Here is a 112502-nt window from a genome sequence, read left to right as displayed (position 1 = left end):
ACGACGAGCGACGTCTGATCAGCCTGCTCATCAGCACCCACCCCGGTTGGCGGTACGAGCGACACGACCTGCCCGGCCTGCCCCGATGGTGGGCCATCCGCTACGCCCTGACCAGCGTGGGGCCGGGGCCCGGGACGTGCTGGGCCGTACGACCCCGCACCGCCTGGTCCATGCGCTGACCCACCACAACCAGATCCTGCACACCCTCCGCCACTGAAGGAGAGCCTTATGTCCCCCCTCAAGGCCGTCGCCCCCGACGGCACCTTCGTCACCGGGCCCGACACCACCGAACGACTTCTCACCCCCGGAGAAGTGGCTCGGATCTTCGGCGTGGACCCCAAGACCGTGAACCGGTGGGCGCTCACCGGGAAGATTCCCTCGGTCAGGACACCCAGCAGGCAACGCCGCTACCGAGAAAGCGACATCAGGGCACTCCTCGACGCCTCGTGAAAGCGCGCCGCAGCCGGACGGTGGCGGCCACGGCGGGCCACAGGCGAGTGGCGAGGTTCCGCGTCTGACCGTCGAGCGTCACCCCTACGTGGTACGGGCGGAGCCGCCACCACCACCGTTTCCGCCGGTGCGTCCCTGAGTGTCCCTGCCGGGAAGGCCGGGACGGTCGGGACGGTCGGAGTCGGTCCTGGACCGTCCACCGGCGCCGCCTGCGCCGCCGCTTACGTCGCCGTTGTCGTTCGAGGGCCCGGGCTTCTTGTCGGGGCACGGCTCCGGCGCGGGCGGGACGCCACACGACTCGGTGTCGTAGGTGAGGGTCAGTTCGCCGTCGCCCTGGCGGACACCGACGGTGAAGGTGGATCCGGCAGGGCCGAGGCTCGACCCGCCGCCCCCGCCGCCGTACAGGGTGTCGGTGGAGGAGGAGCCACCTGTCTCCGGTTCTCCCGCGCCGGCCGGGTGGTCAGATGACGGGGTCTTCCCGGAGATCGTGGGCCGTGATCCGGTATCCCACCCTGGGCGTGGTGGTGATGGCCGGGGGGTCGCCGAGTTTGCGGCGCAGGCGGCCGACGGTGACCGTGACGGTGTTGGTCAGGGGGTTGGCGTGCTCGTCCCACACCTGTTCGAGCAGGTCCTCGGCACTGAGGAACGCGGGAGCGGCGCGGAGGAGGGCTTCGAGCAGGGCGAACTCTTTGACCGACAGATCCAGGTGGCGGCCGTCGCGGGTGGCGGTGCGGCGCAGCGGGTCGAGCTCGATGCCGGCCGCGCGCAGCGTACGGGGCTGGGCGGTGGGACGGCGGCGGGCCAGGGAGCGGATGCGCAGCACCAGCTCGGGGAAGTGGAAGGGCTTGGTCAGGTAGTCGTCGGCTCCCAGGGTCAGGCCGGTGACCCGGTCTCCGGGCTCGTCGGCCGCGGTCAGCATCAGGACCATGACACGGTCGTCGTGTTCAGTGATCATCCGGCAGAGGGTGTCGCCGTGGATACCCGGCAGGTCGCGGTCGAGGACGACCACGTCGTAGGCGTTGAGGTCGAGCTTGGCTGCGGCCTCCAGGCCGTCGTGGGCGACGTCCACGGCCATGCCCTGATCGCTCAGACCTTCGACGAGTACGGCGGCGAGGGAGCGCGCGTCCTCCACCACGAGCACCCTCACGCCGCGACCTCCGCCGGTACGGCCGCCGCCGGCAGCGAGATGACGACGCGGAGACCGCCTTCCGGCCGGGCCCGCAGGTCGAGGGTGCCGCCGTGCGCGGCGGCGACGGCTGCGACGATCGAAAGGCCGAGCCCGGAGCCGTCGCCGGAGTGGGTGCGGTCGGCGCCGAGTCGCTGGAAGGGCTGAGCCAGTCGGTCGACCTGTCGCTGGTCGAGGACGCGTCCGCCGGTCTCGACGACGAGCCGAGCCGTTGCGCCGTCGGTGGTGGTGGCGAGGAGGATCGAGCCGCCTTCGTGGTTGTGGGTGATGGCGTTGTCGATGACGTTGTCGATCATGCGGGTGATGAGCGTCCTGTTTCCCTGTGTCCACGCGCTGTCGTGCACGGTGCCCGGGGTGTCGGCGGCGGCGGGGGAGCGGACGGTGAGGTTGTTGGTGGCGATGTCGGCGGTCCGGGCGTGCAGGGCGGCGGTCGCCAGCTGGTGGAGTGAGAGCGTGGTGCGGTCAGTCAGGGCGCCGTGCTGGGCGCGGGCGAGCATGAGGAAACCTTCGAGCAGCCGGTCGACCTGGTCGAGCTCGGTGCGGAGCCGGTCGGCCAGCGCGGCGGTCTGCGCCGGTACGGGCTCCGGCTTGGCCAGGGCCACGTCCAGGGACGCGCGCATGGTGGCCAGCGGGGTGCGGAGTTCGTGGGAGGCGTTGGCGACGAACCGGCGTTGTGCGGCGAATGAGTTCTCCAGCCGTTCCAGCAGGTCGTCGATGGTGTCGGCAAGATCTTTGACTTCGTCGGCCGGGCCCTGGGCGGCCAGCCGCTCGTGCAGGTTGTCGGCGGAGATGCGGCGGGTGGCCGCGGTGATCATCCGTAGCGGGCGCAGTACCCTGCCGGCGATGAGGCGGCCCAGGACGAGCGACACCACGGCCATGACCGCGAGCGCCAGCGCCGAGCCGATCAGGAACTGGCGTGACTGGGCCGCGTGGGTGTCCGACAGCTGGGTCTGGAGCCATGCGATGCGTTCGGTGGCGGCGGCGAGCGTGGTCGGCTCGACCGGCGGGGTCCCAGGGGGTGCGGATCGGCTGACCCGCGTCCCTCCGAGGCCCACGAGGTTGGTGATGACCAGCAGTCCGACGGCGGACAGCAGGAACATGGCACCGTACAAGACGGTGAAGCGCAGTCGTACGGTGCGCGCCGGCCGTCGCCAGATTCGCATGGGTTCCAGGATGCCGTACCGGACCTAACAGCGGTGTGACAGCCTCTGTTCGGCCCGTGTTAGGGCCGGGTCCGTACAACCGGTCGCATGCAGGCAACCATCGAAGTCAGCGGGCTGCGCAAACGGTTCGGCCCGACCCTCGCGCTGGACGGCATGTCGTTCACCGTGCTGCCCGGCCGGGTCACCGGGTTCGTCGGCCCCAACGGGGCGGGCAAGTCCACCACGATGCGGGTGATCCTCGGCCTGGACGCGGCCGAGGAGGGTCAGGCGCTGATCGGCGGACGGCCGTACGTCGGCCTGCGCGACCCGCTCACCCACGTCGGAGCGCTGCTGGATGCCGGGGCGCTGCAGCCGAGCCGTACCGCGCGCAACCATCTGCTGTGGCTGGCCCACTCCCAGGGCCTGGACGGCAGGCGGGTCGATGAGGTGCTCCAACAGGTGGGCATGCGGTCCGCCGCCCGGCGCAGGGCGGGCGGCTTCTCGCTGGGCATGCGCCAGCGGCTCGGTATCGCGGCCGCGCTGCTCGGGGACCCGCCGGTGCTCATGCTGGACGAGCCGGTCAACGGCCTTGATCCCGAGGGCGTCGTGTGGATGCGCGGCCTCCTGCGGTCACTGGCCGGCGAAGGGCGGACCGTGCTGGTGTCCAGCCATCTGATGAGCGAACTGGAGGACACCGCCGACCATCTCGTGGTGGTGGGCAAGGGCCGCGTCATCGCCGACACCAGCGTGGCCGATCTCATCACGACCGCCTCCCGAGGCCGGGTCACACTGCGGACGGCGGCGCGTTCGGCGGCGATGTCCGCGCTGGGTCACGCCGGCGCCACCACGGCCGTCACCGACCACGACACGATCGTCGTCTCCGGGCTGTCGTCGGAGCACGTCGTGGCCGTACTCAACGCCGACGCGGTGCCGTTCTCCGAGGTGGCGACGTACCGGGTGACGCTGGAGCAGGCCTATATGGACCTCACCGCCGACGCGGTCGAATACCGGGGAGCGGCACGATGAGCGCCATTCCGCGCCGTTCCTCACACCACGCGGAACCGGGGGCCGGACGCGGAGGGTTCGGGCGGTCGCTGCGCGCCGAGTGGACCAAGTTCAGGACGGTGCGCGGCTGGGTGGTCGCCCTGACGGCAGCGGCACTGGTCACCGTGCTGCTCGGGTTGCTGTCCGCGTCCAGCGGCCACGCCTCGTGCGGCGCCGGTCCGGTCGAGGTCGCCTGTCCTCCGCCCCTGGTGGGTCCGGGCGGCGAGGCGGTGGACGACAAGTTCTATTTCGTGCACCGGCCGCTGGTGGGGGACGGCGGCATCACCGTCCGCCTCACCTCCATGACCGGCCAGATCCGCAAGCCCGATGTCACCCCGGGGCGGCGCAACGTGGTTCCCGGCCTCGTGCCGTGGGCGAAGGCCGGAGTCATGATCAAGGAGAGCACCAGGCAGGGCTCCGCCTACGCGGCGGTGATGATGACCGGCGGGCACGGGGTGCGGATGCAGCACAACTTCACCCACGACGTGGCCGGCCGGGCGGGCGGCGTCTCCCGGCAGTCGCCGCGCTGGCTCCGGCTGACCCGCTCCGGCGACACCCTCACCGGATACGAGTCCGTCGACGGCACGGACTGGACGCGGATCGGCACCGCGACCCTGGCCGGACTACCGCAGACCGTACAGATCGGGTTGTTCGCGGCCTCCCCCGGGGATCTGACGGTCACGCAGGGGGATCTCGGCGGGTCCGTCGCGGCGGCCCGCTTCACCGAAGCCACCGGTGAGTTCGACCAGGTCAGGCTGGAGGGCAGCACGTCCGGCGCGTGGCGCGACGACGACATCGGCGTCACCGTCGGTCCCGACGGGGTCGAGCACCACCCGGGCCGCGCCGGCCAGTCCGGTGGCACCTTCTCCGTCACCGGCGTCGGCGACATCGCGCCGACCATCGAGGGCCCGACCGCGGAACGTCCCCTCAGCGGTGCGCTGACCGGGCTGATCCTGGTGATCGTGGTGGCGGTCATGTTCGTCACCGCCGAGTACCGGCACGGCCTGATCCGCGTCACCCTGCTGGCCGGCCCGCGCCGCGGCCGGACGCTGGCGGCCAAGGCGCTGGCGCTCGGCCTGGTCACCTTCGCCGCCGCGCTGCCCGCCGGTGCGATCACGTTCACGGTCGGCGGGCGGATCCTGCGCGGCAACGGCAACGCCGTCCTCCCGGTGTCCCTGTTCACCCAGGTGCGCATCGTGGTCGGCATGGCGGCGCTGTTCGCGCTGGCCGCCGTGCTCGCCCTCGCCCTCGGCGCGCTGCTGCGGCGCAGCGTCGCGGCGGTCGTCACCGCGATCACGGTGATCGTGGTCCCGCACGTCCTCGCCACCACCTCGGTCCTGCCCGACAGCGCGGCGCAGTGGCTGCTGCGCCTCACCCCGGCGGCCGGCTTCGCCACGCAGCAGAGCGTCCCGCAGTACGCGCACGTGCTCGGCCACTACGCGCCCATCGCCGGGTTCTACCCGCTGCCGCCGTGGGCCGGTCTGGCCGTGCTGGCCGGTTATACGGCGCTCGCCCTCGGCTTGGCCGTCCTTCGACTCCGCCGGAGGGACGCATGAGACGTCCCCGTCGGGACCTCTTCCCGCGTCGCGGGAGGAGCGCATGAGAGAGCACCTGCATGCGGAGTGGACGAAACTCCGTACCCTGGCCGGCACCGGCTGGCTGCTGCTCGCGATCGTGGTGCTGACCGTCGCCGTCAGCGTCGCGGCCTCCGCCGTCGTGTCCTGCGCCTCGGAAGGCTGCGGCTACGACCCCGCCAAGATCGGTCTTTTCGGGGTCCAGGTGAGCCAGGCGGTCGTCGCCATCCTGGCCGTGTCGGCGATCACCGGCGAGTACGGCACCGGCATGATCCACCTCACTCTGACCGCCATGCCGCGCCGGGTCGGCGTCCTGGCCGCGAAGGCGATCATTCTGGTCGGCTTGACCCTGATCGCCGGAAGTGTCGCCGTGCTCGCCTCCGCGCTGGCCACGCGGCGCATCCTGCTCGCCAACGGCTTCCCCGCCGACATGCTCCTTCTCACCAGCGGTCCCATGGTGCGCGCCGCCGTCGGTTCGGTCCTCTATCTGGCGCTGGTCGCCCTGTTCAGCCTGGGCGTCGCCACCGCCGTACGGGACTCCGCCACCGCCATCGGGGTCGTGCTCGGCCTGCTCTACCTCTTCCCCGCCCTCATCCTCATGGTCGCCGACGATGACTGGCAGCGGCTTCTGTGGCAGATCTCCCCGATGAATGCCGGGCTCGCCATCCAGGCCACCACCCACCTGTCCAGCCTTCCTCTCAGCCCATGGGCCGGCCTGGGCGTCCTCGCCGCGTGGGCCGCCGCGGCGCTCCTGGGCGGCGGGCTGCTCCTACGGATGCGCGACGCGTAGCCGCCGGCGTGGGTGAAGCAGTCCGGGACCCCCTTCGGCGCGGACCCGGCGACCGACGCCGCTACCGGGAAACCGACATCAACGATGCTCGACTCCCTGACCACGACGTCAGGGGCATGAACGCCTGAGAGCGCGTCAGGCGAGCTGATGCCCCCTTCGTCGTCGCGGCCGGTCGGCCATCGTTCGGCCTACGGGCTTCACGCCGTAGGGCCTTACACGGATACCTACCGTCGAACGTCCTGCCGAAGGCCGGTCGTCGCGGGACCGGCCGGAACGGCGGGGGTCCGAGGCCATGTCCAGGCGGAGCGCAGGACGAAGGCCAGGAGCAGTACCTCGATTCCGATGGAGAGGCCATAGAAGAAGGCCCAGTCCCAGGACTCCCCTACCGCGTTGAACACCGAGTAGGGGATGTAGAGCGACGCGACGACGAGGTTCGTGGCGCGGTTCACCCGGGCGGGCAGCGTCATGGAGAGCATCACCATCAGGGCCGGGATCGCTACGGACGCGAGCATCACGGTCAACAACGTCGGGCTGACGTCGAACTCGAAGACGACGCCGGCGCGGACGCCGTCGATGACGCCGGGCTTGTAGAGGTGGAAGTAGTCGACGTAGATGTAGAGGAACATGAAGCCGGCCCATGCGGCGGCGAGCTTGGCCTGAACGGGGACCGGGGGGTCGTCGAGCAGGTCCGGGGTTTTCGTTCGGATGGTCACCGGTTCTTCTTTCGGGAGGAGCGGTCCCCTGCGCCGGAGCGGCGGCAGGTTCGGGCGTGCACACGCACGGGTCGGGTCGTTCTCGCCGGTCCGGTCGTCAGACGGTGACGACGACCTTCCCTCGGGTGTGGCCGGCCGCGACGTGGCGGAGGGCGTCAGCTGCTTCGTCGAGGGGGTGGGTGCGGTCGATGACGGGCGTGACCTGCCCGGTCGCGAGCAGGTCGGCCAGGGTGAGCAGGTCCTGGCGCTTCCCGACCGACGTGAAGGGCCTCAGCCGCTGACGGGTGAACCCGGACAGCACGCGCGCTTTGACGATCCGGCCGAGGGGGCCGATCCGGCGGCCGCCGCGTCCGCTGTTGGGGATGAGGGTGCCGGTGGGCGTCAGCGCTCGGCGGACAGCCGCCAGGGGCTGGGCTTCCACGTTGTCGAGGATGACGTCGTAGCGCTTCCCGGTGCGGGTGAAGTCGGTCTCGGTGTAGTCGACGACGTGGTCGGCGCCGAGCGACCGGACCAGGTCGACGTTGCGGGTGCTGCACACCCCCGTCACCTCGGCGCCGAACGCCTTGGCGATCTGTACGGCGAAGGAGCCCACGCCGCCCGACGCGCCCGTGATCAGCACCGCCTGGCCCGGTCGAACGTTCGCGATGTCGCGCAACGCCTGCAATGCCGTCATGCCGGACGTGGGCACCGCCGCCGCGTCCACGTCCGACAGGTTGGCGGGCACGGACACGAGGTGGTCCGCCGGGACGCGGGCGTACTCCGCGAGCGTTCCCGTGGTGCTCCAGCCGAACACCTTGTCGCCGGGTCGGAGAGCGGTGACGTCCTTCCCGACCGCCGCCACCACACCGGCGAGGTCCCTGCCAGGGATGCCGTGACGCGGCCGGCGGAGCCCGAACACCAGACGCACCACGTACGGCTCACCGGTCATGACGAAGTAGTCGCCAGGATGTACTGCGGTCGCGCCCACCTGGACGAGCACATCGCCTCGACCGGGCAGCGGTAGCCCGACCTCGGCCATCACGAGCACGGAGGGCGGGCCGTAGCGGTGCTGGACGGCGGCCCGCATCGTCGCCGCCCCGGCCGGACTCGCCTCCGGCATTCGTTCAGTCCCCACAGAAGCCTCCTCCGAGCCGCGACGCCCGCTGTTTCGTACACCGTACGTCGTACACCGTACGAACACGTACACCGTACTATGGACGTACGCTGTACGACTGTCAAGCCGTACGAGCGAGCGAGGAGACCCGTTGGCTGCGAGGGAACAAAGGCGGGTCGTGTCCGACGCGGGGCTGAGCAAGCAGCGGGTGGTGGAGGAGGCGATCCGGCTCGCCGACCGCGAGGGGGTCGACGGGCTGAGCATGCGCCGGCTGGCCGGCACGCTCGGCGCGGGCGCGATGTCGCTGTATCACTACGTGGCGAGCAAGGAAGAGCTGCTGGACGCCATGATCGACGTCGTGTTCGAGGAGATCGAGCTCCCGCCCGAAGGGACCGACTGGCAGTCGGCGATACGACGGCGGGCGGTGTCCGCCCAACAGGTTCTCGCACGCCACCCGTGGGCGAACGGCCTGATGGAGTCGCGGACGTCGCCAGGGCCCGCGACCCTCCGCCACCACGAGGCGGTCACCGCCTGCCTGCGGAGGGCCGGCTTCTCGGCCTTGATGGCGACGCACGCCAACTGGTTGCTCGACAGCTATGTCTACGGCTTCGCCCTGCAGGCGGCCAGCCTGCCGTTCGGCACCGCCGACGAGCTCGCGGACGTGATCGAGGACGCCTACCTACCCCAGCTTCCTCCTGACGAGTTCCCCTACCTCAACGAGTCCGCCGCAGCGCTCGTCGCCGCCGGCTTCGACCCGGCGAAGGAGTTCGTCTTCGGCCTCGACCTCGTCCTGGCCGCCCTTGAGCCCCTGCGAGTGCCTCAGTGAGCCCCCATCCGTGATGCCGTTAGGTGAGTGGCTTTGTAGCGTCCCCGCCACCACGACCGGCCGGGACGTCGCCAAGAAGGTGCCGGGAAATCGCCGGGCGATCCCGTGGGCGGTTTGGAGGGCGGGCCGCCGATCCGCGGCGCCGGTGGCAGGCCTCAGGTTTTCTCCTCCCGCGAGGCGCAGCCGTTCAGGATGGTCCTGACCAGGGTCTGGACGACGTCCCGGTCGACGGTCTCCGGTGGTGCGGTGACCAGGGTGAACAGCGCGCCCCCGTAGAGCGCGATCAGGGTGGGAATCTTCTCGCGGGGGAGGGTGAGACCGAGTTTGTCGTGCTGCCCTGCGGTGATCCGCACCGCCGCCTCCCCCAGGCCCGCGAGGGCCGAGGCGAGCGCCGGGCGGCGTACGGACTCCAGCTGGAGCTCGAAGATCGCCAGATAGCGGTCGCGCAGTGTGGTCGCCGCCGTGAACAGCGACTCGGTCAGCAGGTCGTCCAGCGTCGCGGGCCGGTCGGTGGCCTGGTCGGTGGCCTGGCCGGTGTCTGTGTGGTGCAGCTCGACGACGCGCTCCGCGGCGGCCACCAGCAGCGTCTCCCGGTCACGGAAGTAGTTGGAGGCGGTTCCCGGCGGAAGGTCCGCCTCCTTCTCCACCGCGCGGTGGGTCAGCCCGTGCACGCCCGACGACGCCAGCAGCGCGATGGCGGCATCGGTCAGGGCGCGGCGACGGGCCGGATTGGTGGGCGGCATACGGCCACGCTATACCAGTAGGCGTACTAGTACGATCGTAGTGAATCGAGGAGGTTCCATGAGGATCGTGGTGGTCGGCGCCGGGCTTGGAGGAGTGGCGGCCGCGGTCGGGCTGCATCGCCTGGGCCATGAGGTGACGCTCTTCGAACGCGGCGCCGAGCTCAGGGAGGCGGGGACCGGGATCGTGGTCATGCCCAACGGGCTCCGGGCACTGGACACGCTGGGGCTGGCCGAGGACATCCGTGGGCACGTCATGCGTGAAGGCCGTGGAGGGCTGCGCGACCGGCACGGACGGCCGCTGCTGATCACCGACGTGGCCCAGGTGCGGGAGCGGATCGGGATTCCCGTCATCATCGACCGGGCGCGTCTGCACCGGGCGCTACGCGCCCCGCTCCCCGCCGAGCGGGTGCGAACCTCCACCCCGGTCGAGCGTCTGGAACCCGACTCCACCGGGGTGACCGTGATCGCCGACGGTGAGCCCGTCGCCAGGGCGGACGTCGTGATCGCCGCCGACGGCATCGGCAGCAGGCTGCGGGCTCAGCTCTTCCCCGGCCACCCCGGGCTGCGGCGGACCGGCCGGATGGATCTGCGCGGCATGCTGCCCCGCCCGCCCGGTCTGGTGACGGACCTGCTCACCAGCCAGCTGGTCGACCGCCGCACCGGGGCGATGTTCGGCCTGTACCCCGTCGGCGAGGACCTCCTGTACTGGTTCACCGACTCCGTCCTGTACGGCACGCCGCCGGACGCGGCGGAGGCGCGCCGGTGGATGCTGTCCCTGACGGCCGACTGGCATCCCCTCGTCGCGACGCTGATCGAGGCCACCTCGCCCGCCGACATCTACGTCGACCCGATCGCCCGCCTGGCCGCGCCCCTGCCCTCGTTCGCGGTCGGCAGGGTCGCCTTCCTCGGCGACGCCGCGCACGCCATGCCGCCCGACCTCGGCCAGGGGGCCAGCCAGGCCTTCGAGGACGCCGCCGCGCTGACCCGCCACCTGACCGGCGCGGAACCGGCGGACGCCGCCCGGCGGCTCCTGCGTTACGACGCCGAGCGCAGGCCCGGCGCCAACCGCATGATGCGGGCGGCGTCCCGGCAGTCATGGTTGACCTCCCGGACCGGCCTCGCCGCGTCGCTGCGTGACGCCCTGTTGCGCGCGGTACCGTCCCGGCTGGCCACCCGGCAGCTCGCCGCCCTCTGGCGCGTCTGAAACCGGGACTCGGAACATTCGACGGGCTGTGCGTTCCGGTCCTCCCGCGCCGGTGTGACTCCGGGCCTTGTCTCCACGGGGTGTCGCACGAATACGGCGGAAAGACACCCCGGAGCGGACCGGGGGTGTTCATCCAATCCGTTCGCACCATCGCCGAAGAGATTCGGAGAGTCCGGCTCCGGGGTCATTTCCCGGGCATGAGGACGGTGTCGACGATGTAGACGGTGGCGTTACGGGTGGGGACGTTGCCGCACACCACCCGGGCGTCGCCGACCATGTAGTCCCGGCCGGAGCCGGTGGTGGTGACCTTGCCGCCCTGCAGGGTGGTGAAGCTGCCGTGCCGCAGGTCGGTGGGGGTCTTGCGGCCGGGGACGACGTGGTAGGTGAGGATGGCGGTCAGGGTCTTCTTGTCGGCCAGCACCTTGGTCAGCGTCTTTTTGTCGATCTTGGCGAAGGCGTCGTTGGTCGGGGCGAAGACGGTGATGCCGTCGGCGGAGTTGAGGGTGTCGACGAGGCCGGCCTTCTTCACCGCGGCGACGAGGGTGGACAGGGCGGGGTTGTTGGAGGCGGCGGTGGCGACGGGGTCGTCGGCCATGCCGGTGAAGCTGCCTTCTCCGGAGGCGGGAACCGCGGAGCAGGCCATGCCGAACGGTGTGTCGGCGACGGGCTCGGCGGCGGAGCCGGTGGCCATCGGAGCGCTGCCGGTGGAGGTCGGGGCGGCGCCGCTGCCGGAGGGGGCGGCGCCCGTGTCCGCGTTGGTCTGGCCGCTGGTGCCGCCACAGGCGGTCAGGGACGCGGCCAGGGCCAGCAGGGGCAGGGCGGCGGCCAGGCGCTTGTTCGTGATCATGAGTGAGGTTCCTTACCGGGGTGAGGCGGGGGCGGGTGGAAAGGGGGTGAGCGGGGCCGCGGACGGCCGGTAGATGACCGCGATCACGATCGGTGTGGTGCGGAGGTGTCTGAGGCCGTCGTCGCGATCGGGCCCGCCGGTGCGGCGGGCCCGCCGTTGCGGCTACCTGGTGGGCATGAGGACGGTGTCGACGATGTAGACGGTGGCGTTGCGGGTGGGGACGTTGCCGCACACCACGCGGGCGTTGTTGACCTTGTAGGTGGTGCCGGAGCCGGTGGTGGTGACCTTGCCGCCCTGCAGGGTGGTGAAGCTGCCGCGCCGCAGGTCGGTGGGGGTCTTACGCCCGGGGACGACGTGGTAGGTGAGGATGGCGGTCAGGGTCTTCTTGTCGGCCAGCACCTTGGCGAGGGTTCTCTTGTCGATCTTGGCGAACGCCTGGTTGGTGGGCGCGAAGACGGTGATGCCGTCTGCCCCGTTGAGGGTGTCGACCAGGCCCGCCCTCTTCACCGCGGCGACGAGGGTGGACAGGGCGGGGTTGTTGGAGGCGGCGGTGGCGACCGGGTCGGCGGCCATGCCGGCGAAGCTGCCCTTGCCCGTGCTGGGCACGGCCGAGCAGGCCGGGCCGAAGGGCTGCCGGGCCGTGGCCGGGGCGACTGCTCCTCCTCCTGCGGCGGTGGCGTGCGGGGCGGAGGCGAGCGCGACCGAGCCGGTCATCGAGACGGCGACGGCCGTGATCGGCAGTGCGGCGAGGACGTGACGGACGTTCATGTTCTGGCATCTCCTGTGTCTGGTGGATGGGTTTGCTGAGGGGGTTCAGGTGACGGTCACCAGGACCGTGTGCCAGCCGGTGGCGCCGTCCGGGATCGGCGGCACCCGTTCGGCGGGCTGGGTGTGGCCGGTGGCGTCGGTGGCACGGACCTCAAGGCGGTGCTGTCCGGGGGAGGCCTGCCAGGTCGTACGCCACTGCCGCCAGGTGTCGGGCCCCGCGGAGGCGGCCAGGTCGGCTTGCCGCCAAGGACCGCCGTCGACGCGGACTTCGACGGCGGCGACGCCGCGGTGCTGCGCCCACGCGGTCCCTGCGACGGTGACGCTTCCGGCGGATACTTCCGCGAAGGGTTTGGGCACCTCGATGCGGGAGGCGGTCTTGATCGGCGCTCGTTCGGCCCAGCCTCGCCGGGTCCAATACGCCTGCTCGTCGGCGAAGCGGGTGAGTTTGAGGTCGGTGACCCATTTGGTGGCCGAGACGTACCCGTACAGGCCGGGCACGATCATCCGCGCGGGGAATCCATGGGCGGGCGGCAGCGGGCGGCCGTTCATCGCGACGGCCAGCAGCGCGTCGCGTCCGTCCAGCACCGACTCCAGCGCGGTGGAGGCGCTCCACCCGTCTACGGAGCGGGACAGGATCTGATCGGCTCCGGCCTGTACTCCGGCCTCGCGCAGCAGTGCCGCCAGGTCGACGCCGAGCCAGCGGGCGTTTCCGGCATATGGACCGCCGACCTCGTTGGACACGCAGGTCAGGGTGATATCGCGCTCGGTGAGCGGGCGGGCCAGCAGGTCGGCGAAGGTGAGCTCGATCGGGCGGTCGACCAGGCCGTGCACGCGCAGCGTCCACTCCTGGTGCGGAACGCGCGGGACGATCAGCGCGGTGTCGACCCGGTAGAAGGAGTTGTCGGGAGTGGTGAACGGGCCGAGCCCCGGCACGTTCAGCCCGACCTCCGGCGGAAGCGGCCGGGCCGGGTCGGCGGGAGGCGGCAGCGCCAGGAAGCGGCCGTCGGCGGAGGTCTGGCGGGCCGAGGTGATCACCCTGCCGGCGCCGCCGCTCAACACGGCCACTCCCAGCAGGGCGGCACCGCGGGTGAGCAGCGCCCGCCGGTCGGCTCCCGGCGCGGGTGCCGGTGGCTGGATGGGACGGTCGTGGCGCGGGACGCCGAGCGTGATACGGCTCTCAGGCCCCGGACGGGGGCGGCGGTGGGTGTACAGCAGGGCTAACGTCCCACCCGCCGCCCCCACCGTGGCGGGCAGCACGTCCACCGGGCCGGCTCCCGGCCGAGACAGCGCCGCGGCCCCGGCGAGCGCCGCGAGCCCTGCCAGGGCCGCGATGGCCAGGCGCGGACGCCGGGGCGCGGCCGTTCCGACGGCCGCCGACGCGACCGCGAGCACGGTCACCAACCCCAGAAGCAGGACCGGTTTGTCGGCGGTGCCGAAGGCGCGGACGGCGAAGTCCTTCAGCCACGCCGGGCTCAGGTCGATGAACGCCGACCCCACCGCGAGCAGCGGACCGGCCTCGGGCCGACCTGCCAGCGCGGCGGTCAGCTCCGCCGTCCCCAGCGCCAGAGCCGCGGCCAGCACGCCGAAGACCTCCGACACCCAGGCTCCCGGCGTCTGGGCCCCCGTAACGGGGGCCGTTACGCTGTGGGCCGGTGTCTCATCAGTCACATCAGGGCTTCGGAGCCACCGCGGAAACGGATGGGCGCCACTTTCCCGGCGGAGGGAAGATCAGGCAGCGGACACGTCGACCAGCAGCAACGGCGTGCTGGTCGGCTGCCGCGAGCCACCGGCAGGCTCCACCGTCACCCCCACCTGACCCACATCGGCCCCGAGAGCGCTCAGCACCGGCACGGTGCCTCCGGACCCGCTGGAGGCAAGCAGGCCGGCCGAGGTGATCCGTCCCGGCGCGAGCTGCCACAGCTGGTAGACCCGGCCTGCGGGCGGATCACCCAACCCGGCCGCCCAGAACACCAGCGCACCCTGTGAGCGTGACAGCACCACCGTGCCGCGCCCACGCCCGCCCCCGGCGGACGGCGTGGTGGCCGGAGTGGTGACCGCCCGGGCGTCATCCGCGCCCAGCACCGCGGCGATTCGCTGTTCCGCGCGCCGGGCCTGCGCCAGTTCCTGACGCGCCTGCACCGTGCTCACGCCGAGCCCGGCCACCACGGCCAACGTCGCCGCCACACTCACCGCCGCCGACCACGGCCGCCACCTGATTCCCCGTAGCCGCCTGGAGGGCGCTGCGGGTGGCAGCACCGGCGGCAGCTGACGCACCTGGTGGATCTCGGCCAGCACCCGCGTCCGCAGGCCGGGCGGCGGCTCGGCCGCCACCGCCAGGCCGAGGCGCGCGGCTGCCTCGGTGAACCCGGCGACCTCCTGAGCGCACTCGGCGCATCCGGCCAGATGCCGCTCGAAGCGGCGCCGCTCGCCCTCATCGTCGATGGCGTCCAGCGCGTAGGCACCTGCCAGGGCGTGCGGGTCGAACCCGTCCTCTCGTTCCCTCATCGGTCCACTCCCAGGCAGTCGCGCAGCCGGATCAGCCCATCGCGCATCCGTGTCTTGACCGTCCCCAACGGGGCCTTGACCAGTTCGGCGACCTCCCGGTAGGAGTAGCCGCCGTAGTAGGCGAAGGTGACCGACTCACGCTGCAACTCGGTGAGATTGCCCAGGCAGCGGCGCAGCCGCTCACCTTCCAACCGGCCCACCACCAGCTCCGACACCTCATCGAAGCAGCGATGCGGCTCCAGCCGTGCGGCCCGTTCCTCCCGGTCGGCGCCCGCCTGCGCCGCACGCACCCGGTCGATCGCCCGCCGGTGTGCGATGGTCAGCGCCCACGCCATCACCGATCCTTTGCCCGGATCGTAGCGGGCGGCGCTGCGCCACACCTCCACCAGCACCTCTTGGGCCACCTCCTCGCTGTGCGCCCGATCCCGCAGCACCCGCAGCACCAGCCCGAACACCTGTGGCGCCAGCACCTCATACAGCCGCTCGAACGCCGCCCGGCCGCCCCTGCCGACCTCCTGCAGCAACTCCTCCAGCCCCGGCGGGCCGCCATCCGGACGGTCCTCGCCCACCGGCGACCGGTCACGCGCTCCCATGCGGATCCTCCTGCCCCGACCGGCACAGCACCGGCCACAAAAGCTTCGGAGCCATCCGCGTACCGGATGGGTGACACACCTGGTTGCGGCACCCGCGATGTGCCCGGCGGGCGGCAGGACCGGTTCGGCCGGTCACGAGCCGGACGATGATGATCATGGTCGGCGCGCTGCGGCACGATCCACCCCCGTCGTCGCGTTCTCCAGGAGCGGCGGAGAGTGCGGGCGCTCCGAGGGGCGGCGAAGAACACGGATGCAAAAACCATTACCCTTCGAACTCGATCCATTACATACTGTGCTGGAAGTGCCTTGAGGGATCTTCCTTAACCACCCAGAAAAGGAGAAACCACCATGAAGGTAACGACCTCCGCCGCTCGGATCGCCGCCACCGTCGGCGCTCTCGGGCTCATCGCCCTGGCCTGTGCGACCCCGGCCTCGGCCGCCGTCCCCACCTCGACGACCACCGCGACGGCCGGCGACATCTGCCTGTGGAGCGGGCGCAACTACACCGGCGCCTCGTGGTGCTGGAACCCCGGCAACGGCTACGTCGACGTCCCCCCGGCCCTGCACGACAACGTCGGCTCCTTCAGGGCCCAGGCCAACGGCTGCTTCATCAACTGGATCCACGTCCCCGACCGTAAGGAGACCCGCGTCGTGCGTAGCGGCGACTACCGCAGGGTCTACGACAACGACTTCGGCGGCAAGATCGACGCGGTGGCGCCCTCCTGCTGATCCGGCGACATCCCGTCAGACAAGGAACCCGGGCCGTACGCGGCCCGGGTTCCGTCTGGGCGGGGTCAGGCTCCGCCGAAGGTGAAGCGGAGCAAGCCCTTGTCCAGGCGGGCCATGCCGGGGATCACCCGCATGATCCCGCAGCGGATACGTTCGCCGCGCGGCATCTTCGCCACCTCGGGAGAGGTGATCAGCCGTTGTCGCTCGACGAGCCGCAGGTCGGAATTCCAGCGCTCCACGTCGTGTGGGTCGTCGAACCCCTCGTTGACGGGAGCCCCGATCGTCCTGATGGCCGGTACGACCCTGCGCATCATCCGGCTGGAGAGCTTGGAGAAGCCCAGCAGGAGGATCTCGCCTCTCTCGAAGTGGGCGGTGATCCGGCGCAGCAGCCTGACGAAGGTGGGCCTGGTCATCCACGGGTAGAGCCCGTCCATGACCACGACCACCGGCCGATCCGCCGGCAGCGCCTCCAGCCAGCCGTCCTCGTCGAGCGACAGGGCCAGCGCGTGGACGCGGTCGGTCTCGTCGTAGAGCTTCGCGCGTACGGCCATGATGGCGGGCAGGTCCACGTCGTACCAGTCCACGCCGGGCGGGGGATCGATCCGGTAGCCGCGGCTGTCCAGTCCGCATCCGAGGTCGAGCACGACCGCGTCCGGGTGGCGGGCGATGAACCGGCGCACCCATCGGTCGAAGTGGACGGCCCTGATGCTGACGTTGAGCCGCTCCTTCTCCTCCAGCCGGGGGGTCGGCTGGAGGCGTCGCCAGTCGTAGTCGAGAGCCTGGGCGGCCTTCTCCGCGTACGGGTCTCCCAGGATGGGGTCGTCCGACCTGGCGTCCAGTGCCCGTGCGTGCAAGGTGATGAGAGAGGTCTCCTCGATGCCGGAGAGCCCGGCCGTACTTATGCCTGGCATGGTGACCGCCGTTTCCCTGATCGCTGAAAACTTTACTAACGATAGCTTTAATGCGGCAGTACGGCTCTGGCAAGCGCTAAAGAGCAAGATCCTTGGATGATTATGTGATTCACGGTTAATATGATCAAGAGGGTGTGGCCGAATCCGATACGGTCGACGCGTCGTGGATGGACGGAGGGGCGGGGCGGATGCCGGAGGTTGAGCAGACGCGATCGCGTCCACGACGCGGTAGGCCGCCGGGGAACCGGCGCGCGTTGATCCTTCGCGAGGCCGCCCGTCTGTTCCACGAGCGCGGATTCCACGGGACGAGCATCATCCAGATCGGTGCCGCGGCCGGAGTGAAGGGGCCGACGGTGTATCGGCACTTCCCCGACAAGAACGCCGTGCTGGTCGCCCTGATCGAGCAGAGCGCGGAGCGCTCCGAAGCGGAGATCGCCCAGATCGTTCGCGAGGGAGGAAGCCCGCGCGAGGTTCTGGAGCGGCTGGTCCACGCCCAGGTCCGCCAGGCCGTCGACGACGGTCCGCTGTCCGCGGTCGCCGCCCGTGAGCTGCGCAGCCTGTCCCCCGAGACGAGCGAGCCACTGCTACGGCGCGGGCGGGCCAACCTCCAGGAGTGGGTGCGCCGAATCGTCGGAGCACGACCCGAGCTGACCGAGGACGAGGCGCGGGCGCTGGCGGTCGGCGCGAAATGGCTGATCTTCACCGTCGCGACCGGCCACGTGGGACTCGACGACCACCTGCTGCACCGCCTCATCGTCCGCATGACACTGGCCATGCTCCTGCCCGGCCGCTCGCACCGGGCTCCGGCGGACCCGGCACCCGCGGTGACGCCCGCACCCCTGGCGGACGGCGACCGGCGTGAACTGATCATCCGGGAGGCCGCGCGCCTGTTCGTCGAGAAGGGCTACCACGCGACCGGCATGGACGAGATCGGCGAGGCGGTGGGCGTCACGGGGCCTGCGCTCTACCACCACGTCAAGGGCAAGGACGAGCTGCTGCTGGCGGTACTGCAGGCCGAGGCCGACCGCGCCGAGGCCGAGGTCGCGGAGACGTACGTCGTGGACGGCCCGGCGGAGCGGCTCCTGGAGGCACTGGTACGCAGGCGGGTGCGCAGGGCGCTCACCGACGCCCACCTCATGGCGGTCGTCGAGCGGGAGTCGTACGGCCTGCCGCCGCGACGGCGACAGGCGCTGCTCCGCCGCCGACGGCTCAACCACGAGGAATGGACGCATCTCGTCTCCGAGTCTCGTTCCGACCTGCGCGACCCCGAGGCCCGCGCGGTGGTCGACGGAGTCAGGGCCCTCATCTTCGGCCTCGTCATGTCCGGCACGTCACTCGTCGGCGACCGGCTGGAGGCCGTGACACTCGATGCGGCGCTCGCCGTACTGTTCCCGGCCGAGGCGGGGGAAGCCGTCGGCCGGCCGAGGTCGTGTGGTTAGGTGGCGCATGGACATCGACCTCGCCGCGCTCCGTGCCGCGTTCGACGTCGGGACGTGCGGGCCGCCCCTGGGCTGGGACGCCGTGCGTGCCTTCGAGGCGGAACACGGGATCGTCCTGCCGGAGCCGTACCGGACGTTCGTCGCCGAGGTCTGTGACGGGTCCCGCTCGGGGCCGCCGGACTTCGGGCTGGTGCCGTTGGCCGAGCTGCCCAGGGACTGGGGGGACCGTCGGCCGCGACGGGTCCTGGCCCTGCCCTTCCCGCTGACGGCGGTGTGGGCGTGGGAGGACGATCCACGCCCGTCGGAGGAGATCGACCCTCTGCTCGAACGGGTCTTCTATCACGGCTCGATCGTGCTGGGCACCGACGGGTGCGGCATGTACTGGCACCTCGTCGTCAGCGGCCCACACCGGGGGCACGTCTGGCAGATCAGCGGCGAGGGCGCCGTCCCCTTCGGCGCGGAGTTCGGCACCACCACGGGGAGTTCGGGGTTCGCCGGATGGGTCGAGCACTGGGTCGCGGGGAGGCCCTGGTTCGACGTCTGAGGGTCACGGCGCGGCGCCGTCCGGTCGAGCCGCTCACCGGGCGCGACCGGCGACCACGGCGGGATCAGGCGTGACCGTGACCCGGCACGACCAGGCCGCCCTCGTAGGCCGCGATCACGGCCTGCACCCGGTCACGCAGGCCGAGCTTGGTGAGGATGTTGCTGACGTGGGACTTCACGGTGTGCTCGCTGAGGACCATCGTGGCGGCGATCTCGGCGTTGGACTGTCCCAGGGCGATCATCCGCAGGGTCTCCTGTTCCCTGGCGGTCAGCACGTCGAGTTCTCCGGCCGGTGGCCTCACGGCCTGGACCCGGGAGGTGAACTCGGCGATCAGCTTGCGGGTGACCGAGGGGGCCAGCAGCGACTCACCGGCCGCCACCACGCGTACGGCGTGCACCAGGTCGTCCCGCCGTACGTCCTTGAGCAGGAACCCGCTCGCGCCCGCCCGCAGCGCCTCGAACACGTAGTCGTCGAGGTCGAACGTGGTCAGCATGAGCACCCGGCACGGCGTCTCGGCCGAGACGATCCCGGCCGCCTCGATGCCGTCCATCCTGGGCATCCGGATGTCGAGCAGCAGCACGTCCGGCCTGTGCGCACGGGCCGCCTCGACGGCCTCGACCCCGTCCCCCACCTCGGCGACGACCTCGATGTCGGGCTGGGCGTCGAGGATCATGCCGAACCCGGTCCGGACGAGCTCCTGGTCGTCGGCGATGACGACACGCAGGCCGCTCACGCCGCCACCCCGAGGGGAAGACGGACGACGACCTCGAAGCCGGGGCCGTCGGAGCGCGGTCCCGCCGAGGCGGTGCCGTGGCAGGCGGCGGCGCGCTCACGGATGCCGATCAGGCCGTTACCGCCACGGGGGAGCGCGCGCGAGGCTCCCTTGCCGTCGTCGGTGATGTGGATCATGAGTTCGTCGTCCCGCCAGTCGAGTCGGATGTCGGCGCGGGTGGCGCCGGAGTGCTTGACGATATTGGTGAGCGCCTCCTGGGTCACCCGGTAGGCCGCGACGTCGACGTCACCGGGGAGCGGGACGGGGGTGCCGGTGACGACGTAGTTCACGGCCAGCCCGGGGTTCGCGACCTGGTCGGTCAGGCCGGGCAGGTCGGCGATCGTGGGCTGCGGCGCGCGCTGCCCCTCACCCTCCTTGAGCACGCCGAGCAGCCTGCGGAGCTGGGTCATCGCGTCGCGCCCCGAGGCGGCGATCGCGTCGAACGTGGCCTCGGCCCGGTCGGGATCGCTGCGCACCACGACCGGCCCGGCCTCGGCCTGGACGACCATGAGGCTGACCGCGTGGGCCAGGATGTCGTGCATGTCCCTGGCGATGCGGGCCCGCTCGCGCTCCACGGCCCGTTCGGCCTCGATCCGGCGTTCGCGCTGGAGCTGGGCGGCCCGCTCCTCAAGGGCGGCGGCGTGGCTCCGGGAGACGGCCGCGGCCCGGCCGACGGCGTAGGCGGCGACGAACAGCACGACGCCGCGCACCGCCGTGTCGGACGACCCGGTGAACGCGAGCCCGCCGACGGTGGCCATGGCCAGCGCGATGACACGCGGCCACCGGGAGGCGTAGGCGGCGGCGGAGTACATCGCCACCAGCGCGCCGTACCAGACGGGCTGGGCGGCGACCCGGTCGGACAGGTCGTAGAGGGCGACGGCGCCGAGGATGACGATGAGCGTGACCACCGGTGCCCGCCGCCGCCACATCAGGGGCACGGTAGCCGCGAGCACGACGGCGTACCCCCACCAGCTCAACGACTCCCGGGCGGAGGAGAGGAGCGGCCAGAGCTGGACCACCAGGACCAGCGCGGTGAGTGCCACGTCCAGCTGGAGTGCCGGGATGGCGCGCAGCCGATCAAAAAGGGGCATAAGGCGCATTCTCTACTCGTCACACAGAAGCCGGTACGGCGGGCTCGACCACACGGTGCCGGCCGTCGGCCAGGCGGGACTCGCGGGACACCCGGGCCAGCGCCAGGAAGGAGACCAGCAGGCAGGCGCCACCCAGCGGCATCAGGTCCTTGTCCACGAACGGCACCAGCACGTCGGCGATCACCAGGACGGGCGTCCACGCCTTGACGCGGCGCTGGGCCGCCAGCTGTACGACCAGGCCGATCTGGGCGACGAAGAACAGCAGCGGACCGAAGTCGTAGACCACCTGCTGAACGCCGGGAACCGCCTGGACCTGGTCGAACAGCACGCCCATCTCGGCGTGGTCGGCTGCCCGGAACCCCAGGACGATGTCGATGGAGAACTGGGCGATCAGTGTGGCGATGCCGACATATCCGGCGGAAGCCAGCCCGGTGGCCAGGGGCCCGCGACCGGCCAGCCTTCGCATCTCGTGGAACGCCATGGCGAAGAACACCAGGGCCCCGACGAAGGCCAGGTGCCCGGTCGTCCAGGCGACGCCGGGGCCGCGAACACCGTCCAGGCCGTCGAGGATGCGGAGCACGCCGTAGGCGAAGGTGAGGACGGGGGCGGCGACGAAGGTGATACGGGGGTTCATCTCGTTGACTCCTTGGTGAGGCTGACCTCCTTAATCCTGGTTTTTCACGACTTTGTGGACATCGCCGCGACGAGCGAACTCCCACCCCCCTCTCAGGAGGGATCCACCGGACCGGACAGGCTCCTGAGAGGGGGTCCCCACCGGTCTTGCCGACGGAGTGCCGTCACCTGAGGGCTCTCATCGGCTTGCCGTGCCGTCCCCTTCGGAGGGGACCATCCCCGCGTGCGCGGGGAGCACCCCCTCCCCGTATACCCGACACTCAGGCACAGGGGACCATCCCCGCGTGCGCGGGGAGCACAAGCGCCAGGTTGTCGCCGACGAACAAGACCTGGGACCATCCCCGCGTGCGCGGGGAGCACCCTTGGTGACCTGGGGGTTTATCGGCGTGAGGGGCTGAAATTCATTACTTCTGTTGAGTTGGACATTTCGGGCATGGTGTCTCTTGGGGAGAGGTGAACGCCGGTAGCCAGGGTAGTGGCCGACCGGGCTTTAGGGTGGCTTCGCGGTTCGTGGGGTGGGTGTCCACAGCCTGTGGAATCAACGCGGGGCCGTACGGATGAAAAGGCCTCAGGCCCGGGTTCGGGGTGACCGGGCCTGAGGGGTTTGGGGTGTTGGATCAGCCGATGGCGTAGGCGCGGGTGATCGTCTGGGTCAGGTCGGTGCCCGAAGGGTCGGTCACGGTCGCGCGGAGGGAGACGAAACCGGGCGTACGCGGGTTCGGCACCATGCTGGTCCACCCGGAGCCGGTACGGACTACCGGGATCCGACGCCAGTGCGCACCGTCGTCGGCCGACATCTCCAACCGGATCGAGGTCCGGCTCGACGACCACCCCGAAGCCCCGGCCGAGGAACCGGAGGAAGTCCCAGCCGAAGAATCGGCCGAGGAGTCCGAGGAAGGCCCGGCCCCCGCCCTCGGGGGCGCCGATCTGCGTGGTGCTCCGGTCGAGGCTGAAGGAACGGCGGCCGTCCAGCCAGATCTTGGCGGTGTCCGGCGCCAGGGTACGGCCGCCCGCCAGGTCCTTCCACGCCTGGGCCGTGCCGTTCTTGGGCAGGTGGAAGGCGGCCATGCCGAGGCCGTCGAGCCGCCGCAGACCCCGCGCGCTCCCGAGGGCGGGGGCCGGGCCGTTCTCCGACCGGGTGATCAGTGGGATGTCGGGGGTGTCGGCGTCGCCGTACCGCCACTGGAGCAGTTGGGCGACGTCGAACAATCGGGGGTCGAGCGCCCCCTTGGCGATCAGGGGCTGGGCGTCGAAGGGGGTCACGTGCAGGTGCCCGTCCCGCGTCCGGCTCGCGAAGACGACCTCCGTACGGCCGGGGCCGGGGATGATCCGGTGTCCACGGCCGACGATGACGACGCGGTCCCCGGTGATCAGGGTGACCCCGTCGGCCGGTTGAGGTGGTTGGGAGGGAGGCGTCGGGGTGACGCCCAGGGCCGTCGCCGCGAGAGCGACGGCGAGGAACGGTTTGCCGAAGATCATGGCCTTCCTAGGGGTTGAGGGGGATGTGTTCGCCCAGGGTGCGGAATATCCTTGCTTGGGAAGTTCGTCCGTCCACTCGGTGGCCAACGCGATGGAATCCCTGGGCAAGGTCACGCTTCCGTCTCCGCCGAGAAGGAAGTTGGTGCGCTTCACCTGGGCGGTCTCGGGGTCGACGACCAGCTTGATCTCCCAGCTGTGGTCGTCGGGATCGGGGATGGCCAGTGCCTGGCCGCCCTCGACCGCGCCCGTGCTCCTGACCTCCGGTGTCGTGGCGAGAGCCTTGAACGCCGCGGCGCGGGCCTCGGGGGGCGTCGGCAGTTCGGAGATGAGCGTGATCAGGGGGAAGAGCGGTTCGTCTCGCTGCTCGGACAGGCTCATGTCGGCGGGGTTTCCCTGACGCTGGACGATCCAGGTCTTCAACGCCTCGGGATCGGTCGGCAGCCCTGCGAGGTCGTCGAGGCTGATGTCCGCGCCCTTGAGGGAGAGCGGGTTCCTGCTCCACAGGACGTCGCGCTCGCCCCCGGAGAGCGCGGCGAGCGCCCTGGCCAGATGCGGCCGCATGCGCTGGGCGGTGACGGAGGTGACGACCCGGTTCTCGTGCCCCTCGGCGTCGGTCAGCTCATCCGCTTCGGTGATCAAGCTCTTGTCTCCGACATGAGCCTGCCTTTCGGTCGGTGGGTGCTCTCACCATCTCTTCGCCGCAAAGCCAGATCATCTTCCCGTAGGGCAGAAACCCATCCCGCACAGCAGAAAGCTGCCGCGCCCCTCCAGCTCAGCGGGGACGCGGCGGCCGTACGGCGACGCCTCACCGTTGTCCGTGCGACCCTCGCAGGGCGAGGGCCGTGGTGACCGTACCGAGGACGGTGACGACGGCGAGACCGAGGATCATGGAGCGGGCGGAGGCGACCAGGGACGAGCCGCCGAGACTGAGCAGGATGCCCGCCAGGGCCGAGGCGACGGTGTAGGCGATGAGCTGGGTGGTGCTGAGCGCCGCGGCGGCCTTGGCGCCCTCCCGTTCGTCGTCGGTGCTGCGCATCGCGGCGACGCTCAGGTGCGGGTAGGCGACGCCGATCCCGACCCCGGCCAGGACCAGGACGGCCGCCCAGAGCGCGACGAGCGGCCCGGAGGCGTCCGCGCTCTGGAGGAAGCCGTACGCGAGCAGACCGGCGGGCAGCAGGAACGATCCGCAACGGACGGCCAGGGTCTTGGACCGTTCGGCGGTGATGCCCACGCTGAACAGCTGGGAGACGACCCAGCCCGCGGAGACGGCGGCGCCGAGGAAGCCCGCGACGAGCGGGTTGAGGCCGCCGAGCCGCTGGCCGAACAGCGGGATGAAGTTCTCCGTCATGACCCCCGCGCACAGCACCGCGACGGTCAGGTAGATCCACTTCAGGCCGTTGCCCCCGAGATAGGTCAGCCGGGGGAGCACGGTCGCGGCGCCACGCCTGTCGACGACGACGAACGCGACGACGAGCACGGCGCCGACGGCCACCCCGCCGAGGGTTCCCCAGCCCTGGGGCAGGGTCGAGGCGACGCTGAACGCCGCGGCCGCGAGGGTCAGCACGGCCAGTGAGAGCACGGGTACGGCTTCGCGGTCCGCCTCGGACCGGGTGTGGCCGGGAAGCGCGCGGCGGGCCAGGGCAGCCAGGACGAGCGCGACGGCGGCGAGCAGGCCGAAGGCCCACCGCCACGCGCCGAGCTGGGCGAACAGGCCGCCGAGGGTGGGGCCGACGAGGGTGCCCACACCCCACATGGCCGAGACGAGTCCCGCCGCTCGGGCCCAGAGCCGGTCGGGCAGCGCGCCCCGGATCACCGCGTATCCGAGCCCGGCCAGCAGGCCGCCGCCGAAGCCCTGCACGACCCGGCCGACGAGCAGGAGTTCCATCGTGGGGCTCAGCGCGTTCAGGGCGGCCCCGGCGGCGAAGACGAGGAAGCCCAGGACGTAGGCGCCGCTCGCCCCGAGGGACACGAGGAGGCGGCTGACGAGCATCGAGGCGATGACCGCGGCCATGAGGAAGCCGGTCGCGACCCAGGCGTAGTACCGCTCTCCGCCGACCTCCTGGACGATCGAGGGCATCAGGGCCGCGGTGAGGTAGAGGTTCATCGCGTAGAGAGCGACGCCTCCGGCGAGAACGAGCGCCGCGGCCAGGTGATCACGGCGGAACAGGTCTCCCCAACTGCCTGGGCGAGGACCTTTTTCCGGGGAGCGCGGAGGTGTTTTCCCGATATCTTCCGTGGATGACGCTGCCATGGCCGGTAAGCTATGACCTCAAGTCCACTTGAGGTAAAGAGGGTATGGACAAGCTCACGCCGACGGACCTTCTCAGCGTGGGAGAGGTGGCCCGCCGCGCGGGTGTCGCCGTCTCCGCGCTGCACTTCTACGAGCAGCAGGGCCTCATCGTCTCCGAACGTACGGCGGGCAACCAGCGCCGCTACCGCAGGCACGTCCTGCGGCGCATCTCGTTGATCCTGGTCGCCAAACGCATGGGCATCCCGCTGGCGGAGGTCGCCCAGGTCTTCGAGGGCCTGCCCGGCGACCGGATGCCCTCCAAGCGGGACTGGGAGCGCATCTCGCGCCGCTGGGCCGCCCTCCTTGAGGCCCGCCGCCGGGAGATCGAACGGCTCGAACGGGAGCTCACCGGATGCATCGGCTGTGGCTGTCTGTCCCTGCGGCGCTGCCGCGTCCTCAATCCGCAGGACAGCCTGGCGGAGGAGGGGACGGGCGCCACGCGACTGCCTCCGGCTCTCCCCGGAGAGGACGAGTGACCCTTTCCTGAGGCCTTGGGGCGCGTTGACCGTTTGGGTGGAATCCCAGTTCGAGGGATATTTACTGTTAGTAAAGTTTCCTTTATATTTGGATTTCCCCCCAGCGAAGGAATCAACATGCGCAGAACGATCTCAGTCGCATCAGCGACGGTCATCGCGTTCGCCACGGTGTTGCTCACCGCCACGCCCGCGTCGGCGCACGGTTACATCACCTCTCCTCCCAGCAGGCAGGCCCTGTGCGCTCAGGGCAAGGTCTCCAACTGCGGCCAGATCATCTGGGAGCCCGCGAGCGTCGAGGGCCCGAAGGGCCAGCACAACTGCAGCGGAGGTGACGCCCGCTGGTCCCCGCTGGACGACGACAGCAAGGCGTGGCCGGTCACCAACGTCGGCAGCAGCGTCACGTTCAACTGGCGGATCGAGGCCCGCCACTCCACCAGCACGTGGCAGTACTACGTCGGCAACACCCGCGTCGCGGAGTTCAACGACCGTGGCAAGATTCCCGGCTCCACGGTCTCGCACGTGGTGAACCTCGGCAACTACAGCGGCCGTCAGAAGATCTACGCCATCTGGAACATCGCCGACACCGCGATGGCCTTCTACAACTGCGTCGACGTCAACGTCGGTGGCGGTCCCGACCCGTCGCCGACCCCCACCGTGACCCCGACCGTCACGCCGACCGCGACCCCCACCGTGACCCCCACGGCCACGCCGACCGTGACCCCGACCGTCACGCCCACCCAGGGCCCGGCCTCCCCGTGGGCCGCCGGCACCGTCTACACGTCGGGCGCCCTGGCGACCTACAACGGCACCACCTACCGCTGCCTCCAGCAGCACACCGCCCTCCCCGGCTGGGAGCCGCCGAACGTCCCGGCCCTCTGGCAGCGCCAGTGATCCGGTGACGCCAGTACGTCACTGAGAGCCCGCGCCCCCTTCACCGGGGACGCGGGCTCTCCCCTTTTCCCACGGAGACCACCATCCGGGACCACCATCGGGGACCACCATCCGGGACCACGACCCGGAACCGCCGGCCGGGCCGTACGTCCGGAGCCGTCAGGCGGGCCGTACGGTCGCCGGAACCCTCGTTCGGGCTGTTTGTCGGTGGTGGGGGGTAACGTGCCGGGTGTGAGCGACGAGCACCATCCCTACGAGGGCGAGCGCTGGCAGCCCGGCGACCTCGTGCTGGACGCCGAGGGCGGCCTGTTCACCCGCGCGGGCCTCGCCGACCAGGCCAGAGGCAAGCCCTGGGGTTACCCCGACAACCGCACCCGCTGTCTCACCGGTGAGCCCTTCGTTCCCGAGGGCATCGCCGGAGAGGACTTCCCGATCCGCCCGCTCACCCTCATGCTCCGCGACGGCCGCCCCATCCTGCCCGGGGTCCCCGACGACATCTCCGCCATCGACGGCACGGCCGCCCGCGACGCCGCCGTGGCCTCCGGGGTCGGCGGCCTGTTCCTCGCCGCGACCGCCTTCGACCCGGACGGCGCCGGTGACGTCAGGGCCGCCAGGCTCCGCGCCGACCTGCTCGACAGCGTCGTCATCGTCGACAACGTCCGCGACCTGCACCGCATGTTCCGCGGCGCCGCCGACGGCCTCCTCGTCGCCCTCGCCGAGGCCCAGCAGAACGACCCCGACCTCTGACCCACCCGGTTCAGAGCTCGCCGGTCAGCATGGCACGGGCCACCCGGTCCCTGACCCCCGCCAACTCGGCCTCGACTTCAACCGACCCCGTCAGCGGATCTCGGCGCGGGACACGCGGAGCGCGCCCAGGGCCGCCGGGAGGGCGATCCACAGCAGGACCGACGTGGCCAGCCGTACGGCGTCGCCGCCCGTCATGGTGCCGGTCGCCAGGGGGCCGTTCGTGTTGCCCAGGTCGAACCACTCCGCCAGGACGCGGCCGGTCTCGCCGAGTCTGCTGACGACGCTCCACAGCATCGTGTTGGTCAGGCAGACCACGATCGCGACGGGGGCGTTCAGGGACAGCAGGCCGAAGGCGGAGCCCATCGCGGTCAGCAGGACGAACGTCGCGGCCATGCCGGGCAGGGCCAGGGGAGGGACGGCCCAGTCGGCCGGGACGTGCCGGACGGCGGCGACGACGGCCGTGGCCGGCACCGCCACGAGCAGCGCGAACACCGTGGCCACCACGGCGACGGCCAGCGGCGGCAGGAACTTGGCGGCCAGCACCCGCGCCCTGCGGGGTTCGAGCGTGAACGTGGTCAGGGCGGTCCTGTGGCTCCATTCGCCGGTCACCGACAGTACGGCGAGCACAGGCAGCAGGATGCCGAACCCGATCCCGGCCGTGCCGGTCAGGGTGAACAGCCGGGGACCGGCGACGAGGCCGCGCCCCACGACGGAGGCGACCGTCAGCGCGACCAGGACCGCCGTCAGGACCTTCCCGCTCCGGGTGTCGAAGATCTTGCGGGTCTCGACGAGCAGCAGCCTGTGGAAGGGGATCGAGGTCACGCCGCGCTCCGGTCCGTGTCGGAGGTGAGGTTCAGGAAGACTTCTTCGAGCGAACGGCCGCCGCCGAGCCCGTCGACCGACCCCTGGGCGAGGACCCGGCCCCGGCCGATCATCACGACGTGGTCGGCGATCTGCTCCACCTCGTGGATCAGGTGCGAGCTGAGCAACACCGCGCAGCCGGAGCCGGCCAGGTGGCGCAGCAGTTCGCGCAGCCACCGGATGCCCTGCGGGTCGAGGCCGTTGGCGGGTTCGTCCAGGATGAGCGTCCCGGGGCGGCCGAGGAGCGCGTGGCCGATGCCGAGCCGCTGCCGCATCCCCAGCGAGTAGCCGCCGACCGGGCGCCGCGCCTCCTGGCCGGTGAGGCCGACCAGGTCGAGGATCTCCCCGACCCGCGACTCCGGCAGGCCGAGCGTCGTCGCGCCGAGCCTCAGCACCTCCCGCCCGCTGCGGCCCGGATGCAGGGCGCCCGCGTCGAGCAGCACCCCGACCCGGGTCCCGGGGTTGCCCAGCCCGCCGTACGGCAGGCCGTACACGGTGGCGGAGCCGGAGGTGGGGCGGGAGAGACCGACCAGGACGCGCAGGGCCGTGGACTTGCCCGCGCCGTTCGGCCCGAGGAACCCGGTGACGCCGCCGGGCTCGACCGTGAAGGACACGTCGTCGAGTGCCCGGACCCCTCGGTAGACCTTGCTTACGTGACTGAACTCGATCATGCGTCAAGTCCACCGGATCCGGCGCCGCCGGTCATCGGCCCTGGGGCGAGAGGGATACCGACCCAGGTATCGCCTTCGGAGGTCAGGGTGTGGACCCAGGTCGCTGGGGGCACAGGGCGGCGTTTCCTAGGCTGGTGGCGTGCGGGAGAACACACCACTGGACCGGCGGGGCGAGGCCCTGCGCTATCTGTGCGCGGCGCTGCCCATGCTGTTCTACGGCGTCATCCTGGTCACGGCGGCGTCGCGTTCGCCGGACCGGGTCGTCCCCATGCTGGTCGACATCCCGCTCGGGGTGGCAGGGCTGGTCCTGATGCGCTGGCGCCGCCGCCTGCCGTGGCAGACCGCGCTGGCCACGGCCCTGCTGACCAGCTTCTCCGTCACCGCGACCGGCCCGGCCCAGGTCGCCTACGTCTCCCTGGTCACGCACCGCAGGTGGCGCTGGACGCTGCCGATCGCGGTCGCGTCGTGGCTGTTCCTGCTGGTCAACACCACCCGGTACGGCCTCACCCAGGCGGCCGTCATCAGCCAGATCACCGGGACCGTGATCCTGGCCGGCCTGACCCTTTTCGGACTGTACCTCCGGGGACTTCGCGACCTGGAAGCCTCCCGGCGGGAGGCCGGGCTGGCCGCCGAACGCGAACGACTGCAGCAGATCGAGCAGACCAAGCTGGCCGAGCGGGCGAAGATCGCCCAGGAGATGCACGACGTCCTGGCCCACCGGATGTCGCTGCTGTCGATGCTCGCCGGGGGCCTGGCCTACCGCAAGGACCTGGGTCCCGAGGAGACCCGGGAGATCGCGCTGGCAATCCAGGAGAACGCCCACCGGTCGCTCAACGAGCTGCGGGCCGTACTCGGCACGCTCAGGAGGGACGGCGCGCTTGAGGCGCCGCAGCCGGGCCTTGAGCACATGGGGGCGCTGTTCGAGGAGGTGCGCGCGGCCGGGCAACGGGTCGAGGTCGCCGACACCGTCGAGGACCGGGAGTCACTGCCGACGCAGACCGGCCGCCACGCCTACCGCATCGTCCAGGAGGCCCTGACCAACGCGCGCAAGCACGCGCCGGGCAGTGAGGTGGCGGCCGAACTGGACGGCAGGCCGGGCAAGGGGCTGCGCATCCGGGTGAGCAACCCGGTGTCGTGGGGGACACCCCCGAGCCCCGGCGGGGAGCACGGGGGGCACGGGCTGGTCGGCCTGGCGGAACGGACCAGGATGGCCGGGGGCACGCTCGACCACACCGTACGGAAGGGGCGCTTTGTTCTTGATGTCCATCTTCCGTGGGAGGCTTGACCCGTGATCCGGCTGGTGATCGTGGACGACGACCCGATGGTGCGCACCGGGCTGCGGCTCATCCTCGGCGGCGAGTCCGACCTGGAGATCGTCGGGGAGGCCGGGGACGGCCTGCGGGCCATGGCCGTGATCCGCGACCTCGAACCCGACGTCGTGCTGATGGACATCCGGATGCCCGAGCAGGACGGGCTGACCACGACCGAACTGCTGCTGTCCGAACCGGACGCCCCCAGGATCGTCGTGCTCACCACCTTCGACGCCGACGACATGGTGTTGCGGGCGTTGCGGCTCGGCGCCGCGGGCTTCCTGCTGAAGGACACGCCGCCGCCCCGGATGGTCGAGGCGGTCCGCGCCGTCGCCCGGGGCGAGGCGGTGCTCTCGCCGAGCGTCACCCACCAGGTGATCGCCGCCGCGACCGGCGGGCCGTACGGCGCGCAGGGGCCGCACGACCCGTATGACGCGGGGGCGCGGCGGGAGCTGGACAGGCTCACCGAGCGTGAGCGCGAGGTGGCGGTCGAGGTGGCGCGGGGCGGTTCGAACACCGAGATCGCCGAACGCCTCCACATGAGCGTGGCGACCGTCAAGGCGAACGTCACCCGGATCTTCGCCAAGCTCGGGGTGGAGAACCGCGTCCAGGTCGCGATGAAGGTCCGTGACGCCGGGCTGCTGTGACCCGCTTGGTCCAGGAGGCACGGCTTGCCCTGGAGTGGACTCCAGCACCTAGAGTGCCGGTCACCGAAAACGACCATCGAAGGAGCACGACCGTGCGCTACCGCGTTCTCGGCGGCACCGGCATCGAGGTGAGCGTCCACTGTCTGGGCACCATGATGTTCGGCGCGGTGGGAAACCCCGACCATGACGAGTGCGTCCGGATGATCCACACCGCGCTCGACCAGGGCGTCAACTTCGTCGACACCGCCGACATGTACTCGGCGGGCGAGTCGGAGGAGATCGTCGGCAAGGCGCTGCTCGGCCGCCGCGACGAGGTCGTCCTCGCGACCAAGGTCCACTTCCCGATGGGCGAGGGCCCCAACCGGAGCGGCAACTCCCGGCGCTGGATCGTCAAGGAGGTCGAGGAGAGCCTCAGGCGGCTGAGGACCGACTGGATCGACCTCTACCAGGTCCACCGCCCCGACCACAGGACCGACATCGAGGAGACCCTCTCCGTCCTGAGCGATCTCGTACGGCAGGGCAAGATCCGCGCCTTCGGCTGCTCGTCCTTCCCCGCCGAGGAGGTCGTCGAGGCCTACCACGTCGCCGAACGCCGGGGGCTGATGCGCTTCAGGACCGAGCAGCCGCCGTACTCGCTGCTGGCCAGGGGCGCGGAGCGCTCGGTGCTGCCGACCTGCCGGCGGCTGGGCATGGGGGCGCTCACCTGGAGCCCGCTGGCCTGGGGCTTCCTGAGCGGCAAGTACCGCAAGGGGCAGGACATCGACCTCACCACGGGTCGCGCCGCCCTGGCGCCCGCGCGTTTCGACCCCGCACTGCCGTTGACCGCGACCAAGCTCGACGTCGTCGAGCAGCTCGTCGAGGTCGCCGACGGACTCGGCTGCACGCTGCCCGAGCTGGCCGTAGCCTTCCCCGCCGCGCACCCGGCCGTCACCTCCGTGATCATCGGGCCGCGGACCCCCGCCCAGCTCGACGCGACGCTGAAGGGGGCCTCGCTCGTCCTCGACGACGCGACCCTCGACCGGATCGACGAGATCGTGCCGCCCGGCACCGACGTCTACCACCCGGACGGGGCCTGGCAGCCGCCCGCGCTGACCGACGTGGCGCTGCGCCGCCGTACGACGGACGACCGCGCCGCGGTCTGATCCGTCCTGTCCTGATCTGTTCCGTGGCGGGGGGTCGGCTGCTCCCGCGACGGAAGTTTTCCGCGGCGAGGTTCGGCCGTTCCCGCGGCGGGAGTCTTCCGTGGCGGGGGTTCGGCCGTTCCCGCGGTGGGGGTCTCCGGCGGCGGGGGGGTTCAGCCCTTCCCGCGGCGGAAGAAGGAGCGTCTCCTCCGGGTCGGGGGTTCGGAGGAGGCCGGGAGGTCCTCGACGGGATGGCGTTCGCGCCACTCGGCGAGGACCTCCTCGACGTCGAGGGTCGGCTGGAAGACCGGCGGCCCCGACAGGGGTTTGCCGTGGGCGACGCGGATGCGGGCGTTGAGCTCGTCGATGATCTTCCGGGCCTCGGCCTCGGTGCGCGCGTCCACCGCCGTCGCCCTGGAGTCCTCGGCGTCCTTGCGCAGGGCGAGCGTCCCCGGCAGCGGGAAGGAGAGGTTCTCCTCCTGCATCTTCCGCTTGATCCACCACATCTCGTCGTCCTGCTTGCCCCCGCCGGGGATGGGCTTGCCGGCACCGGGCAGGTTGTCGAACTCGCCGCGTTCGGTGGCCTCGCGGATCTGCCGGTCGATCCACGTCTCGAAGCTGACGCCGAGGGGTTTGCGCTCTGTCACAGGGCACCTCCGTATCGCGGCCGGTGTTCTTTTCCGAGGATAACCAGGCAGATGTTCCGCCCTGGATCCGAGGCCAAGAAGGAGTCCAAGATCCGGGAAGCGGATTTTCCCGATGTTGACCATGTGCGAAGAGCCATCGGAAAGAGAGTGTTAGGTTGGCGTTGACCGTACTTTGTCGGCGCCCACGGAGAGCCAATGGTTTCCGAGCCGTCCGGTCGTCCCGACCGTTCATGGCCTAAAGGGACATTTCTTGCACGACTGGCGGAGGCGGATCGCCGTTCGCTACTCAGCCTGGGCAGACCCAGGGTCTGCCCGCCCGGGGAGGTTCTGCTCGCCCAGGGGGCTCCCGGTGACCACGTGGTCCTCCTGATCGACGCGCTGGTGACGGTCACCGCCACGGTCGAGAACGGGATCGTGGCCCTTCTCGGCATCAGGATCGGCGGTGACCTTGTCGGGGAGATGGCCGTCCTGGACGGGGCGAGCCGTTCGGCGACGGTGACGACGTGCGCGCGTTCGATGGTCATCCGCATCGGTAAGCGCCCCTTTCTGGGCTATCTCGCCGAACACCCCTCCGCCGGGTTGGTGCTCAACTCGATGCTGAGCGACCGGCTGCGCTGGGCGAACAGGCGCAGGCTCGACTTCACCGGTTACGGCGTCGGCGTGTGCCTGGCCCGGGTGCTCGTCGATCTCGCCCGCCTGCACGGCCGCGAGAGCGCCGAGGGGGTGGACATCGGGGTACGGCTGTCGCAGTCCGAGCTCGGCGCGCTCATCGGGGCCAAGGAGATCTCCGTCCACAAGGCGCTGCGGGGCCTGGCGGACCGGGGCCTCGTCAGGGTCGGCCACCGCAGGGTCGTCATTCTCGACCGTCACTCCCTCATGACGTACGCGGAGCTGAGTGAGGTGAACTGATGATCGTTTCCGGGTGACACCGGATATTTCTCCGAAACCATATTTATAGGGCTTCCTTTCGCGCTTCCGGCGTCATCGTTGGCCGTGCTCCCGAAAAGGGACACGCCGATCTGACAAAGGGGAAGCGGATGACGGAAGCCGTCATGCCTGAATATCGGGCGATGATTTCCGGCGACATCGAGGACTACGGCTCACGCAACGCCGGTGAACAGGCCGTCCTGCAGACGACCCTGGCGGATCTCCTCGACACCGCCGCCAGGGAGGCCAGGCTCGAACGCCCGCGCTGGTCGCGACAGGTGTCCGGCGACGGAGAGTTCTCGGTGCTGACCGAGCCCGCCTCCGTGCTCGACCTGGCCGACCCCTTCGTGCGTGAGCTCGACGTCGCCCTCGCCGTGCACAACCGCAGGCAGTACGGCGACAACTGGACCCGGGTACGGCTGCGCGTCGCCCTGCACGTGGGGCCCGTGCTCCCCGCCGGACCGATGGGCGTGCCGGGGCCGCACGCCGTACAGGTGAACCGGCTGGTCAACGCGCCCGCGGCCTGTGAGGCCCTGCGGGTGTGCCCGGCCGCCGACCTCGTCCTGATCGTCTCCGACCGGGTCTTCGACGACTACCTGTCCCAGGGGTACGGTCACCCCCGCCCTGTGCGGTTCCGTCCCGTGACGGTCCAGGTCAAGAGGCAGCGTTTCCTGGCCTATCTCTACCTGCCGAACGTCGACGTCCACGAGCTGCGGGAGCTGGACGCCTTCGACCCACCCGCCGACGACGACCCGGTCCCCGCGCGGGATGCGGAAGGCCCGCGCCCGACGAAGCCCTTCGGCGCCGCGCGTGACGTCATCATGGGCGACCAGCACCGCGTCAAGAACGGCAACATCTACCAGTCCCAGGGCGACATGCGCTTCGACGCGGGACACGGTGGACGATGAGCGCCGAGCCCACGCCCCAGGAGCCGGGCGACAGGCCGCCGGAGGAGCCCGCGAAGCCCGAGCCCGCCAAGGCCGGCAAGGAACCCCCGGCGGAGAAGGCACGCGCTGAGACCTCCAGAGAGATCGAGGACGAGGACGGCGAGCTCGACCTTCCCCTGCGCGAGCGCATGGCCGCCGAGGACGAGGAACGGCACCTGCGCGAGGCCAACCTGCGTGACCTCTACGGCGAGGCTCCGCGCGCCGGGCGCGACGCGATCGCCGGGAGCGCCTACCGGGTCAGGTCGGGAAACATCTACCACGCCGACCGGATCTTCTTCGGCGGCAAGGGGGAGGAGGGGCGCGGGGGCGTCGTCCACCTCGCGCCGAGCCAGCGGGAACTCCTCAACCGGGTGCACGTCAGGACCGTCTCGTGCGGGCGTCTTGCCGAACTGTTGCGTGACGAGCCGGTCGTCGCGCTGCGGGGCGGGCGGGGCAGCGGCCGCAGGGACACCGGCTGGATGGCGTTGCTCGGGTTCCGCCGTACGGAGGGGACGCCCGTCGGATGGGTGCGCGACTCCGTCAACCCGCTGGACCTGACGGGGGAGGAACTCGACGAGAAGGGCGGCTACGTCCTCGACGTCACGGGCAGGGCGTGGACACGCGCGTCGGCGGACGGTCTCTTCCAGCACCTCGCCGCCGTCGCCGCCGTGCGGAACGCCAGGATCGTGGTCCTCGTCGACCAGGGGTTCCCCGGCGTCGTGTCGGCCGTGGACCACGACGCCCCACCCCCCGGCCAGGTCTTCGAACGGTGGCTGTCCTGGGAGCTGGACGGCGCCGCCCCGGTGGACGTCACCGCTCACGACGGCGTCCAGGAGCACCTGAAGGAGGGCTGCGCCCTCGCTGACGCCGTACAGCTCGCCAAGGACGTCGCGGAGGCCCTGCGCGGGGGCGGCGGGCTCGACAACGCGCTCGCGGGGCAACCGCGCAGGCTGCGCGCCCAGGTCTGCGCCCTGCTCTCCCCCGAGCACGACGTACGGCGGCGTTGCTTCCTGCTCGGAGTGGCCGTGCTGAACGAACTGCCCTCGGTGACGATCACGCGGGCGGCACTCCGGCTCACCGAGATCCTCGCCGACCCCGACCACGTGCTCGTCGATCCCGAGTCGTGGGACGCGCTGTCGGAGTGGGTGAGCTACGCCCAGGCGTCCCAGGTGCCGGACGAGCACGGCCAGGGCAGCCGGATCCGGCTGAGCCGTTCCTCCATGGCCTCCGTCGTGCTCGAAGTCGCCTGGCAGGAGCACCCGACGATCAGGGAGGCCCTGCTCGCCTGGCTGGGACGGCTGTGTGAACATCCCGACCAGGCGGTCCGCATCAAGGCCGCCCACGCCATCGGCAGGCTCGCCACCTACGACTTCGACGTCATCGACGGTGAGTTCCTGCGCCGCTGGAGCGTCTCCGGCAGGACCCGCGACCACTGGCTCGCGGCCTGGGCCATCGAGGCGGCACTGCTGTCCCCGCACGTCGTGCCCCGGCTGCTCGACCGGCTGCGCGAGTGGGCCGCGGGAAGCGCGGCGAAGCAGGCCATCGTCGCCAGGGCGTACGGCCTCGGCGTCGGCGTCGAACAGATCGACCGGGCGCTGCCCGCCCTCAGGCAGATCGCGCTGCGCTCCTCGCGCCCCACGACCCAGGACGCCGTCTCGCGGACACTCATGGAGATCTACGGCCCCGGGACAGCGTCCAAGATCCTCTCCGAGCTGGCGGAGTGGGCCGTCGGCGGCCATCCAGGGCTGCGCCGTACGGCCGCGCTCGCCCTGACCCGGCTGGCCTCAGGAGTGGAGAACGACACCTGCAGACTGCTGCTCACGGAGTTCACCGGCGAGGAACACGGCTGGGCGCGGGAACACCTCGTCACCCTGTGGGGAAACGCCCTCAGATGCGGGCTGTTCGCCCGGAGGCCGACGGGCGTCACGGGTAGTCCGATCCGCGCCGCCTGGGATGTCTTCGCCGAGTGGGTCGCCAACTGGGGCACGACGCCCGGAGTGCGGCCGGTCGTCGAGGCCGTCTTCGAGGCGGCCGGACACCACCACCTGCGCGGGCCGCTCCGCTTCCACCTGCGCCACTGGTACCTGCGGCGGATCGTCGACATCCCCCTCTACCACCGCCTGGACCACCACATGAAAAGGACGGAAGGCTCATGAGATTCGTGTACCGGCTCCTCGGAAGGCTCCCCCGCCGCGCGGCCGCCGGCATCGCCCACCCCTGGAAGGACGGGGAGGACGGTCCGATCGGCTCGGTGCGCCGGTTCTTCCAGCCCCCGCCCGCGCCGCACTCCATCTACGACGAGCAGGGCCTGCACGAACGGGACGCCCCGCTGGAGCTCACCGTCCCCGCCCGTGGGGACGCCTTCTCCTTCCAGGTCGTCGTCACGGTCGCCTGGTGTGTGACCTCGGGTGACGGCCGCACCACGACGGGGCTCAAGGCCGACATCGCCGCCGAACGGCCGAAGATCCACGAGCGCGCGGAGGAGGTCATCCGGCGCGTCGCCCGACGGTTCGAACCGTACCTGCCCGGTGAGGCGGAGGAGGCGGTCAACGAGGCCCTCACGGTCGAGTTCGCCCGCCCGCCGCACCAGTGCGACGACGTGACGATCACCGCGACCGTCAAGGCCAAGGTCGGCCTCACCGAGGAGGTTCGTGAACTGCGCAAACAGCTCGGCCGGGTGCTCCTGGAGATCCAGGCGAAGGCGGAGATCGATGCGATGATCATGGCCAACATGACACAGGCCCGCGACGCCTGGCGGGGCTTCCTCACGGAGGGCATGGAGGACTGGACCGCGCGCTTCGCCGTACGGCTCGCCGAGAGCCCGAGGGAGGTCGCCGGGGTCATGACGACGATGGTCGAGGAGCGCAGGCAGGACGCGCAGAGCTTCCTGGACGTCGTCAAACAGGTCGTCGCCGCCCAGCAGAGCGTGGACGTGTTCGACCTCGTCGCGGCCAGCGACGGCGTGCTGCGGATCGCCCTGGAACGGCTCGGCGTGCCCGTCCCGCCCCCCGCCTCCGACCTGCCCTGGCTGGAGGAGCGATGAAGGCGCGTCACCTGCTCGCGGTCACGGCGATGACGGCCGTCACGGGATGCTCGGTCGGCGGCCTGCTCGGCCAGACGGCCCAGGCGCCGGGCGGGGGAACGTCAGGCCAGGCGTGCCGGTGGCTCGGCGAACAGGCCGCCGACGCCGCCCAGGCCCGGCTGGACCTCGTTCTCCTCGTGGACCGTAGCGCCTCGGCCCGTGACGGGCAGGGCAGGGCGTGGGACTGGTACCGGGCCGTCTTCGGCGGCGAGGGCACGGCCGTCGGCGACGCCGTCACGTTCCCGAACACACGCCTCCCCACCCCGGCGAGGATCAGGATCGGCGCGTTCGACGGGGAGGGGTCGGTCGAATGGGTCGTCGGCGACCTCCTGCTGCCCCACCTCACCGCCACGGCGGACGGCTACCGCTCCTCCTACGCACTCAACGTGGGCGACTGCCTCAGGGACGCCGTCGGCCGCGCCGCCGCGTCCCCGCCCCGCGAACCGGGCAGCGCCGTCCTCGGGGCGCTCGACGTCGACCGCGCCCCGGCGACCGCGCCGGACGCCGAACACCGGCTCGTGGTGGCCACCGACGGCCTGTCGACACAGGGGTGCGCCTCCCTGGAACGGACCGCCATGCGGGACCTCACCATCGTCGGCAGGATCGTCCGGGCCTGCCAGGGGCAGCGGGCCGTGCCGGACCTGCGGGGATGGCGGGTGGAGATGCCATGGCTCGGCCACCCGGGAGCGGACAGGCCGCAGCCACGGCAGAGCCACAGGAAGTGGCTGACCAGCCTGTGGAGCGGGCTGTGCGCCGCGACGGGCGCCCACCCGTGCCGGATCGCCGACGGTCGCCCCACGGACCCCGCCCAGGGGACCCCGGGCGTTCCCGTGAGCGTCGCCGACCCGGTCATCGCCTTCTCCTCCACGGAACGGGCCCCCGACCCGTTCGTGAAGAAGGTCCTCCCGGAGGACCTGCTCTTCCCGACCGGGTCCGCGGTGCTCCACGCGAGTGGGCGGGAACTGCTCACACGGTTCGCCGACGAACTGGCCGGGCAGGCGCCCGAGTCGGTCAGGGTGGCGGGATACGCCGACGACCGGGGCGGCACCACCTACAACGAGGACCTCTCCCGGCGCAGGGCGCGGGCCGTCGGCGACGTCCTGCGACAGGCGGGCCTGCGCGGCGTCCGCACCGAGGGGCGGGGAGAGGTCGCGGGGAACTGTCCCTCTCCGAGTGCGGAGGACACCAAGGCGTGCAACCGGCGCGTCGAGATCGTCTACAGGGTGCGTGGCTGACATGGACGACGCTTACACGAACGGCGCTCACTCCCATTCCGGGGATGAGACGGTCATCCAGGGCCGTGTCGTGTCGGAGAAGACGGCGCCTCCCCCGCTGGACACCCGTGAGGTACATCTGTGCCACCACGGCTGCGACTGCTGGCAGCGCAACTTCGACCGCTACCTCGCCGTCACCCCCGAGCGGGAGCCCGACCAGCTCGACAGCGTGGAGATGCACGCGCTGCTGACCGCCAAGGGCCGTGCCGTACGGCATCTGCACCGGCACCTCGACCCCATGGCGCTGGGGCGGCGCAGGCTCATCAAGACCCACGGGGAGGCCACGGTCGCCCTGGGCGAGCTGAGGGCGTTCGCCGACGAGGGCGCGCTGACGCGGGCCGTAAGGGAACGGGAACGGCTCGACGACGTCATGGCGGACAGGAAGGTCCGGCCCCCGATGTGGCTTCGGGTGGTCGCGTGGCCGGCGATCGTCGCGGCCGGAGCCTTCGACACCTGGTACTTCCAGGGGGTCTTCCAGCGGCTCGTCGGCAACCGGGCGGTCTCCCTCCTGGAGCAGGTGATCACCCTGCTTCCCGGTGTCGTGCTGACACTCGGCATGGTCATCGCGGGGACCACCCTCGGCAAGGCCGTCTACCAGGCCAGACGTACGCACGAGGAACGCCGGGAGAGCAGGGGCGGGGCGGCACGGTTGTTCGCGAACCTCGGTCTGTGGGTGTTGCGCCTGGTCCTGCCCGCGCTGCTGCTCGTGGTCGCCGCCCTGTGGGCGCTGTTCCGGGTGGTGGACGTGAACGCGGGAGGCAGGTTGCCCCTCCCGGCGGACTTCGTGGCAGTCCTGGTCGTGACGCTGTCGCTCTGCGCGATCGCGGTGAAGGTCGCCGCCCATGACCCCTACGTCACCCGGGAGTCCGAGGTACGGCGCCGCCTGGCGCGGGCCCGCAGGTCGGAGCGGACTCTGGTACGGCGCGCGGGCGGGAGGCTGCGCCTGCACGTCACGGCCTGGAGCGACCTGCGGGCCATGCGCGACGACCTCGTGGCCGGGGTCATCGAACGGTACGGCGAGGCCTACCGGTTCATCACCTACGCCCGGGGGTTCCACGGCAAGGCCGGGGAACTGCCCCCGGTGTTCGTCCCCGGTTCCAGGAGGGCCGACCGGGGTTCCGGCGGGACCGAGGGGGAGCCACCGTTGCCGGAGTGGATCGGGGACGAGCTCTCCGGGGTGGCCGGCCCCGTCCCGGAGTACGGCGCGTTGCGGGAGGTGCAGGAGGTCCTGCGCAGGTACGAGCCGGGGGAACTGGAGCGGGAGTTCGCCGAGGTACGCGGCCGGCTGACGGCCCAGTGGAGCGGGACACCGGCGGGCCGTACGGCATCGGCGGACCGGACGGATTCGACCGGCCGGATGGGGGAGGGGGAACGTGAGGACTAGGCGTTCGCGGCGGACGGGAGCGGAGGCCAGGCCGCGGACCGGGCCGGTGGCTTGGGCGGTTCGGTCGGCTCGGGCCCGGAGTGAGGCACCGGACGCGCGGATGCGGGCGACGGCGATCCTGGCCGAGACCCGCGAGGAGGTGAACAGGGCCGACACCAAGGCGTCGATTCTGCTGGGGGCCATCGGTATCGCGGTCAGCGGTGTGGTCGGCGACATGGTGAACGGCGTCGTGAACGGGTCGTGGGGGGCCTCCTGGCCGTGGTTGCGCTGGACCGCGGCGGGGGCGGCCTTCCTGTCGGTCACGATGCTGTTGATGGCCCTGTATCCGAGGCGGATCGGGTTGCGCCGCCCGTTCGTCAACGCCTACTTCGGGGACGTGGTCGCGCACTCCGGCCCCGAGGCTCTGCGCGCCTCGCTCGAAGGGCCGTCCCCCGACGAGCTGGGACGGCTCACCGACCAGATCCACACGATCAGCCATATCGTCTCCACGAAGTACCGGTTGATCCAGCTCGCCCTGTGGTGCCTGGCCGTCTCGGTGCTGAGCGGCGTCCTGACCGTCGTCACGGCCACACTTTGAACCCCACACCCCGGGCCGGTAATGGTTAGGATCAGAGGGATATGCCCTGTGCTGGGGGAGACCCGAGGGGGGACGGTGACCGAGCACACGCCTCAGGAACACCGTCCACGTGGCTCTTTCGTGGCCGCCGCGACGGCGCTGTCCCGGCTGGGGCGGCTGCGTGACCTGCCGGTCATCCTCACACTGGCCTGGGTCGGCTGGCTGGCCATCCCGTGGCCGTCCAGCGGCCTGACCCAGGCCAGGGGCCTGACCACCGGCGTCCAGGACATGGACGCCCCCGCCGCCCCCGCCGTACGGCCCGCAGCCGTGGGGACGGCGTGGACCCTCGCCGCCGCGCCCGCCGCGCCCGCCGCGCCTCCGCCGACGCTGGTCAAACCACCGCCACCGGTCCCGCCCTGCGCCGAGGAACCCTGCACCGGGGAGGCCGAGGGGCCGGGGGCAGGGAAGGCCGGGGCCGAGGGAGACCTGGCCCGGCTGATCGCCGGGGAGCGGGCACGCATCGCCGGAGAGGTGCACGACGCGGCGGGGCACGGCCTGGCGACCATCGCCATGCAGGCCGGGCTCGCCCTGCTGATGTTCGACGAACACCCCGACCAGGTCCGCGAGTCGCTTGAGGCCATCCGCGCGACCAGCACACGGGCACTCGGCCAGCTCCGCTCCGCACTCGACCTCGTCGAGTCGGGGCCCTCCGGTCACGACCTGCCGGAGTTGTTCGCCGGGGTGCGGGCCGCGGGGCTCGCCGTCACGGTCGAGCCCGCCAGGCCGTACGTCCCGCCGCAGCTTGAGGACGTGGTCTACCGGGTGGTGCGTGAGTCGCTGACCAACGTGCTGCGCCACGCCGGTCCCACCCAGGCCGTCGTCAGGATCGCGCACGACCGGGACGGCCTGCGCGTCGAGGTCCTCGACCGGGGTTCCGGTACGGCGGGCGCACCGGCCGGTACGGCGGGCACGCCCGTCGAGGGGCGCGGGCTGACCGGGATGCGGGCCAGGGTGGTCCGGGCCGGTGGCTCGTTCGAGGCCGGCCCCCGGGAGGACGGCGGCTTCCACGTCATGGCCCACTTCCCGCAGGGAACGGACGCCATCAAGGTCGGCCTCCCGCCCAGGGTCGTATGAACGAGCGCGCGGGCACGGCGCCGATCCGGGTGGCGCTCGCCGACGACCAGGCCGTCGTACGGATGGGGCTGCGGGCGCTCATCGAGCGCGAACCCGACCTGGAGTTCGCCGGGGAGGCCGCCGACGGCGCCGGGGCGCTGCGGCTGCTCGGTGAGACGCGTCCCGACGTGCTCCTGCTGGACATCCGGATGCCGGGCATGGACGGCCTCGAAACGCTGCGGGCCATCGCCGCCGACCCCGGGCTGGCCGCGACCAGGGTGGTCGTCGTCACGACCTTCGAGGTCGACACCTACGTCTTCGCCGCGCTCCAGGCGGGTGCCAGCGGGTTCGTCCTCAAGGACAGCGCGCCCGAGGAGCTGACCCGCGCCATCAGGGTCGTCGCCTCGGGAGAGGCCCTGCTGTCCCCCTCGGTCACCAGGAAGGTCATCGGCCTGTTCGGCCGGCACGACGCCGCCCCGGTCGAGGGGATCGACACCCTCACCCCGAGGGAACGCGAGATGGTCGCCTGGGTCGCCACCGGCCGGTCGAACGACGAGATCGCCGCCGAACTGGTCATCAGCCCGGAGACCGTCCGCACCCACGTCAGCCGCGCCATGGTCAAGCTGCGCGCCAGGGACCGCGCGCAGCTCGTCGTCTTCGCGGTCAGGTCCGGGCTGGCGTCCCCCTGAGGTCTTTGAGGAAGCCCCGGTAGGCGCGCTGTTCGAGCTGCGCCTCGATCTGTTTGACCGTCTCAAGGCCGACACCGACCATGATGAGCAGGGTCGTCCCGCCGAACGGGAAGTTCTGCTGGGTCCCCGGGTCGCGCAGCAGGACGAACGCGACGATCGGGATCAGCGACAGCACGGCCAGGTAGGCGGCGCCGGGCGCGGTCAGCCGTGACAGCACGAACGCCAGATAGTCCGCGGTCGGCCGTCCGGGACGGATGCCGGGCACGAACCCGGAGTAACGCTTCATGTTGTCGGCCACCTCGACCGGGTCGAAGGTGACCGAGACGTAGAAGTAGGTGAAGGCGACGGTCAGCAGCAGGTAGGCCGTCACGTAGACGGGGTGGTCGCCGGAGGTGAGATAGCGCTCGATCCAGGCCGCGACGGGCCCCGTGCCGCCGGTGAACTGCGCCACCAGCTGCGGCAGGAACAGCAGCGACGAGGTGAAGATGACGGGGGTGATCCCGGCCTGGTTGACCTTGAGCGGCAGGTAGGTCGAGGTCCCGCCGTACATCCTGCGGCCGACCGCCCGCTTGGCGTACTGGACCGGGACGCGCCGCTGCGCCTGCTCGACGAACACCACGGCGGCGACCAGGACGATCCCGGCGGCCAGCATCGTGACCAGCGCGAACGGGTTGAGCACGAAGATGTTCGACAGGTAGGACGGGAAGACGGCGACCACCTGCGTGAAGATCAGGATGGACATGCCGTTCCCGATCCCCCGTTCGGTGACCAGCTCGCCCAGCCACATGATCATGGACGCCCCCGCGACCAGCGTGACCACGATCACCATCGTCGTCAGCATCCCCTGGTCCCGCAGGAGCTGCCGCCCGCAGGTGGGGAAGATCCGGCCCGTACGGGCCAGTGAGACGACGGTCGAGGCGTCCAGTACGGCGAGCGCGATCGTCAGGTACCGGGTGTACTGGGTGATCTTCGTCTGCCCCTGCTGCCCCTCCTTCTTGAGCGCCTGCAGCCGGGGAACCGTCACCGTGAGCAGCTGGATCACGATCGCGGCGACGATCGACGGCATGATTCCCAGCGCGAAGACCGACAGCTTCAGCATCGCCCCGCCGCTGAACAGCTGCACCGCGTCCAGGATCCCGCCCCGGGCGCCGCTCAGGCAGGAGCGCACCGCGTCCACGTCCACCCCCGGCGCCGGGAGGATCTGCCCGAACCGGAACAGCGCGATGATCGCCAGCGTGAACAGGATCTTCTTCCTGAGTTCCGGCACACGGAAGGCTCGGATGAGGAGGGTCGGCATGCGCCGAGTCTTCCTCCGGGGCCGTCGGCCGGGCATCCGCCCACCGGAGGCTTCGCCGTACGCGAATCCGCGTATGCCGGACCGAGAGAGGTCTGAGTGCGGAAATCAGCGGTGGAGACGATCGGGGGAGGCCGTCGCAAACAGTGGCCGGTCCATCGGCTGTGCCGGGAGAACACCCGCCGCGCCCGCGAGACCTGACGGTCACAGCCGCACGAGGAACCCGTCCACGACGAGCGTGCGGGCCAACTCGATCTGCTTCGCCTCGGACAGCTCCGGCAGATCGCGCACCTCGAACGGCTCGGTGCTCCTCGACAGGAACAGCATCGCGGCCCGATGGTCCGCGTCGGCGCTCACCAGCGACTGCGCGAACTGTAGCGCGACGCCGTCCGTCATCATCAGTACACGTGAGTAGAGCGGCTGATACCTGACCACACGGGTCCGTCCGTCGATCCGGGGAGCCTCGACGGCGTTGGGGACCAACTGCCCGACGGGCCGGCATCGGCCACGCCGGACCAGGGCGTCCCCCAGAGCCCCGAAACCTTCGGCCATGACGGCCGGGTCCTCGATGGCCCTGGCCACGTCGCGCAGGAGGTCGTCGAGGCTCGCACGGACGCCCACGTCGTCAACGTGCCGCGGTGGCAACTGGGCGAGGACGCGGTCGTCCCGGTAACTCAGCGCCTCAAGTGCCTCGGTGACGAGCTTCAGCACGGTCGGTGCGTGGATCCCGACGGTCAGGTGGATGGACGGCTCGGCGTTGGCCGTGGCGGCGTGGACGCGGCCGCGCGGGAGGTACAGCGCGTCCCCCGCGTTCAGTCGCAGGACGGCCGGTGCCGGGAGGTCGGACACGACGACCTTCTCCCGGCGTCGCATCTTGTGCGGCGGCACGTCGGCGTCGTCGTGGACGTGCCAGGTTTTGGATCCCTGGACCTGGAGGACCAGCACGTCGTGGTCGTCGTAATGAGGGAGGAAGCCTCGCGATCCGGGCGGCGTGATGTAGGCGTTGACCTGTGTCTCGAAGTTCAGCTCGACCTCAAGGCTGTGGGCCAGTGAGGCGACGGTGGGCACGTGACGCTCGACGCCGTTGATGACGATCGTGTGGCCGTCTGCGAAGTCGTTGCGGATCCGGACGAGGTCAATGGTGCCGTCGGCGAACCTGTAGGAGTCGGGGCTCCTGCGGTCGTTCTCCCGCACGACCGTCACAGTCGACGGTTCCGGCCGGACGATCTCCAGGACGTCCTCGACGGCTGCCGGGTCGAACAGGCTGCCGAAGTAGTCTTCGCGGTCGCGTTCGACGTGGTAGTGCGTGATGCCCCACACCTTCTGCAGGAAGGTCTCCACCGTGAGTGGCTGGAGCAACCGGGCCAGCGTGAATTCGACGGTCATGCGTTCCCAAACTTCGCCGTGATCAGTTCACCGGGATAGCCGTTGCGCACCAGCTCGTCGCACACGTACTGGTACATCACCTTGTAGGCGTCGCAGTACACCGACGGATTGTCGAACCCGTTCCGCTTCGAGAAGCGGTTCTCCAGGTCGCCACCGCGGCAGACATGACGCCACCGGCACCCGGCACATCCTTCGGGCAAGGTGTTGAAGGTCTCCTCGACCTCCAGGAAGACCGGTTCGGCGAGAAATTCGCGCAGGCTGGTTTCTGCGGTGGAGTACACCGGCGTCCCGGTGTACCAGCCCAGTGCCGGGATGAACGTGTCGTCGATCGCGACGGTGCCGTCGCTGCGCGCGATGACGACCTGGTTCTCCTTGCGCGGCCGACAGAACGCCTGGCCGGGGGCCACGTCCGGCCGGAAGTGGTCGAGCAACTGGTCGACGAAGCGGATGTGCACGTCCGTGTTGTCTTCGCTGAACCATTCGTGGAAGAGATCCGAGAGGCACGAACCGTACTGCTTCGCCGCACCCGAGGAGACGAACTCGACGTCATCGGCGTTCCTGTCGGGAAGCAGGAAGGTCATGTTCCGCACGCCCAGTGCCCGCAGGTAGCGGTAGACCTCGCGGTAGTCGTTCCCGCTGTGCATGACGCTGACGGTCGACGGCAGCGGACTCCCGGGCCCATGGGCCTCGACGAGTCGCCGGATCGCGTCCTCCGTCCGGCTGAAGCTCGAACGACCATGCCGGTCAAGGCGGAAGCGGTCGTTGACCGTCCGCGGCCCGTCGATGCTGACACCCACGGCGACGCCGTGCTCGGCGAAGGCCGCGATCCACTGGTCATCGAGCAGCGTGCCGTTCGTCTGGATGCTCAGCAGGACGGTCGCGACCGGTTCGATGACCTCCCGGAGGAGCCGGCACGCCTCAGCGAACCTTCTGACCCCGATGAGGGTCGGTTCGCCGCCGTGGAAGGCGATCTTCGCGCACGGAATGCGCAGCTCCTCACAGCCTTGGGCGATCCAGTGGGCCAGCGCCTCCGTGACGTCGGCGGAGGCGAGTGAAGGCCTGTCGAACGCCGTCTCCTCGCCCATGTTGAAGTAGTAGCAGTACGTGCAGTTGATGTTGCACCGTTCGGCCACCTTGTAGACGACCTGGAGCGCCTCAATGGAGCCCGGCTCCGCCGGGCTCCATGCCGGCCGGACCACCCTGTCCACCACCGCGCGGGCCTACTTCTGCAGCGGGGCCTGGTCGTAATTCCCGCCGCCGCCCTGGGTGTAGTTGCCTCCGCCACGCTGCGAGTAATTACCGCCGTGCTGGTTGTAGTCGAGGGAGCCCGCGATTACCTCACCCGGCGCGATGATTCCGTTCAGGATGCTTTCTCCGAGGATTTTACGGCCCTCGACGGAAATCGTCGACCGACCCTCCGATACTTTTTCTTCATTCGCATCCGGCATGACGCGATCTCCTTTCGTGTCAATCAGTGACCGGATCGGCCGTTCTCACGTTTCTTGCGATCAGGGGGCACACCGCACAGGCGCCTGGTCCGGCCTGCGTGAACCAGCGGCATGCTCTCCGGATCGAACAGGCCGGCAGGGATTCGGTGGCGGTCCCGAGTTCCAGGGCGTCGTCGATCACGGAGCACCGCTCGCCGGTCCAGTTCCTGCAGCCGTCCTCGACGCAGGGCTGGGCGAATCGGAAACGCTCCTCGGGAACCCGCCCTTTGGTGGCGTCGGCCACGAATTCGTCATCGATCCTGAGAGCCGGACGTATGTATCCGAGTCGACCGGTGGCGTCGAAGACCCCCAGCAGGATCGCGTCCCTCTCGCACCGGGCGCTCGGGCAGAGGATCTCCGCCGCCTTCTCCCCGTGGACGCCCACCACGTCAGCTCCCGAAGTCCGGCTTCCTGAGCCCGGTGGCCGCGATCTGCTCGCCGGAGATCTCGACCGCCCAGATTCCCCGTGTCCTCCCGCCGTCGCCCCCTGCCCGCGCGGCCAGGATGGGGTTGTTGATCCACGCCCTGTCGCTGAGGTCGACGCTCGCGAGTTCGATGGCCACCGCTTTCTGCACGGCTTGGTCGATCCTGCCGATCACGCTCTCGTCGAGCTCGAAATCGAGCACCACACGAAATTCGTGTCGCGCCACGGCCGCCTCCTCCACAGTGTTCCCAGGCTTTTATCCCGCTGTGACACCGGCCGTAATCATGGGAAAACCAAGACAATACCCTCTTTGCGCGATGGATGGCGTCGTCGGGTGTCTTTTTTTATCCGGCTTTTCGAACCGGTCGAGGAAACTGGTTTCAGTGAGGCTTCTCATCCCGCTTCACGGAGTTGGGGTGTGCGGATCGTCCTGACGAGTCGACCTGCGCGAAGGACGCTCCGGGCGTTCAGCGGACCACATTTCTGCGACCATGTTCGCGTCCGCACCGAAGTGTGGAAGGAACCGGTTCAGCCGAGGTCCCTGGCGCGCAGGCCGGCCTCGAAGCGGGAGTCGGCGCCGAGTGCCTTCATCAGGGCGGCCACCCGGCGACGGTAGGTGCGCAGCGACAGGCCCAGCTCACGCGCCGCGCTCTCGTCCTTGCGCCCGCTGCCGAGCATGGACAGCACCCGCAGGCTCTCCTGGTCGAGTACGGGCGGCGCCGAACGGCGGAACTCGGCCAGGTCGGCGGCGGCGTTCCACGCGGTGAGGAACAGCGCGTTGACGTTCGCGACCACGTCGGGGGAGCGGACCACGGTGTAGGAACGCTCGCCGGGACCGGGCGGCCCGGCCAGGACCGCGAGGAGCCCGTCGACGATGATCGTCTCGTACGGCAGGCCCGTCGTGGAGATCCGTACCAGGGCGCCCCTGCGGGCGGCCTCGTCGAGATGGCGCCGTCCCTCCTCGTCGGCGAGGAGCCGGGCGTCGAAGAGCTTGCGGACGGTCAGGGGACGGTCCTTCACGATCCGGGCGCGCATGCCGGGCATGCTCCAGGTTTCCAGGTCACCGGCCGCGCAGGAGAACTCCCGCCGCGCGCCGAGCAGCAGGTGCCCCACCCGCGCGGTCAGCTCCCGCTCTCCGCGCAGGGTCACGTTCCGATCCTGGTCCACGCCCCAAGTCTGCGGTGCCGCGCCGTACGGGACAAACCCATACAGGTCAGGGCGGGTGGCAGCTTGCTGCCATCGCCTCGCGTGGGGCGGGGCGGAGGCGGCAGGGTCGAGACATGACGAAACACGTGACGCTCGGTGGTGACAGGCGGATCTCACGTCTCGGGTTCGGGGCGATGCGGTTGCCCGCACGCGGCTGGGACGGCCCCAGAGGCGACAGGGAGAGCGCGCTCGCGGTGCTGCGCCGGGCGGTCGAACTCGGCGTGGACCACATCGACACCGCCGCGTTCTACTCCTACGAGGATCTCTCGTCCAACGAGCTGATCAGGGCGGCGCTGCGTCCCTACCCCGAGGACCTGGTGATCGCCACCAAGGTCGGTCCCCGGCGTGGCCCCGGCGGGTGGCTGCCCGAGGCCGGTCCCGGCGACCTGCGCGCCGCCGTCGAGGAGAACCTCGCCGGGCTGGGGCGGGACCACCTCGACCTGGTGTATCTGCGGGTCGGCCTGATGGGGACGTCGGAGGAGCCGATCGGGGAGCGCTTCGCCGTACTGGCCGCGCTGCGGGAGGAGGGGCTCATCCGACACCTCGGCCTCAGCAACGTGACGGCGAAGCAGTTCGCGGAGGCACGGGACATCGCGCCGGTCGTCGCGGTGCAGAACCACTTCCACCTGACCCGGCAGGACGACCTTGACCTGCTCGCCGAGTGCGAGCGGGAGGGGGTCGCGTACGTGCCGTTCTTCCCGCTCGGCGGGTTCGGGCTGCCGGACGACGGGCGGATCAGGCGGATCGCCGACCGGCACGGGGCCACGGTCGCGCAGGTCATGCTGGCCTGGCTGCTCGCCCGTTCCCCGGTCACGCTGGCCATCCCGGGGACCTCCTCGCTCGCGCACCTCGCCGAGAACATGGCCGCCGCCGACCTTGTGCTGGACGAGCGGGAGGTCACGGAGCTGAACACCCTCGGCCTTCAGCAAGGCTGACATTTTGTTGTGAGATTCGCCGGGGAAGCCTTCTGGTCGTTCCCGTGGACGCGTAGGGTCGCGGCCATGACCGCACGGAGATCCATGTGATCGTGACGGAGCTGAACGTCTATCCGCTCAAGAGCTGCGCGGGCACCGCGCTGCGGGAGGCGGAGATCACGCCCAGGGGGATACGACACGACCGCGAGCTGATGCTCGTCTCGCCGGACGGCACGCACCTGTCCCAGCGGGAGGTGCCGGGGATGGCGCTGCTGCGGCCGGTCTACGACGGCGACAAGCTCAGGGTCGAGCCCCCCGACCCGTCCGCGACGGCCCCGCTCGCCCACGAGGTACGGCGTGACCTGCCCGCGCGGGACATCACCCTCTTCAACGCCCCGCACCGGGGCGTGGACCAGGGGGAGGAGGCGGCCGACTGGTTCTCCACGGTGCTCGGCGTCCCCTGCCGCCTGGTGTGTTTCCCCGACGACCACGTCCGCAGGATCAACCCGAGGCACGCCGTCGGGGAACTTCGCTACGCCGACGCCCTCCCGCTGCTGGTCACCTCGGCCGAGTCGCTGGCCGAGCTGAACACGCGGCTGGCGGAGCCGGTGCCGATGAACCGCTTCCGCCCGAACATCGTCGTCTCCGGCTGGCGCGAGCCGTTCGAGGAGGACGGGGTGCGGCGGCTGCGGATCGGCGAGATCGAGGTCGAACTGGTCAAACCCTGCGGGCGCTGCGTGATCGTCAACGTGGACCAGGCGACGGGGGCCAGGGGCCGGGAGCCGCTGCGCACACTTGCCGGATACCGGACCGTCAGGACGGACAAGCCACGCGTCGTTTTCGGCAAGTCCGGCCTGCCCCACACCCCGGGCACGATCCGCGTCGGCGACCCGGTCGTCCTCCTGGAATGACAATCTGTCATTGGATTGTCACTTTATCCTGACCGGCTGGCGATGGCCGTTCGAGTCTGGTCGTTCCTGTGGGGCTTGATGCCGGTCCGGCCGACGCCCTCGCCCCGGTGAGGGGCGTCGGCCGGTCACAGGTAGGCGCCGTCGAAGGGGACGCCGTCCCACAGGGCGCGCTCGTGCCCCCTGGGGTCGTCGGCCACCCTGGGGGAGAGGTCCCAGATCATCGTGGCGCGCCGCGGCATCCGGTAGGCGGGCCAGGCGGGACGCGGAACCGTACGGCGCGCGTCCGGGTCGCCCGTGCGGGCGAAGGAGGCCCAGGCGTCGACCATCTGGGCCGAAAGGGTCGTCAGCCGTGCCCGGTCGGTCCGCAGGGCCTCGGGACCGCCCTGGACGCCGACGAAGCGCAGCGTGCCGAACATGAACGGCAGCTCGATCGTGTGCACCGCCCCGACGCCCTTCGGCGGCGCCCAGTCGAACTGGTACACGTAGGTCGGCCGCCAGCGGCTCTGTGCCTCGGCGAGCCTCAGGGCGGGTACCCGCATGCCCTGGTCGGTGAACATCGCCAGGGCCGCGGCCTGCTTCGTCCTGTCCCTGCGGTAGACCTCGGTCATCCGGGCGCGCCGGGCGGCCAGCTCCTTCGGGAAGAACGCGTCGTACTGCTCGGCGAGGGTTCCCAGCCCGTCCTTGGAGTACTGGCCGAAGAAGTTCATCTCGTCCCGGTCGGTGCCGATCAGCAGGTCGATCCCCCGGGCGTTGCCCGCCTTCACCCGTTTGGTCACCGTGTCGCGGACCAGCGTCCCGTCGACGTACGGGCCGAAGTAGAGCGCGTGCCCGGCCGCGCCGGGAAAGGCGGCCACGGCCTTCTCCTGGACCCTGAGAAGCTCGGCCACGGGCATCGTCCGCAGCGCGGCGAGGTCGCGCCCCGGCAGGGTCGAGGCCAGCTTCCGCTCGAACGCCGCGGTGTGCACCAGGGCCCCGCTGCCGCTCTGCAGTACGGCCCTGCGGAACAGCCGCTCGGGGTGGTCGGTGGCGAGCATCGCGCTGATCGAGAACGCGCCCGCGGACTCCCCGACCACGGTGACGTTGGCCGGGTCGCCGCCGAAGTCGGCCACGTGGTCGCGCACCCAGCCCAGCGCCGCGATCTGGTCGCGCAGCCCGTTGTTGCCCGAGCCCCGGTAGGCCGGGTCGAGGCCGCCGAGTTCGGCCCAGCCGAGCAGCCCGAGCCGGTAGTTGAGCGAGACGACCACCGCGTCCCCCCTGGTGGCCAGGTTCGTCCCGTCGTAGCGGGGCTCGTTGCCGGTGCCGTACGCGGCGGCGCCGCCGTGGATGAAGACGATCACCGGTCGTTTCGAGCGGTCAGGCTTCGGCGTCCACACGTTCAGGTGGAGGCAGTCCTCGTCGGTGTAGACCTTCCTGTCGTCGGGATAGTCCTCCGACATCTGGTCGCGGCCCTGGGGGCAGACCCTGGTGCCGTCGACGGCCTTGAGCGTGCCCCGCCACGGGGACACCGGGCGCGGTGGCCTGAACCGGAGCCTCCCGACGGGTGGTTGCGCGTACGGGATGCCGCGGAAGGCGCACAGGCCGTCCGTGGCCGTCCCCGAGACGACGCCGAGCGAGGTCCGGGTCACGCAGGCCGTACCCCCGGCTGCGCCGGCGGTGGACGCGGTGGACGCGGTGGCGGGTACGGCCGGCGTCATGGCCGCCCCCGCGACGGCCAGGGCGGCGGGCAGGGAGATGGGCAGGCGGAGCGAACGGAACATCGAGACCTCCTCGGGCTGTGTGGATCGAGGAGAGCCTCGCGGCTGAGGGCACCGTCGCGGATCGGCCTGCCGAGCGAACCCGGAATCACCCGCGAGAACCAGGAACCAGAGAGCGGGGAACCACTCCGGGGCGAAAGGCCGACAGAGCCGGGAACCGCGCAGGGACCAAAAGTGCCTGCCGGGCGGGGGCCGGGGCACCACACGGGGACAAGAGGACCTACGGGAGCCGTACGGAGACAGGGACCGGGGCTACGCGGAGCCGGGGACGGTCAGGCCTGACTCGTAGGCGAACACGACGGCCTGGGCCCGGTCCCGCAGGCCGAGTTTGGTCAGCAGGTTGCTCACGTGCGTCTTGACCGTGTGCTCGCTGACCACCAGTTCGGCGGCGATCTCGGTGTTGGACAGCCCCCGGGCGATCAGCCGCAACGTGTCGGTCTCCCGGTCGGTCAGTTCGCCGAGCCGTCTGCGCAGCTCCGGCCTGGCGGTGCCGCGCCGTACGACGTCCTCGATCAGCCTGCGGGTCACGGCCGGGGCGAGCAGCGCCTCCCCCGAGGCGACGAGCAGGACCGCGCGCACGAGTTCCTCCCGCCGCGCGTCCTTGAGCAGGAAGCCCCCGGCCCCGGCGCGCAGCGCGTCGTAGACGTACTCGTCGACGTCGTACATCGTCAGGACCAGCACCTTCGCCGAGGTGCGGCGGCAGATCTCCGCCGTGGCCGCGACGCCGTCCATCCGGGGCATGCGGATGTCCATGAGGACCAGGTCGGGCTGGAGCTCGACGGCCCTGGCGACGGCCTCGGCCCCGTCGGCGGCCTCCCCGACGACCGTGATGTCGGGGTGGGCGTTGAGGATCAGCGAGAAACCGGCGCGGAACAGGTCCTGGTCGTCGGCGACGAGCACACGCATGGGAGCCCCTGTCAGAGAGAGCCGAGGGGGAGGACGGCGGTGACGGTGAACCCCCGGGGATCGACGGTGAGGCCTCCCCCACAGGAGGCCGCGCGTTCGCGCATCCCGACGACACCGTGTCCCTCGCGGAACTCGGCCGTGCCGCCGCCCCCGTCGGTGACCTCGATCGTCAGCGCCCGTCCCGACCAGGTCAGGCGCAGCCGCGCGGTGCGTACGGCCGCGTGCCGCAGGACGTTCGTCAGGCACTCCTGGACGATCCGGTAGGCGGCGATGTCCACCGCCGCCGGGACCGGCGACCGGGTCCCGTGCTCCTCGACGACCACGTCGAGACCGGCCCCACGGGTGCGTTCGACCAGGTCGGCCAGGGTTTCGAGGCCGGGCTGCGGTTCGCGGACCGGGCCGTCCCGCAGTGTCCCGAGGATCAGGCGGAGCTGGCCGACGGCGTCCCGCCCGGCCGTCGCGATCGCCTCGAACACCATCTCCGCCCGCGCCGGGTCGTCCCGCACGACCAGGGGCCCCGCCTCGGCCTGCACGACCATGAGTCCGACCGAGTGGGTCACGATGTCGTGCATGTCGCGGGCGATGCGGGTACGTTCCTCGGCGACCGCCGCCGCCCGTTCCTCACGCAGCCGCCGCGCGCGTTCCTCGACCATCCCGCGCTGCGCGCGTCCGGCCCTGGCGCCGACCCCCAGCGCGTAGGCGGCGACGTAGGCCGTCACCACGTAGCGGAAGGTGTCGAAGTCCTCGTGCGGTAGGATCAGGGAGGTCAGCACCCCGACGGCCAGCAGCCCGACGCCGATCATCCGCAGCGTCGGCGGGGCGAGGGCCGCGATGGTGTAGGTGCACACCAGCGGGCCGTACGGCATGAGCAGGAACGGCGGATGCGTGAGCGCGTCCTGCATCAGCACCAGCGCCGTCATCGCCAGACCCGCGACCAGGCTCGCCGCGATCAACAGCGTCCGCCGCCACAGGACCGGCGCCGAGGACAGCAGGGCCAGGACCACGACCCACCACGGCTGGAGGCGAGGCAGCAGGACCGGTACCACCGTCGCGGCCGTGACGACGGCGGCGATCGCGACGTCGGCCCGGGGCACGCGCAGGAGGTTCGGCGCGCGTAGGGAGTCCACTGGTGTCACCGTCCGGGTCGAAAGCCCCATTGAGGAGCCCTGTAAGGCTATGCGCCGTTGGACTCCCGCCCCGTTCGACGGCCAGGCCGCCGACCATTGAGGAGTCCTGTAAGGCTATGCGCCCCCCACCGGGACACGCCTCCCTCGCCCGACCGAGGCCGCCCTCCCTCCCGGGAGGGAACTCTCTGGGCCTGCTCCCATAGGGGAACCTCCAGTGCCAACTCCCGGGGGCGGGATCCAGGCGGCGAGGTCCACGTGCAAGGGCTCACGCCCGGGGATTCACGACGTGACGCCCACATCCCGAGGCCCATGCCCGGGGGACTCACGACCCGAGGTCGGTGAGGAACTCGCGCAGGGCTCTGCGGTAGGGCTCGATCGTGGTGATGTCGGCGTACTCCTCGGGGCCGTGCTGCCCGTCCCCGCCGATGCCGAAGATGACGGCGTCGATGCCCCGGCGGTAGTAGAAGCGGCCGTCGGCGGCGCCGTGCTTGCGCAGCAGGGCGCCGTCGTAGCCCTGGTTGCGCGCCGCCCGCCGCAGCCCGAGCACCTCGGGCCGTTCGGGGTCGGCGTGGTGCGGCGGGGCGACGTGGGTGACGACGGGCACGACGCCCGGCGCGCAGAAGGCCGCCAGGTGCGCGGTGACCTCCTGTTCGGTCCTGCCGTCCAGGTCGGGGTCACCGGCGGGGAAGCGGATGTCCAGCCACGCCTCCGCCTGGTCGGGCACCTGGTTGCGGGCCGTGTTGGAGGTCTCGATCCTGGCGACGTTCACCGTGGTCCGCCAGGCCTCCTCGGTCGCCACGGGGTAGCGCTCAAGCAGGGCCCCCAGGCTGCGGTTCAGCTTGAGCAGCGCGTTGTCGCCGAGCCACTGGTAGGCGCTGTGCGCGCCGAGCCCGTTCGCCCGCAGGTTCGCGGACACCATGCCCTTGGAGTCGGTCACGACCCGCAGCCCGCTCTGTTCGCCGATGACGACGAAGTCGGCGGTCACGCCCTGGTCGATCTGGTGGGCCGTGCCGTCCAGGCCGCCGACCTCCTCGTCGGTGACGAGCTGCAGCCCGATCGGGTACGGCAGCGCCCCGGCGAGTTCGCGGAAGACGAGTGTCTCGACCAGCGCGGACACCTTCATGTCGTGGGCGCCCCTGCCGTACAGGCGGGTGCCTTCGAGGCGGGGCCTGAACTGGTGCGGCGGCGCGGGCACCACGTCGAGGTGGGCGTTGAGGACGACCCGGAACCGGGGCCTGCGGGGACCGGGGTAGACGAGCGCGCTCGGCTTGCCGTTCGAGACGAACCGTTCGACCGTGAACGAGTCGTCGGCGAGGAGGCCGAGCACGAGTTCGAGCGCCTCACGCAGGTCGCCGGGGCGGTCGGCGGTCGACGGCACGGCGAGCAGCCGCCGTGCCGTCACGAGGAGGGAGTCCAGATCCACCGCCTCATCGTCCCCCGCCCCGGCGCTTCCGTCACCCGTCACGAGCGGAGGAAGCACATGATGACGAACCTGGTCACGTGCGAAAGGAACCACACGCGAACGAACCATGCGCGAACAGGCCATGGGCAGGCGAATCCACCACGAACGGACGAATCACACGATTGACTCCGTCACGGCGGACGAACCGCACGATGGTGAACCCGGTCGCGTGTGGACGGGCCACGGGCGGGTGAATCCGTCACGCGTGGGCGAGGACGAGGGTGAAGTCCCCCGTCGGGTCGGTGTAGGTCCGGCTCGGGGTGAATCCGGCCGCGACCAGTTCCCGGCGCAGGCCCTCCTGACGGAACTTGGCGCTGATCTCGGTACGGGTCTCCTCTCCCGCCTCGAAGGAGACCGACAGGTCGAGGGCGGCGATCCGCACGGTCATGGCGCGGCTCGCGCGCAGTCGCATCTCGATCCAGTCGTTGCGCTGGTCGTACAGCGCGACGTGTTCGAAGGCGTCCGGCTCGAAGTCGGCGTCGAGCCGGTGGTTGAGCACGTGCAGGACGTTCCTGTTGAAGGCCGCCGTCACCCCGGCCGCGTCGTCGTAGGCCGCGACCAGCCGCCCGGTGTCCTTCACCAGGTCGGCCCCCAGCAGGAAGGAGTCGCCGGGGGAGAGGGTGGCGCGCAGCTCCTTGAGGAACACGGCCCTGGCCTCGGGGTCGAGGTTGCCGATGGTGCCGCCGAGGAAGGCCACCATCCGCCGTCCCCGCTTGGGCAACAGCGCCAGGTGGCGTTCGAAGTCGGCGCAGACCGCGTGCACCGCCATCCCCGGGTAGCGGGCGGCGAGGCGCCGCGCGGCGTCGCCGAGGGTGACGGCGTCCACGTCGACCGGGGTGTAGGCGCGCAGCGTCCCCGCCGAGGCCAGGGCGTCGAGCAGCAGCACGGTCTTCTCGCTGGTCCCCGAGCCCAGTTCGACCAGCGTGTCCGCCCCGCTGTCGGCGGCGATGTCGGTCGAGTGCCTGCGCAGGATGGACAGCTCCCTGCGGGTCGGGTAGTACTCGGGCAGCCGGGTGATCTGGGAGAACAGCTCACTGCCCGTCTCGTCGTAGAACCACTTGGGCGGCAGCCACTTGGGGTCGGACGTCAGCCCGGCGCGGACGTCGTGCTCAAGGGCCTGGCTGAGGTAGTCGTCACCGAGATGGTTGGTCAGGCGTACGTCGGACTGGCTGACGGGCATGATGACTCCTTGGATGTCGCAGGTCACAGCGGCTGGACGCGCACGCCGTCGATGGACGCGAGGACCAGACTCCGATCCGGTACGGCCTGCCAGCCGGACCGGTCGTCGAGCGGTTCGCTCGCCACGAGCACGCCGTCTTCGAGGTTGAGGAAGAGCGTGTCCCCCCAGGTGGTCGCGGCGAGGGAGGAGCCGTCGCAGGCGAGGAGGTTCAGCCGCCCGGCGGGGTCCTTGGCCCCGGCGGTGACGACGACCTCGGACAGGGCGTCGCCGAGGGTGAGTCCGGCGCGGCGCCGTACGAAGACGGCGGCGGCGACCCAGGCGGCGTCGCAGGTGCTCTCCGCTCCCGCGTCGCCCGCCAGCTCCCTGACGGGGCCTCGGGCGACGCGGCCGTTGTGGCTGAGCAGCCACGCCCCGTCGGCGAAGGGCGCGGTGGCGCTCTCCTCGATCGGCATGCCCTCGCTGGCCGACCGTACGGCCGCCAGCAGGCAGCTTGAGCGGGCGACCTCGGCCAGGGCGGGCAGGTTGGCGTCGGCCCACATGGGGACCGAACGGCGGTAACGGACCGGTTCCGCGCGGCCGGCGTCGTACCAGCCGATGCCGAAGCCGTCGGCGTTGATGAGGCCGTGGCGTTGCATGCGCGGGGCGTAGGACTGCCGCAGCAGGCCGTGCTCCGGTTCACTGACCAGTGAGGCGACGGACCGGGGAGCGCCGAGCCAGGCGGCGTGGCGGCACATCTAGCGGTGCTCCGGACGCTCGGCGGACACGGACCGGGCACAGCGGAAGCCCGTGAAGATCTGCCTGCGGATGGGGTGGTCCCAGTTCCTGAACGTCGTGCGGACCGCGGCCGGGTCGGCCGCCCACGAGCCGCCGCGCAGCACCCGGTAGTCGCCGCCGAAGAAGACCTCGCTGTACTCGCGGTAGGGGAAGCTGCGGAAGCCCGGGTAGGGCAGGAACTCAGAGGAGGTCCACTCCCACACGTCCCCGATCATCTGCTCGACGCCGTAGAAACTCGCCCCGGCGGGGTAGGCGCCGAGGGGGGCGGGACGCGCCGCGTGGTGCCCGAGGTTGGCCAGTCCGGGGTCCGGGTCGTCGTCCCCCCACGGGTACTTCCTGGCCCGTTCGGCCTCCGGGTTCCAGCCGCAGGCCTTCTCCCACTCGGCCTCGGTCGGCAGCCGTTTGCCCGCCCAGCGGGCGTAGGCGTCGGCCTCGTGCCAGCTCACGTGCTGTACGGGCTCGTCCATGGGCACCGGTTCCGGCCTGCCGAACCGGGTCCGCCACCAGGTGTCGCCGTCCCTGGTCCAGAACAGGGGGGCGAAGGCGCCCGTCTCCCGCCGCCAGGCCCATCCCTGGGGGTTCCACCAGCGCGGGTCGTCGTAGCCGCCGTCCTCGACGAAGTCGGCGTAGGCGCGGTTGCCGACCGGCAGCCGGTCGATCCAGTAGGCGGGCAGGTCGACCCGGTGCGCGGAACGCTCGTTGTCGTAGGCCCACGGCAACGTGTCCGTCCCCATCGTGAACGGCCCGGCGGGCACGAACACCTCCTCGGGGCCGTACGGCTTGCCGGACGGCAGCTCGCCGTCGCGGATCAGGCCCGCGGTCCCGGAGAGCTGCCAGGTGGCGAGCATGGTCTCGTCGTGCTGGTGCTCGTGCTGGATCACCAGGCCGAAGACGAAGGCGTCCCGGTGCAGCGGGTCGGGGCTCTCCGGGTCGAGCCGGTCAAGGACGTCGAGCACCCGTCCCCGTACCCCCTCGATGTAGCGCCGCGCCTCGGCGGGTCCCAGGATGGGCAGGCTCGGCCGGTTCTTCCTGGGGTGTTTGAACGCGTCGTACAGGTCGTCGATCTCGGGGCGCAGCGGGGTGATGCCCCCGGCCTCCCGCAGCACCCACAGCTCCTCGTAGTTGCCGACGTGCGCCAGGTCCCACACCAGCGGCGACATCAGCGGTGAGTGCTGCCTGACCAGCAGGTCGTCCTCGGCGTCGGTGTAGGCCAGCGACCGGCCGCGCACCGCGGTCAGTTCGGCGGCGATGCGTTCCTTGAAGTCGTTCATGCCTGTCCTTCCTCGGTCAACCAGGCCGACAGGCGCGGTCCCGGTTCTGCGGCCATGTCCAGCAGGTCGAGGGCGGGGGGCCGCCCGGTCGTCACGTGGCGGTCGGTGTAGGCGGCCACCTGAGCGGCCAGCGCGCCGTCCACACCGAGCCTGGGCAGCGCCTCGCAGGCGGCGCGGAAGCACTCCTCGGCCGCCTGGCGCAGCCGGGGGTCGGTGAGGCCGCAGCGGGCCGCCTCACGCCACATCCCCGCGTACGGCTCCGCCGCCGCCAGCGCCGTGTCGGCCGCCCGGTCGTCCATCACCAGGGCGTGGGTGACGGCCACGCACACCGGCCAGTTCGCCGGGTGCTGGGCGTCGAGGTAGCGGATCTCCAGCCAGCCGCGGGGCCGTACCGGAGGGAAGATCGTCGTGGCGTGGTAGGCCAGGTCGGCCAGGGTCGGCGGGGGCACGGGCGCGTCGAGCCAGTCGCGGAAGGTCGAGCCGTCGCGGATCGTGCGGTAGTGGTCGTCGTCCTCGCGCACCAGCATCAGCCGGGCGTCGAGGAGGTAGGCGGCCCAGTCGGCGACGGGGTCGCCGGTGGTCTGGACGGGGGCGGTCCTGGTGCGGTCGAGGTTCTCCCACACCTCCTGACGGCCGGACATCCACCCGCACGGCCGTCCCTCGCGCAGCGAGGAGTTGGCGAAGGCGGCCAGGAGGACGGGGCCGAGCCGGTGGGCGCGTTCCCAGCGCGCCGAGGGTCTGTCGCCCAGGTCGAGGTTGACCTGGATCGACGCGGTCGAGCACATCATCAACGCCCCGTACGGCAGGCCGAGGAACTCGGCCATCGCGTCGTAGCGGGGCAGGTGTAACTGCCGTCTGGCGGGCCGTACGGGGTCGAGACCGACCCCGGCCAGGGCCAGACCGGTCCTGTTCAGCGCCCGGCGGGTCGCGTCGACGTCGGCGCGCATCCGGGCGATCGCCTCGGGCAGCGGGCCCGCGGGTCCCGACAGTTCGAGCTGCCCGCCGGGCTCGAACGTCACCCGGCTTCCGCCGTCCATCGACGGCAGAACGTCGGCTGTCCTGTCCAGTGGAACCTGGTCGCCGGTGGCCGTACGGTCGAAGACCAGGAACTCCAGCTCGACCCCCACCTCGTCCCCGGCGGCGCCGAGGAAGCAGTCCTGCGCGAATGCCTCCACATCGGAGGCATTCCGGATCGGCGTGTCCTCGGCCACAAGACTGGCCATCGTCCCCCCTTTTCGCCTGATGTGTACGGTCTATAGACCCGTGAGGCGTGCAGGCGTTACAGGGGGACTTTCGGGGTGTGTGTAACGGTTCGACGGCCCCGGGGGACTGTCCCGTATGGAACGGGGGGCTGCGATGAGACGGGCGAGCCTGGGCTGCCGGGAGGCCGGGGGCCTCGTCACCGCCTATCTGGAGGAGGCCCTGCCCGCCGGGACGCGGCGGCGCTTCGAGGAGCACCTGGCCGGATGCGCTCTGTGCCCGGACCTTCTTGAGCGGGTCCGGGTGACGGTCGAGGTGCTGCGGGCCTTCGGCGGGGAGGACATCCCGCAGGAGGTGCTCACCCGGTTGTGCGACGTCTTCGGCCCGCCCGAAGGCCCGTCGCGGGGCTTGTCGCAGGGCCCGTCGCGGGGGCGGCTCTTCCCGGTGCCGTCCTCAGGAGCTCCGCGGCTCCTCGACCCTGGAGTCCCGCCGGTCGCGGAAGGCGGCCAGTAGCCGCTCACGCGCCTGACCTGGCAGCGGCTCGGGTCGCAGGGCGCCCAGAGCGGTGACCGTCACGCGGAACTGGTGCAGGTAGTGTCCGCAACACTCGCAGGCGGCGAGGTGCTCCTCGAACACGTGCCGGGTGGACTCGTCGAGGCCGCCCTCCAGGTAGGAGGTGACGAGCTCGACCCACTCGTCGCAACTGAACCGCTTCACGACGTGAAACGCCTTACCGTCTCTGAACCGAACCGATTTCACTACGCCGACCGCCTCGCCGTCTCGAAATAATCCTCCAGGCGTCCGCGCACCGCCACGCGGGCGCGGTGCAGCAGAACCCGCTGGTTGGCCGCGGAGATCTCCAGGATCTCGCAGACCTCCTCCGAGGTGCACCCCTCGACGTCGCGAAGTGTGATGACGGCGCGCTGTCGTGGGGGAAGCTCAGCCAGGGCCGCCGCGATCAGGTCGCGCACCTCGGCGGCCAGCACCTCGCCCTCGGGGGTGGACCAGGCCGAGGGGACGTTCTTCCAGTGCCCGGGGAACGGGTCGTCGGGCCCCTGGAAGAGCGACCGGTCGGCGACCGGCTCCTCCCGATGTTCGAAGGCGCTGCTCCACGGTACCGTGCGGTTCTCGCGCAGCCCCCGTTTCCTGGCGGTGTTGACCAGGATGCGGTAGACCCAGGTCTTCACGGAGGAGCGACCCTCGAAGCCGTCGATGCCCCTGATCACCGCCAGCCAGGTGTCCTGCACGACCTCCTCCGCGGAGTCGTTGGTCGACACGTGGGAGCGGGCGAGCCAGAGCATGCCCCTCGACCAGGTGTCCAGCAGGGCCGCGAACATCGCCTCGTCCCCGGCGCGCAGCGCCGCGACGACGACGTCATCCGGGGGGAGCCTGCTGCCCGTGAAGGACTCCACGATCGCCTCCTTGCGGTCGGGCGTCTGGGACGCCGCTCTCGTGCCCGTGGACACGAGAAGGTGCCTGGACCGTCCGGCGCCCCCGAGGCGCCACCGACTGCGAGGATGAGGGTTCCCGTCCACGGCCGGTCCGACACCTCCCCGCGGGGGCCGCGGGGGAGCGCCGGAGGAACGCGCAAGAAGGCACCGAAGAGGGTGCGGTCCAGGCTGTACGGTTCCCCGGCACGCCCAGGTGTTACACCGTTATTTCGGGACGTTCCTGAAATTTCCCGTCCGTTGGTGAAACGTTCTCAGGATTCGGGGAGCCGCAGCATGCGGTCGACCAACTGGTGGAGGTGGGCCCGCAGGCGGGGCTTCGTCCTGGGGTTGTCCGGATCGGGCGGATCGGGCGGGGCCAGGGCCTCGCCGTGCAGGAAGCCGTACATGCTCCAGGCCAGCGTCCGCACCAGCAGGTCCAGGTCGGTGTCCCCCTCGATGAGCCCGTCCCTGACGGCGGCGCGCAGCGCGTCCCGGGTGAGGTTGATGATCGGGATGGCGTACCGCTGTTCCAGGTCGGGGATGTCGGCGGCGTCGCCGAGCCAGCGGTGCATCCACAGCGCCGGGATCTGCGGGTTGGACAGGCACAGCTCCAGGTAGTCGTCCACGAGGGCGTGCATGGCCTCGGCGACCCCGGCGGCGTCGCGGGCGGGCAACGACGCCAGCGCCCCCTCGACGACGCTCCGCTGGGCCCGGCTCGTCCGCTCGATGACGGCGAGGTAGAGCGCGCGTTTGTCGCCGAACGTCTCGTGCAGCCATTCGAGGTCGAAGCCCATGGCCTCTGCCAGTCCCTGCAGGGTGGTGCCGTCATACCCGAACGCGGCGAAAAGCCGGGTCGCGAACTCTATGACCGCCTCGCTCTGCTGCTCATCCGCAGAAGTCATGGTTCGATTCAAGTCGTTGTCGCAGGTGGACGTAGCTAAGCGCCGGTTTTGGGGTGGTCAAACCTGTGTGCGCAATGGTCAGGCGTCCCGCCGGTCCCGGGGCGGGCGACGCCGGGTGAAAAATACTGCATCGAACGCTTATCTTCATGGGTTGCAATTTTTCTCTCAGTGAGGTTTTGTGGAGGCGAACATGCGCGTCCCACTTCGAAGGAGCACGCTGTGCACAAAGCCGATCTCGGCCCCGTGACCCTCTCCGTGGCTCGTCACGACACCTTCGATCCACCTCCTGAGCTGGCTGTCTGGCGCCAGGAGGCCCCGATCCGCCGCATGACCTACGCCGACGGCCACATCGGCTGGCTGGCGACGAGCCACTCGGCCGTCCGCGCGATCCTGGCCGACAACCGCTTCAGCAGCCGGGTCGAGGCCCAGCACCCGGCGCTGCCGCACATGGTCGAACAGCGGCAGCTTCCGATGCCCGCCGGTTTCTTCCTGCGGATGGACCCGCCGGACCACACCCGCCTGCGGCGGCTGCTGACCGGCCAGTTCACCGTGCGCAGGATGCGGCAGCTCGAACCGAGGATCGAGAAGATCGTCGCCGCGCGGCTGGACGAGATGGAGCGTCAGGGGGCGCCCGCCGACCTGGTGAGCGCGTTCGCGCTGCCCATCCCCTCGCTGGTGATCTGCGAGCTGCTCGGTGTCCCCTACACCGACCACGACCGCTTCCAGCACGACTCGGCGGTGATCGTCAGCCGGGAGGAGTCGAAGGAGAGCAAGCTGGCGGCGGTGACCGACCTGCTGACCTTCCTGCACGAACTGGTGCTCAGCAAGCGCGCGAAGCCGACCGACGACCTGCTCGGCGGCCTGGCGGAGAGCGACGAGCTGACGGACGACGAGATCACCGGGATCGCCCTGCTCCTGCTGGTCGCCGGGCACGAGACGACGGCGAACATGATCGCGCTCGGTACCTACACGCTGCTGTGCAACCCCCCGCAGCTGGCGGCGCTGCGTGCCGACCCCTCCCTGGCGGCGGGGGCCGCCGAGGAACTGCTGCGCTATCTGAGCATCATCGACTTCACGGTCAGGGGCGCCGTCGAGGACGTGGAGATCGAGGGGCAGACGATCAGGGCCGGTGAGACGGTGACGGTCTCGCTGCCCGCGGCCAACCGCGACCCCGAGCGCTTCGAGCGGCCGGACGACTTCGACGTCTTCCGGCAGTCGGGCGGACACCTGTCCTTCGGCCACGGCATCCACCAGTGCCTGGGCCAGCAGCTCGCCCGCAACGAGATGCGCATCGCCATCCCGGCCCTGCTCGAACGGCTGCCCGGCCTGCGCCTCGCCGTACCGGCCGAGGAGGTGCCGATGCGCTCCGACATGGCCATCTACGGCGTGCACCGGCTGCCGGTCGCCTGGTAGAAACCGAATGACCCCATAGATAACCCCATATGGGGTTATCTATGGGCTATAAAGGCTGTGGACAGTTCGGAGAACCGAAGGGACCGTGCGGTGGGGCGTGTGCTGCTGCTGGCGACCGGCGACACCATCGCCTACTCGACCGATCCCCGAAGCCCAGGGGTGGCCTCGGGCGCGCGGCTCCTCGAAACACTGCCGCCCGGCACGCTCACGGCCGAGGTGGTGGCCGAGGACGTCCAGGCGGAGCCGAGCTGGGACATGTCCCCCTCGACCATGCTGCTGCTCGCCTGCAAGGCCCGGGAGGCCGTTCTCGACCGGGGCTTTGACGGTGTCGTGATCACCCACGGTCTCGACACCGTCGAGGAGACGGCCTTCCTCACCGACCTGCTCGCCGGGCGGGCCGCGCACCACGGCGCGATCGTCCTGACCGGCGCGACGCGACCCTTCGACGCCCTGTCGCCGGACGGCCCACGCAACCTGGCCTCCTCCCTGGCCGCCGCGGCCGACCCGGCGTTGTGCGGCGTGGGCGCCGTCGTGTGCGTCAACGACGAACTGCACGCCGCCCGCTGGGTCACCATGACCGACGCGACGGGCGTGTGCGCCATGTCCTCCGCCCCCGAACCGGTGCTCGGTCACGTGCACGGGGGACGGGCCGTGATCTCCACGCTCCCACCGGGCAGGCCGCCGACGGTCGCGGGCGACCCGGAGACGGACGTCGCCCTGGTCAAGACCTACCCGGGCATGGACACCGCGGCGCTCACCGCCCTCGTGGACGCGGGCGTCAGGGGCGTCGTGATCGAGGGAACCGGTGCGGGGAACATACCGGTCAGTTTGCTCACCGCGATCGACGAGCTGACCGGGTGGGGCATCCCGGTGGTCGTCACCTCCCGCGCCCGCACCCGCAGGGCGCCCCTCGACGAACTGGGCCTGGGCGCCGTCCTGGCCGCCAAGGTGGGCGCGGTCGGCGCGTACGGCCTCAGCCCGGCCAAGGCGCGCGTCGCGCTGATGGTCGCCCTAGGAACGGGCGGCGTTGACGCGGTGCGCGACTGGTTCGCCAGACTTTGAGCAGGGAAACTTAGATGTGGAGTGAAATGTCCACATCCTAGGGTTCGGGTATGGAACAGACCGCTGGTTCGGGTATGGGGCAGATCACTACATCGGACGACCGGATCGACCGCCGGGCACTGGCCGCGGCGGGGGTCACCGTACTGCTGTGGGCCTCCGCCTTCGTCGCCATCCGCGACGCCGCCCAGTACTTCGGCCCCGGAGCCCTGGCCCTCGGTCGCCTGCTCGCGGGCTCGGCCGTACTCCTCGTCATCTGGCTTGCGCGCGGAGGGGGACTGCCGTCCCGGGGTGCCTGGCCCGGCATCCTGGGCTCGGGCGTGCTGTGGTTCGGCCTCTACATGGTCGCCCTGAACTGGGGCGAGCACGAGGTGGACGCCGGAACCGCGGCCATGCTCGTCAACATCGGCCCCATCCTGATCGCGCTCCTCGGCGGCTGGATGCTGCGGGAGGGCTTCCCGCGCCGTCTGCTGGCCGGGATGGCGGTCTCCTTCGCGGGGGCCGCCGTGGTCGGGGTCTCCATGTCGGGCGCGGGCCGCGCCTCGATCCTGGGCGTCCTGCTGTGCCTGCTCGCCGCCGTGACGTACGCCGCCGGGGTGGTCTGCCAGAAGCCGGCCCTCAGGCACGGCTCCGCCATTCAGGTCACCACCTTCGGCTGTCTCGTCGGCACCGTGGTCTGCCTGCCGTTCGCCGGGCAGCTGGTCGAGCAGGTCGCCGCCGCCCCACCGGCCGCCACGCTGAACGTCGTCTACCTGGGCGTCTTCCCGACGGCCCTGGCCTTCACCACCTGGGCCTACGCGCTGGCCCGCACCACCGCGGGGAAGATGGGCGCGACCACCTACATCGTCCCCGCCCTGGTGGTCCTGATGGCCTGGGCGGTGCTCGGCGAGGTGCCCGGCTGGCTGACCCTGGCCGGCGGCCTGCTGTGCCTGGCGGGCGTCGCCGTCTCCCGAGGCGGCCCGCGTGCCACCACCCCGTCCTCGGTGCGGGCGGTACGGTCCCGGTAACGTGTCAGCCCGTTGCGTGATCCACGGGGACGGGGGGCGCACCCGCCCCGGGTGACTCGGGAGGCGCGGATGCGAGACCAGACGATCGGTGACTTTCTGCGGAGCCTGGCGGCCCGGGTGCCCGCCCCCGGCGGGGGAGCCGGCGCGGCCCTGCACGCCGCGCAGGCCGCCGCGCTGCTGGGCATGGTCGCCCGCTACAGCGACGGCCCCAAGCAGGCCGGGCACGAGCGGCTGATCGGGCGGATCCTGACGGAGGCCGACACGCTGCGGGAACGCGCGCTCGAACTCGCCGAGGAGGACGCGGCGGCGTTCACTGCGGTCACCGACGCCTACCGGCTGCCGAAGGAGACCGACCAGGAGCGTACGGCTCGCTCGGCGGCGATCGCCGGAGCGCTGGCCGCCGCGGCCGGGCCGCCCGCGGAGACCGTGGACGTCGCGCGCCGCCTGGTCGAGCTGGCCGGGGAACTGCTGCCCGTCGGCAACCGCAACGTCATCACCGACGTGGCCGCCGCCGCCGAGGCGGCCAGGGCCGCCGCGACCACGGCCAGGGTCAACGTCGAGATCAATCTCGGGGGCATCCGGGACGAGGCGGTCCGCGCCGAACTGGCCGGAAGGATCGCCGGGGTCGACGCCCTGGCCGCCGACGCCGACCGGGTCACCGCGACCGTCCGCGAGGAGATCAGCCGATGAGTACTGAGGGTCTGTCGGGTGCGGGGAGTTCGGCGGGTTCGGCGCGGGAGCTGTCCGGGCGGGGGCTCGCCACGGCCATCCGGACCGACGCGACGGAGCGGGCGGCGGCCCTCGCCGCCCGGGGACGCCCGGCGCGCCTGGCCGTCGTCACGGCCACCGACGACGAGGCCAGCGCCTGGTACGTGCGCTCCATCGTGAACGCCGCACGCAAGGTGGGCATCGAGTGCGAGGTCGCCGATCTCGGTCCGAGGGCCGGGGCGGGCGAGATCCGCGACCGTCTTGAGGCGCTGAGCGCCGACGAGTGGGTGAGCGGGATCATCCTGCAGACCCCGCTGCCGAAGGGGACGAAACTGGAGGACCTGGCCTCGGCCATCGTCCCCGCCAAGGACGTCGACGGCGCCAACCCGCTCTCCCTCGGTCGCCTGGCCGCCGGACTGCCCGCCTTCGCGCCCGCGACCGCCGAGGCGGTGGTCAGGCTCCTCGACCACCACGGCGTCCCGCTCGCGGGCCGGCACGCGGTCGTGGTCGGCCGCTCGACGGTGGTCGGCAAGCCCGCCGCCCACCTGCTGCTCGACCGCGACGCCACGGTGACCGTGTGCCACTCGCGGACCGCCGACCTGGCCGCGGTCACCTCGGCGGCCGACGTCCTGGTCGCGGCCGTCGGCCGGATCGGGCTCGTCACCCCCGACCACGTGCGGCCCGGCGCGGTGGTCGTGGACGTGGGCACGAACCAGACCGAGGACGGCGGCCTCGCGGGCGACGTCGATCCCGCCGTGGCGACCAGGGCCTCGGCGCTGACACCCGTGCCGGGAGGCGTGGGACCGGTGACCACCGCCCTCCTGCTGGCCCACACGGTCCAGGCCGCGGAGACGCTGACCGAAGGCCGGTGACTCCTTCGGCCCTCACACCAGGCGACGGCCGTCGACGCGCGTGCCCCCGTTCAGGCCGGAACCGGGTGATGATCCCGGGCCCGGTGGAATGGGCCGGCTCCGCGCCCGTCAGTACCGCGATTGGTTTTGTCCAGGTGGCGAATCGGGGTTCCAGACAATCCGTCGGCCGCTGACACTGGCCCCTGCCTGCCGTTATCCGCCCGGCGGGCCGACCTTTCCAGGCGACCGACAGGAGACATCCTGATGAGAAAACCAACCATCGTGGACGCGCCGACGACGGGCGCCGCGGCCGTGAACGTCGAATCCGGAATCCGGTCGGGGCGCAGGTCCTTCGGTGCCGGGCCTTTCCGCGTCGCGTTCGTCACCCTCGTGGCGGGAGTACTCGCGCTCACGGTCACGCAGGGCACCGCACTGGCCGGAGACAACCTGGCTGATTGCCTTTCCGGGCAGGTCTGCCTCTATGAGGGCAGCCTGGCGGACAACGACATGGTCGACTCGTCCTACGGCACGCTGAGCCACTACGGATTGAAAGCGAACACGTCCTACTACGTCGTCAACAACGGAAACGCGAAGCGCGGACTCGACCACTACTACTTCGAACACGCGGGGAAGACCAAGTGCCTGCACTTCAACGTGGGGACGACCCTCAACCAGGGGTCGTGGGTGTATTTGCGCTCATCCCTCTACCAAATCCTGTCCGACCAGCGGTGGGGCGGCGAATGCCCCTAGATCTGCCGGTCTCCTCGCAGGGCGGAAGCGACCGGACGCAAGGTAGTCCGACGCGGCGGTCGTGACCGTCTGTGTTCCCTGAGCGGTGGTGCGGGCGGGGTTCACCAGGGCGGTGGACTCCGCCCGCACCGTCAGGATCCTCATGGCGCGTGAACGGTGCGTGAGACGAGACGCCCGGCGCGCGGCGCGGCCGAACCGCTGACCACCCGATGTCCCGCCGGAGCCGCTCGCGTTCTTCGCCGCGATGAGCCCGTACGGCCGGTGGGTCATGAGGCCGTACGGGTTCGCAGGAGGTCGAGGATCTCGGCCTGGCCGGTGCCCGTGCGTGACTCCGAGCGCGGGGCGCCGGTGGCGTCGCGCACCTCGACCACGAGCAACGCGTCCCCTCCCTCGGCCTCCTCCCGGCGGACGGTGATCCGCGCCCCGGGAGGGGCGTGTTCCGTGGCCCGCGCGAGGGCCTCGGCCTCGACGTCGTGCCCGGCGCGCAGTTCGACGAGTTCGACCGGGCGCCGCCCCTGACCGTCGGGCAGCTCCGGATCGGCGCCGCCGTCGAGCAGCGCCCTGACGACGGCCGCCGCGCCGTACGTCACGGCACGGCAGAGGGCGGTGCCGCCCGCGGAGTCGCGGACGCCGGAATCGGCGCCCCGGGCGAGCAGGGCCTCGACGACGGCCAGGTGCCCACCGGCCACGGCCCAGTGCAGGGCCGTCATCGCGTTCTCCTCGGCGTGCTCCCGCTGGTCGGGGTCGGCGCCGCCGTCGAGCAGTGCGGTCACCGTCTCGGCGTGTCCCCAGGACGCGGCGGCGCACAGCGGGAGCCCCTCGTGCTCGCCCCCGCTCTCAAGGCCGGGGTCGGCTCCGGCCGCCAGGAGCCGCCGCGTGATGCCCGCGTCCCCGTGTACGGCGGCGCGGTAGAGGGCCGTGGAGCCGTACGGATCGGGTGTGTCCGGGGCCAGGCCGTCGTCGAGTAGCCGCCCGACCGTCTCGGCGTCCCCGGTCGCCGCGGCCGTCACCAGTCGCTCCCCTGTCATGCGGTTCATTGTGCGTGGCGAAGTGTCCGTGATCTATGGGTTTTCCCGGTGATGATCTCCATTTCTGACTGTGGCGATAATTCATGGTTAACCCATAGAGATAGTAGATTTATTGAGCCCCGCCCAGAGGTCGCCGATCATCGGTTCACGTCATCGGGAGGATCTTCGGATGCATGTCACGGCCCGCAGTGACTACGCCATACGCGCGATGCTGGTGATCGCGGCCCATGACCCGGCCTCGGTCACCGCGGAGACGCTGGCCCGGGCTCAGAAGATCCCGCCGAGCTTCCTGAGGGGCATCCTGACCGACCTGCGGCGGGCCAACCTCGTCTTCGCCCAGCGGGGCAACGAGGGTGGGTTCACGCTGGCCAGGAGGGCGGAGGCCGTCTTCGTCGGCGACATCCTGCGGGCGGTCGGCGGCGGCTTCACCTCGGTGCGGGGCTTCTCGACGGCCGACGTCGTCTACTTCGGCGAGGCGGTGCCGCTGCGCGCCGTCTGGCTGGACGTCGAGGCCTCCATCGGGGCCGTGGTGGACAGCGTCAGCCTCGCCACCCTCCTGGAGTCCCAGGGGGCCGAGGTCTCGCGGCGGCAGACGGCCTGAGGGACGGGTGCCGGGCGCGCCGTCACCGCGCTTTCCGTGCCGGGTTCCCTGACGGGCCGGGGCATGCCGGCAGCGCCGGAACCCGGCCCCGGACGTCGGCCGGGCCCCGGAGGGCGACCGAGTCCTCTGGAGGTCCGGCCGGACCACGGCGGGTGGCCGGGTCGCCGGAGGGCGGCCAGGTCTTCTGGCGGCCGGTCGGTCTCCGGGCGCCGGCGGCCGGATCCCCTGGGGGCGGCCGGGCCCTCCGTGTCTCAGACGGGGATGGAGACCCCGAGGCCGCCCCGGGTCTGCGCGCCGTAGCGCTCCTTCTCCCTGGCGAGGTCGAGGGGCCTGATGTGGCTGCGGCCCTGCATCGTCTCCTCGGTGATCAGGTCGGCGGGCACGAGCCAGGACACCTCGAACTCGATCCCGTCGGGGTCCTTGGCGTACAGGGCCTTGGTGGTCGAGTGGTCGGAGGCGCCCACGAGGGAGTTCATCTCGGTGAGCTTGACCGCGATGCGCTCAAGCTCCTGGAGGGTGTCGACCTCCCAGGCGAGGTGGTAGAGCCCGACGGTCGTCCGCCCGGCGCCGGAGGGGCCCGCCTGGGCGCCGATCTCGAACAGGCCGAGGTCGTGGTCGTTGCTCGATCCGGGGGCCTGCAGGAACGCCGAGCCCTGGCCGCCCATGACGACCCGGAAGTCGAGGGCCTCCCGGTAGAAGGCGACGCTGCGCTCGACGTCGCGAACGAACAGGACGGCGTGGTTGAGCCGCTGGACCGGCATGTTTCCTCCCCGAAAAACTTTAACTCTCAAGTACACTATCCCCGTATGCTTGAAAGTTCAAGTAAAGTGGGCCTCGTGACCAGATGGCTTGACGACGAAGAGCAACGCGCGTGGCGCGCTTTCATGGGGGCCTCACAGTTCATCCACGAGGAACTGGACCGCCAGCTGCAACGCGACTCAAGTATGCCGCACACCTACTACATCATCCTGGTGAAGTTGTCCGAGGCGAAGGATCGCAGGATGCGGATGAGCGATCTGGCCACCGAGCTCAACTCCTCGCAGAGCAGGCTCTCACACGCGGTGTCCCGTCTTGAGGAGAGGGGCTGGGTACGGCGCGTGCCCTGCGCCGCCGACCGCCGCGTCAGCTGGGCCGAGCTCACCGACGAGGGGTTCGCCGCGCTCACCGCCGCCGCCCCCGGCCACGCCGAGGCCGTACGGCGCGTACTGTTCGACCGGGTCGACTCCGAGCAGGTCAAGCGGCTCATGGAGATCTGCTCCGCGGTGCTCGACGACCGGGGGTGAACCTCCTCGCCGGTCCGGCGACACGCCCGCCGTGCCGTATGGCCCGGTCCGGTCGAGGCGCTGGAAGGGCGGGGAACAGAAGGAGAATCCAGCCGGGTCCGTCCCCGTCCCGGGGCCGTCCGTCGTACCGTTTCCCCCGACCGATCGGCTCAACAGGGGGATGCGGAGATGGCGGAGAGTTCTCTGAGGCGGACGAACGGTGAGCACGAGGCGAACCGCGCGCTCTTCGGAACCGTCCACGAGGTGGCGGTCCGGTACGCGGGGGCCGACGTCTCCCAGGTGATCGCCGTCCTGCGCGGCAGGCTCGCCGGGGTGCCGGGGATGGACGACCACGGCATCCGCAGGATCGCGGAGGAGATCAGCGTCGGCCGGGACCCGTCCGGGCTGTAGACCAGGGTGGGCCGTCCCGCCTCCGCCCACAGGCGGCACGGGGCGGCCCTTTCCGTCCACAGGCCTGTGGATGACTTTCCCCAGCTGGTACGGGGTTTCCACAGGGTGTGCGGAGTGGTTGTCCACAGCCTGTGCACAACGAGCCGGGATCAGGGGCGGCTCAGGGTCGGATCAGGGGCGGCGCCGGATGTGTCAGGGGCCCCTTCCGGGACAGTCTTGGGGCATGCTCGCGTTGAGAAGGCTCTACCCGCTGGTCGCCTGCGCCGGAATCGCGGTGGCCGTCGGGTCCATGGTCGTGGGACAGGTCGTCGCGACCACCCACTCCGACCCGTTCGCCCTGACGATCGGCGAGTACGCCGCGGTCGAGGGCAACGGGACGACCGAGCTGGCCATGATCTCACTGGCGGTCGCCTCCCTCGCACTGGTCGCGGGACTGCGGGCGGCCAGGGCCCCGCTGGGGACGGCGGTCGAACGCCTGCTCGCGGTGTGGAGCGGCGCCCTGACCGTCATGGCGTTCGTGCCCGCGGGCGTTCCCGGCTCGGCGGGCGCCCTGGACGACTGGATGCGGGACCAGGTGCACGGCTACGCCTCGGCGGTGGCGTTCGTCGCGCTGCCCGTCGCGGGCGCGCTGATGGTCACGCGCCTCGGGGAGGACGAGCGGTGGAAGGCGGTGGCCAGGCCGGTCGAGTGGCTGGCGCTGGCCTGCGGTTTCGGGCTGGTCGCGGTCACCTACGTGGCGCTCCCCGGCGACCGCGTCTTCATCGGGCTGGCCGAGTGGGTGCTGCTCGCCGCCGAGATCGCCCTGGTCGCGGTGCTCGCCGTACGGCTGGCGCACCTGAGCCGGGCCGGGAGGACCGCCCGCGCGTCCCAGGCCGCCCTCGGCTGACTTGTCACTTTGCTTTACTAATTCATGACATGTCACAAATAGGATACGAATACACAGGCTTGTCAGTGCTATCCTCGTCGGCGATCTAGAGGTCGTCCGGAGCCCCCCACTTCGGCGCTCCGGGACCGAACCGATGAGGTGACATGGCATCGAGCAGACCCATCAGGTTCAAGATCTCGGCACTCCTGGCGATCCCGATCATCTCGCTGCTCGCCCTGTGGGGATTCGCGGCCACCGTGACGGTCGGCGACTCGATGAGCCTGCTCACGGTCTCCACCCTGTACGACACGGTCGGCAAACCCGGTGACGAGCTGAACAACGCCCTGCAGCACGAACACCTGCTCTCGGCCGAGTACCTCGCCTCCCGCACGGACTCGGCCAGGTCGGCCCTGGCCGTACAGCGGAACATCACCAACCAGGCACGCCAGCGCTTCCGCGAGCGGACGAACACCGAGTCGGCCAAGTCCGCGATGACCCCCGACATGCGCATCCGGTTCAACGAGGTGATGACCCGGATCAACGCCCTCGACGGGACCCGCGTCAAGGTGGACGGCGGCAGGATCGGCCTCGTCGGCCTCTCCAGGGACTTCTCCCTGGTGCCCGACGCGCTGAACCGGCTGTCGAGCATCATGAGCCTCAACAACGACCTGCCGCTCTTCCAGCAGTCACGAAGCCTCGGCATGGTCAGCTACGCCAAGGACCTGATGAGCCGCGAGCGGGCGCTGGCCGCCGGGGTGCTGGGCCTGGGCCGCCCGATGTCGCCGAGTGAGCTGCAGCTGTTCAACCAGCTCGCCACCAACCGGGTCTTCCTTCTCGAACAGGCCCTGCCCGACCTGGAGCCGAGGCTGCGCCTGCCGTTCGCCGGGATGATGACCTCGACGATCTACACCAGGTACACCGGCTTCGAGGAGACCATCCAGGAGGGGGAGCTCATCCCCGCCACCGAGTGGCGCTCGGCGGGTGACGACCTGGAGGCCGTCTACGAGCGGGCGCTGACCGCCGTCACCCTCTCCCTGGCCGACCGGGCGGCCCCGTCCGCCGCGACGACGTTCACCAGGGCGGGAATCGCGGGCGCGCTCGGTCTCGTCGCCGTTGTCGCCTCGCTGCTGGTCTCCTACCGGGTCGGCAGCGGGCTCACCCGCGAGCTCGCCGGGGTGCGCAGGGCCGCCATGGAGGTGGCCGAGGTGCGCCTGCCCCGCGTCATGGAGAAGCTCCGCAGGGGCGAGCCGGTGGACGTCGGTGTCGAGGCGCCGCCGCTCGAACCGCTGGGCAGCACGGCGGAGGTCCACGACGTGGCCGCCGCCTTCGACAGCGTCCAGCAGCGCGCCATGCAGTCGGCCGTCGACCAGGCCAAGCTGCGCGAGGGCGTCGCCCAGTCCTTCCGCAACCTCGCCAGGCGCAGCCAGTCCCTGCTGCAGCGTCAGCTCAAACTGCTCGACGGGATGCAGAAGCAGGCCGAGGACCCCGCCGCCCTGGAGAACCTCTTCCTGCTCGACCACCTGACCACCCGCATGCGTCGCCACGCCGAGGGCCTGGTCATCCTGTCCGGTGGGGCCTCCGGCCGTAAGTGGCGCTCCTCCGTCCTGATGGAGGACGTGCTGCGCGGCGCCGCCGCCCAGGTCGAGGACTACGCCCGGGTGCGGGTCTACCCCATGTCGGGCACCACCCTCATCGGCAGCGCGGTCGCGGACATGATGCACCTGTTCGCCGAGATCATCGAGAACGCCACCGTCTTCTCCCCTCCCGGAGGGGAGGTGTCGATCCGCGGTGAGCTGGTCGGCCGCGGGTTCGCGATCGAGATCGAGGACCGGGGCCTGGGCATGACCGCCGAGAAGCGGGCCTCCATCAACGAGCGCCTGGCCAGCCCGCCCGAGTTCGACCCGTCGGAGACCGACCGCCTCGGGTTCGCGGTCGTCGGCCTGCTCGCCGCCCGCTACGGGGTCAACGTGACGCTGCGGCCCTCGCCGTACGGCGGGACCGGGGTGGTCATCCTGCTTCCCGAGCACCTCCTGGGAGACCCGGAGCCCGTCGAGCCGGTCGTGCCGCTCAGGGCCGAGCACATGCCGCCGGTCGCCGCGCTGCCCCCGGTGTCCGCGGAGCCCCGGTTCACCGAACCGGTGCTGCCGGTCCCCGCGGACCTGTGGAAGTCGTCGGTACGGCGCGGCACCGGGCTGCCCCGCAGGGTCCGCCAGGCGAACCTCTCACCGGGCCTGCGCCAGGACGACCAGCGCCAGGAGAACGACCAGACCTCAGGCGCCACCGAGCGCTCGCCCGAGGAGGCTCGGGCGCTGCTGAACTCCTTCCAGTCGGGATGGCGGCGCGGACGCGCCGAGAGCGAGGACGGCGGTGCCGAATGATGAGCTGGGGTAGTGAACCGAGGATCGCACCGAGTGTGATCGTCACAGGGGAAGGGGTTTGAGCACGTGCCGGGTGAGCTTTATTGGCTTCTGGATGACTTCGTCACGAGTGTGGCGGACGTCTCCCACGCGCTGATCCTGTCGAACGACGGGTTGATGATGGCCTCCTCCCGAGGTCTGAGCAAGGAGGACGCCGACCACCTGTCGGCCGTCGCCTCCGGCTTCCAGAGCCTCGCCAAGGGGACAAGCATGCAGTTCGGCGGCGGCGCCGTACGGCAGACCATGGTGGAGATGGACTCGGCGTTCCTCTTCGTCACCTCGGCGGGCCAGGGCAGCTGTCTCGCCGTCATGACCAGTGGCGCCGCGGACGTGGGCCTCATCGCCTACGAGATGGCCCGCCTCGTGACCCGTGTCGGCCAGCATCTGGCCACCGCACCCCGGGTGGCGGGCCAATGAGCGACGACGTCGAGTGGGTCGACGAGGAGGCCGGGCCCGTCGTCCGTCCCTACGCGCTGACCGGCGGCCGGACCGCGACCTCGACGTCCTCGTCCGCGTTCGACCTGCTGTCCATGGTGGTCGCCAACGGTTCGGTGATCTCCGCGGGCTCACACCTGGGCTCGGAGCACCGGCGGTTGCTCGGCCTGATGAAGCGCACCAGGCCCATCGTCGAGGTCGCCTCTGAGTCGGGCCTGCCGATCGGCGTGATCAAGGTCCTCCTCGGCGACCTGCTCGACCAGGGGTTGATCCTCGTGCGCTCCCCGCTTCCCGCCAACACCTCTCCCGCGGAGGGGCTGCTGCGAGAGGTGATCAGCGGCCTGCGGGCCTTGTAACGTCCTTCCCGTACGGCCCGGCGGGGGTGGGGTGGCCGGCCGTACGACCCAGGACGACTTCGGAGGCCCCGTGCACCGTCGGAGGGCACGGGGAAAGCTCCTCCCGGCTACGCCCTGAACGCGCAGACCAGGAAGAACAGTACGGCGATCACGCCGAACAGGGCGGTCAGCCCTATCCCGTCGATACAGATGGTCAGCACCAGGACGACCACGGCGAGGGCCGCGTTCAGGAGATAACGTGCCCTGAGTGCCAAGCTTCCTCCGGTCACAGTCCGCTTCCTCGAAGAGACGACTCTTCGAGAACGCGACGGCCTCAGCCCCGGGTTCCCGCCTCCTCGGGTGACCTGGCGTCCTTCGCGAAACCGCCACGGCGGGCGCGGTAGGCCAGGTAACCGGCGACCAGCAGGTCGTACAGCACGCAGGCCGTCGGAAGGTCGGTCAGCGGTGGCTCAAGATGACGGGGCACCACGACGTCCCACACCGGGTGCAGCACCCAGGCGGCCACCAGGAACCACGGCGACCGGAACACCCCCAGCAGGGCCAGTGCCACCACCACCCCGGACGCCGCGTACTCCACCCCGCCGCCGGCCAGGTAGGTCGGCGCGAGAATCCCCACGGTGACGGCGCTCCAGGCCGCCAGTTCGGTCCTGCCGGGCAACCGGCACAGCGCCAGGACGAGCACCACCCCCAACGGCGCCGCCGCCACCACGAGCAACCCGGCCCGCGCCACGGCCCCGATGGCGTACGACATCGCCACCATGACCACCACGACGTAGAACGCCCACCCGACCGCCACCCACACCCGTCCGCCCATGCTCCGCCCTCCTGTCTTTACCTCAGGAGTCGTCGGCGGTCGGGCTGGAGTTCCGGGAAGGCCTCACGTGTTCGGCCGGATACGCCGTACGCGGGCCGTACGGCCCTGAAAGGCCGGGCAGAATGATTCGCGGAGGAGGCTGAATCCGTGACGGCAGACGACCTGTATCAATTGCTCCGCTCGTACGATCCCAGTGACGTTTCGATGCAGCAGTTCCACGCCGTCTGGGTGGAGTCCATCCCTGTTGAGGAAGCGGTCGTCATTTTGAACGGCGATCCGGCCTCCGGGACGCGGGACGGTTTTCTCGGGTGGGGGACGGGTTCCGACGGAGGAGGCGAAGAGGCGGCAGGTCTGCTGGCAGGGCAGGTCGGTGACTGGATTCTGGTCATCGGTGACCACCGTTCCACGGAGGATGAAGCGCTGCTCGCGCTGTCACGATGTGGCAGGCGCGCTCTGGCCATCCGCTGGGATCTTCATGGTGAGAGCACCTTGGAATACGCCGAAGATGGGAAGCTGATCACGGTCATTGACATCTTCGACACCGGCGAACGGTCCGGCACCGATCCGAACGCCCTCGACCCGTACCTCTACGGTCTCCGTTTCAACATCGACGACGACATCCCAGGAGAACCCGCCGTCGAGCCCGGTGAAAGCCTCACATCCGCCCTGACCGCGATCGGCCGAATGGTCGGCCACCGCATCGACAGAGAATGGCTGGAGGCCACACACACCACGTATGTCGTGCCGGCCGGCGACCCTGATTGACGGCCCCCTGGAGGGTTCCCCGACCCACCGGACGTCGGCCCCGCCGTACTGGTGACCATCCTGGCGATGGTCCTGAACGCCTTCCTCCTGTACACCCTGGCCTGGAGAGAACCCACCACCCCCTTCTTCGACCCCGGCTGGTGACCGTCCACAAAGTGGGGAGTTGTGGACCCTTCAGGGTGATGAGTGACACCGGAGTACTGCAAGAACGCGGGCCGGTCGCCGCGTTGCGAACCCTTCAGGGTGATGAGCGACTCCACCACCGTGAACGCCGCTGGAACCGCCAGGTGTGGCGAACCCTTCAGGGTGATGAGCGACCACCCCGTCCATGGCGGGCAGCCCCTCCAGGGTGTGGTGTGGCGAACCCTTCAGGGTGATGAGCGACTTGCGCTACCGGCGGAGAACGCTCGCCCACATGACCAGGTGGCGAACCCTTCCGGGCGATGAGCGACCCGAGGGTAAAGTCCCAGGTCGGGCCGGACGCTGTGGAAGTGGGGTGCGCGATTTCTGCAGCAGTCCGGCGGTAGTGCAGCGGTGCAGGTCAGAGCGTTGATCATTTTTGAGATCCGACTTGGTTCGAGAATAGTCTCCTCCTCGTACCGATGGCGGCCATAGTGTGATCCGCGCCTCGCGGGGGTGTACCTGATGACCCCACTGTGCCATGTGACACGAAGAAAGATCACCTTTTCGCGGTACGTCTGGGCAGCCGGGTTAACGGTCGAGGAGACGAGGCGTCGCGGGCTGTGGGGAAGGCCGCGAGCGATGTCCTCTGGAGGGCTCTCCTTGTTTCCTCGACAGTTGCGTATTGCTCCCGGGAAGCACCTGTGTGGATCGGCTTTCCTGGGCCAGGATCGAGGCCATGCGGCTCCTTATCCTCGGCGGAACGAAGTTCCTGGGGCGTGTGCTCGTGGAGCAGGCCCTGTGGCGTGGTCATGAGGTGACCACGTTCAACCGTGGCCGTTCCGGTGACGACGTGCCCGGCGCCACCATGATTCGCGGAGACCGGACCAACCCCCAGGACCTGGTGGCGCTCGCCGACGCGGGTCCGTGGGACGCGGTGATCGACCCCAGCGGCATGACCCCGGCCATGGTGGAGGACACCACCCGCGCTCTGGCCGATGTCGTCGGCTGGTACGTGTTCGTCTCCACCGTGAACGTCTACAAGGGCTGGCCCACCACTCCGCTGACGGACGCCTCGCCGCTGCGGGAGTACGCTCCCGAAGGCCCGGAGGGGGAGAGCGGGCTTGACTCCTACGGGCGGGAGAAGGCCGGTTGCGAGCAGGCCGTCATTGCTGCTTTCGGTGAGCACGCCACGATCTTGCGACCGGGTGTGATTCTCGGCCCGCACGAGTATGTGGGCCGTCTGCCATGGTGGCTGTCGCGTATCCGTGTCGGGGGCCGGGTGCTGGCCCCGGGCACGGCCACGTGGAAGATCCAGCCGATTGACGTACGAGACGTCGCCGCCTTCGCGTTGGAGTGCGCTGAACGGCATCTGCCTGGCCCGTACAACGTGGCCGCGCCGATCGGGCACACAACGTTCGGGGAGTTCCTCGCCGCGTGCCGGAAGGTGACCGGCAGCAGCGCCGAACTGGTGTGGGTGGACGACTCGTTCCTCCGCAAGCACGACGTACGCGAGTGGACGGAGCTGCCGATCTGGCGCGACTACGACGGCACCTGGCAGGTGGACGCCTCCCGTGCGCATGCCGCCGGTCTGACGTGCCGTTCGATCGAGGAGACCGTGACCGATACCTGGCGGTGGCTCCAGACCGGGGTCACGGTCTCTTCCGCTCGCTCTGCGGAGCTGGGCATCTCCGTGGAACGGGAAACGGCGATCCTCACCGCCTGGGACAACCGGACAGTGGTCAAGAACCAGGAACAGGCGGCAGGTGCTTAGCGGTCGAAGCCTCACCGAACGCGGTGACCGTCTCGACCAGTTCCTGAGCCGCCCGCGTGCGGAGTTGGTTGAGCGGTGCCCGTAGGGAGCGCAGCCGGTAGCGTACGGAGAAGGTGCGCAGATCCGGAGACAGGCCCAGCATGGGCTGGACCGTTTCGTGGGCCCCGTTCACATCGCCGAGCAGTACCCGAGCGGCGGCCATGTCCAGCAGGATGGTCGCTTTCAGGATCGGAGAGCGTTTGTCGGCTGGAGTGGCGAGCTCCAGGTTCAGCGCTCGTTCGGCGTGCTCCAGCACCAGATTCACAAAGCGGCGTAGCGTCGCTGGCTCCAGGCTGTCGTGGCGGCGTTGCAGCAGTTCCAAGAACGCGGTTGAGGCGCAACGCTCCTCTCGCGCTGGTCCCCAGTCGAACAGACCGCCGATGACAGCCAAGTCGTCATGGGCGTCTGAGTCGGTTGTCCGTGCCTCCTGCGCGTCGCGGACGGCCCGGAGTGTTTCGTCGGGATTGCCTAGGTGTGACCACGCGCGGGCGGTGATGCTGTGCAGTCGCGCGGCTGCCAGGCCGGTGGGTTTGTGCTCCCGACCGCGTTTGACTGCGGTGATCGCCTCTTGGGGAGAATCGCCCCAATAGGCCGCCGTCGCCTGCACACCGCGTGCCCATACGGCCAGACCGGTGTTGCCGATGCTGTTGGCGTGTGCCCACGCGGCACGCGCGTGATCACGAGCAAATCCATGCTCGCCCAAGTCCATGCAGGTTTCGGCCAGCAGCAGGCACAGCAGCCCGTTCAGGTAGGTCAGTTCGGTGATCTGCCCAGGTTGCCGGGTCTGTCCAAGCTTCTTCTCTACCTGGTCGCGTAGGTCTTTGATTTCGGGAAACGTCACGATCGGCGGTCGGGTGTGGAACGTGCGTGCTGCACGGACCACATCGTCTTGCAGTGTTTCAAGGGTTGAGGGCCCGATCGCGGCGTCCGCTGCTCGGGCGGAATGTCGGGAATCTTCGGCAGCAGCCATCATCAACTCACGCAGAGAAGGAGCAGGCTTTGAGCCTGCACCAGAGGCGGGAAGGTCGGGCGTCGTCCATACGACGCTGCGGGTGGGTGAGAGGTCGATTACCTCGCCCGGTGATGCGGTGTCTGCCACCAGGGTGGGAACCATCGTGAACAGTTCCTGCGTCGACCGGTTGAACATTTCCTCCAGGACGCGGCAGGCATCCGGCAGTGGTAGCCCTTTGACGTTGCCTGACAGCCAGCGCCGGTATTGGCGTTCGTCGAGGGTCAGGCCGCGTAGACCAAGGCCGGCGGCGCATCGGCTGTAGGCGGTGAGGAACGCGCGCGGAAGTAATAGTCCACGCGCGCGCACGAGCTGCTTCAGGAGCGTTTCTTCGGCATGGTGCACGGGGTTGTTCCTCCTCGTGCGGGTGCGGTCGCTGGCAGCGTAAAACGCTGTCTCGTGGTGCGGAGGGACTTCGCAGCAGATGTCACCCTTGGGCACTGACATGTCATGGCGGTGTCCGTGGTGACGTCCGTTCCGGACATCAAACATCAACAGAAGTCACCCTTCGCGACATGTTCATTACAAGTCGTTACTGGCGATGATCGGCCACGTCCCACCGCCGACCACCAGAGGTACCCCCTGGTGACCGGCATCGACGCCGAAGATCGCGCAACGGACCGGGCCGGAAGCGACCCCGAGGCCGTTCACTTCACCCCGTGAAGGAGCCGAATCGTGTTTCCCATCGGTACGCCCATGGCCGACGCTCTGCGTCGGAAGGTCAGTGAGGGTTTCTACGACCCGAAGGCGCCGCAGTTGCGTCGGCTTCAGGGGTTGCTCGGCCGGTCGCGGGTGGAGGTGGTGTTCCGGTGTGACGACGGGGCTCCGTTGCTGGAGGTGCCCTCGATGGAGTTCGTGATCTGGACCGACCTTCGAGAGAAGGACTTCTTCTGGAAGTACCGCAACGAGCGGGCCCACCAGGTCCCGGTCGCGCAGGTGGAGGAGGCCGCCCGTCAGATCGTCGAGCATCTGGCCCGTCTCCCGGCTCCCGGGGTGAAGGGTGCCGCGTCGGCTGAGGGGGCGTCCTCGTGATCGGGTCATCTTGGCCGGGTGGGCGGCATCGTGACGGGAGGCCGTACAGCCTGGTGCATCGGCGGGTGTGGGACGGCCCGGCCCGTGCGGAGGCCGAGAGCCTCAACCAGGAGTGGGCCGGATGGACGGTGCTCTACAGCCTGGGGACGCGCCGGTTCTACGGGTTGTGTTCGTGGCCCTCCCCGCAGCCGGTGATCGTCAGCGACACCACCTCCGAGGGGCTGGAGCGGCGGATGCGTGAGGCCGAGACGCTCCTGACCCTGCGGATGCCGACCGCTGAGGGGCGGCGACCGGCCGGGAGACGACGGTCGCGGTCGGTGGGGAGGGCGGCGTGATGCCGTGGTCGGTGCTGGGGGTCGCGGGTCCCAGTTGTGACAGTTTGCAGCGGGCTCATCCGGACTGGTTGGTCTTCCACAGTTCGCATTCCGGCCTGTGGAGCGCCTACCGGAGCGTCCTCTCCGGCAGGCCGTACGCCGGTGACGTGCTGTTGGTGCGGGCCGGGTCCGCCGAAGAACTGGATCGCAAGCTGGCCGCTCAGGTGTCCCCGGTGGTGCCGCCGAGCATCCAGGCCGTCGCCGTCGCCCGTGCTCTGCAGACCCGGGCCGCCCGGATCTCCCGGGCCGTTCAGGCCGTGTGTCCCGGCCAGGCCGTCGGGCCGGGTCGGTCTACGGCGTTGCGCAGGCTGTTGCGCTCCTAGAAGCCGGTACGGCGGGCGGTGGGACGTCATCCCACCCGCCGCTCCGCCGTACCCATGAACGTGCGGCTCAGGTGGGAGGGGCCTGGGCCGCACACCCTCGCAAGACGGCTCCCATGCACGCCGAGTGTGCTGGGGAAGAGGGAGCCGTCTGGCGCACCGGTCTTCCTATAAGGAAGGCCGGTCCTCCTCCAGGGTGCCCGGCCGCATGCTCCCCGGCTCGGGGCCGGGCACCCGCCCCCACCGCAGCCGCTACTGACCCCCATGGAGCCCTCCATGTCCCCACTCAAGGCCGTCGCCCCCGATGGCACCTTCATCACCGAGGCCGGAACGACCGAACGGCTTCTCACGCCCGGCGAGGTCGCCCGGATCTTCGGCGTGGACCCCAAGACCGTCAACCGATGGGCGTTGACCGGCCGCATCCCCTCGGTGCGGACCCCCAGCAGGCAGCGACGCTACCGGGAGAACGACATCAGGGCTCTGCTGGACGGTTCCCAGGGCTCCTGACCGGCTGTCTCCGCGAAATCCCCCTCTCAATTCGGTTTGGTGATAAATCCTATTTAGGAGGATAAAAAGTCATAAACCTCATGGCGTGAGATCCATACATCGCGTGCCGGTGTGGCCGTGGTGTACCGAGGATGTGATCCGGCTCGTATTGTTGCCCCGAGGAAAGTCGTCATGCGCGTCGGATTTGTCGGTCAAGTGTGTCTTTCGCAGATCATGATCGACGCGTTGTGAGGTTCCCGGCTGCGCGGCCGGATGGCTCCGTCGGGCGCCCGTTGGGCATTCGGCGGGAAAGGACGGTAGCGGTGCCCGACGCAGGACCGTTGAAGGCGACCGACCCCCGGCGCATCGGCGTCCACGACCTGCTCGGAGTGCTGGGCAGCGGCGGCCAGGGCACCGTCTACCTGGGCAGGGGCCCCTCCGGGCAGCAGGTGGCGGTGAAGGTCCTGCACGCGCGCGTGGTCGAGAACACCACCGAGATGCGGCGCTTCGAGCGCGAGGTCGCGCTGGCGCGGCAGGTGGCGGCCTTCTGCACCGCCACGGTCCTTGAGGCCGGGTTCAGCGAGGGACGGCCCTACCTGGTCAGCGAGTACGTGCCCGGCCCCTCCCTCCAGGAGCTGGTCGCCACCGACGGCCCCCGCACGGGAAGCGGCCTGGAACGGCTGGCGATCGCCACCGCGACCGCCCTCGACGCCATCCACCGGGCCGGGATCGTGCACCGCGACTTCAAGCCCACCAACGTGATCATGGGTCCCGAGGGGCCGGTCGTCATCGACTTCGGCATCGCCCGCATCCTGGAGGGCACCGACGCGACCACGGTCTCCGCGCTGGTCGGCACCCCCGCCTACCTGGCCCCGGAGCAACTGGCCAACCAGCCCGCCAGTGCGGCCTCCGACCTGTTCGCCTGGGCGGCGACCATGGTCTACGCGGCGACCGGCCGCCGGGCCTTCGCCGGTGAGCACGCCGCGGCGATCATGGGCACCATCCTCAACAGCGAACCCGACCTGGACGGGGTGCCCGAGCCGCTGCGCGCGCTGCTGGCCGCCTGCCTGGCCAAGGACCCCAGGGACCGCCCCGGGATCGGCGAGGTGCTGGCGATGCTGACCGGCCGCATTCCGGCGGAGCCGTACGAGATGGAGACCGTCACCGAGAGCCCCGCCCCCGCCCCGGACGGATCGGCGGTCTCCGGTGCGGTGACGCCGAATCCGGCGGCCGAGCGGGACATGATCTCCACCGGGGACCGGCCGGTACGGCGCTCCTTTCCGCGTGGCCGTGCCGGGTGGATCACCGCGGCGGCCGGTGTCGTGGTCGTCGTGCTCGGGGTGGTCTTCTGGCCCTTCTCAAGGGAGCCGGTGACGAGCGCGGCCCCGGCGACGGCGGCGGCGGTGGTGCCGGGCGTGGTCGGCACCCAGAGCGACGACATCTGGGCGGTCGCCGCCGCGCAGGTGGACGGGCGTCCGGTGGCGGTGACCGGCAGCGCGGACGACACGGCCCAGGTGTGGGACCTGACGACGCGCACGCCGGTCGGCGATCCGCTGCGCGGGCACACGGAGGACGTCAGCGCGGTCGCGATCGGGCAGGTGGACGGGCGTCCGGTGGCGGTGACCGGCAGCGCGGACGACACGGTCAGGGTCTGGGACCTGGTGACGCGTCAGCCGGTCGGCGACCCGATGAGGGGGCACACCGAGGACGTCTACGCGGTGGCGGTCACCCAGGTGGACGGACGTCCCGTGGCCGTCACGGGCAGCGGCGACGACACGGTCAGGGTGTGGGACCTGACCACCCGCCAACCTGTCGGCGAGCCGATGAAGGGACACACCGAGGACGTCTGGGCGGTCGCCGTCGGGCAGCTGAACGGACGTCCGGTCGCGGTGACCGGTGGGGTGGACGACACGATCCGGGTCTGGGACCTGACCACGCGCCGTCCCGTCGGGGAGCCGATCACAGGGCACACCGGTGACGTGTACGGCGTGGCGGTCACCCGGCTCGACGGCCGTCCCGTGGTGGTGAGCAGCAGCGAGGACGACACGGTCCGGGTGTGGGACCTGGCCACGCACCAGCCCGTGGGGCAGCCGATGGTCGGTCACACGGGCAACGTCACGTCGGTGGCGGTCGGGCAGGTGGGCGGCCGTACCGTCGCCGTCACCGGGAGCTGGGACAGGAGCGTCCGCCTGTGGGACCTGACCTCGCGCAGGCCCGTCGGCGAGCCGTTCACCGGGCACACCAGCACCGTCTACGGCGTGGCGGTCACGCGGATCGGAGGACGGGCCGTCGCGGTCAGCGGCAGCAGGGACACGGCCGTGCGGGTGTGGGACCTGGGACCCGCGTCCTGAAATTCCGCGCCATTTTTTCGATGTCTGAAAATGGAATTACCGGGAGTCCGAAACAAAGTTCGCAGGAGGCGCCGTAGGTGGGATGTGTCGGGTTTTTGTGGCTTTTCCTGTGTGGCGAAGCGTGACACGATAAACGATCAAACCGGTTTCTGCTGGAGATTTTTGACGGAGGGGAGTACGGCCCCATGCCGTATGCGATCGTCGGGCACGAAGGTCCTCTCACCGGACAGCGGTTCCTGATCGGCGAAGAGCCGGTGACCTTCGGCCGCCGGGGCGACAACAACGTGGTGATCACCAGCGAGCGGGCCTCGCGCTTCCACGCCGAGGTGCGCGCCCAGGGTGACGACTACGTGCTGCAGGACCGTGGAAGCCGTAACGGGACGCTGGTCAACGGCAGGAAGATCACCTCCCACGTGCTCCAGCCCGGCGACACGATCTCCATCGGGGGCGAGACGTTCCGTTTCGAGACGTTCGACGACCTGGAGACCGTCGTCGACGCCTCCATGCTCCCGACGGTCGTCAGGGCCGTGCCCGGCGTCGGGATGGGACAGGTCCTGCACGTCACGATCTCCGGCGGCGGGCCCGTCGGGCTGAGCCTCGCCCTGCTGCTCGAACACCTCATGGGACACCGGGTGTCCATCACGATGTACGACGGCCGCTGGACCCGGGACGGGGCGCGGATCGTGTGGCGGAACGCGGCCCAGGGCAACAACCGGCGCCAGCAGGTGGTGACCGTACAGAGCCGTCAGTATCTCAACCTGCCGGAGGACGTCCAGGAACGGCTGTTCACCACCGGCTCCTACAGCGAGATGTGGCCGGCGGGCCCCGACTCGATCCGCGGCTACAGCCCGCGCAACATCCGGATCGCCCACGTCGAGGACGTGCTCCTCGACATGGTGAACGAGAAGGCCGACCGCATCCGGCTGATCCCCGAGAACCTCGACCCGGTCGCACACCGCGACGGCATCGCGCAGGACCACGTGCTGGCCATCTGCGAAGGCGGGCGTTCCCGGACCCGCGAACACTTCGGTGACAGGTTCGGGCAGGCCGACAAGTCGATCTACTCGCTGGACGGTCACCACGTCCAGGACGTGGTGCTCGGCATCCGCGTGAAGTCCGACCTGCCCGACCCCATGATCGTCCTGCTGACCGTGGCCCAGAACCGCTTCCTGCTCAACTCGCTGCGCGGCGAGGGGTTCCTGAACGTTCGCCTCACCGACGCCGAGGCCAAGGAGGTCATCGGCATCGACCCCATCCGGCAGGTGTTCGAGGAGTGCATCGCCTCCAACCCCTGCCTGATGGAGCGGACGGAGAGCGGCGACTTCCACTGCTCGACGCACCAGACGCTGTTCCTGCCCGCCCTGATCAGGGGCTCGGCGCTGTGGAGGCGGGTGCAGGAGGGGCTGACCCTCTTCGGCATCACCGAGGACAACGTGAGCGCCGTCACCGGCTTCCGGCTGGACATGGTGCAGCGGCCCCGCTTCACCTCCCGGCTGTTCTTCCCGACCTCGACCACCCCGGGCACGTACGGCTTCCTCCTGGGGGACGCGGCCAACGCGATCCACTTCTGGCCGGGACGCGGGCTCAACAGCGGACTGGCCTCGGCCATCTCGCTGGCGCGCTCGCTCAACCGCAACTGGCGGGGCAGGCCGTTCCGCGACGCCGACTTCGTCCGCCACGAGGCCGCGATGTCGATGCTGCAGTACCGGCACAAGAGCCGCGCCTGGAACGCGATGGTGGCCGCCGACGAGCAGGGGGTCACCCGGGCCATCAAGGACAAGATCGCCCAGGGCCTCGAAGAGGGCGCCGCCGGGGTGGACAGGAACGCCGACATCGACGTCCTGATGGACCGGCTGCGCCAGATCCGGTCCCGCCTGGCCCCGAGAATCCCCGGCATGCCCGACGACGCGGCCCTGCTGGAGCGGCTGAGCGAGCTGCGGAGCGAGACCGTACGGTCCCTGGTGGTCAGCGGCGCCTGGGACACACTGACGGTCGGGGGTGAGGAGGTGGACATCGACATCTTCGACACCCCGGTCCCGGCGGAGCCGTCCCCCGCCGACGCGACCCTGTTCGTGAGGCCCACCACGACGGCACCGCACGACCTCTCGGGAACCACGGGCCCCCAACCGGTCCACAACGAGGCGGAGTGAGAGACCACCCCCCGCGCGCGGGGGGTTGCCCCACGCATGAGGGACGAGGGCGGAGGTCGCGTCGGTGCCCTTACCTGCGAGATCGTCAACCGGTCCGGGCGCTACTCCGTACCGTCCGCAGGAAGGCGCTCCGGCAGCCCGAGTCGTGGGAACCGGTCGCCGTGGAACGTGAAGATCTCGGTGATCGCCCCGCCGGTGACGCGCAGGACGTCGATCGTCAGCGGCAGGTACGCGCCCTCCCGCTCCCGCCAGAGGTAGAAGGCGACGGCGGGCTGCCGGTTCACGGAGGTGGGGACGGCACGTAGGCGCCCCATGCCCTCGAAGCCGCTCTCGGCCCAGCCGTTCACCACCGTTTCGCGGCCGACGTACAGGCCCGGCGTGGGCGGCATTGAGTAGCGGACGTCGTCCCGCAGCAGTGCGGCGAGCCCGTCGATGTCCGTGGCCACGCTGGCGTCGGTGTAGCGGCGCACCAGCTCGCGCGTCCCGGCGTCCTCCTCCTCACCGCCGGTCCAGTCCTGCCGCTCGGCGGGCAGGTGCTCCCGCATTCCGGCGCGGGCCCGCTGTAGTGCGCTGTTCACGGAGTTGACGGAGTCCCCGAGGAGTGCCGCGACGTCCTTCGCCGGCCAGCCGAGCACGTCCCGAAGGATCAGCGCGGCCCGAGGGCGCGGCGCGAGGTGCTGGATCGCGACCAGGTACGCCAGTTCGATCGTCTCCCGTGCGACGGCGGCGGTCTCCGGCTCGTCCGCGTCGCCCGCGGGCAACTCGTCGAGCAGCCGGTCCGGGTAGGGCTGAAGCCACAACGCCTCGCCACCGGTCGCGGGCTCCGGGCGGCACCTGGCGAGCAGGTCCAGGCAGGCGTTGGTGGCGATCCGGTACAGCCAGGCCCGGAACGTCGACCGTCCCTCGAAGGTCTCCCGCCGCCGCCAGGCACGCAGGAACGTCTCCTGCACGGTGTCCTCGGCGTCCTCGAACGACCCGAGCATCCGGTAGCAGTGCACATGCAGCTCCCGCCGGTGCCGCTCCGCCAGTCCCGAGAACGCGGGCTCGTCGACCTCGCCCAGACCGCTCACGCCCAGCTCCTCCAGCAGCGTTCCCACACTCATCACGTCATCCTTCCGCCTCGTCGTGTCCCGTCGTAGGTATGACGGGTTCGGGCGCGACAACTCATCACCGCGGACACGGCGAGGAGGGCGTGGGCGGCCATGAAGACTGGAACTCGCGGCCGTACGCGCCGGGACGTCTGAGGGAACAGAGGATGAATGAACGATGTCCATTCGGTGTCTGAAAGTGCGGTGCCGTACGGGGTGGAATGGGATGATTGTTCGCTGAAGGAGGGAAATTCCAGAAGGGGGTAATCTGGCCTGGAAGTGGGTTATTTGATGATCTAGATATGTGGTGAATGCTCCACAAAGCGCTCAAGTCGGGACATCGTGCTATCCCTTTTTTGTGGGGTGGTTCGGTGGAAGAATCTGATTTATCGTGGCAAGTGATAATAAAGCGCAATAGGAGCGACACATGGATCCGCTTGTGCTGGCCGCGGGGACGGCGTTGGTGACGGCCATGGCCACCGACGCCTGGCAGGACGCCCGCGCCGGGGTGGTCGCGCTGTGGCGGCGCTTCCGCCCCGAACAGGCCGAGGTCGTCGAGGGTGAGCTGGTCGAGGCCCACGCCGAACTGCTGACGGCGCGACAGGCGGGGGACGTCGAGACCGAGCGGGCACTGGCCGGTCTCTGGCAGGTACGGCTGGCGCACCTGCTGAGAGAGGCCCCCGAGTCGGCCGCCGAACTGAGACGCCTCCTCGACGAGGAACTGACCCCGCTGTTGTCGGTCACGGAGCAGACCCGGATCGGTTCGATCGTCATGAAGGCGGTCGTCCGAGACCAGGGACGCCTTTATCAGGCGGGCCGGGACCAGCACATCAACGAACGCTGAACGGAATTCCCCGGCGGCCGTGACGCCGCCCTCGTCCGGCTCCACAACGTCGTATGACCAGGCCGGAAAGTCAATGGCTGACTCTTTTCAGAATGACCGCCGGGAGCCGGAACCCGAACCGGTCCCACCGGCACGGGAAACGCCCACCGGAGACAACGTCCGCCTTGAGGTGTCCGTCTCCGACCAGGGCCACGTGTACCTGGCCAACAGGGACCAGCACTTTCACTACGGCGAGAAACTGAGCGCCGAACAGCGGACCCGGCCGGGGGCGGTGATCGAGGAGTGCCCCTATCCAGGGCTGTCCGCCTTCGGCCGTGAGCAGCGAAGGTGGTTCTTCGGCAGAAAGGACCTGACCGGTGCGCTGGTCGGCCGCCTCGACCGGCGGCTGCGCACGGGCGGTCTTCAGGTGGTCATCGCCCCCTCGGGCGCGGGGAAGTCCTCGCTGCTGCACGCCGGTCTGCTGCCCGCGCTCGACCAGGCGGCCCTGCCGTACGCCAACCGGTGGCCGCAGGTGACGCTCACCCCCACCGCCACACCGGTCAGGGAGATGGCCGGCAGTCTGGAACGCCTCACCGGTGTCGACCGGGACCGCGTCGCCGAACAGATCGCAGGCGGGCCGGAGCGGTACGTCTCGGCGCTGGAGAGGTGGCTGCGCGAGCGGGCCGGTGACCCGGCCGCCGCGCGGATCGTCGTGGTGGTGGACCAGTTCGAGGAACTGTTCACCGAGTGCGACGACGAGCGGGAACGCGAGGCGTTCGTCGAACTGCTCGTACGGCTGGCCGCCACACAGGCCGGGCTCGTGGTGATCGGGGTCCGCGACGACTTCCACTCCGCCTGCGCCGCGCATCCCCTGCTGCAGCCCGCCCTGGAGGACCGTCCGCTGGTGGTCGGGCCGATGCCGGAGGCGAACCTCAGGGAGGCGATCGTCTACCCCGCCCAGGACCTGGGGGTGGATCTCGAACCGGGGCTGGCCGAGCTTCTCCTGGGCGACCTGAGGGCGACCGCGGGTGACAGGCGGACGAGCGGGTACGAGGCGGGACGGCTCCCGCTGCTGGCCCACGCGCTGCGTCTGACCTGGCAGCAGCGCAACGGCGCCACGCTGACCGTCGAGGGGTACAAGGCCACCGGCCGGATCGAGGGCGCGCTCGCGGCCACCGCGGAGCAGGTCTTCACCGGTCTGGACGACACCGCCCAACGGCTGGCCAGGCTGCTGTTCCTCCGTCTGGTCAAGCTCGGGGACGGAGCCGAGGACACCCGCAGGCGCGTCGCCCACACCGATCTGGTCGGCATGCACGCGGACCCGGGGACGACCGCGGCGGTGGTGAACGCCTTCGCCGGGGAACGGCTGCTCACCCTGGACCGCGAAGCCGTACAGATCACTCATGAGGCCCTGCTGAGCCACTGGCCCCGGCTGCGCGGCTGGCTCAACGACGACCGGGCGGGGCGGCTCATCCACCAGGACCTGGAGGACACCGCGGCCGCGTGGAGCCGTGAGAGGGGCGACTCCTCCCGGCTGTACCGGGGAACCCGGCTTGACGCCGTACGTGTGTGGGCCGAGACCAGGCCCGAGGACGAACTCACTCCCGTCGCACGCGACTTCCTCGCCGCCTCGGCCCGCCAGCGACGCCGTACGGCCCGGCTGAGGACCGGCGCCGTCGCCGCCCTGACGGTGCTCGCCCTGGTCGCCTCCGTCGCGGCCGTCTACGCCCTCCAACGGGGCAGGGAGGCGATCACCCAGCGGGACCTGGCCGTCTACCAGCGTGTCGTCGCCGAGGCCGACCGGCTCAGGGAGACCGACATCTCCCTGTCCGCCCAGCTCACCCTGGTCGCCCATCGGATGAACCCCGGGGAGGAGACCCGGACACGACTTCTCGGCACCCAGGGCGACGCCCTTTCCACAAGCCTGACGGGACACGTCGGTTACGTCGAGTCGGTGGTCTTCAGCCCCGACGGGCGGATCATGGCCAGCGGCGACGGCAGCGGCACGGTCCGGCTGTGGGACGTCTCCGCCCCCGCCCTGCCGAAGCCGCTCGGCCGTCCCCTGAGCGGCTCCATAAGCGGCGTGTCCGTGGTGGCTTTCAGCCCTGACGGACATCTTCTGGCGGCCGGTGACTCCGGCGGGAGGGTGCAGCTGTGGGACCTCTCCGACCGCGCGCACATCAAGCCGACGGGGGAGCCGCTGCTCGGGCACATATTCCAGGTGACGGCCATCAGGTTCACATCCGGCGGGAACACCATGATCACCTCGGGGGCGGACGGAGTCGTCCAGAAGTGGGACCTGACCGTTCCCTCCCCGCTGCTGGAGGGACGGGGCATGGCCGACTCCGTCTTCGACGACGGCGGATCGGTCTCCTCGACCGCCGTCAGCGTGGACGGGAAGACCCTGGCCGTCGGCACGGGCGACGCGAAGGTGCACCTGTTCGACATCTCAGACGTCAACCGTCCCAAACCGCTCAGCGATCTCCTGGAGATCCACAGAGGTGAGGTCAAGGCGATGGCGTTCAGTCCGAACGGCAGGACGCTGGCCACGATCGGAGGCGCCGGTGACGCGGGGGTGCTGCTGTGGGACGTCTCCGACCCCACCGACGGCACACTGCTCAACATTCCCTCGCGGAGCCGTACCTTCATCGGCACGTCGGTCGCGTTCAGTCCTAACGGGCGGACCCTGGCCGCGACGTACACCGACTGGACCGTCCGGCTGTGGAACGTCTCCAACCCCTCCGTCATGACGCCGCTGGGTCACTTCCTCGTCGGCCACACGGGGTTCGTCACCTCGGCCGCGTTCAGCCCTGACGGACGGACCCTGGCCAGCGGTGCCTCGGACGGGTCGGTGCGGCTGTGGAACGCGCCCAGCGCCTACCTTCCCGGGCACACGGAGACCGTCACCTCCGTGGCGTTCGGCCCAGGCGGGCGGCTGCTGGCGAGCGCCGGGGTCGACAGATCGATCATCCTGTGGGACGTCTCCGACCCGCTGCGGGCCAGGCGCGTCGGCCGGCCGCTCCTGGGGCACAGGAACTCCGTCGCCTCCCTGGCCTTCGGCCCCGACGGGCACACGCTGGTGAGCTCGGGCGCCGACGGGGACATCCGGCTGTGGGACGTGACGGACCCCGCGCGGGCCACTGCCGTGGGAAAGCCGCTGAGAGCCGGGAAGAAGGCCGCGATCATCTACGCGGTGGCCTTCGACCCCACGGGAGACGTGCTCGCCGCCGCGTCGGGCGACGGAGCGGTGCGCCTGTGGGACGTCGCCGCCCGCAAGCTCCTCGCCGAGTCGCCGGGGAAGAAGGCCGCCGGAGACGACGAGGCGCGCTTCAGCTCGATCGCGTTCGGCCAGGGCGGAAGGCTCCTGGCGAGTATCAACCTGAACAACGCCATCACGCTGTGGGACGTCTCCGATCCCGCCCGTCTCAGGCCGGTGGGCCGTCCGCTGGAACTGCGGGCCGACGCCACGAGCAGGAGTTCGGAGTCCTCCAACTTCTACTCGGTGACCGTCAGTCCCGACGGGCACACCCTGGCCGCCTCAAGCGCCGACGGGAAGGTGTACCGGTGGGACATCACCGACCCCGCGCGGGCCACGCTCAAGGAACGACCGTTGACGGGCCACACGGGTGTCGCCTATTCGGTGCTGTTCAGTCCCGACGGGCGCACCATGGCGAGTTCCGGCTTCGACGGTGTGCTCCGGCTGTGGGACATGACCGACCCCGCAGGAGGGAAACCTCTCGGGCAGCCGCTGCTCAGACACACCACCGCGTTCCTTCCCGTCGCCTTCGACCGGACCGGCGGGTTGCTGGCGGGCGGCAGTGACGACGGGGCCGTCTGGCTGTGGACGCTGGACGAGGAACAGGCCGCCCGGCGGATCTGCGCCTACACCAGGGGCGCCCTCGACCCCGAGAAGTGGCGCCGTTTCGTGGGGGAGGGCATCCGGTACGACCCGCCCTGCCCCTGATCCCGACATATCCGGTATCTGGCCGGTATAGGCTGCCGAGCCGTGAGTGGATCTATGGCGTTTGTGAAGGATGTCGAGGTCGCGGCGCGGGTGAGCCGTATCGGTGGGCTGCCGTTGGCGCCGGAGGGGTTCGACTGGCCGCGCTGCGCCGTGTGCGACGGGCCGTTGCGGTTCCTGCTGCAGCTCATCACGGACGACCTCGGCGACCACGCCGAGGCCCTGCGGCCCGGGGCACTCCTGTCGTTCTTCATGTGCGACAACGATCCCGGCCAGTGCGAGGCCTGGAACCCCGAGGCGGGCGGCAACCGCGCCTACCTGTTCGCTGAAGACGCCACGGTGCCCCTGCCGTCCCCCGGGGAGGCGTTCGTTCTCCCGCAGTGCTTCGAGATCGGCATCTGCGAGGTCGAGCCGGAGACGGCGGACGAGGTCGCGGAGTTCAAGGTGGTCGGCTGGCTGGGTGGCGAGGCGGAGTGGTGGGAGACGGACATGACGCCCACGTGTTCCACCTGCGGCACCCCCATGGGCTTCGTCGCGCAGATGAGGGAGGGCTACAGCAGGAACTGGCTGATGAACTTCGGCGGCGGTGAGGCGTTCGTCTTCGCCTGCCCTCCCTGCGACGCGGCGTCCGTGGTCCTGCAGGGCTGACACCCCGGTCCGTACGGCGTGGCCGCCGGGCCGCGCGGCTGACAAGGGCGGGCCATACGACCGACAAGAGCGGAGTGACCGACGAGGGCAGGCCGCGTGACCGACAAGGGAGGAGTGACCAACGAGAGCGGGCCGTACGACCAACGAGAGCGGGCCGCGTGACCGACAAGGGCGGGCCGTACGGCCAGGGGTTCAGGGCCTGGCGAGCCGTAGTCCGGCGGTGAGGGATCCGGCCAGCAGTACGGCACCGGAGGCCACCCCGCTGACGATCGGCACCCAGGGCAGGGAACCCGCCCAGGCCATGAGGAATCCGGCGATCCCGAGCAGGGTCAGGGCCACGCCCGGCACCGCGATGGTCCCGTCCTTCCACACCGGGGCCAGGGCGACGAAGTGGACACCCACGATGATCGCCACCCACGCCACGTTGACCTCCGTGGGCGCGCCCAGGGCGGCCAGCAGCCGGAGGCCGCCGAACAGCGCGAGCACCTCGACGGCCACCACGATCAGGTAACCGCGCCCGAACATCGTCCTCACGGTCCCTCCGGAGGCGGCGGCCCCTCCCGAGACGGCGGCCCCTCCGGAGGCGGCGGCCCCTCCCGAGACGGCGGTCCCTCCCGAGACGGCGGCGGCAGGTCGTCGCACATCGGTGAACCACAGTGCCAGCACGGCCGCGACGGCCAGGCCCGCGAGCACCCGCAGGACCGTGACCACGACGTCGTCCAGCGGACTCCGCGCGTTGACGAAGACGAAGACCGCACCGAAGACGGCGCCGACCAGTAATCCGCTCATACGTTGCATGCGTTTCATCCAAGCCCGCCGGACGCCGGCCGGACACGGGTGCCAGACCTACCCTGACGTAGTGCCGCCCCTACCTGGCGGCCCCGCGCTGGTAGGCCAGCACCGCCAGCACCCGCCGGTTGACGTCGTCACCCGAGGGCAGGTCGAGTTTGGCGAACACACCGGCCACGTGTTTGCCGACCGCCGCCTCACTGATCGACAGGGCCCGCGCCACGGCCGCGTTGGAGCGTCCCTCCGCGATCAGCGCCAGCACCTCCCGCTCCCGAGGGCTCAGCCGCGCCGTCGGCTCGGTGACCTCCCTGGCCCTGTCCCAGGTCTGTTCGAACAGGTCGATCAGGACGCTGATCAGGCTCTGCTGCCGGATCAGCAGCGCGCCCGGCGAGCGGAGCACGGGGGTGATCCTGACGAAGGCCGCCTCCCGGTCGAAGACGAGCAGCTGCTGGATCGGCTCGTCCACGACCCGGTGCAGGTCACCCGCGGCGTGCAGTTCCCTGAGCCGGGCGAGCTTGCGTTCGTCGTCCAGCACGCTCGCGTGGACGACCGTCCGCATCCGCATCCCGCGTGCCAGGGCGTCCAGCACCTGGCGGCGGCTGCGCTGCTCCTCGCGCCCCTGCTCAGGAGAGCCCAGCGGCTGCATGGCGCGTAGTTCGCGCGAGGTGGCGACCAGCCGGGTGATCTCCTGCCTGACCCGCTCCCCGTCCTCCAGCCGCGCGACGTCCACGGGGACACCGCGCAGCTCGCCGACGACCTCTTCGAGCCGCCGGGCCAGTTGGTCAAGAGACGCTTCCATCAGGAGAAGCCTCCCATAACCCACCAGACCCGACGGCCTTCACCAAAGCGGACGTCAGGGCTGGCTGGCGGTGAGAACCCGCAGGGAGTGCTCCACGAGGGTCACCAGGACAGTCTTGGCCGAGCTGCGGCGCCGTACGTCGCAGAGCAGGACCGGGACGTCCGGGTCCAGGTCGAGGGCGACGCGCACCTCCTCCGCCTCGTACTGCTCGGCCCCGTCGAAGCAGTTGACCGCCACGATGAACGGCGTGCCACGCTGCTCGAAGTAGTCGATCGACGGGAAGCAGTCGGTCAGCCTGCGGGTGTCGGCGAGCACGACGGCGCCGAGCGCGCCGTAGGACAGCTCGTCCCACATGAACCAGAACCGTTCCTGACCCGGGGTGCCGAACAGGTAGACGACCAGCCCCTCCCGGATCGTGATGCGTCCGAAGTCCATGGCCACGGTGGTCGTGGTCTTGTTCTCCACGCCTTCGACGTCGTCGATGCCGATACCGCGGTCGGAGAGCACCTCCTCCGTGCGCAGTGGGCGGATCTCACTGATCGAGCCGACGAGCGTGGTCTTGCCGACACCGAATCCGCCCGCGATGAGGATCTTGAGCGCTACAGGTTCGTCAGAGGGCCCGAAGTCCATTGATCACTTCCTTGAGAATGCGCTCGCTCGCCGACGCGCGCCCGATCGAAATGAGCCTGTGGTCCTTGAGGTCACCGAGGAGCACCCGGACGACGCCGAGTGGCAGGTCCAGGTCGGAGGCGATGTCGGCGACCGAGGTGGCCTCGACGGTGACCAGGGAGAGAATGCGTTCGTGCTCGGGTCCCGGGACGAACCCGCCGGACGGGGCCGAACCGGTCGCCTTGATCATCGCGACCAGGTCCAGCGTGTCACCGGACGATCTGGTACGGCCTCCGATCAGCGCGAACGGCCGGACGACCGGTCCCGCCTCCTCGTCCATCCACCGGGTCATCCGTCCGCTCCGCCCTCGGCCCCGGGGTGGGAGAACCCGGGGGACGAGAACCAGGACGACGGAAGCCCGGTCATGTGAGGCCCTGTCTCGGCCGGGCGGAGATGTGCTGGCCGACCCGCTTGACCAGCATCGCCATCTCGTAGGCGATGTGGCCGACGTCGGCGTCCGCGGCGCTCAGCACGGCCAGGCAGGTGCCCTGCCCGGCGGCCGTGACGAACAGGAACGCCGACTCCATCTCCACGATGGTCTGGCGCACCTCACCACCGTTGAAGTGACGGCCCGCTCCGCGCGCCAGGCTCTGGAACCCGGAGGCGATGGCGGACAGGTGTTCGGCCTCCTCCCGGTTGAGCCCCTTGGAGAAGCCGACGGCGAGCCCGTCGGTCGACAGGATCACCGCCTGACGTACCGCGCCCACCCGGTTGGTCAGGTCGTCGAGGAGCCAGTTGAGCTCGCCAGTACTGGACGCTTTTCCAGTCATTAGTCCTCCTTGTCGCCTGTCCTGTGGTGTGCGAGATCGGGTTTCTCTTCCTCCCGGCCGCGTCGCGCGCCCGCCTGGAAGGCGGAGAACAACGCCCGCGCCTCGTCCGGTGAGCGCTCCGGCGCCTCGGCGGGGCCGGGCTCGGGGCCCTCTGGAGGCTCCTGGCGGAGCTGCGGGGCCAGGTTGGCCTGCCGTACCCGGCGGGGCAGGGCCCGTGGCCGTGGCGTCCCCTGCGCGGGTGCCCCGCCGCCCGCGCCGTTGGGGCCTCCCGGGGCCGGGCCGCCCGCGACGGGGCCGCCTGGGATCACGGGGCCGTCCGCGACCACGGACAGGGAGGGTTCGGGAACGGGCGGGGCACCCGTCGTCCTGCTCCTGCGGGGCAGGGCGCCCGGCATGGACGACTCGAACAGGCCGCCGGAGGGACGCGCGGGAGGTTCGGCGGGCCGTTCCTCCACCCGCTCCGCGGTGAGGGCGAGCTGCGCGGGCAGTTCGGCCAGCACGGTGCGCGGGATGAGCACGATGGCGGTGGTCCCGCCGAAGGGGGAGCCGCGCAGGATGACGCGGATGTCGTGCCTGGCGGCGAGCCGTCCGACCACGAACAGGCCGAGGCGCTCGCTGTCGGCCAGGTCGAACTCCGGCGGGGTGGCCAGCCGTTCGTTGAGGACCGCGTACTCCTCGGCGCTCAGGCCCAGGCCGCGGTCCTCGACCTCGATGACGAAGCCGTTGGCGACCAGGTCTCCGCGCACGGTCACCATGGTCTGCTCGGGGGAGTAGATCGTGGCGTTCTCGATCAGCTCGGCGATCAGGTGGGTGATGTCGGCGACCGCGGCGCCGTCGAGCGCGGCGGCGGGCATCGGCGCGACGTTGACCCTGGTGTAGTCCTCGACCTCGGCGATGGCCGCCCTGACGATGTCCACGGCCGCCACGGGGTTGCGCCAGGCGCGTCCCGGGGCCGCCCCGGACAGGATGATCAGGCCTTCCGCGTGCCGCCGCATGCGGGTGGTCAGGTGGTCGAGCCGGAAGAGGTCCTCAAGGCTGTCGGGGTCGGTCGCCCTGCGCTGCATGCCGTCGAGCAGGGTGAGCTGGCGCTGCAGCAGGTTCTGCTTGCGCCGGGCGAGGTTCAGGAAGACCTGGCCGACGCCGCGGCGCAGGTTGGCCTGGCCGACGGCGGCCTCGACGGCGGTGCGCCGTACCGAGTCGAAGGCGTTGGCGACGTCGCCGACCTCGGTGGAGTCGCCCACCTTGATCGGTGGGATCTCGGCGGGGACGTCCACCTCCTCGCCGCGCCGCAGCCGTTCGACGACGCTCGGGAGCCGTACGTCGGCCAGGTCGAGGGCGGTCGAACGGAGGGTGGCGAGCTCGCCGGCGAGCCTGCGGCCGAAGCGGACGGACAGGATGATCGAGGCGATCACCGCGACGAGTCCCAGGCCGCCGGCGACCACGATCCTGACGATGATCCCGGTGGCGATGGACCTGGACCGCTGGGACAGGGTGTTGGAGGAGGAGACGCCGAGCTGGTCGAGCCAGTTGGCCACGCTGTTGGTGGTCTGCTTCCAACGCTGCGCCTCGATGGGCAGCCGGTCCCCCTGGGTCCCCGCGATGGCCCTCTCCAGGGCGGTGAACCGCTCGAAGGCCGTCGAGTCGAAGGTCTCCCGGTACGGCCTGCCCAGCTCGGCGTCCAGCGCGGACAGGCCCCGCGCGTGCAGGTAGCGCCGGGTGGCGACGTACTCGCCGAAGGCCTCGCGCTCTCTCGGGGTGAGGCGGTAGTCGATCAGCGCGCCGCTGATCAGCGCGTTCTCCCTGGCGATCATCTCGCGGGCGTTGCCCATGGACTGCATGGCCGCGGCCTGCCGGTAGATGCCCAGGTCGGGGACCGCGACGAGCTGGTCGTACAGGAGGAAGACCGAGTCGAGGACCCGGTTGTAGTTCGTCAGGACGTCCAGGCGCGCGTCACGGCCGCTGTCGATGCCGGCGCGGATGGTCGCCAGCCTGCCGATCTGGCTGAGCACCCCGTTCAGCGCGGTGCGGAGTTCCGGGCTGCCGGAACCGGTGGACGCGGCGGCGGCGCGGAACTTCTCGGCCGCCCGGTCGGTGCGGGCGCGCTGGTCGGCGATCCCGCTGGTGAGGACGCGGGAGCTGATCGCGACCGAGGACTGCGTCCGTTCCGCCTGAAGCTGGAGCCCAAGCTCGGTGGAGGTGAGGCCGACCGTTTGGTAGAGGTTGTTCGACCGTAACAGCGCGGCGCCGTCGCCAACCGTCAGATTAAGGGCGAAACCCCACAGAGCACTCAGTGACAACAGGGGCAGGAGCAGCAGCAAGAAGATCTTGAACCGAATTGACCGGTTTCCAGAGCCCATGCCCACTCGTCCCAACTTCTGAGTGTGTGGAGGCCCGCGTCGCCTTGGGGATGGATATGCCTCCGGAAGATCGCACAGGAGACTAGCACCGATAGGGTTTCCGCGCAGTGGAGGATCTGATGATTAATGTGATTACCGGGGCGAGTGCCGGAATCGGTGAGGCCGCTGCCGTCGAACTCGCCAGGCGCGGGCGTCAGGTCGTTCTGGTCGGCCGGAACCAGGAAAGGCTGGCCGGGGTCGCCGCCAGGGTCAAGGAGGCCTCGGGGTCCGTCCCGGACACGCTGACCTGTGACTACACCTCCCTCGACGACGTCAGGCGGCTGGCCGGTGAGCTTCGGTCCCGCTACGAGCGGATCGACGTCCTGGTCAACAACGCGGGCGTGATGTCCACCGAGCGGACCCGCACCGGGGACGGCCACGAGACGATGATCCAGGTCAACCACCTCGCGCCGTTCCTGCTGACGACCCTGCTGCTCGACCGGGTCGGGGAGCGGGTGATCACCACCTCGTCCATGGCGGCCAGGTCGGGCAACCTCGACCCGGCCGACCTGAGCCGTGAGCGGCGCCGCTGGAGCGGCTGGCTGCAGTACGGCGACTCCAAGCAGGCCAACGCGCTGTTCACTGTCGAACTGGCCCGCCGCCTGTCCGGCACCGGGGTGAGCGCGACCTGTTTCCACCCCGGCGTGATCAAGACCGGGTTCGCCTCGGGAACGTTCCTGATGTGGATGACCCACCACATCCCGGGCGTGGGCCGTACGGTCGAGCAGGGTGCGAGCACCCTGGTCCACCTCGCCACCCACCCCGACGGGACCGCGCACCCGGGGCGTTACTTCGCCAACGGCGCCCCCGCCAGGGCTCCCAGGGGCATGACCGACCCCGGCCTGGCCCGCGACCTCTGGGAGGCCAGCGAAAGGGCCGTCTCCTGACCGTCCCCGGGATGTCATCCCGGGTTCGCCCGCCGTTGGGACACGGGCGGCTACGGTGCGTGGCCTGTGAGCGTCACGAGCCCCCGCCAGGTCGCCGCCGTCCCCACGGCGGGCAGGGACCCCTTCTTCGACAACGCCAAGTTCCTGGCGATCACCCTGGTCGTCTCCGGGCACCTGGTGGAGGACCTGCGGGACGTGGCGGTGGCGCACGCGGCCTACTTCTTCGTCTACGTGTTCCACATGCCGCTGTTCATCGTGCTCAGCGGCTACCTGTCGCGGAACTTCACCTTCTCCTCCGGCAAGGCGCGCAAGCTGATCAGCACGCTCGCCGTGCCGTACGTGATCTTCGAGCTGCTCTACTCACTGCCCCGCCTGATCCTGTACGGCAAGCTGGACATCAGCCTGCTCGACCCGTACTACCTGACCTGGTTCCTGATGTCGCTGTTCCTGTGGCGGCTGTCCACCCCCGTCTGGCAGCAGCTCAGGTGGCCGCTGGTGGTCGCGGTCGGCCTGTCGCTGCTGTCCGGGACGAGCAGGCTGCCCGACGAGCTTTCGATGAACCGCACGCTGGGACTGCTGCCCTTCTACGTGCTCGGCCTCATGCTGCGCCCGGAGCACTTCGAGATGCTCAGACGGCCGAAGGTCAGGATCGCCGGGGCGCTCACACTGGTGGCCGGGGCGGCTCTCGCGCTGGCCGTGCACACCTCGGTGAAGACCGAGTGGATCCGCTGGCGGCACGCCAACGACGCGATCGGGGTGGACGACCTCACCGGCAGCCTGATCCGGCTCGGCATGCTGGCGGCCGGGGCGCTGCTGGTCGCGGCCTTCCTCGCGATCACCCCCTCGCGCCGGACGTGGTACTCGGGTCTCGGCGCGGCGACCATGTACGCCTACCTGCTGCACGGCCTGGTGGTGAAGGTCGCCGAGCGCTTCTACGGCGACTGGGCGCGGACGGTGCCCGGCGTCGTGGCCGTGGCGCTCCTCGGCGTCGTGCTGGCGGCCCTGCTGTGCACGCCCCCGGTCAGGGCCCTGACCCGTTGGGCGGTCGAACCCAGGATGAGCTGGGCCTTCACCCGGCTGCGCCGCCCGTCCCCCTGAACACCCAGCCCCGCGAGCCTTCAGCCCCGCGAGCCTGCAAGCCTTCAGGTCCGCAGGTCGAGGACGGCCCGGTAGGCGGCGGTGATCGCCGCGTCGGCGTAGGCGGCGGGCACCGAGTCGGAGTTGGCGATCGCGATCCGGCCCCACCTGCGGCGGGCGGTCTCGGCGGGGAAGGGCCCGTCGGGGTAGAAGTCCAGGTTCCACGGGGTCGCGTACTCCGGCGCGTAGCCGTGTCCCCACCGGTTGACGGTGATCGCCTGGATGTCGCGGACCGGGTCGAACCCGCCGGGCCCGAGCAGCCTGACCAGCTGCTCACGGATGCTGAACTCCAGATAGGAGTACGGCGTGCCGAGCAGTTCGCGCCGCCCCGCGGCCGAGCCGTCCGCCGGTGACATGCCAGGCACCGCGGGAGCCCGTACCAGGTGGGCCAAGACCGGCTCTCCGGGGTCCTCGGGGGGCCGGTAGCCGCCGACGGCGACCCGGGGGGCCAGCTCCGCGACGGACCAGTAGGCCCCGGTGAAACGGACCCGGCCGACGCCGATCGCCCGCCAGGCCCGCCAGTCGCGCAGCTGGACCGTGGCGTAGAGCATCGGCACCTTGACGGCCGCGCGCAGCGCCCGTTCCTGCTCGGGAGGCAGCCCGGTGACGAGGTGGGGGATCATCATGTTCCAGCAGGCCATGATCACCCCTGCGGCCCGTACGGTCCTGACCCGGTCGCCGTCGAAGTAGCCGACCGTCGCCGTGGTCGCGGTCTCCGGGTCGCCGTCGTTGGCCACCGAGACCACCGGGCTGGACAGGCGGACCCGGACCCGGTTGCCCGGCCGGTCGAGCCGGTCGTAGTCGAACCGCGCGGTCGTGACGCCCTCGGGGTCGACGGAGGTGGCGAACCCGGGGACCATCCTGCCGACCATCATCCTGACCAGGGCCTGGTTGCCCTCGGGGAAGAGCAGCACCTTCCTGGGCGCCTCCCACTGCCTGATCACGCTCGGCGAGTTGTAGACCGAGGGCTTCGACCGGTCGAGCCCGAGCCCCTGGAAACCGGGGTAACCGCACCCCCAGGCGTCGACGGCGCCGAAGGCGTCGGAGCCGTACCCCCACTCGTCGCTCGGCATCGTCCGCACGAAACGCAGCACGTCCGGGTGGACCCCGCAGACCTCCCCGAGGAAGCCGGAGTAGGTCAGGCTCGCCAGGAACCGGTGCTTGGCCCGCTCCGTCAGGCCGGGCAGCCAGTCGGGCGGGTCCAGGTGGAGCGTGAGCAGGTCCCTTCTGGCCCGTTCGGCGAGGGGCAGCTCGGCGATCCACCGGCGGGTGTCCGTGCCGGTCGGCACGAGCCGGTCGACGCCGAAGGACTCCCGGTCGCAGAAGACCCCCTCCCGCGTCCCGAGGCCCGGGTACGGCACGGCGGCGAGCCGTGCGGGCCGTACCCCGAGCCGGTCGAGCAGCAGTCTGCCCTCGGGGGTCCAGGCGGAGGGCGCCTCGATCGCCTGGGAGCCGCCGTAGCCGACCAGCGGCCCCCGGCGGCCCGTGGGGTGGAACTCGTTGCGGCGGGCGTGCCCGCCGACGTCGTCGTGGTTGTCCAGGATCAGGATCCGCGCGTCCGGGTCGTGTTCGAGCCAGCGGTGGGCCGCGCTGATCCCGCTGATCCCGGCGCCGACCACCACCAGGTCGTAGCGTTCGCCGGTCGGTTCGGCGGGGCCCGCGTGGGCCCAGAACCGGCCGTCGCGCAGGGCGTGCGGCACCCCGACGTCCTCCGGGGTGTCGCCCCGCAGTCCCGTCAGAGCGGCCGGATGGCCTCCCCGCGGTGCCGTCCCCATCGGCTCGGCCGACGCCGGCCGGTCGGTGAAGGTCTCCAGCGCCGCGACCCCGGCGGCCGTCGCGACGCCGTCGAAGAAGTCGCGGCGGGAAATGGGGCGGTTCATCCCCAGTTCCCCGGCCCTGTGTGGAGTGATCTCCCCGGGATCCGTCATGGAGGGATCATCATGAATCGGGCCGCCCGACTTGGTCGTCCAAGGGCGGCGACGAGGACTTTTTACCCGGGGTGTTGAAAGGCTTTTCGTGATTTCCGGCGGGCGGGCTCTACGACCCACCCGCCGGAAATGTCATTTATTTCGTGCTTTTGACCCGTGCCCACAGGGCGGGAGTCCTGGGCGGCTGCCAACCGGGCAGGGAGACGTGCCCGAGCACGCACCGGTAGACGACCCCGTTGTGGGTGACGCGGTCACCGGCCTTGTACTGGGTGTACGGCTTCCACGCGGGCAGCGGGGGCGGCGTGACGGTCAGGGTGAAGGTCGTCGAACGCGTCTCCACGCCGGTCGCGCTGACCGTGATCGGATAGGTCCCCGGCACGGTCGTCGCCGAGGTGGCGAACGTGATCGTGCTCGGGCTGCCGAGCTCGACGGCGGACGGGCTCGCCGAGACGGTCACCCCCGCCGGGATGCCGCTGGCGGAGATCTGCAGCACCTGTGGGGCCAGCCAGACGGGCGTGGTCTCCAGCGTGGAGACGGCAGCCTGTCCGGGTTCGACGGTCGCCGCGGCCGGGGTGAGACGCACGGCGAAGTCACCGCCGCTCACCTCCAGCCGCAGCGTGGTCGTACGGCGGGAGGCCCCCGTGGCCCGGACGGTGGCGAAGTAGACGCCGGGCGGCGTCGCCTCGGACGGATGGACGGTCACCCGGGCGGTCTGCCCGGTGGTGATCGTGGACGGGTTGAAGGTGAAGGAGAAGGAGTCGGGCAGGCCGAAGGCGGTGAGCGCGACCTGCTGCGGGTCACCGGCCGTGGTCGTGGTACCGAGCGTCAGCGTGGCCGTCTGGCCCGGTTTGACGGTGACCGTGTGGCGGTCGAGCGAGACGGAGAAGTCGTTCGCCGGGGAGGCCGGGGAGACGGTCAGCCGGTAGGACGTCGTCTCGGAGAGTGTGGGGGTGGCCGCCGAGGTGGCGCGGACGACGATGGTGTGCGTGCCGACCGGGGTCGATGCCGAGGTGGTCACCCTCATCAAGGTCGAGGCGCCGCTCGGCATGCGGGGGGTGGTGAAGGTGACGTCCGTGCCGGCGGGGACGCCCTCGGCGGTCAGGTCGAGGTCCTGGCTCGGGCCGCTCAGCTTCCTGGTCCGCACCGCGACGGTCGTCGAGGTGCCCTGGTCGATCATGCCGTCGGGCTCGCCGGTCCGCACCGTGAAGGTCCGCGAATCGGCCGGGCAGCCGGGCTCGTCGGGGGAGGCCGCGACCCCGACCGCGTCCCAGGCGTCCTTGACCCGCTGGAGGTGGAGGCAGCCGAACAGGGCCAGCGCCGACTGCACGGTCGCCGCGCGGACCTTGGCGTGGGTCCAGGGCACGGTCTTGAGGTTCAGCGCGCCCATGTAGATCTCACCCGCGTCGCGCAGGCCGATCCCGGTCACGCCGTCGCCCGCGCAGACCGGGCTCTGCTCCGGCCTGCCCTGGACGCGGTCGCCCTCGGCCAGCAGGTAGAACCAGTGGTTCTGGATACCGGCCACCTTGTGCGGCTCCTGGGTGAGCACCTCCTCGGAGTAACAGCCGGGGTCGCCGAAGACGGCCGGGTCGTACATGTTGCGCAGCGGGCCGGGGCCGCTGAAGTCCACCTTCTCCCCGATCAGGTAGTCGGGCGCGTCCACCCCCGGCGGCTGGTTGGCGTAGTGCTCGGTGAGGGTGCCGATGATGTCGCCGGTCGACTCGTTGAGGGCGTTGGTCTCGCTGCCGCTGCCGTTGCCGCCGCTGGTGTTCTCGAAGATGGCGTGGCCGTACTCGTGGCCGACCACGTCCATGGAGGACATCTGCTTGCTGCCGCTCTCGTTGTGGCCGAGCCACACGCCGTCACCGGCCCAGACGGCGTTGGGGAAGTTGAAGCCGACCCTGATCGGGAACGTCCGGCCGGTGCCGGTGATGCCGTCCCGGCCGAGCCAGTCCCGCACCATGTCCCAGGTGCGCTGCGCGGCGAACATGCCGTCGACGCAGGTGGTCTCCAGGCCGGAGGCCGAGCCGTCGCCCCACTCGTCGTCGGCGCCGGTGTAGACGGTGCCGTTGGTGGACGCGCAGCTCAGGTTGGCCCGGGTGGGGTCGGTCATGCTGTAGGAGCCGGCCGAGCCCGAGGTGTCGATGTAGACGGGGTCGCCGTTGTGGAACGGGTGGCCGACGCCGCGCCGTACGTCGTCCCAGCGGTCGGCGATCGAGCCGTCGGCGGCGTCGACGTAGACGTGCAGGACGGAGGGGCCGTCCTTCGAGCTCCCGGTGACGACGCTCTCCCAGGTCAGCCGGGGCTTGGTGCCCGCGGCGTGCACCACGAGGCGCGGGTCGCTCTGCTTGGTCACGGTGCCGAGCAGGTCCCGCGCGATGGCGCGTGCCCGCTCGGCGGTGACGACGGGCTTGGTCGCGACGTCGTCGAGTTTGGCCCGCTGGCCGGTGGTGACCGCGGTGACCCTGCCACCCTCGCGGTCGGTCGCGACGATCACGTCACCGCCGTAGACGGGCAGGCCCCGGTGCAGGCGCGGATAGGTCAGGTACTGCAGGCCGCGTGAGCCGAAGACGACCGTCGGGCTCCCGAAGGTGTCGCCGTCACCGGTGCGCAGCTCGCGGGAGCGCGCGGTGAGGGCCCTGTCCGCGGTGCCGAGGGCGCGGGAGCGGGCGCGGGCGTCCGGGGGAGCGTAGGCGGAACCCTGGGCTCCGGCGGCCTGGGGGCCGGAGGGGCTGACAGGAGGGGTGGGGGAAGGCGAGGCGGTCGCGGGCGCGGCGCCGTACAACGCGCTCGCGCCCAGTGTCGCCGCGAGCAACGCCGCGACGCGTGTTCTGCCGTTCGGTTTCACTGCGTGTGACTCCTCAAGACGTCCCTGGGGAGGGGGACCAGGAGCCGGGCCGGCCAGGCTCAACTCGAAACGCAACTCAACGTGACACCGGATTGTGTGGGGCGAGTAGCCAATGCTTTTCCATGTCGCGGTGTTATGGACCGGACTTCTGCCAAACGAGGTACGCCCTGCTCAGTCGTATATATGGGGATGCGTCGAGATTGTTTGGGCTTGTCGCAACCGATGGTGAACGTTTTCGGGGCGCCGGTCGTTGGAGGGGGAGACGGGCTGCGGAGCGGTCATCGACCCCGCGGGGCGCCGGGCGTGCTACGAAGGGTGGTGAAACAGGACATGTCGGAGTAGCGTCCGCAGACGCGGATTCGCTCGGTGGATGACGGATCTGCTCCGCGACGGGACGGGGAGCCGCGCGTGGTCGGTAAGCAGGGCAGGGTGACCGGCAAGATCGGTCCCGGTCTGGTCGGCGAGGTGCTGATCGCCGTCCGCGGCGGCGTCGAGGCCTTCTACGCCCATCCCGCCGTCCCCGACGAGGAGATCTCTCCCGGATCGATCGTCGTCGTCGTGGAGTACTACCCGCCTCGCACGGTCTATGTCGCTCGCGCGCTCGTCTGACCTCTCTCCCTTTTCTTTTGCTCTCTCCCCCCTCGTGGAGGCCACATTGCCAACCGAGTCCCTCATCATCGGTGGCGGCGTCCTTGTCGCCCTCTTTGTCATCATCCTGCTGTTCAAGGCCGTCTGGCGGGTGGCCGAGCCCAACGAAGCACTGATCATCTCCGGCCTCGGCGCCCGGGGAAAGAACGAGGGCGACAGCCTCGGCTTCAAGATCGTCACCGGTAAGGGCACCGCCGTACTCCCCGGCTTCCAGACCGCGCGCCGCCTGCGCCTCGACAGCCGCGCGGCCAACCTCCAGGTCTCCTGCGTCACGCTGCAGGGCATCCCGGTGGTCGTCAAGGGCGTGGTGATCTACAAGGTCGGCGACGACCTGCACTCCATCGCCAACGCCGCGCGCCGCTTCCTCGACCAGCAGGACTCGATGAACGGGGCCATCCACGAGCTGTTCACCGGTCACCTGCGCTCGATCATCGGCAACCTGACCGTCGAGGACCTCATCCTCAACCGTGAGCGGCTGACCGGCGAGACACGCGCCTCCGCCGCCGATGAGATGATCAAGCTCGGTCTGATCGTCGACTCCCTGCAGATCCAAGAGATCGACGACGAGACCGGTTACATCACCAACCTCGGCAAGCCGCACGCCGCCAAGATCGCCGCCACCGCCCGTATCGCCGAGGCCCAGCGCGACCAGGAGGCCACCGAGGCCGAGCAGATCGCCGCCGCGAACAAGGCCGCCGCCTGGCGCGACGCCCAGATCAAGCAGGCCGCCTACCAGGCCGAGATCGACGAGGCCCAGGCCAAGTCCCGTCAGGCGGGCCCGCTGTCGGAGGCCTCCGCCCGCCAGGAGGTCGTGGTCCAGGAGACCCGCGCCGCCGAGCTTGAGGCGCAGCTCTCCGAGCAGCGTCTGCAGTCCCAGGTCCGCAAGCCCGCCGACGCCAAGGCGTACGAGACCGTCACGCTCTCCCAGGCCGAGAGGGACGCCCGCATCGCCCGCGCCGAGGCCGAGGCCCGCGAGACCGAGCTGCGCGCCGCCGCGCAGGCCTCCCAGGTCAAGCAGGCCGCCGCCGCCGAGGCCGAGTCCGTACGGCTGCGCGGTCTGGCCTCCGCCGAGGCGACCAAGGCGACCGGTCTGGCCTCCGCCGACGCCGCCAAGGCCAAGGGCCTCGCCGAGGCCGAAGCCGCCAAGGCCAAGGGTCTGGCCGAGGCCGAGGCCATCCGTGCCCGCTCCCAGGCGCTCGCCGAGAACCAGGAGGCGGTCATCGCCCAGCAGCTCGCCGAGAACTGGCCGCAGATCGTCGAGGCGGGCGCGAAGGCCTTCGGCAACGTGGACCACATGGTCGTGCTGAACGGCGCCCAGGGCATCGAGGAGATGCTCGCCAAGGCCCTCACCCTCGGTGGGACCGGCCTCGGCCTGGCCCGCTCCCTCCTCAACATGAACAGCGCCCCCGCTGCCGCTCCCGTCCCCATCCCCGAGGCCAACGGCAAGGCCGTCGAGCCCACCTCCTGACCCGCGTCTTCGGAGGGGCCGCCCGCCAAGCCGTACGGCACGCGGGCGGCCCCCAAGGCCCCGGCCCCCAAGGCCCCGGCCCCCAAGGCCCCCAGGCTTCGGGCCCCTGGACTCCCGGGCACCAGGCCTCTCAGGGCACCGGGGTTCGCAGGGCGTCGAGGACGAGGGCGGGGGAGTCGGCGAACAGCCGGATCACCCTGGCCCGCTCCCTGCGGCCGAGAGGCCGGACCACGGTGACCGGTTCGGACAGTTCGACGACCACGTTCGTCTGGGAGGAGACCGCGACCCCCAGCCGTCCGTCGGCCACGGTGACGGTGCCCCGCTCGTCGTAGGCGCGCGCCAGCCGTACCGAGGAGATCAGCTCGCGGGGGACGCGCAGGTCGAAGTGGACGCCGTAGCGCACCCGCAGCTCCCCCTCGGTCACCACGTGCGGCCGGGTCGCGCAGGCGGCCCACAGCGCCAGCACCAGCACGACCGCGTACGCGTCGAGCACCAGCACCACCGTCCGCACCCCGGACGGCACGCCGAGCGCCCCCAGCAGCAGCTCGACCGCCACCGTCTCGACGACCGCCGCGAACAGCAGCACCAGCAACATCGAGGACTGCTCCCGGACGTACGGCACCGCGGTCGCCCCCGGCGGCACCCCGTGACGGCGGCGCGTCACCCACAGCAGGAGAGCGGCCACGTTGCGCGCCTCGAACCCGATGAGCCTGCGCACCGGGACCGGCACCAGCTCCCGCACGGCCGTACCCAGCGCCGCGCGCCGACCGGCCCCGCCCCGGCGCGCCGCGCGGAACAGCCGCAGCAGGGTCACCGCCTCCAGCAGCAGCACCGCAACGACGGCCACCTCGACGACCACGAGCACCGGCCCCGGTGGCCGCACTCCCGCCGCGGTCAGAACCACGAGCAGCAACTCGGCGGGAAGTACGGCAAGCAGCGCGGCCCGCGCGACCCTGAACATCAGCCCTCACCCCGCACCACGACACGGGCGCATCCGAACGTCATCTCTCACCTCTCAGCGTGGTCAGCACCAGCCGGAACACCTCGATCTGCGCGGGCGACATCTCCGTGTCCAACGCCCCGGCCATCTCCTCGACCGCGTACGGCCCGGCGAAGGCCCCCGCCAGCTCCCCGGGCAGGTGCGCGGCCAGGTCGGCGGCGAGCACGGCCACCCGGGGGTCGCCGGGGTCGGCGGCGGCCAGCTCGTCCAGCCGCCGGTAGAGAAGCCGCCCCCGGGCCAGCGCCTCCGGCTCGGTCAACGGCCGGATCACGCCGAGCATCCTGTCCCTGGCCTCGGGATCGGTGACGCCGTCGAGCAGGGTCAGCAGCTCCCGGTCGAGTTCGGCGATGCGCGACCCCTCGGCGGGAAGCTCGCGCAGCACCGCCGCCAGGCCGGGGGAGACCGTGGAGTCCGGCCCCAGGTCCTCCTCGGCGAGCAGCGCGGCCAGCCGTTCACGTCTGGCGCCGATCGCCTCCTGCTGCCTGGCGAGGTCGGCGTCCAGCTCCATGAGCGCCTCACGCAGGTCCCCGCCCCGGTCGCCGGGGCCGAGCACGTCACGGATCTCGTCGAGCGAGAGCCCGAGCTCCGTCAGCCGCCGCACCCGGGCCAGGACGACCGCGTCGCGCAGGCCGTACTCCCGGTAGCCGTTGGCCAGCCGTACCGGCTCGGGCAGGAGGCCGAGGTGGTGGTAGTGGCGCACGGTCCGGGTCGAGACCCCGGCCAGCGCGGCGAGTTCACCGATCCGCATGCCCTCATTAGAAACGTTGACGTTACGTCAACGTCAACACGGCTTGACGGGGACACAGGCGAAGAACTGCGCGATGTTGAACCGGCGGACGAACACGGGGGCCGCGACCCGGCTGATCAGCCGGATTCTCCTGATCCGGGTTTCATGGTCGATCTTGACCTTCACGCACCGCAGCCTGACCATGTGGGGTCCGAGAGGTGCGTAGTAGGAGATCGAGACGGCGTCGCGGCCGATCCCCCGGTCGGAGAGGCCGAGCCCGATCTCCCGGTACGGGTGCCTCGACGCCCTCAGGGCGAAGGCGGTCGAGCCGACCGTCGCGTGGTTGGCACCGGTCGGGCAGTGCACCATCAACCGGACGTCGTTACGCTGCCGGGGCCAGGCGGGCAGGATCCGCAGCGAGGTGATGTTCTTCCACGCGGCGGGCAGTTTGCTGGGGTTCCACGAGGCGCTCGGACTCGGGCTCGGAGTCGGCGAGGTGCCGGGGTTCGCCGTGAGGGTGAGTGTCATGCCGCCCATGGCCTCGGCGGAAACCGTAGGGATGATCTGGAAGGGGACGGACGCCCCCGTCACCAGGACGACGACCGCCCCCAATCCCGCGATGGAACGCATCTGCTCTCCTCAAGTCCTTCCGGCGGGCGGGTGGGTGCTCCCACCCGGCGACGGGTCACGGGCGATGGCAGGGAACCACCCGGAGAGCAACGGGGAAGACCGCTCTGACCAGGCTGTTCATCATTATGTCGATCTTCGTCCCCGGGGGAAGGCACCACGCCAGACGGCCGGAGTTCTTGGGAGAGCGCATGGCGGTCGACACGGGTGAGGGAAGAGGTGATCATGGGACGGTTGATCCGGGGGCTTCCCTTCCGTCCTGAATCGGGGAAGCCGAGTCGAGGAGGACGTGTGACCGACATCGCCGACGACATCGCCGACTGGCTGTATCCCACCATCGAGAGTGAGATGAACGGCGCCCAGGTTCTCGCGGCGGACGGTGACCTGCTCAGGACCCTCGGGGAGAAGACCCTCGGCCCCGGGGGCGGGGAGAAGTTCATCGACCACATCTCCGGCAGCTCCCAGGTGAAGCTCAACATCATCCAGCGCTACCGGGCGACCCGTGAGGTCGTCGTCGCCTTCCGGCGGCGGGTCGCCTCGGGTGAGTCCCTGAGCACCGAGGACACGCTGGCGCTCACCCGCGCCACGATCAGGGACGAGACCCTGTCCGAGGTCCTGTCGTATCTCGCGGCCGGCTACTACCTGCGCCCCGGGTTCAGGGAGGAGTGGCGTCCGGCCTCCCAACCCTGAACCCGGGCCGGTTCAGATCATCACGTGGGCCTCGGGGTGGCCGACGAAGGAGAACTGGGCGTTACGGGTCAGTTTGATGTCGTCGGCCTGCCAGGTGTGCATGGCCGCGTCGCCGCTGCGCCAGTACACGAAGTTGAACCGGTCGGCCGAGTAGATCTTGACCCGGTCCTCCTTGAGCCGCCGCACCAGCCGGGTGTCCTCGCCCCGGGTCACGTCCTCGAACCCGTAGTGCTTGAACATCTCGGCCTTGCCGAGGAAGGTGCCGCCCTGCACCAGCCAGCTGTAGCGGTGTTCGAGCCCCGGCAGCCGCAGCATCGTGGTGTTGCTGCCCTCGAAGTAGGCGTAGTGCGCGCCCTTGCCGACGAGTTCGGCGTCGGAGTAGTCGAAGGCCCGCACGAGGTCCGACAGGTAGTGCTCGCCGTACAGGTTGTCGTCGTCCATCTTGGCGATGAGCGAGCCCTCCGCGGCGGAGATGCCCAGGTTCATGCAGGCGCCGAGGGAGAGCGACGGGTCGGCGGGCAGCACGACCACGTCGGAGATCCCGGCGACCCGCGCCTTGTCGGCCACCACGACGGGGTCGATGTCGAGGCCGTGCAGCACCATGACGAGCTGGACGGGCCGGTGGATCTGCTTGGCGACCGAGGAGATGGCGTGTTCGATCTGCGCGGCCCTGTTGGTCGGCAGCACGACCGAGACCGACCGCGACCGCGTCTCGACGGGCTTGCCGAGCACCCGCAGGATCTGGTCGACCCGGTGGGTGAACAGGTGCTTGTCGAAGACCTCCCGCATCGCCATGTGGCCCTGCCTGGCCCGCAGCTCGGGGCTGTTGATCAGGTGGAGCACCTGGTTGTAGGACTCGACGGGCTCACGCGCGATCGGGATCAGCGACCCGAAGGTCTCCTCGATGGCCCGCGACCACCCGGAGACGACGGAGGTCGCGCAGGCCGACAGCTCGAAGACACGGCGGGCGCACATGGTCGGCGAGTCGAGCACCGAGTTGACGTTGAGGAAGACCTTGTACATCTTGTACGCGGCCAGCATCTGGTCGTAGGGCAGTTCGCCCACGATGTGCGGGACGTACTCGGCGGGCCAGGCGTACTTCTCGTCCACGGTGCCGTTGCGGGCGAAGATGTGCAGACCCAGTTCGCGGACGGGGGCGAGTACGGTCTCCATCTGCTCACGCCGCTCGGGGTGCTTGTCGCGGAAGTACATCCCGGCGAACACCACGTCGTGCAGCCTGCCCTGGCGCTCCTGGATGGGGTTGTGCACCCGGGGCTGGGCGGCGAACTGCAGCACGTCCACCCGGTCGTGCCCGAGGACCTCCCGGTAGCGGGGCACCATGTCCCCGTCACAGGTGAAGACGTAGTCGAACAGCTTGGCCGTGTCGATGAAGAACTCGAAGTTCGGCGGGTCCTCCTTGTTCCAGAAGACCGTGGGGACACCCTCCGCCTTGCACCAGTCGATCAGGGCGCGCAACTCGGGCTTGGGCGCGTTGGAACCGGTCATCTGGTAGCGCCAGCGGCCCTGGTTGCCGTGCCAGGCCGACTCGGCGAACAGGATCTCCGGCCTGCGCTCGGCGAAGATCTCCGGCCAGTCGCGCAGCCCGAACTCGATCTGGTCCCACTCGTACTTGAAGGCCATCCTGGAGAAGTCGTCCAGGATCACCGCGACCTTCATGTCGGGCCGGTTGATCGGCCCGGCGGGCCACTTCACCTGGGGCACGTTCACCACGGGCCCCTGCTGGTCGAGCTCCTCGACCACCTCGGACACGGGCCTGGGCGCCTTGGGGCCCTTGCGGGTGGACATGGCCGCCTTCAGCTTGCCGGGCAGCCGGACGACCCCCGACCCCTTGGCCCCGGTCAGCGCCTCGGCCACCCGGTACGGCCGCT

General features: G+C 70.6%; 112 protein-coding genes and 1 CRISPR repeat array (2 of these 113 cut by a window edge). Of the genes, 57 read left to right on the top strand and 55 right to left on the bottom strand.

Annotated elements, in window-relative coordinates; all coding sequences use genetic code 11:
* Positions 1–179, top strand: the 3' portion of a protein-coding gene (locus tag ACFOYY_RS07420; protein ID WP_362911369.1) for a hypothetical protein. It extends 7 nt beyond the left edge of the window; only the last 179 of its 186 coding nucleotides appear in the window; its start codon lies beyond the left edge, outside the window; the stop codon is at positions 177–179.
* Positions 180–228: 49 nt separating this feature from the next.
* Positions 229–450, top strand: a complete 222-nt coding sequence (locus ACFOYY_RS07415; RefSeq protein WP_352011268.1) for a BldC family transcriptional regulator — start codon at positions 229–231, stop codon at positions 448–450.
* Between the two features lie 460 nt (positions 451–910).
* Here the strand turns inward: ACFOYY_RS07415 and ACFOYY_RS07410 are convergent, their stop codons facing one another.
* Positions 911–1597, bottom strand: coding sequence for a response regulator transcription factor (locus ACFOYY_RS07410; RefSeq protein ID WP_362781515.1), 687 nt, complete (start codon positions 1595–1597; stop codon positions 911–913).
* Positions 1594–2799, bottom strand: coding sequence for a sensor histidine kinase (locus tag ACFOYY_RS07405; protein WP_386188834.1), 1206 nt, complete (start codon positions 2797–2799; stop codon positions 1594–1596). The genes ACFOYY_RS07410 and ACFOYY_RS07405 overlap by 4 nt, the downstream gene beginning before the upstream one ends.
* Before the next feature lie 87 nt (positions 2800–2886).
* Here ACFOYY_RS07405 and ACFOYY_RS07400 point away from each other — a divergent pair, with 87 nt between their 5' ends.
* Genes ACFOYY_RS07400 through ACFOYY_RS07390 form a run of 3 tightly spaced genes read left to right on the top strand, consistent with a single transcriptional unit; the run spans position 2887 to position 6186 of the window.
* Positions 2887–3804: an ATP-binding cassette domain-containing protein gene (locus ACFOYY_RS07400; protein WP_386188832.1), complete on the top strand. Its 918-nt coding sequence runs from the start codon at positions 2887–2889 to the stop codon at positions 3802–3804.
* Positions 3801–5378, top strand: a complete 1578-nt coding sequence (locus ACFOYY_RS07395) for an ABC transporter permease subunit (protein WP_386188830.1) — start codon at positions 3801–3803, stop codon at positions 5376–5378. The genes ACFOYY_RS07400 and ACFOYY_RS07395 overlap by 4 nt, the downstream gene beginning before the upstream one ends.
* A 43-nt stretch (positions 5379–5421) precedes the next feature.
* Positions 5422–6186, top strand: a complete 765-nt coding sequence (locus tag ACFOYY_RS07390) for an ABC transporter permease (protein WP_386188828.1) — start codon at positions 5422–5424, stop codon at positions 6184–6186.
* A 224-nt stretch (positions 6187–6410) separates the two neighbouring features.
* On the opposite strand, the gene ACFOYY_RS07385 is transcribed toward ACFOYY_RS07390, so the two are convergent.
* The gene (locus ACFOYY_RS07385; protein WP_386188826.1) at positions 6411–6899 is read right to left on the bottom strand and encodes a DUF6326 family protein; all 489 of its coding nucleotides are present in this window, start codon (positions 6897–6899) and stop codon (positions 6411–6413) included.
* Between the two features lie 97 nt (positions 6900–6996).
* Positions 6997–8013, bottom strand: coding sequence for an NAD(P)-dependent alcohol dehydrogenase (locus tag ACFOYY_RS07380; RefSeq protein WP_386188824.1), 1017 nt, complete (start codon positions 8011–8013; stop codon positions 6997–6999).
* Between the two features lie 157 nt (positions 8014–8170).
* On the opposite strand from ACFOYY_RS07380, the gene ACFOYY_RS07375 reads away from it, so the two are divergent.
* Positions 8171–8818: a TetR/AcrR family transcriptional regulator gene (locus ACFOYY_RS07375; protein WP_386188822.1), complete on the top strand. Its 648-nt coding sequence runs from the start codon at positions 8171–8173 to the stop codon at positions 8816–8818.
* A 155-nt stretch (positions 8819–8973) separates the two neighbouring features.
* Here the strand turns inward: ACFOYY_RS07375 and ACFOYY_RS07370 are convergent, their stop codons facing one another.
* A complete protein-coding gene (locus tag ACFOYY_RS07370; RefSeq protein WP_386188820.1) occupies positions 8974–9561 on the bottom strand; it encodes a TetR/AcrR family transcriptional regulator in 588 nt (195 codons plus the stop codon).
* A gap of 58 nt (positions 9562–9619) precedes the next feature.
* On the opposite strand from ACFOYY_RS07370, the gene ACFOYY_RS07365 reads away from it, so the two are divergent.
* Positions 9620–10765: an FAD-dependent monooxygenase gene (locus ACFOYY_RS07365; protein ID WP_386188818.1), complete on the top strand. Its 1146-nt coding sequence runs from the start codon at positions 9620–9622 to the stop codon at positions 10763–10765.
* Between the two features lie 184 nt (positions 10766–10949).
* On the opposite strand, the gene ACFOYY_RS07360 is transcribed toward ACFOYY_RS07365, so the two are convergent.
* The 5 genes from ACFOYY_RS07360 to sigK all read right to left on the bottom strand — a co-directional run bounded on the left by ACFOYY_RS07360 (position 10950) and on the right by sigK (position 15478).
* Positions 10950–11612: a fasciclin domain-containing protein gene (locus ACFOYY_RS07360; RefSeq protein WP_386188816.1), complete on the bottom strand. Its 663-nt coding sequence runs from the start codon at positions 11610–11612 to the stop codon at positions 10950–10952.
* 162 nt (positions 11613–11774) lie between these two features.
* On the bottom strand, positions 11775–12380 hold the full coding sequence (locus tag ACFOYY_RS07355; protein WP_386188814.1) for a fasciclin domain-containing protein: 606 nt from the start codon (positions 12378–12380) through the stop codon (positions 11775–11777).
* 45 nt (positions 12381–12425) lie between these two features.
* Positions 12426–13979 carry a molybdopterin-dependent oxidoreductase gene (locus tag ACFOYY_RS07350; protein WP_386188812.1) on the bottom strand — a complete coding sequence of 518 codons (1554 nt, stop codon included), beginning with the start codon at positions 13977–13979 and terminating at the stop codon, positions 12426–12428.
* Positions 13980–14108: 129 nt separating this feature from the next.
* Positions 14109–14885 carry an anti-sigma factor gene (locus tag ACFOYY_RS07345; protein ID WP_386188810.1) on the bottom strand — a complete coding sequence of 259 codons (777 nt, stop codon included), beginning with the start codon at positions 14883–14885 and terminating at the stop codon, positions 14109–14111.
* A complete protein-coding gene (gene sigK / locus ACFOYY_RS07340) occupies positions 14882–15478 on the bottom strand; it encodes an ECF RNA polymerase sigma factor SigK (RefSeq protein ID WP_352011247.1) in 597 nt (198 codons plus the stop codon). The genes ACFOYY_RS07345 and sigK overlap by 4 nt, the downstream gene beginning before the upstream one ends.
* Positions 15479–15826: 348 nt before the next feature.
* On the opposite strand from sigK, the gene ACFOYY_RS07335 reads away from it, so the two are divergent.
* Positions 15827–16207, top strand: coding sequence for a peptidase inhibitor family I36 protein (locus ACFOYY_RS07335; RefSeq protein WP_386188808.1), 381 nt, complete (start codon positions 15827–15829; stop codon positions 16205–16207).
* A 65-nt stretch (positions 16208–16272) separates the two neighbouring features.
* Here ACFOYY_RS07335 and ACFOYY_RS07330 read toward each other — a convergent pair whose 3' ends face one another.
* A complete protein-coding gene (locus ACFOYY_RS07330) occupies positions 16273–17118 on the bottom strand; it encodes a class I SAM-dependent methyltransferase (protein ID WP_386188806.1) in 846 nt (281 codons plus the stop codon).
* A 254-nt stretch (positions 17119–17372) separates the two neighbouring features.
* Between ACFOYY_RS07330 and ACFOYY_RS07325 the strand changes: the two genes are divergently transcribed.
* Both ACFOYY_RS07325 and ACFOYY_RS07320 read left to right on the top strand, forming a co-directional pair.
* A complete protein-coding gene (locus tag ACFOYY_RS07325; RefSeq protein ID WP_362911386.1) occupies positions 17373–18557 on the top strand; it encodes a TetR/AcrR family transcriptional regulator in 1185 nt (394 codons plus the stop codon).
* Positions 18558–18564: 7 nt separating this feature from the next.
* A complete protein-coding gene (locus ACFOYY_RS07320; RefSeq protein WP_386188803.1) occupies positions 18565–19101 on the top strand; it encodes an SMI1/KNR4 family protein in 537 nt (178 codons plus the stop codon).
* Between the two features lie 64 nt (positions 19102–19165).
* Here ACFOYY_RS07320 and ACFOYY_RS07315 read toward each other — a convergent pair whose 3' ends face one another.
* The 5 genes from ACFOYY_RS07315 to ACFOYY_RS07295 all read right to left on the bottom strand — a co-directional run bounded on the left by ACFOYY_RS07315 (position 19166) and on the right by ACFOYY_RS07295 (position 25327).
* On the bottom strand, positions 19166–19834 hold the full coding sequence (locus ACFOYY_RS07315) for a response regulator (protein WP_386188801.1): 669 nt from the start codon (positions 19832–19834) through the stop codon (positions 19166–19168).
* The gene (locus tag ACFOYY_RS07310; RefSeq protein ID WP_386188799.1) at positions 19831–20964 is read right to left on the bottom strand and encodes a sensor histidine kinase; all 1134 of its coding nucleotides are present in this window, start codon (positions 20962–20964) and stop codon (positions 19831–19833) included. The genes ACFOYY_RS07315 and ACFOYY_RS07310 overlap by 4 nt, the downstream gene beginning before the upstream one ends.
* A gap of 19 nt (positions 20965–20983) precedes the next feature.
* Complete coding sequence (locus ACFOYY_RS07305; RefSeq protein ID WP_386188797.1) at positions 20984–21598, bottom strand: hypothetical protein; 615 nt, start codon at positions 21596–21598, stop codon at positions 20984–20986.
* A gap of 377 nt (positions 21599–21975) precedes the next feature.
* Positions 21976–23715, bottom strand: a complete 1740-nt coding sequence (locus ACFOYY_RS07300; RefSeq protein WP_386188795.1) for a hypothetical protein — start codon at positions 23713–23715, stop codon at positions 21976–21978.
* A 166-nt stretch (positions 23716–23881) separates the two neighbouring features.
* Positions 23882–25327: an MFS transporter gene (locus ACFOYY_RS07295; protein ID WP_352011238.1), complete on the bottom strand. Its 1446-nt coding sequence runs from the start codon at positions 25325–25327 to the stop codon at positions 23882–23884.
* A 44-nt stretch (positions 25328–25371) separates the two neighbouring features.
* Here ACFOYY_RS07295 and soxR point away from each other — a divergent pair, with 44 nt between their 5' ends.
* The 3 genes from soxR to ACFOYY_RS07280 all read left to right on the top strand — a co-directional run bounded on the left by soxR (position 25372) and on the right by ACFOYY_RS07280 (position 27480).
* Positions 25372–25842 carry a redox-sensitive transcriptional activator SoxR gene (gene soxR / locus ACFOYY_RS07290; RefSeq protein ID WP_386188792.1) on the top strand — a complete coding sequence of 157 codons (471 nt, stop codon included), beginning with the start codon at positions 25372–25374 and terminating at the stop codon, positions 25840–25842.
* Between the two features lie 117 nt (positions 25843–25959).
* Positions 25960–26733 (top strand): lytic polysaccharide monooxygenase, encoded by a 774-nt coding sequence (locus tag ACFOYY_RS07285; protein ID WP_386188790.1) that lies wholly within the window; start codon positions 25960–25962, stop codon positions 26731–26733.
* Between the two features lie 231 nt (positions 26734–26964).
* Positions 26965–27480: a hypothetical protein gene (locus ACFOYY_RS07280; protein WP_352011235.1), complete on the top strand. Its 516-nt coding sequence runs from the start codon at positions 26965–26967 to the stop codon at positions 27478–27480.
* A gap of 90 nt (positions 27481–27570) precedes the next feature.
* Here ACFOYY_RS07280 and ACFOYY_RS07275 read toward each other — a convergent pair whose 3' ends face one another.
* Together ACFOYY_RS07275 and ACFOYY_RS07270 are read right to left on the bottom strand one after the other, a co-directional pair.
* Positions 27571–28302 carry an ABC transporter permease gene (locus ACFOYY_RS07275; RefSeq protein ID WP_386188788.1) on the bottom strand — a complete coding sequence of 244 codons (732 nt, stop codon included), beginning with the start codon at positions 28300–28302 and terminating at the stop codon, positions 27571–27573.
* Positions 28299–29012, bottom strand: coding sequence for an ABC transporter ATP-binding protein (locus ACFOYY_RS07270; RefSeq protein ID WP_386188786.1), 714 nt, complete (start codon positions 29010–29012; stop codon positions 28299–28301). Before ACFOYY_RS07270 ends, ACFOYY_RS07275 begins: the two co-directional genes overlap by 4 nt.
* 139 nt (positions 29013–29151) lie before the next feature.
* On the opposite strand from ACFOYY_RS07270, the gene ACFOYY_RS07265 reads away from it, so the two are divergent.
* The 3 genes from ACFOYY_RS07265 to ACFOYY_RS07255 all read left to right on the top strand — a co-directional run bounded on the left by ACFOYY_RS07265 (position 29152) and on the right by ACFOYY_RS07255 (position 32111).
* Positions 29152–30297, top strand: coding sequence for a sensor histidine kinase (locus ACFOYY_RS07265; protein WP_386188784.1), 1146 nt, complete (start codon positions 29152–29154; stop codon positions 30295–30297).
* Between the two features lie 3 nt (positions 30298–30300).
* Positions 30301–30969 (top strand): response regulator, encoded by a 669-nt coding sequence (locus tag ACFOYY_RS07260; RefSeq protein ID WP_386188782.1) that lies wholly within the window; start codon positions 30301–30303, stop codon positions 30967–30969.
* A gap of 92 nt (positions 30970–31061) precedes the next feature.
* Positions 31062–32111, top strand: a complete 1050-nt coding sequence (locus tag ACFOYY_RS07255) for an aldo/keto reductase (RefSeq protein ID WP_352011230.1) — start codon at positions 31062–31064, stop codon at positions 32109–32111.
* 152 nt (positions 32112–32263) lie between these two features.
* Here ACFOYY_RS07255 and ACFOYY_RS07250 read toward each other — a convergent pair whose 3' ends face one another.
* Positions 32264–32737 (bottom strand): DnaJ family domain-containing protein, encoded by a 474-nt coding sequence (locus ACFOYY_RS07250; RefSeq protein WP_386188779.1) that lies wholly within the window; start codon positions 32735–32737, stop codon positions 32264–32266.
* Between the two features lie 195 nt (positions 32738–32932).
* Between ACFOYY_RS07250 and ACFOYY_RS07245 the strand changes: the two genes are divergently transcribed.
* From ACFOYY_RS07245 to ACFOYY_RS07205, 9 genes are all read left to right on the top strand, one after another.
* Positions 32933–33646, top strand: coding sequence for a Crp/Fnr family transcriptional regulator (locus ACFOYY_RS07245; protein ID WP_352011228.1), 714 nt, complete (start codon positions 32933–32935; stop codon positions 33644–33646).
* A 143-nt stretch (positions 33647–33789) separates the two neighbouring features.
* Entirely contained in the window at positions 33790–34572 is a 783-nt protein-coding gene (locus ACFOYY_RS07240) for a hypothetical protein (protein WP_386188777.1), read from the top strand.
* Entirely contained in the window at positions 34569–36746 is a 2178-nt protein-coding gene (locus ACFOYY_RS07235) for a hypothetical protein (RefSeq protein ID WP_386188775.1), read from the top strand. The genes ACFOYY_RS07240 and ACFOYY_RS07235 overlap by 4 nt, the downstream gene beginning before the upstream one ends.
* Entirely contained in the window at positions 36743–37633 is an 891-nt protein-coding gene (locus ACFOYY_RS07230) for a hypothetical protein (RefSeq protein ID WP_352011225.1), read from the top strand. The genes ACFOYY_RS07235 and ACFOYY_RS07230 overlap by 4 nt, the downstream gene beginning before the upstream one ends.
* A complete protein-coding gene (locus tag ACFOYY_RS07225; RefSeq protein ID WP_386188773.1) occupies positions 37630–38907 on the top strand; it encodes an OmpA family protein in 1278 nt (425 codons plus the stop codon). Before ACFOYY_RS07230 ends, ACFOYY_RS07225 begins: the two co-directional genes overlap by 4 nt.
* 1 nt (position 38908) lies before the next feature.
* Positions 38909–40330, top strand: coding sequence for a hypothetical protein (locus tag ACFOYY_RS07220; RefSeq protein ID WP_386188771.1), 1422 nt, complete (start codon positions 38909–38911; stop codon positions 40328–40330).
* A 100-nt stretch (positions 40331–40430) separates the two neighbouring features.
* Positions 40431–40907: a Pycsar system effector family protein gene (locus ACFOYY_RS07215; protein WP_352011222.1), complete on the top strand. Its 477-nt coding sequence runs from the start codon at positions 40431–40433 to the stop codon at positions 40905–40907.
* 75 nt (positions 40908–40982) lie between these two features.
* Positions 40983–42020, top strand: coding sequence for a sensor histidine kinase (locus ACFOYY_RS07210; protein WP_386188769.1), 1038 nt, complete (start codon positions 40983–40985; stop codon positions 42018–42020).
* Entirely contained in the window at positions 42017–42688 is a 672-nt protein-coding gene (locus ACFOYY_RS07205; protein WP_362781585.1) for a response regulator transcription factor, read from the top strand. The genes ACFOYY_RS07210 and ACFOYY_RS07205 overlap by 4 nt, the downstream gene beginning before the upstream one ends.
* On the opposite strand, the gene secY is transcribed toward ACFOYY_RS07205, so the two are convergent.
* The 7 genes from secY to ACFOYY_RS07170 form a co-directional block, all read right to left on the bottom strand.
* On the bottom strand, positions 42663–43985 hold the full coding sequence (gene secY, locus ACFOYY_RS07200; RefSeq protein WP_386188767.1) for a preprotein translocase subunit SecY: 1323 nt from the start codon (positions 43983–43985) through the stop codon (positions 42663–42665). The two genes, ACFOYY_RS07205 and secY, sit on opposite strands and share 26 nt — an antisense overlap.
* Before the next feature lie 201 nt (positions 43986–44186).
* On the bottom strand, positions 44187–45368 hold the full coding sequence (locus tag ACFOYY_RS07195) for a cupin domain-containing protein (RefSeq protein ID WP_386188765.1): 1182 nt from the start codon (positions 45366–45368) through the stop codon (positions 44187–44189).
* Complete coding sequence (locus ACFOYY_RS07190) at positions 45365–46567, bottom strand: radical SAM protein (RefSeq protein ID WP_362781589.1); 1203 nt, start codon at positions 46565–46567, stop codon at positions 45365–45367. The genes ACFOYY_RS07195 and ACFOYY_RS07190 overlap by 4 nt, the downstream gene beginning before the upstream one ends.
* A 21-nt stretch (positions 46568–46588) precedes the next feature.
* Positions 46589–46816, bottom strand: coding sequence for a hypothetical protein (locus tag ACFOYY_RS07185; protein WP_352011216.1), 228 nt, complete (start codon positions 46814–46816; stop codon positions 46589–46591).
* A 19-nt stretch (positions 46817–46835) separates the two neighbouring features.
* Complete coding sequence (locus ACFOYY_RS07180) at positions 46836–47243, bottom strand: hypothetical protein (RefSeq protein WP_386188763.1); 408 nt, start codon at positions 47241–47243, stop codon at positions 46836–46838.
* Between the two features lies 1 nt (position 47244).
* Positions 47245–47505, bottom strand: coding sequence for a hypothetical protein (locus ACFOYY_RS07175; RefSeq protein WP_352011214.1), 261 nt, complete (start codon positions 47503–47505; stop codon positions 47245–47247).
* Positions 47506–47807: 302 nt separating this feature from the next.
* Positions 47808–48446, bottom strand: a complete 639-nt coding sequence (locus tag ACFOYY_RS07170) for a helix-turn-helix transcriptional regulator (protein ID WP_352011213.1) — start codon at positions 48444–48446, stop codon at positions 47808–47810.
* A 113-nt stretch (positions 48447–48559) separates the two neighbouring features.
* On the opposite strand from ACFOYY_RS07170, the gene ACFOYY_RS07165 reads away from it, so the two are divergent.
* Together ACFOYY_RS07165 and ACFOYY_RS07160 are read left to right on the top strand one after the other, a co-directional pair.
* A complete protein-coding gene (locus tag ACFOYY_RS07165) occupies positions 48560–49420 on the top strand; it encodes an oxidoreductase (protein ID WP_386188761.1) in 861 nt (286 codons plus the stop codon).
* Between the two features lie 86 nt (positions 49421–49506).
* Positions 49507–50310 (top strand): MOSC domain-containing protein, encoded by an 804-nt coding sequence (locus ACFOYY_RS07160; RefSeq protein ID WP_386188759.1) that lies wholly within the window; start codon positions 49507–49509, stop codon positions 50308–50310.
* Between the two features lie 125 nt (positions 50311–50435).
* Here the strand turns inward: ACFOYY_RS07160 and ACFOYY_RS07155 are convergent, their stop codons facing one another.
* From ACFOYY_RS07155 to egtA, 8 genes are all read right to left on the bottom strand, one after another.
* Positions 50436–52067 (bottom strand): carboxylesterase/lipase family protein, encoded by a 1632-nt coding sequence (locus ACFOYY_RS07155; RefSeq protein WP_386188757.1) that lies wholly within the window; start codon positions 52065–52067, stop codon positions 50436–50438.
* Between the two features lie 249 nt (positions 52068–52316).
* Entirely contained in the window at positions 52317–52970 is a 654-nt protein-coding gene (locus tag ACFOYY_RS07150) for a response regulator transcription factor (protein ID WP_352011209.1), read from the bottom strand.
* Between the two features lie 11 nt (positions 52971–52981).
* Positions 52982–54097: a sensor histidine kinase gene (locus tag ACFOYY_RS07145; protein ID WP_352011208.1), complete on the bottom strand. Its 1116-nt coding sequence runs from the start codon at positions 54095–54097 to the stop codon at positions 52982–52984.
* A 322-nt stretch (positions 54098–54419) separates the two neighbouring features.
* Positions 54420–55520: a M20 family metallopeptidase gene (locus ACFOYY_RS07140; RefSeq protein WP_386188754.1), complete on the bottom strand. Its 1101-nt coding sequence runs from the start codon at positions 55518–55520 to the stop codon at positions 54420–54422.
* A gap of 238 nt (positions 55521–55758) precedes the next feature.
* The gene (egtD, locus tag ACFOYY_RS07135; protein ID WP_352011206.1) at positions 55759–56739 is read right to left on the bottom strand and encodes an L-histidine N(alpha)-methyltransferase; all 981 of its coding nucleotides are present in this window, start codon (positions 56737–56739) and stop codon (positions 55759–55761) included.
* Positions 56740–56762: 23 nt separating this feature from the next.
* Positions 56763–57473, bottom strand: coding sequence for an ergothioneine biosynthesis protein EgtC (gene egtC / locus ACFOYY_RS07130; protein WP_362912193.1), 711 nt, complete (start codon positions 57471–57473; stop codon positions 56763–56765).
* Positions 57474–58784 carry an ergothioneine biosynthesis protein EgtB gene (gene egtB, locus ACFOYY_RS07125; RefSeq protein WP_386188752.1) on the bottom strand — a complete coding sequence of 437 codons (1311 nt, stop codon included), beginning with the start codon at positions 58782–58784 and terminating at the stop codon, positions 57474–57476. It lies immediately after the preceding gene.
* Positions 58781–60007 carry an ergothioneine biosynthesis glutamate--cysteine ligase EgtA gene (gene egtA, locus ACFOYY_RS07120; protein WP_352011203.1) on the bottom strand — a complete coding sequence of 409 codons (1227 nt, stop codon included), beginning with the start codon at positions 60005–60007 and terminating at the stop codon, positions 58781–58783. Before egtA ends, egtB begins: the two co-directional genes overlap by 4 nt.
* A gap of 133 nt (positions 60008–60140) precedes the next feature.
* On the opposite strand from egtA, the gene ACFOYY_RS07115 reads away from it, so the two are divergent.
* Positions 60141–60497: a zf-HC2 domain-containing protein gene (locus tag ACFOYY_RS07115; protein WP_362912199.1), complete on the top strand. Its 357-nt coding sequence runs from the start codon at positions 60141–60143 to the stop codon at positions 60495–60497.
* On the opposite strand, the gene ACFOYY_RS07110 is transcribed toward ACFOYY_RS07115, so the two are convergent.
* The 3 genes from ACFOYY_RS07110 to ACFOYY_RS07100 form a co-directional block, all read right to left on the bottom strand.
* Positions 60438–60701 (bottom strand): anti-sigma factor family protein, encoded by a 264-nt coding sequence (locus ACFOYY_RS07110; RefSeq protein ID WP_352011201.1) that lies wholly within the window; start codon positions 60699–60701, stop codon positions 60438–60440. The genes ACFOYY_RS07115 and ACFOYY_RS07110 overlap by 60 nt on opposite strands.
* A 41-nt stretch (positions 60702–60742) precedes the next feature.
* Positions 60743–61396, bottom strand: coding sequence for an RNA polymerase sigma factor (locus ACFOYY_RS07105; RefSeq protein ID WP_352011200.1), 654 nt, complete (start codon positions 61394–61396; stop codon positions 60743–60745).
* Positions 61397–61686: 290 nt separating this feature from the next.
* The gene (locus ACFOYY_RS07100) at positions 61687–62316 is read right to left on the bottom strand and encodes a TetR/AcrR family transcriptional regulator (protein WP_352011199.1); all 630 of its coding nucleotides are present in this window, start codon (positions 62314–62316) and stop codon (positions 61687–61689) included.
* Between the two features lie 219 nt (positions 62317–62535).
* Here ACFOYY_RS07100 and ACFOYY_RS07095 point away from each other — a divergent pair, with 219 nt between their 5' ends.
* The 6 genes from ACFOYY_RS07095 to ACFOYY_RS07070 all read left to right on the top strand — a co-directional run bounded on the left by ACFOYY_RS07095 (position 62536) and on the right by ACFOYY_RS07070 (position 68104).
* Positions 62536–63729, top strand: coding sequence for a cytochrome P450 (locus ACFOYY_RS07095; RefSeq protein WP_352011198.1), 1194 nt, complete (start codon positions 62536–62538; stop codon positions 63727–63729).
* A gap of 90 nt (positions 63730–63819) precedes the next feature.
* Positions 63820–64791: an asparaginase gene (locus ACFOYY_RS07090; protein ID WP_386188748.1), complete on the top strand. Its 972-nt coding sequence runs from the start codon at positions 63820–63822 to the stop codon at positions 64789–64791.
* A gap of 50 nt (positions 64792–64841) precedes the next feature.
* Positions 64842–65795, top strand: coding sequence for a DMT family transporter (locus ACFOYY_RS07085; RefSeq protein WP_386188746.1), 954 nt, complete (start codon positions 64842–64844; stop codon positions 65793–65795).
* 69 nt (positions 65796–65864) lie between these two features.
* Positions 65865–66485 (top strand): cyclodeaminase/cyclohydrolase family protein, encoded by a 621-nt coding sequence (locus tag ACFOYY_RS07080; RefSeq protein ID WP_362912207.1) that lies wholly within the window; start codon positions 65865–65867, stop codon positions 66483–66485.
* Positions 66482–67375, top strand: a complete 894-nt coding sequence (locus ACFOYY_RS07075; RefSeq protein WP_352011194.1) for a bifunctional 5,10-methylenetetrahydrofolate dehydrogenase/5,10-methenyltetrahydrofolate cyclohydrolase — start codon at positions 66482–66484, stop codon at positions 67373–67375. The genes ACFOYY_RS07080 and ACFOYY_RS07075 overlap by 4 nt, the downstream gene beginning before the upstream one ends.
* 243 nt (positions 67376–67618) lie before the next feature.
* A complete protein-coding gene (locus tag ACFOYY_RS07070; protein WP_362781626.1) occupies positions 67619–68104 on the top strand; it encodes a hypothetical protein in 486 nt (161 codons plus the stop codon).
* Between the two features lie 266 nt (positions 68105–68370).
* On the opposite strand, the gene ACFOYY_RS07065 is transcribed toward ACFOYY_RS07070, so the two are convergent.
* Complete coding sequence (locus tag ACFOYY_RS07065) at positions 68371–69132, bottom strand: ankyrin repeat domain-containing protein (protein WP_386188743.1); 762 nt, start codon at positions 69130–69132, stop codon at positions 68371–68373.
* A gap of 169 nt (positions 69133–69301) precedes the next feature.
* Here ACFOYY_RS07065 and ACFOYY_RS07060 point away from each other — a divergent pair, with 169 nt between their 5' ends.
* Positions 69302–69733, top strand: coding sequence for an RrF2 family transcriptional regulator (locus ACFOYY_RS07060; protein WP_386188741.1), 432 nt, complete (start codon positions 69302–69304; stop codon positions 69731–69733).
* A gap of 251 nt (positions 69734–69984) precedes the next feature.
* On the opposite strand, the gene ACFOYY_RS07055 is transcribed toward ACFOYY_RS07060, so the two are convergent.
* Positions 69985–70494: a VOC family protein gene (locus ACFOYY_RS07055; RefSeq protein ID WP_386188740.1), complete on the bottom strand. Its 510-nt coding sequence runs from the start codon at positions 70492–70494 to the stop codon at positions 69985–69987.
* Positions 70495–70569: 75 nt separating this feature from the next.
* On the opposite strand from ACFOYY_RS07055, the gene ACFOYY_RS07050 reads away from it, so the two are divergent.
* The 6 genes from ACFOYY_RS07050 (at position 70570) to ACFOYY_RS07025 (ending at position 75479) form a co-directional block, all read left to right on the top strand.
* On the top strand, positions 70570–71016 hold the full coding sequence (locus ACFOYY_RS07050; protein WP_386188738.1) for a MarR family winged helix-turn-helix transcriptional regulator: 447 nt from the start codon (positions 70570–70572) through the stop codon (positions 71014–71016).
* Positions 71017–71184: 168 nt separating this feature from the next.
* Complete coding sequence (locus ACFOYY_RS07045) at positions 71185–71406, top strand: hypothetical protein (protein WP_386188736.1); 222 nt, start codon at positions 71185–71187, stop codon at positions 71404–71406.
* Between the two features lie 223 nt (positions 71407–71629).
* Positions 71630–72292, top strand: a complete 663-nt coding sequence (locus ACFOYY_RS07040; protein WP_362781636.1) for a DUF998 domain-containing protein — start codon at positions 71630–71632, stop codon at positions 72290–72292.
* A gap of 143 nt (positions 72293–72435) precedes the next feature.
* Entirely contained in the window at positions 72436–74649 is a 2214-nt protein-coding gene (locus ACFOYY_RS07035; RefSeq protein WP_352011186.1) for a sensor histidine kinase, read from the top strand.
* A 66-nt stretch (positions 74650–74715) separates the two neighbouring features.
* Positions 74716–75105 carry a roadblock/LC7 domain-containing protein gene (locus ACFOYY_RS07030; RefSeq protein WP_184725372.1) on the top strand — a complete coding sequence of 130 codons (390 nt, stop codon included), beginning with the start codon at positions 74716–74718 and terminating at the stop codon, positions 75103–75105.
* On the top strand, positions 75102–75479 hold the full coding sequence (locus tag ACFOYY_RS07025) for a DUF742 domain-containing protein (protein WP_352011185.1): 378 nt from the start codon (positions 75102–75104) through the stop codon (positions 75477–75479). The genes ACFOYY_RS07030 and ACFOYY_RS07025 overlap by 4 nt, the downstream gene beginning before the upstream one ends.
* A 107-nt stretch (positions 75480–75586) precedes the next feature.
* On the opposite strand, the gene ACFOYY_RS07020 is transcribed toward ACFOYY_RS07025, so the two are convergent.
* Complete coding sequence (locus ACFOYY_RS07020) at positions 75587–75748, bottom strand: hypothetical protein (protein WP_386188732.1); 162 nt, start codon at positions 75746–75748, stop codon at positions 75587–75589.
* A gap of 44 nt (positions 75749–75792) precedes the next feature.
* Entirely contained in the window at positions 75793–76293 is a 501-nt protein-coding gene (locus ACFOYY_RS07015) for a DUF6010 family protein (RefSeq protein ID WP_386188730.1), read from the bottom strand.
* 147 nt (positions 76294–76440) lie between these two features.
* On the opposite strand from ACFOYY_RS07015, the gene ACFOYY_RS07010 reads away from it, so the two are divergent.
* On the top strand, positions 76441–77058 hold the full coding sequence (locus ACFOYY_RS07010; protein WP_362781641.1) for a DUF6461 domain-containing protein: 618 nt from the start codon (positions 76441–76443) through the stop codon (positions 77056–77058).
* A 165-nt stretch (positions 77059–77223) separates the two neighbouring features.
* Positions 77224–77510: a CRISPR direct-repeat array (repeat unit 26 nt; unit sequence GCGAACCCTTCAGGGTGATGAGCGAC).
* Between the two features lie 407 nt (positions 77511–77917).
* Positions 77918–78952 (top strand): NAD-dependent epimerase/dehydratase family protein, encoded by a 1035-nt coding sequence (locus ACFOYY_RS07005; protein WP_386188728.1) that lies wholly within the window; start codon positions 77918–77920, stop codon positions 78950–78952.
* On the opposite strand, the gene ACFOYY_RS07000 is transcribed toward ACFOYY_RS07005, so the two are convergent.
* The gene (locus tag ACFOYY_RS07000) at positions 78921–80345 is read right to left on the bottom strand and encodes a hypothetical protein (protein ID WP_386188726.1); all 1425 of its coding nucleotides are present in this window, start codon (positions 80343–80345) and stop codon (positions 78921–78923) included. The two genes, ACFOYY_RS07005 and ACFOYY_RS07000, sit on opposite strands and share 32 nt — an antisense overlap.
* Positions 80346–80675: 330 nt before the next feature.
* Here ACFOYY_RS07000 and ACFOYY_RS06995 point away from each other — a divergent pair, with 330 nt between their 5' ends.
* The 6 genes from ACFOYY_RS06995 (at position 80676) to ACFOYY_RS06970 (ending at position 86713) form a co-directional block, all read left to right on the top strand.
* Positions 80676–81032 carry a hypothetical protein gene (locus ACFOYY_RS06995; RefSeq protein WP_386188724.1) on the top strand — a complete coding sequence of 119 codons (357 nt, stop codon included), beginning with the start codon at positions 80676–80678 and terminating at the stop codon, positions 81030–81032.
* Positions 81029–81367: a hypothetical protein gene (locus ACFOYY_RS06990; protein ID WP_386188722.1), complete on the top strand. Its 339-nt coding sequence runs from the start codon at positions 81029–81031 to the stop codon at positions 81365–81367. Before ACFOYY_RS06995 ends, ACFOYY_RS06990 begins: the two co-directional genes overlap by 4 nt.
* On the top strand, positions 81364–81729 hold the full coding sequence (locus tag ACFOYY_RS06985) for a hypothetical protein (protein ID WP_386188721.1): 366 nt from the start codon (positions 81364–81366) through the stop codon (positions 81727–81729). Before ACFOYY_RS06990 ends, ACFOYY_RS06985 begins: the two co-directional genes overlap by 4 nt.
* A gap of 273 nt (positions 81730–82002) precedes the next feature.
* Positions 82003–82233 (top strand): BldC family transcriptional regulator, encoded by a 231-nt coding sequence (locus ACFOYY_RS06980; RefSeq protein WP_352011176.1) that lies wholly within the window; start codon positions 82003–82005, stop codon positions 82231–82233.
* Between the two features lie 302 nt (positions 82234–82535).
* The gene (locus ACFOYY_RS06975) at positions 82536–84563 is read left to right on the top strand and encodes a serine/threonine-protein kinase (protein WP_386188718.1); all 2028 of its coding nucleotides are present in this window, start codon (positions 82536–82538) and stop codon (positions 84561–84563) included.
* 185 nt (positions 84564–84748) lie between these two features.
* Positions 84749–86713, top strand: coding sequence for an FHA domain-containing protein (locus tag ACFOYY_RS06970; RefSeq protein ID WP_362912234.1), 1965 nt, complete (start codon positions 84749–84751; stop codon positions 86711–86713).
* Positions 86714–86814: 101 nt separating this feature from the next.
* Here the strand turns inward: ACFOYY_RS06970 and ACFOYY_RS06965 are convergent, their stop codons facing one another.
* The gene (locus ACFOYY_RS06965) at positions 86815–87816 is read right to left on the bottom strand and encodes an RNA polymerase subunit sigma-70 (RefSeq protein ID WP_352011173.1); all 1002 of its coding nucleotides are present in this window, start codon (positions 87814–87816) and stop codon (positions 86815–86817) included.
* Positions 87817–88228: 412 nt separating this feature from the next.
* Between ACFOYY_RS06965 and ACFOYY_RS06960 the strand changes: the two genes are divergently transcribed.
* From ACFOYY_RS06960 to ACFOYY_RS06950, 3 genes are all read left to right on the top strand, one after another.
* Positions 88229–88645, top strand: coding sequence for a hypothetical protein (locus ACFOYY_RS06960; RefSeq protein WP_386188716.1), 417 nt, complete (start codon positions 88229–88231; stop codon positions 88643–88645).
* 169 nt (positions 88646–88814) lie between these two features.
* Positions 88815–92588 (top strand): nSTAND1 domain-containing NTPase, encoded by a 3774-nt coding sequence (locus ACFOYY_RS06955; RefSeq protein WP_386188714.1) that lies wholly within the window; start codon positions 88815–88817, stop codon positions 92586–92588.
* A 54-nt stretch (positions 92589–92642) separates the two neighbouring features.
* Complete coding sequence (locus ACFOYY_RS06950; protein WP_352011170.1) at positions 92643–93233, top strand: DUF1963 domain-containing protein; 591 nt, start codon at positions 92643–92645, stop codon at positions 93231–93233.
* 192 nt (positions 93234–93425) lie between these two features.
* Here the strand turns inward: ACFOYY_RS06950 and ACFOYY_RS06945 are convergent, their stop codons facing one another.
* The 6 genes from ACFOYY_RS06945 to ACFOYY_RS06920 form a co-directional block, all read right to left on the bottom strand.
* Positions 93426–94022, bottom strand: a complete 597-nt coding sequence (locus ACFOYY_RS06945) for a hypothetical protein (protein WP_386188712.1) — start codon at positions 94020–94022, stop codon at positions 93426–93428.
* Between the two features lie 79 nt (positions 94023–94101).
* Positions 94102–94821: a helix-turn-helix transcriptional regulator gene (locus ACFOYY_RS06940; RefSeq protein WP_352011168.1), complete on the bottom strand. Its 720-nt coding sequence runs from the start codon at positions 94819–94821 to the stop codon at positions 94102–94104.
* 54 nt (positions 94822–94875) lie between these two features.
* Entirely contained in the window at positions 94876–95451 is a 576-nt protein-coding gene (locus ACFOYY_RS06935) for a GTP-binding protein (protein WP_352011167.1), read from the bottom strand.
* Positions 95432–95782, bottom strand: a complete 351-nt coding sequence (locus tag ACFOYY_RS06930; protein WP_386188709.1) for a DUF742 domain-containing protein — start codon at positions 95780–95782, stop codon at positions 95432–95434. Before ACFOYY_RS06930 ends, ACFOYY_RS06935 begins: the two co-directional genes overlap by 20 nt.
* 70 nt (positions 95783–95852) lie before the next feature.
* Complete coding sequence (locus ACFOYY_RS06925; protein ID WP_352011165.1) at positions 95853–96260, bottom strand: roadblock/LC7 domain-containing protein; 408 nt, start codon at positions 96258–96260, stop codon at positions 95853–95855.
* Positions 96260–98557 carry a sensor histidine kinase gene (locus ACFOYY_RS06920; RefSeq protein WP_386188707.1) on the bottom strand — a complete coding sequence of 766 codons (2298 nt, stop codon included), beginning with the start codon at positions 98555–98557 and terminating at the stop codon, positions 96260–96262. Before ACFOYY_RS06920 ends, ACFOYY_RS06925 begins: the two co-directional genes overlap by 1 nt.
* 179 nt (positions 98558–98736) lie before the next feature.
* Between ACFOYY_RS06920 and ACFOYY_RS06915 the strand changes: the two genes are divergently transcribed.
* Together ACFOYY_RS06915 and ACFOYY_RS06910 are read left to right on the top strand one after the other, a co-directional pair.
* Complete coding sequence (locus tag ACFOYY_RS06915) at positions 98737–99543, top strand: SDR family NAD(P)-dependent oxidoreductase (protein WP_362912248.1); 807 nt, start codon at positions 98737–98739, stop codon at positions 99541–99543.
* A gap of 66 nt (positions 99544–99609) precedes the next feature.
* Positions 99610–100641 carry an acyltransferase family protein gene (locus ACFOYY_RS06910; protein ID WP_352011162.1) on the top strand — a complete coding sequence of 344 codons (1032 nt, stop codon included), beginning with the start codon at positions 99610–99612 and terminating at the stop codon, positions 100639–100641.
* A gap of 44 nt (positions 100642–100685) precedes the next feature.
* Here ACFOYY_RS06910 and ACFOYY_RS06905 read toward each other — a convergent pair whose 3' ends face one another.
* Together ACFOYY_RS06905 and ACFOYY_RS06900 are read right to left on the bottom strand one after the other, a co-directional pair.
* Complete coding sequence (locus ACFOYY_RS06905) at positions 100686–102560, bottom strand: NAD(P)-binding protein (RefSeq protein WP_386188704.1); 1875 nt, start codon at positions 102558–102560, stop codon at positions 100686–100688.
* Positions 102561–102744: 184 nt separating this feature from the next.
* Positions 102745–105453 (bottom strand): M4 family metallopeptidase, encoded by a 2709-nt coding sequence (locus tag ACFOYY_RS06900; protein WP_386188702.1) that lies wholly within the window; start codon positions 105451–105453, stop codon positions 102745–102747.
* A gap of 408 nt (positions 105454–105861) precedes the next feature.
* On the opposite strand from ACFOYY_RS06900, the gene ACFOYY_RS06895 reads away from it, so the two are divergent.
* Positions 105862–106062: a hypothetical protein gene (locus tag ACFOYY_RS06895; RefSeq protein WP_352011159.1), complete on the top strand. Its 201-nt coding sequence runs from the start codon at positions 105862–105864 to the stop codon at positions 106060–106062.
* Between the two features lie 46 nt (positions 106063–106108).
* On the top strand, positions 106109–107569 hold the full coding sequence (locus ACFOYY_RS06890; RefSeq protein WP_362912254.1) for a flotillin family protein: 1461 nt from the start codon (positions 106109–106111) through the stop codon (positions 107567–107569).
* Positions 107570–107699: 130 nt separating this feature from the next.
* Here the strand turns inward: ACFOYY_RS06890 and ACFOYY_RS06885 are convergent, their stop codons facing one another.
* Genes ACFOYY_RS06885 through ACFOYY_RS06875 form a run of 3 tightly spaced genes read right to left on the bottom strand, consistent with a single transcriptional unit; the run spans position 107700 to position 109926 of the window.
* A complete protein-coding gene (locus ACFOYY_RS06885; protein ID WP_386188700.1) occupies positions 107700–108530 on the bottom strand; it encodes a hypothetical protein in 831 nt (276 codons plus the stop codon).
* 40 nt (positions 108531–108570) lie between these two features.
* Positions 108571–109317, bottom strand: a complete 747-nt coding sequence (locus ACFOYY_RS06880; RefSeq protein ID WP_386188698.1) for a MerR family transcriptional regulator — start codon at positions 109315–109317, stop codon at positions 108571–108573.
* A gap of 33 nt (positions 109318–109350) precedes the next feature.
* Positions 109351–109926 carry a hypothetical protein gene (locus tag ACFOYY_RS06875; RefSeq protein WP_386188696.1) on the bottom strand — a complete coding sequence of 192 codons (576 nt, stop codon included), beginning with the start codon at positions 109924–109926 and terminating at the stop codon, positions 109351–109353.
* A gap of 288 nt (positions 109927–110214) precedes the next feature.
* On the opposite strand from ACFOYY_RS06875, the gene ACFOYY_RS06870 reads away from it, so the two are divergent.
* Positions 110215–110613 carry a hypothetical protein gene (locus ACFOYY_RS06870; protein ID WP_352011155.1) on the top strand — a complete coding sequence of 133 codons (399 nt, stop codon included), beginning with the start codon at positions 110215–110217 and terminating at the stop codon, positions 110611–110613.
* A gap of 12 nt (positions 110614–110625) precedes the next feature.
* On the opposite strand, the gene ACFOYY_RS06865 is transcribed toward ACFOYY_RS06870, so the two are convergent.
* Positions 110626–112502, bottom strand: the 3' portion of a protein-coding gene (locus ACFOYY_RS06865; protein ID WP_386188694.1) for a glycosyltransferase family protein. Its footprint extends 196 nt past the window's final position; 1877 of the gene's 2073 nt are visible here — the last part of the coding sequence; its start codon lies beyond the right edge, outside the window; it ends in the stop codon at positions 110626–110628.

Source organism: Streptosporangium jomthongense (assembly GCF_042650425.1).
Lineage (GTDB): Bacteria > Actinomycetota > Actinomycetes > Streptosporangiales > Streptosporangiaceae > Streptosporangium.
Note: the sequence above shows the minus strand (reverse complement) of the source record. Positions and strands in the feature narration are given on the sequence as shown.

Excerpts from the sequence above, each read along its gene's own strand:
- ACFOYY_RS07415 (WP_352011268.1), top strand. The coding sequence starts at position 229 with ATGTCCCCCCTCAAGGCCGTCGCCCCCGACGGCACCTTCGTCACCGGG.
- ACFOYY_RS07405 (WP_386188834.1), bottom strand. The coding sequence starts at position 2,799 with ATGCGAATCTGGCGACGGCCGGCGCGCACCGTACGACTGCGCTTCACC.
- ACFOYY_RS07400 (WP_386188832.1), top strand. The coding sequence starts at position 2,887 with ATGCAGGCAACCATCGAAGTCAGCGGGCTGCGCAAACGGTTCGGCCCG.
- ACFOYY_RS07395 (WP_386188830.1), top strand. The coding sequence starts at position 3,801 with ATGAGCGCCATTCCGCGCCGTTCCTCACACCACGCGGAACCGGGGGCC.
- ACFOYY_RS07390 (WP_386188828.1), top strand. The coding sequence starts at position 5,422 with ATGAGAGAGCACCTGCATGCGGAGTGGACGAAACTCCGTACCCTGGCC.
- ACFOYY_RS07370 (WP_386188820.1), bottom strand. The coding sequence starts at position 9,561 with ATGCCGCCCACCAATCCGGCCCGTCGCCGCGCCCTGACCGATGCCGCC.
- ACFOYY_RS07365 (WP_386188818.1), top strand. The coding sequence starts at position 9,620 with ATGAGGATCGTGGTGGTCGGCGCCGGGCTTGGAGGAGTGGCGGCCGCG.
- ACFOYY_RS07360 (WP_386188816.1), bottom strand. The coding sequence starts at position 11,612 with ATGATCACGAACAAGCGCCTGGCCGCCGCCCTGCCCCTGCTGGCCCTG.
- ACFOYY_RS07355 (WP_386188814.1), bottom strand. The coding sequence starts at position 12,380 with ATGAACGTCCGTCACGTCCTCGCCGCACTGCCGATCACGGCCGTCGCC.
- ACFOYY_RS07345 (WP_386188810.1), bottom strand. The coding sequence starts at position 14,885 with ATGAGGGAACGAGAGGACGGGTTCGACCCGCACGCCCTGGCAGGTGCC.
- sigK (WP_352011247.1), bottom strand. The coding sequence starts at position 15,478 with ATGGGAGCGCGTGACCGGTCGCCGGTGGGCGAGGACCGTCCGGATGGC.
- ACFOYY_RS07335 (WP_386188808.1), top strand. The coding sequence starts at position 15,827 with ATGAAGGTAACGACCTCCGCCGCTCGGATCGCCGCCACCGTCGGCGCT.
- ACFOYY_RS07330 (WP_386188806.1), bottom strand. The coding sequence starts at position 17,118 with ATGCCAGGCATAAGTACGGCCGGGCTCTCCGGCATCGAGGAGACCTCT.
- ACFOYY_RS07320 (WP_386188803.1), top strand. The coding sequence starts at position 18,565 with ATGGACATCGACCTCGCCGCGCTCCGTGCCGCGTTCGACGTCGGGACG.
- ACFOYY_RS07310 (WP_386188799.1), bottom strand. The coding sequence starts at position 20,964 with ATGCCCCTTTTTGATCGGCTGCGCGCCATCCCGGCACTCCAGCTGGAC.
- ACFOYY_RS07305 (WP_386188797.1), bottom strand. The coding sequence starts at position 21,598 with ATGAACCCCCGTATCACCTTCGTCGCCGCCCCCGTCCTCACCTTCGCC.
- ACFOYY_RS07295 (WP_352011238.1), bottom strand. The coding sequence starts at position 25,327 with ATGGCAGCGTCATCCACGGAAGATATCGGGAAAACACCTCCGCGCTCC.
- soxR (WP_386188792.1), top strand. The coding sequence starts at position 25,372 with ATGGACAAGCTCACGCCGACGGACCTTCTCAGCGTGGGAGAGGTGGCC.
- ACFOYY_RS07285 (WP_386188790.1), top strand. The coding sequence starts at position 25,960 with ATGCGCAGAACGATCTCAGTCGCATCAGCGACGGTCATCGCGTTCGCC.
- ACFOYY_RS07270 (WP_386188786.1), bottom strand. The coding sequence starts at position 29,012 with ATGATCGAGTTCAGTCACGTAAGCAAGGTCTACCGAGGGGTCCGGGCA.
- ACFOYY_RS07245 (WP_352011228.1), top strand. The coding sequence starts at position 32,933 with ATGGTTTCCGAGCCGTCCGGTCGTCCCGACCGTTCATGGCCTAAAGGG.
- ACFOYY_RS07240 (WP_386188777.1), top strand. The coding sequence starts at position 33,790 with ATGCCTGAATATCGGGCGATGATTTCCGGCGACATCGAGGACTACGGC.
- ACFOYY_RS07235 (WP_386188775.1), top strand. The coding sequence starts at position 34,569 with ATGAGCGCCGAGCCCACGCCCCAGGAGCCGGGCGACAGGCCGCCGGAG.
- ACFOYY_RS07230 (WP_352011225.1), top strand. The coding sequence starts at position 36,743 with ATGAGATTCGTGTACCGGCTCCTCGGAAGGCTCCCCCGCCGCGCGGCC.
- ACFOYY_RS07225 (WP_386188773.1), top strand. The coding sequence starts at position 37,630 with ATGAAGGCGCGTCACCTGCTCGCGGTCACGGCGATGACGGCCGTCACG.
- ACFOYY_RS07220 (WP_386188771.1), top strand. The coding sequence starts at position 38,909 with ATGGACGACGCTTACACGAACGGCGCTCACTCCCATTCCGGGGATGAG.
- ACFOYY_RS07215 (WP_352011222.1), top strand. The coding sequence starts at position 40,431 with ATGCGGGCGACGGCGATCCTGGCCGAGACCCGCGAGGAGGTGAACAGG.
- ACFOYY_RS07205 (WP_362781585.1), top strand. The coding sequence starts at position 42,017 with ATGAACGAGCGCGCGGGCACGGCGCCGATCCGGGTGGCGCTCGCCGAC.
- secY (WP_386188767.1), bottom strand. The coding sequence starts at position 43,985 with ATGCCGACCCTCCTCATCCGAGCCTTCCGTGTGCCGGAACTCAGGAAG.
- ACFOYY_RS07195 (WP_386188765.1), bottom strand. The coding sequence starts at position 45,368 with ATGACCGTCGAATTCACGCTGGCCCGGTTGCTCCAGCCACTCACGGTG.
- ACFOYY_RS07185 (WP_352011216.1), bottom strand. The coding sequence starts at position 46,816 with ATGCCGGATGCGAATGAAGAAAAAGTATCGGAGGGTCGGTCGACGATT.
- ACFOYY_RS07165 (WP_386188761.1), top strand. The coding sequence starts at position 48,560 with ATGACGAAACACGTGACGCTCGGTGGTGACAGGCGGATCTCACGTCTC.
- ACFOYY_RS07155 (WP_386188757.1), bottom strand. The coding sequence starts at position 52,067 with ATGTTCCGTTCGCTCCGCCTGCCCATCTCCCTGCCCGCCGCCCTGGCC.
- ACFOYY_RS07150 (WP_352011209.1), bottom strand. The coding sequence starts at position 52,970 with ATGCGTGTGCTCGTCGCCGACGACCAGGACCTGTTCCGCGCCGGTTTC.
- egtD (WP_352011206.1), bottom strand. The coding sequence starts at position 56,739 with ATGCCCGTCAGCCAGTCCGACGTACGCCTGACCAACCATCTCGGTGAC.
- egtC (WP_362912193.1), bottom strand. The coding sequence starts at position 57,473 with ATGTGCCGCCACGCCGCCTGGCTCGGCGCTCCCCGGTCCGTCGCCTCA.
- egtB (WP_386188752.1), bottom strand. The coding sequence starts at position 58,784 with ATGAACGACTTCAAGGAACGCATCGCCGCCGAACTGACCGCGGTGCGC.
- egtA (WP_352011203.1), bottom strand. The coding sequence starts at position 60,007 with ATGGCCAGTCTTGTGGCCGAGGACACGCCGATCCGGAATGCCTCCGAT.
- ACFOYY_RS07115 (WP_362912199.1), top strand. The coding sequence starts at position 60,141 with ATGAGACGGGCGAGCCTGGGCTGCCGGGAGGCCGGGGGCCTCGTCACC.
- ACFOYY_RS07100 (WP_352011199.1), bottom strand. The coding sequence starts at position 62,316 with ATGACTTCTGCGGATGAGCAGCAGAGCGAGGCGGTCATAGAGTTCGCG.
- ACFOYY_RS07085 (WP_386188746.1), top strand. The coding sequence starts at position 64,842 with ATGGAACAGACCGCTGGTTCGGGTATGGGGCAGATCACTACATCGGAC.
- ACFOYY_RS07080 (WP_362912207.1), top strand. The coding sequence starts at position 65,865 with ATGCGAGACCAGACGATCGGTGACTTTCTGCGGAGCCTGGCGGCCCGG.
- ACFOYY_RS07075 (WP_352011194.1), top strand. The coding sequence starts at position 66,482 with ATGAGTACTGAGGGTCTGTCGGGTGCGGGGAGTTCGGCGGGTTCGGCG.
- ACFOYY_RS07070 (WP_362781626.1), top strand. The coding sequence starts at position 67,619 with ATGAGAAAACCAACCATCGTGGACGCGCCGACGACGGGCGCCGCGGCC.
- ACFOYY_RS07065 (WP_386188743.1), bottom strand. The coding sequence starts at position 69,132 with ATGACAGGGGAGCGACTGGTGACGGCCGCGGCGACCGGGGACGCCGAG.
- ACFOYY_RS07060 (WP_386188741.1), top strand. The coding sequence starts at position 69,302 with ATGCATGTCACGGCCCGCAGTGACTACGCCATACGCGCGATGCTGGTG.
- ACFOYY_RS07055 (WP_386188740.1), bottom strand. The coding sequence starts at position 70,494 with ATGCCGGTCCAGCGGCTCAACCACGCCGTCCTGTTCGTTCGCGACGTC.
- ACFOYY_RS07045 (WP_386188736.1), top strand. The coding sequence starts at position 71,185 with ATGGCGGAGAGTTCTCTGAGGCGGACGAACGGTGAGCACGAGGCGAAC.
- ACFOYY_RS07040 (WP_362781636.1), top strand. The coding sequence starts at position 71,630 with ATGCTCGCGTTGAGAAGGCTCTACCCGCTGGTCGCCTGCGCCGGAATC.
- ACFOYY_RS07035 (WP_352011186.1), top strand. The coding sequence starts at position 72,436 with ATGGCATCGAGCAGACCCATCAGGTTCAAGATCTCGGCACTCCTGGCG.
- ACFOYY_RS07025 (WP_352011185.1), top strand. The coding sequence starts at position 75,102 with ATGAGCGACGACGTCGAGTGGGTCGACGAGGAGGCCGGGCCCGTCGTC.
- ACFOYY_RS07015 (WP_386188730.1), bottom strand. The coding sequence starts at position 76,293 with ATGGGCGGACGGGTGTGGGTGGCGGTCGGGTGGGCGTTCTACGTCGTG.
- ACFOYY_RS07005 (WP_386188728.1), top strand. The coding sequence starts at position 77,918 with ATGCGGCTCCTTATCCTCGGCGGAACGAAGTTCCTGGGGCGTGTGCTC.
- ACFOYY_RS06980 (WP_352011176.1), top strand. The coding sequence starts at position 82,003 with ATGTCCCCACTCAAGGCCGTCGCCCCCGATGGCACCTTCATCACCGAG.
- ACFOYY_RS06970 (WP_362912234.1), top strand. The coding sequence starts at position 84,749 with ATGCCGTATGCGATCGTCGGGCACGAAGGTCCTCTCACCGGACAGCGG.
- ACFOYY_RS06965 (WP_352011173.1), bottom strand. The coding sequence starts at position 87,816 with ATGAGTGTGGGAACGCTGCTGGAGGAGCTGGGCGTGAGCGGTCTGGGC.
- ACFOYY_RS06960 (WP_386188716.1), top strand. The coding sequence starts at position 88,229 with ATGGATCCGCTTGTGCTGGCCGCGGGGACGGCGTTGGTGACGGCCATG.
- ACFOYY_RS06950 (WP_352011170.1), top strand. The coding sequence starts at position 92,643 with ATGGCGTTTGTGAAGGATGTCGAGGTCGCGGCGCGGGTGAGCCGTATC.
- ACFOYY_RS06945 (WP_386188712.1), bottom strand. The coding sequence starts at position 94,022 with ATGAGCGGATTACTGGTCGGCGCCGTCTTCGGTGCGGTCTTCGTCTTC.
- ACFOYY_RS06940 (WP_352011168.1), bottom strand. The coding sequence starts at position 94,821 with ATGGAAGCGTCTCTTGACCAACTGGCCCGGCGGCTCGAAGAGGTCGTC.
- ACFOYY_RS06935 (WP_352011167.1), bottom strand. The coding sequence starts at position 95,451 with ATGGACTTCGGGCCCTCTGACGAACCTGTAGCGCTCAAGATCCTCATC.
- ACFOYY_RS06930 (WP_386188709.1), bottom strand. The coding sequence starts at position 95,782 with ATGACCCGGTGGATGGACGAGGAGGCGGGACCGGTCGTCCGGCCGTTC.
- ACFOYY_RS06925 (WP_352011165.1), bottom strand. The coding sequence starts at position 96,260 with ATGACTGGAAAAGCGTCCAGTACTGGCGAGCTCAACTGGCTCCTCGAC.
- ACFOYY_RS06915 (WP_362912248.1), top strand. The coding sequence starts at position 98,737 with ATGATTAATGTGATTACCGGGGCGAGTGCCGGAATCGGTGAGGCCGCT.
- ACFOYY_RS06905 (WP_386188704.1), bottom strand. The coding sequence starts at position 102,560 with ATGAACCGCCCCATTTCCCGCCGCGACTTCTTCGACGGCGTCGCGACG.
- ACFOYY_RS06885 (WP_386188700.1), bottom strand. The coding sequence starts at position 108,530 with ATGTTCAGGGTCGCGCGGGCCGCGCTGCTTGCCGTACTTCCCGCCGAG.
- ACFOYY_RS06880 (WP_386188698.1), bottom strand. The coding sequence starts at position 109,317 with ATGCGGATCGGTGAACTCGCCGCGCTGGCCGGGGTCTCGACCCGGACC.
- ACFOYY_RS06875 (WP_386188696.1), bottom strand. The coding sequence starts at position 109,926 with ATGCGTTCCATCGCGGGATTGGGGGCGGTCGTCGTCCTGGTGACGGGG.